Annotated in this window: 106 protein-coding genes, 2 tRNA genes and 5 pseudogenes (2 of these 113 only partly in view); 28 read left to right on the top strand and 85 right to left on the bottom strand. The window is 64.4% G+C overall.

Annotation, left to right across the window (positions count from 1 at the left end; translation table 11 throughout):
• The 3 genes in view from rnhA to ispH are tightly spaced (at most 6 nt apart) and all read right to left on the bottom strand, a layout consistent with a single transcriptional unit that may run on beyond the window.
• Positions 1–89: the beginning of a ribonuclease HI gene (gene rnhA / locus BcanWU425_RS05105; RefSeq protein WP_007597503.1), read on the bottom strand. The gene continues 376 nt to the left of window position 1, outside the view; 89 of the gene's 465 nt are visible here — the first part of the coding sequence; it begins with the start codon at positions 87–89; the stop codon falls past the left edge of the window.
• Positions 86–1,069 (bottom strand): homoserine kinase, encoded by a 984-nt coding sequence (locus BcanWU425_RS05100; protein ID WP_018453137.1) that lies wholly within the window; start codon positions 1,067–1,069, stop codon positions 86–88. The genes rnhA and BcanWU425_RS05100 overlap by 4 nt, the downstream gene beginning before the upstream one ends.
• 6 nt (positions 1,070–1,075) lie before the next feature.
• A complete protein-coding gene (gene ispH / locus BcanWU425_RS05095) occupies positions 1,076–2,044 on the bottom strand; it encodes a 4-hydroxy-3-methylbut-2-enyl diphosphate reductase (RefSeq protein WP_007597506.1) in 969 nt (322 codons plus the stop codon).
• Positions 2,045–2,297: 253 nt separating this feature from the next.
• On the opposite strand from ispH, the gene BcanWU425_RS05090 reads away from it, so the two are divergent.
• Positions 2,298–2,993 (top strand): DUF1013 domain-containing protein, encoded by a 696-nt coding sequence (locus tag BcanWU425_RS05090; protein WP_027565675.1) that lies wholly within the window; start codon positions 2,298–2,300, stop codon positions 2,991–2,993.
• A 122-nt stretch (positions 2,994–3,115) separates the two neighbouring features.
• Here BcanWU425_RS05090 and BcanWU425_RS05085 read toward each other — a convergent pair whose 3' ends face one another.
• The 4 genes from BcanWU425_RS05085 to BcanWU425_RS05070 form a co-directional block, all read right to left on the bottom strand.
• Positions 3,116–3,376 carry a hypothetical protein gene (locus tag BcanWU425_RS05085; protein WP_204512516.1) on the bottom strand — a complete coding sequence of 87 codons (261 nt, stop codon included), beginning with the start codon at positions 3,374–3,376 and terminating at the stop codon, positions 3,116–3,118.
• A gap of 169 nt (positions 3,377–3,545) precedes the next feature.
• Complete coding sequence (locus BcanWU425_RS05080) at positions 3,546–5,468, bottom strand: propionyl-CoA synthetase (RefSeq protein WP_204512517.1); 1,923 nt, start codon at positions 5,466–5,468, stop codon at positions 3,546–3,548.
• Between the two features lie 143 nt (positions 5,469–5,611).
• Positions 5,612–6,997 (bottom strand): tetratricopeptide repeat protein, encoded by a 1,386-nt coding sequence (locus BcanWU425_RS05075; protein ID WP_204512518.1) that lies wholly within the window; start codon positions 6,995–6,997, stop codon positions 5,612–5,614.
• Positions 6,998–7,130: 133 nt separating this feature from the next.
• Positions 7,131–7,889, bottom strand: coding sequence for a tetratricopeptide repeat protein (locus BcanWU425_RS05070; RefSeq protein WP_204512519.1), 759 nt, complete (start codon positions 7,887–7,889; stop codon positions 7,131–7,133).
• Positions 7,890–7,983: 94 nt separating this feature from the next.
• On the opposite strand from BcanWU425_RS05070, the gene BcanWU425_RS05065 reads away from it, so the two are divergent.
• Both BcanWU425_RS05065 and BcanWU425_RS05060 read left to right on the top strand, forming a co-directional pair.
• Positions 7,984–9,561, top strand: a complete 1,578-nt coding sequence (locus BcanWU425_RS05065) for a cation:proton antiporter (RefSeq protein WP_204512520.1) — start codon at positions 7,984–7,986, stop codon at positions 9,559–9,561.
• A gap of 78 nt (positions 9,562–9,639) precedes the next feature.
• A complete protein-coding gene (locus tag BcanWU425_RS05060; protein ID WP_204512521.1) occupies positions 9,640–10,410 on the top strand; it encodes a hypothetical protein in 771 nt (256 codons plus the stop codon).
• A gap of 23 nt (positions 10,411–10,433) precedes the next feature.
• On the opposite strand, the pseudogene BcanWU425_RS05055 reads toward BcanWU425_RS05060, so the two are convergent.
• The 6 genes and pseudogenes from BcanWU425_RS05055 to BcanWU425_RS05030 form a co-directional block, all read right to left on the bottom strand.
• Positions 10,434–11,423: pseudogene (locus tag BcanWU425_RS05055) on the bottom strand (IS30 family transposase); the annotation flags it as partial.
• Between the two features lie 186 nt (positions 11,424–11,609).
• On the bottom strand, positions 11,610–12,416 hold the full coding sequence (locus BcanWU425_RS05050; protein ID WP_204512522.1) for an SDR family NAD(P)-dependent oxidoreductase: 807 nt from the start codon (positions 12,414–12,416) through the stop codon (positions 11,610–11,612).
• Between the two features lie 15 nt (positions 12,417–12,431).
• Positions 12,432–12,845, bottom strand: a complete 414-nt coding sequence (locus tag BcanWU425_RS05045; protein WP_085350811.1) for a DUF1850 domain-containing protein — start codon at positions 12,843–12,845, stop codon at positions 12,432–12,434.
• On the bottom strand, positions 12,806–14,917 hold the full coding sequence (locus BcanWU425_RS05040; protein WP_018453127.1) for a TRAP transporter permease: 2,112 nt from the start codon (positions 14,915–14,917) through the stop codon (positions 12,806–12,808). The genes BcanWU425_RS05045 and BcanWU425_RS05040 overlap by 40 nt, the downstream gene beginning before the upstream one ends.
• Positions 14,918–15,078: 161 nt before the next feature.
• Positions 15,079–16,026, bottom strand: a complete 948-nt coding sequence (locus BcanWU425_RS05035; protein WP_018453126.1) for a TAXI family TRAP transporter solute-binding subunit — start codon at positions 16,024–16,026, stop codon at positions 15,079–15,081.
• A gap of 162 nt (positions 16,027–16,188) precedes the next feature.
• Positions 16,189–16,668, bottom strand: a complete 480-nt coding sequence (locus BcanWU425_RS05030; RefSeq protein WP_018453125.1) for a hypothetical protein — start codon at positions 16,666–16,668, stop codon at positions 16,189–16,191.
• A 194-nt stretch (positions 16,669–16,862) separates the two neighbouring features.
• On the opposite strand from BcanWU425_RS05030, the gene BcanWU425_RS05025 reads away from it, so the two are divergent.
• A complete protein-coding gene (locus BcanWU425_RS05025; RefSeq protein WP_026232467.1) occupies positions 16,863–17,165 on the top strand; it encodes a hypothetical protein in 303 nt (100 codons plus the stop codon).
• A 159-nt stretch (positions 17,166–17,324) separates the two neighbouring features.
• Here the strand turns inward: BcanWU425_RS05025 and BcanWU425_RS05020 are convergent, their stop codons facing one another.
• Both BcanWU425_RS05020 and BcanWU425_RS05015 read right to left on the bottom strand, forming a co-directional pair.
• A complete protein-coding gene (locus BcanWU425_RS05020) occupies positions 17,325–18,539 on the bottom strand; it encodes a hypothetical protein (protein WP_204512523.1) in 1,215 nt (404 codons plus the stop codon).
• Between the two features lie 70 nt (positions 18,540–18,609).
• On the bottom strand, positions 18,610–19,239 hold the full coding sequence (locus BcanWU425_RS05015; protein ID WP_204512524.1) for an NUDIX hydrolase: 630 nt from the start codon (positions 19,237–19,239) through the stop codon (positions 18,610–18,612).
• A gap of 66 nt (positions 19,240–19,305) precedes the next feature.
• Here BcanWU425_RS05015 and BcanWU425_RS05010 point away from each other — a divergent pair, with 66 nt between their 5' ends.
• The 4 genes from BcanWU425_RS05010 (at position 19,306) to BcanWU425_RS04995 (ending at position 23,129) form a co-directional block, all read left to right on the top strand.
• Positions 19,306–19,731, top strand: a complete 426-nt coding sequence (locus BcanWU425_RS05010; protein ID WP_085384272.1) for a PaaI family thioesterase — start codon at positions 19,306–19,308, stop codon at positions 19,729–19,731.
• Positions 19,732–20,003: 272 nt separating this feature from the next.
• Positions 20,004–21,014, top strand: a complete 1,011-nt coding sequence (locus tag BcanWU425_RS05005) for an aldo/keto reductase (RefSeq protein ID WP_085350814.1) — start codon at positions 20,004–20,006, stop codon at positions 21,012–21,014.
• 13 nt (positions 21,015–21,027) lie between these two features.
• On the top strand, positions 21,028–22,341 hold the full coding sequence (locus BcanWU425_RS05000; protein WP_204512525.1) for a tetratricopeptide repeat protein: 1,314 nt from the start codon (positions 21,028–21,030) through the stop codon (positions 22,339–22,341).
• Between the two features lie 197 nt (positions 22,342–22,538).
• Positions 22,539–23,129 (top strand): hypothetical protein, encoded by a 591-nt coding sequence (locus BcanWU425_RS04995; protein WP_204512526.1) that lies wholly within the window; start codon positions 22,539–22,541, stop codon positions 23,127–23,129.
• Positions 23,130–23,167: 38 nt separating this feature from the next.
• Here BcanWU425_RS04995 and BcanWU425_RS04990 read toward each other — a convergent pair.
• Positions 23,168–23,295 (bottom strand): annotated as a pseudogene (locus BcanWU425_RS04990) (oleate hydratase); the annotation flags it as partial.
• Positions 23,296–23,565: 270 nt separating this feature from the next.
• Between BcanWU425_RS04990 and BcanWU425_RS04985 the strand changes: the two are divergent.
• A complete protein-coding gene (locus BcanWU425_RS04985; protein ID WP_018453118.1) occupies positions 23,566–23,886 on the top strand; it encodes a hypothetical protein in 321 nt (106 codons plus the stop codon).
• A gap of 58 nt (positions 23,887–23,944) precedes the next feature.
• Here BcanWU425_RS04985 and BcanWU425_RS04980 read toward each other — a convergent pair whose 3' ends face one another.
• The 3 genes from BcanWU425_RS04980 to BcanWU425_RS04970 are packed head-to-tail and all read right to left on the bottom strand — an operon-like array spanning position 23,945 to position 26,631.
• Entirely contained in the window at positions 23,945–25,216 is a 1,272-nt protein-coding gene (locus BcanWU425_RS04980; protein ID WP_204512527.1) for a flavin monoamine oxidase family protein, read from the bottom strand.
• A 10-nt stretch (positions 25,217–25,226) separates the two neighbouring features.
• Positions 25,227–25,937: a RibD family protein gene (locus tag BcanWU425_RS04975; protein WP_204512528.1), complete on the bottom strand. Its 711-nt coding sequence runs from the start codon at positions 25,935–25,937 to the stop codon at positions 25,227–25,229.
• 19 nt (positions 25,938–25,956) lie between these two features.
• Entirely contained in the window at positions 25,957–26,631 is a 675-nt protein-coding gene (locus tag BcanWU425_RS04970; RefSeq protein ID WP_204512529.1) for an FABP family protein, read from the bottom strand.
• A 625-nt stretch (positions 26,632–27,256) separates the two neighbouring features.
• Between BcanWU425_RS04970 and BcanWU425_RS04965 the strand changes: the two genes are divergently transcribed.
• Positions 27,257–28,018 (top strand): helix-turn-helix transcriptional regulator, encoded by a 762-nt coding sequence (locus BcanWU425_RS04965; RefSeq protein WP_204512530.1) that lies wholly within the window; start codon positions 27,257–27,259, stop codon positions 28,016–28,018.
• A gap of 13 nt (positions 28,019–28,031) precedes the next feature.
• On the opposite strand, the gene BcanWU425_RS04960 is transcribed toward BcanWU425_RS04965, so the two are convergent.
• The 14 genes and pseudogenes from BcanWU425_RS04960 to BcanWU425_RS04895 form a co-directional block, all read right to left on the bottom strand.
• Entirely contained in the window at positions 28,032–28,280 is a 249-nt protein-coding gene (locus BcanWU425_RS04960) for a hypothetical protein (RefSeq protein WP_007615460.1), read from the bottom strand.
• Positions 28,281–28,465: 185 nt separating this feature from the next.
• A tRNA-Phe gene (locus BcanWU425_RS04955) sits at positions 28,466–28,541 on the bottom strand.
• Between the two features lie 185 nt (positions 28,542–28,726).
• On the bottom strand, positions 28,727–28,909 hold the full coding sequence (gene yacG, locus BcanWU425_RS04950) for a DNA gyrase inhibitor YacG (protein ID WP_204512531.1): 183 nt from the start codon (positions 28,907–28,909) through the stop codon (positions 28,727–28,729).
• 155 nt (positions 28,910–29,064) lie between these two features.
• On the bottom strand, positions 29,065–29,694 hold the full coding sequence (locus BcanWU425_RS04945; RefSeq protein WP_007597557.1) for a Maf-like protein: 630 nt from the start codon (positions 29,692–29,694) through the stop codon (positions 29,065–29,067).
• A 156-nt stretch (positions 29,695–29,850) separates the two neighbouring features.
• Positions 29,851–30,318 carry an arsenate-mycothiol transferase ArsC gene (locus BcanWU425_RS04940; protein WP_231190191.1) on the bottom strand — a complete coding sequence of 156 codons (468 nt, stop codon included), beginning with the start codon at positions 30,316–30,318 and terminating at the stop codon, positions 29,851–29,853.
• Positions 30,319–30,323: 5 nt separating this feature from the next.
• The gene (locus BcanWU425_RS04935) at positions 30,324–30,821 is read right to left on the bottom strand and encodes a UPF0262 family protein (protein WP_204512532.1); all 498 of its coding nucleotides are present in this window, start codon (positions 30,819–30,821) and stop codon (positions 30,324–30,326) included.
• Positions 30,818–32,113 (bottom strand): histidinol dehydrogenase, encoded by a 1,296-nt coding sequence (gene hisD / locus BcanWU425_RS04930; RefSeq protein WP_204512533.1) that lies wholly within the window; start codon positions 32,111–32,113, stop codon positions 30,818–30,820. Before hisD ends, BcanWU425_RS04935 begins: the two co-directional genes overlap by 4 nt.
• Before the next feature lie 152 nt (positions 32,114–32,265).
• Positions 32,266–32,703, bottom strand: coding sequence for a DUF2948 family protein (locus BcanWU425_RS04925; protein ID WP_204514011.1), 438 nt, complete (start codon positions 32,701–32,703; stop codon positions 32,266–32,268).
• Between the two features lie 84 nt (positions 32,704–32,787).
• Positions 32,788–33,444, bottom strand: a pseudogene (locus BcanWU425_RS04920) (NAD(P)H-binding protein); the annotation flags it as partial.
• Between the two features lie 136 nt (positions 33,445–33,580).
• A complete protein-coding gene (locus tag BcanWU425_RS04915; RefSeq protein ID WP_204512534.1) occupies positions 33,581–34,405 on the bottom strand; it encodes an alpha/beta fold hydrolase in 825 nt (274 codons plus the stop codon).
• A 19-nt stretch (positions 34,406–34,424) separates the two neighbouring features.
• Entirely contained in the window at positions 34,425–34,934 is a 510-nt protein-coding gene (locus BcanWU425_RS04910) for a hypothetical protein (RefSeq protein WP_085348319.1), read from the bottom strand.
• A gap of 269 nt (positions 34,935–35,203) precedes the next feature.
• Positions 35,204–35,512: an EthD family reductase gene (locus tag BcanWU425_RS04905; protein ID WP_007615494.1), complete on the bottom strand. Its 309-nt coding sequence runs from the start codon at positions 35,510–35,512 to the stop codon at positions 35,204–35,206.
• 237 nt (positions 35,513–35,749) lie between these two features.
• On the bottom strand, positions 35,750–37,456 hold the full coding sequence (locus tag BcanWU425_RS04900) for an FAD-dependent oxidoreductase (protein ID WP_018453105.1): 1,707 nt from the start codon (positions 37,454–37,456) through the stop codon (positions 35,750–35,752).
• Positions 37,457–37,482: 26 nt separating this feature from the next.
• Complete coding sequence (locus BcanWU425_RS04895) at positions 37,483–37,695, bottom strand: hypothetical protein (protein WP_018453104.1); 213 nt, start codon at positions 37,693–37,695, stop codon at positions 37,483–37,485.
• A gap of 315 nt (positions 37,696–38,010) precedes the next feature.
• Here BcanWU425_RS04895 and BcanWU425_RS04890 point away from each other — a divergent pair.
• Positions 38,011–38,085, top strand: a tRNA-Thr gene (locus BcanWU425_RS04890).
• Between the two features lie 826 nt (positions 38,086–38,911).
• On the opposite strand, the gene BcanWU425_RS04885 is transcribed toward BcanWU425_RS04890, so the two are convergent.
• Positions 38,912–39,466, bottom strand: coding sequence for a YybH family protein (locus BcanWU425_RS04885; RefSeq protein ID WP_026232462.1), 555 nt, complete (start codon positions 39,464–39,466; stop codon positions 38,912–38,914).
• Positions 39,467–39,542: 76 nt separating this feature from the next.
• On the opposite strand from BcanWU425_RS04885, the gene BcanWU425_RS04880 reads away from it, so the two are divergent.
• Entirely contained in the window at positions 39,543–40,493 is a 951-nt protein-coding gene (locus BcanWU425_RS04880) for a LysR family transcriptional regulator (RefSeq protein ID WP_204512535.1), read from the top strand.
• Positions 40,494–40,705: 212 nt separating this feature from the next.
• On the opposite strand, the gene BcanWU425_RS04875 is transcribed toward BcanWU425_RS04880, so the two are convergent.
• From BcanWU425_RS04875 to BcanWU425_RS04855, 5 genes and pseudogenes are all read right to left on the bottom strand, one after another.
• Positions 40,706–41,035 (bottom strand): hypothetical protein, encoded by a 330-nt coding sequence (locus tag BcanWU425_RS04875; protein ID WP_085361134.1) that lies wholly within the window; start codon positions 41,033–41,035, stop codon positions 40,706–40,708.
• A gap of 132 nt (positions 41,036–41,167) precedes the next feature.
• A pseudogene (locus tag BcanWU425_RS04870) lies at positions 41,168–41,639 on the bottom strand (cyclic nucleotide-binding domain-containing protein).
• 195 nt (positions 41,640–41,834) lie between these two features.
• Positions 41,835–42,464, bottom strand: coding sequence for a ferric reductase-like transmembrane domain-containing protein (locus BcanWU425_RS04865; protein WP_026232461.1), 630 nt, complete (start codon positions 42,462–42,464; stop codon positions 41,835–41,837).
• Between the two features lie 11 nt (positions 42,465–42,475).
• Positions 42,476–42,979, bottom strand: a complete 504-nt coding sequence (locus BcanWU425_RS04860) for a twin-arginine translocation pathway signal (RefSeq protein ID WP_018453098.1) — start codon at positions 42,977–42,979, stop codon at positions 42,476–42,478.
• Positions 42,980–43,114: 135 nt separating this feature from the next.
• On the bottom strand, positions 43,115–43,537 hold the full coding sequence (locus BcanWU425_RS04855) for an MgtC/SapB family protein (protein WP_018453097.1): 423 nt from the start codon (positions 43,535–43,537) through the stop codon (positions 43,115–43,117).
• A 232-nt stretch (positions 43,538–43,769) separates the two neighbouring features.
• On the opposite strand from BcanWU425_RS04855, the gene BcanWU425_RS04850 reads away from it, so the two are divergent.
• Positions 43,770–44,765: an LLM class flavin-dependent oxidoreductase gene (locus tag BcanWU425_RS04850; RefSeq protein WP_026232460.1), complete on the top strand. Its 996-nt coding sequence runs from the start codon at positions 43,770–43,772 to the stop codon at positions 44,763–44,765.
• A gap of 54 nt (positions 44,766–44,819) precedes the next feature.
• Here BcanWU425_RS04850 and BcanWU425_RS04845 read toward each other — a convergent pair whose 3' ends face one another.
• From BcanWU425_RS04845 to BcanWU425_RS04820, 6 genes are read right to left on the bottom strand one after another with little or no spacing between them, the layout of a single operon-like run.
• Entirely contained in the window at positions 44,820–45,695 is an 876-nt protein-coding gene (locus BcanWU425_RS04845) for an amidohydrolase family protein (protein WP_204512537.1), read from the bottom strand.
• Positions 45,696–45,708: 13 nt separating this feature from the next.
• Entirely contained in the window at positions 45,709–46,101 is a 393-nt protein-coding gene (locus BcanWU425_RS04840; protein WP_018453094.1) for a RidA family protein, read from the bottom strand.
• A gap of 25 nt (positions 46,102–46,126) precedes the next feature.
• Positions 46,127–46,930 carry a 2-oxo-hept-4-ene-1,7-dioate hydratase gene (gene hpaH, locus BcanWU425_RS04835; protein ID WP_018453093.1) on the bottom strand — a complete coding sequence of 268 codons (804 nt, stop codon included), beginning with the start codon at positions 46,928–46,930 and terminating at the stop codon, positions 46,127–46,129.
• Between the two features lie 3 nt (positions 46,931–46,933).
• Positions 46,934–47,794, bottom strand: coding sequence for a fumarylacetoacetate hydrolase family protein (locus BcanWU425_RS04830; RefSeq protein WP_204512538.1), 861 nt, complete (start codon positions 47,792–47,794; stop codon positions 46,934–46,936).
• Between the two features lie 44 nt (positions 47,795–47,838).
• Entirely contained in the window at positions 47,839–48,456 is a 618-nt protein-coding gene (locus BcanWU425_RS04825; RefSeq protein ID WP_018453091.1) for a flavin reductase family protein, read from the bottom strand.
• Between the two features lie 3 nt (positions 48,457–48,459).
• The gene (locus BcanWU425_RS04820) at positions 48,460–49,425 is read right to left on the bottom strand and encodes a Bug family tripartite tricarboxylate transporter substrate binding protein (protein ID WP_204512539.1); all 966 of its coding nucleotides are present in this window, start codon (positions 49,423–49,425) and stop codon (positions 48,460–48,462) included.
• 131 nt (positions 49,426–49,556) lie between these two features.
• On the opposite strand from BcanWU425_RS04820, the gene BcanWU425_RS04815 reads away from it, so the two are divergent.
• The 4 genes from BcanWU425_RS04815 (at position 49,557) to BcanWU425_RS04800 (ending at position 53,092) form a co-directional block, all read left to right on the top strand.
• Positions 49,557–50,357 carry an IclR family transcriptional regulator gene (locus tag BcanWU425_RS04815; protein WP_085384266.1) on the top strand — a complete coding sequence of 267 codons (801 nt, stop codon included), beginning with the start codon at positions 49,557–49,559 and terminating at the stop codon, positions 50,355–50,357.
• 81 nt (positions 50,358–50,438) lie between these two features.
• Positions 50,439–51,734 (top strand): O-acetylhomoserine aminocarboxypropyltransferase, encoded by a 1,296-nt coding sequence (locus BcanWU425_RS04810; RefSeq protein ID WP_204512540.1) that lies wholly within the window; start codon positions 50,439–50,441, stop codon positions 51,732–51,734.
• A 4-nt stretch (positions 51,735–51,738) separates the two neighbouring features.
• A complete protein-coding gene (locus BcanWU425_RS04805) occupies positions 51,739–52,521 on the top strand; it encodes an alpha/beta fold hydrolase (protein WP_204512541.1) in 783 nt (260 codons plus the stop codon).
• A gap of 67 nt (positions 52,522–52,588) precedes the next feature.
• Complete coding sequence (locus tag BcanWU425_RS04800) at positions 52,589–53,092, top strand: DUF6496 domain-containing protein (RefSeq protein WP_231190190.1); 504 nt, start codon at positions 52,589–52,591, stop codon at positions 53,090–53,092.
• Here the strand turns inward: BcanWU425_RS04800 and BcanWU425_RS04795 are convergent, their stop codons facing one another.
• Positions 53,093–53,296, bottom strand: coding sequence for a hypothetical protein (locus BcanWU425_RS04795; RefSeq protein ID WP_204512543.1), 204 nt, complete (start codon positions 53,294–53,296; stop codon positions 53,093–53,095).
• Between BcanWU425_RS04795 and BcanWU425_RS04790 the strand changes: the two genes are divergently transcribed.
• Positions 53,295–53,468, top strand: coding sequence for a hypothetical protein (locus BcanWU425_RS04790; protein WP_158091562.1), 174 nt, complete (start codon positions 53,295–53,297; stop codon positions 53,466–53,468). The two genes, BcanWU425_RS04795 and BcanWU425_RS04790, sit on opposite strands and share 2 nt — an antisense overlap.
• Positions 53,469–53,795: 327 nt before the next feature.
• On the opposite strand, the gene BcanWU425_RS04785 is transcribed toward BcanWU425_RS04790, so the two are convergent.
• The 9 genes from BcanWU425_RS04785 to phnG are packed head-to-tail and all read right to left on the bottom strand — an operon-like array spanning position 53,796 to position 60,793.
• The gene (locus tag BcanWU425_RS04785) at positions 53,796–54,407 is read right to left on the bottom strand and encodes a pyridoxamine 5'-phosphate oxidase family protein (protein WP_204512544.1); all 612 of its coding nucleotides are present in this window, start codon (positions 54,405–54,407) and stop codon (positions 53,796–53,798) included.
• A 22-nt stretch (positions 54,408–54,429) separates the two neighbouring features.
• Positions 54,430–55,026 carry a phosphonate metabolism protein/1,5-bisphosphokinase (PRPP-forming) PhnN gene (gene phnN / locus BcanWU425_RS04780; protein ID WP_204512545.1) on the bottom strand — a complete coding sequence of 199 codons (597 nt, stop codon included), beginning with the start codon at positions 55,024–55,026 and terminating at the stop codon, positions 54,430–54,432.
• Positions 55,023–56,177: an alpha-D-ribose 1-methylphosphonate 5-triphosphate diphosphatase gene (locus tag BcanWU425_RS04775; protein ID WP_204512546.1), complete on the bottom strand. Its 1,155-nt coding sequence runs from the start codon at positions 56,175–56,177 to the stop codon at positions 55,023–55,025. The genes phnN and BcanWU425_RS04775 overlap by 4 nt, the downstream gene beginning before the upstream one ends.
• 11 nt (positions 56,178–56,188) lie before the next feature.
• Positions 56,189–56,887 (bottom strand): phosphonate C-P lyase system protein PhnL, encoded by a 699-nt coding sequence (phnL, locus tag BcanWU425_RS04770; RefSeq protein ID WP_204512547.1) that lies wholly within the window; start codon positions 56,885–56,887, stop codon positions 56,189–56,191.
• A gap of 39 nt (positions 56,888–56,926) precedes the next feature.
• Positions 56,927–57,724: a phosphonate C-P lyase system protein PhnK gene (gene phnK, locus BcanWU425_RS04765; protein WP_018453082.1), complete on the bottom strand. Its 798-nt coding sequence runs from the start codon at positions 57,722–57,724 to the stop codon at positions 56,927–56,929.
• Positions 57,717–58,613, bottom strand: a complete 897-nt coding sequence (locus tag BcanWU425_RS04760) for an alpha-D-ribose 1-methylphosphonate 5-phosphate C-P-lyase PhnJ (protein WP_018453081.1) — start codon at positions 58,611–58,613, stop codon at positions 57,717–57,719. The genes phnK and BcanWU425_RS04760 overlap by 8 nt, the downstream gene beginning before the upstream one ends.
• Positions 58,610–59,713: a carbon-phosphorus lyase complex subunit PhnI gene (locus BcanWU425_RS04755; protein WP_204512548.1), complete on the bottom strand. Its 1,104-nt coding sequence runs from the start codon at positions 59,711–59,713 to the stop codon at positions 58,610–58,612. Before BcanWU425_RS04755 ends, BcanWU425_RS04760 begins: the two co-directional genes overlap by 4 nt.
• 2 nt (positions 59,714–59,715) lie before the next feature.
• A complete protein-coding gene (gene phnH, locus BcanWU425_RS04750; protein ID WP_085384267.1) occupies positions 59,716–60,324 on the bottom strand; it encodes a phosphonate C-P lyase system protein PhnH in 609 nt (202 codons plus the stop codon).
• Positions 60,325–60,328: 4 nt separating this feature from the next.
• Positions 60,329–60,793 (bottom strand): phosphonate C-P lyase system protein PhnG, encoded by a 465-nt coding sequence (gene phnG, locus BcanWU425_RS04745; RefSeq protein ID WP_204514012.1) that lies wholly within the window; start codon positions 60,791–60,793, stop codon positions 60,329–60,331.
• A 118-nt stretch (positions 60,794–60,911) separates the two neighbouring features.
• Here phnG and phnF point away from each other — a divergent pair, with 118 nt between their 5' ends.
• Entirely contained in the window at positions 60,912–61,643 is a 732-nt protein-coding gene (gene phnF, locus BcanWU425_RS04740) for a phosphonate metabolism transcriptional regulator PhnF (protein WP_018453077.1), read from the top strand.
• Positions 61,644–61,807: 164 nt separating this feature from the next.
• On the opposite strand, the gene phnE (BcanWU425_RS04735) is transcribed toward phnF, so the two are convergent.
• From phnE (BcanWU425_RS04735) to phnC, 4 genes are all read right to left on the bottom strand, one after another.
• Positions 61,808–62,695, bottom strand: a complete 888-nt coding sequence (gene phnE, locus BcanWU425_RS04735) for a phosphonate ABC transporter, permease protein PhnE (RefSeq protein ID WP_210350921.1) — start codon at positions 62,693–62,695, stop codon at positions 61,808–61,810.
• Positions 62,653–63,537: a phosphonate ABC transporter, permease protein PhnE gene (gene phnE, locus BcanWU425_RS04730; protein WP_204512550.1), complete on the bottom strand. Its 885-nt coding sequence runs from the start codon at positions 63,535–63,537 to the stop codon at positions 62,653–62,655. Before phnE (BcanWU425_RS04730) ends, phnE (BcanWU425_RS04735) begins: the two co-directional genes overlap by 43 nt.
• A gap of 76 nt (positions 63,538–63,613) precedes the next feature.
• Positions 63,614–64,549: a phosphonate ABC transporter substrate-binding protein gene (gene phnD / locus BcanWU425_RS04725; RefSeq protein ID WP_204512551.1), complete on the bottom strand. Its 936-nt coding sequence runs from the start codon at positions 64,547–64,549 to the stop codon at positions 63,614–63,616.
• A 63-nt stretch (positions 64,550–64,612) separates the two neighbouring features.
• Positions 64,613–65,422: a phosphonate ABC transporter ATP-binding protein gene (phnC, locus tag BcanWU425_RS04720; RefSeq protein ID WP_204512552.1), complete on the bottom strand. Its 810-nt coding sequence runs from the start codon at positions 65,420–65,422 to the stop codon at positions 64,613–64,615.
• A 183-nt stretch (positions 65,423–65,605) separates the two neighbouring features.
• Here phnC and BcanWU425_RS04715 point away from each other — a divergent pair, with 183 nt between their 5' ends.
• The 3 genes from BcanWU425_RS04715 to BcanWU425_RS04705 are packed head-to-tail and all read left to right on the top strand — an operon-like array spanning position 65,606 to position 68,172.
• Positions 65,606–66,265 carry an acetyltransferase gene (locus tag BcanWU425_RS04715; RefSeq protein WP_018453072.1) on the top strand — a complete coding sequence of 220 codons (660 nt, stop codon included), beginning with the start codon at positions 65,606–65,608 and terminating at the stop codon, positions 66,263–66,265.
• Positions 66,262–67,455 (top strand): alpha-D-ribose 1-methylphosphonate 5-triphosphate diphosphatase, encoded by a 1,194-nt coding sequence (locus tag BcanWU425_RS04710; RefSeq protein ID WP_018453071.1) that lies wholly within the window; start codon positions 66,262–66,264, stop codon positions 67,453–67,455. The genes BcanWU425_RS04715 and BcanWU425_RS04710 overlap by 4 nt, the downstream gene beginning before the upstream one ends.
• An 18-nt stretch (positions 67,456–67,473) precedes the next feature.
• Positions 67,474–68,172: a DUF1045 domain-containing protein gene (locus BcanWU425_RS04705; protein ID WP_018453070.1), complete on the top strand. Its 699-nt coding sequence runs from the start codon at positions 67,474–67,476 to the stop codon at positions 68,170–68,172.
• Between the two features lie 3 nt (positions 68,173–68,175).
• On the opposite strand, the gene BcanWU425_RS04700 is transcribed toward BcanWU425_RS04705, so the two are convergent.
• The 6 genes from BcanWU425_RS04700 to BcanWU425_RS04675 form a co-directional block, all read right to left on the bottom strand.
• Positions 68,176–68,769 (bottom strand): hypothetical protein, encoded by a 594-nt coding sequence (locus BcanWU425_RS04700; RefSeq protein ID WP_018453069.1) that lies wholly within the window; start codon positions 68,767–68,769, stop codon positions 68,176–68,178.
• 77 nt (positions 68,770–68,846) lie between these two features.
• Positions 68,847–70,247 (bottom strand): selenium-binding protein SBP56-related protein, encoded by a 1,401-nt coding sequence (locus BcanWU425_RS04695; RefSeq protein WP_085351558.1) that lies wholly within the window; start codon positions 70,245–70,247, stop codon positions 68,847–68,849.
• A 258-nt stretch (positions 70,248–70,505) separates the two neighbouring features.
• Positions 70,506–71,447, bottom strand: a complete 942-nt coding sequence (locus tag BcanWU425_RS04690) for a dihydrodipicolinate synthase family protein (RefSeq protein WP_026232453.1) — start codon at positions 71,445–71,447, stop codon at positions 70,506–70,508.
• A 124-nt stretch (positions 71,448–71,571) separates the two neighbouring features.
• Positions 71,572–73,653, bottom strand: a complete 2,082-nt coding sequence (locus BcanWU425_RS04685) for a methyl-accepting chemotaxis protein (RefSeq protein WP_204512553.1) — start codon at positions 73,651–73,653, stop codon at positions 71,572–71,574.
• Positions 73,654–73,786: 133 nt separating this feature from the next.
• Positions 73,787–74,557, bottom strand: coding sequence for an enoyl-CoA hydratase (locus tag BcanWU425_RS04680; protein ID WP_204512554.1), 771 nt, complete (start codon positions 74,555–74,557; stop codon positions 73,787–73,789).
• 17 nt (positions 74,558–74,574) lie between these two features.
• Positions 74,575–75,042, bottom strand: a complete 468-nt coding sequence (locus BcanWU425_RS04675) for a MarR family winged helix-turn-helix transcriptional regulator (protein ID WP_204512555.1) — start codon at positions 75,040–75,042, stop codon at positions 74,575–74,577.
• A 209-nt stretch (positions 75,043–75,251) separates the two neighbouring features.
• Between BcanWU425_RS04675 and BcanWU425_RS04670 the strand changes: the two genes are divergently transcribed.
• Positions 75,252–76,970: an ATP-dependent Clp protease adaptor ClpS gene (locus tag BcanWU425_RS04670; RefSeq protein ID WP_231190861.1), complete on the top strand. Its 1,719-nt coding sequence runs from the start codon at positions 75,252–75,254 to the stop codon at positions 76,968–76,970.
• 21 nt (positions 76,971–76,991) lie between these two features.
• On the opposite strand, the gene BcanWU425_RS04665 is transcribed toward BcanWU425_RS04670, so the two are convergent.
• The 6 genes and pseudogenes from BcanWU425_RS04665 to BcanWU425_RS04640 all read right to left on the bottom strand — a co-directional run bounded on the left by BcanWU425_RS04665 (position 76,992) and on the right by BcanWU425_RS04640 (position 86,057).
• Positions 76,992–78,653 carry a tannase/feruloyl esterase family alpha/beta hydrolase gene (locus tag BcanWU425_RS04665; RefSeq protein ID WP_204512556.1) on the bottom strand — a complete coding sequence of 554 codons (1,662 nt, stop codon included), beginning with the start codon at positions 78,651–78,653 and terminating at the stop codon, positions 76,992–76,994.
• Positions 78,654–78,730: 77 nt separating this feature from the next.
• Positions 78,731–79,975 carry a phosphoglycerate dehydrogenase gene (serA, locus tag BcanWU425_RS04660; protein ID WP_204512557.1) on the bottom strand — a complete coding sequence of 415 codons (1,245 nt, stop codon included), beginning with the start codon at positions 79,973–79,975 and terminating at the stop codon, positions 78,731–78,733.
• 99 nt (positions 79,976–80,074) lie between these two features.
• Positions 80,075–81,307, bottom strand: a complete 1,233-nt coding sequence (locus BcanWU425_RS04655; protein WP_204512558.1) for a rhodanese-like domain-containing protein — start codon at positions 81,305–81,307, stop codon at positions 80,075–80,077.
• Positions 81,308–81,385: 78 nt separating this feature from the next.
• Positions 81,386–82,579, bottom strand: a complete 1,194-nt coding sequence (locus tag BcanWU425_RS04650) for a PepSY-associated TM helix domain-containing protein (protein WP_018453059.1) — start codon at positions 82,577–82,579, stop codon at positions 81,386–81,388.
• A gap of 62 nt (positions 82,580–82,641) precedes the next feature.
• Positions 82,642–84,966, bottom strand: a pseudogene (locus BcanWU425_RS04645) (TonB-dependent siderophore receptor).
• A 206-nt stretch (positions 84,967–85,172) separates the two neighbouring features.
• Complete coding sequence (locus BcanWU425_RS04640) at positions 85,173–86,057, bottom strand: dihydrodipicolinate synthase family protein (protein WP_204512559.1); 885 nt, start codon at positions 86,055–86,057, stop codon at positions 85,173–85,175.
• Between the two features lie 178 nt (positions 86,058–86,235).
• Here BcanWU425_RS04640 and BcanWU425_RS04635 point away from each other — a divergent pair, with 178 nt between their 5' ends.
• Both BcanWU425_RS04635 and BcanWU425_RS04630 read left to right on the top strand, forming a co-directional pair.
• Positions 86,236–87,648, top strand: coding sequence for an FAD-binding oxidoreductase (locus BcanWU425_RS04635; protein WP_204512560.1), 1,413 nt, complete (start codon positions 86,236–86,238; stop codon positions 87,646–87,648).
• An 8-nt stretch (positions 87,649–87,656) separates the two neighbouring features.
• The gene (locus BcanWU425_RS04630) at positions 87,657–88,322 is read left to right on the top strand and encodes a GntR family transcriptional regulator (protein WP_204512561.1); all 666 of its coding nucleotides are present in this window, start codon (positions 87,657–87,659) and stop codon (positions 88,320–88,322) included.
• A gap of 6 nt (positions 88,323–88,328) precedes the next feature.
• Here the strand turns inward: BcanWU425_RS04630 and BcanWU425_RS04625 are convergent, their stop codons facing one another.
• On the bottom strand, positions 88,329–88,493 hold the full coding sequence (locus BcanWU425_RS04625) for a hypothetical protein (protein WP_162847272.1): 165 nt from the start codon (positions 88,491–88,493) through the stop codon (positions 88,329–88,331).
• A gap of 266 nt (positions 88,494–88,759) precedes the next feature.
• Here BcanWU425_RS04625 and BcanWU425_RS04620 point away from each other — a divergent pair, with 266 nt between their 5' ends.
• Entirely contained in the window at positions 88,760–90,781 is a 2,022-nt protein-coding gene (locus tag BcanWU425_RS04620) for a YgiQ family radical SAM protein (protein WP_204512562.1), read from the top strand.
• Positions 90,782–91,440: 659 nt separating this feature from the next.
• Here BcanWU425_RS04620 and BcanWU425_RS04615 read toward each other — a convergent pair.
• The 6 genes from BcanWU425_RS04615 to BcanWU425_RS04590 all read right to left on the bottom strand — a co-directional run bounded on the left by BcanWU425_RS04615 (position 91,441) and on the right by BcanWU425_RS04590 (position 99,264).
• Positions 91,441–91,986, bottom strand: a complete 546-nt coding sequence (locus BcanWU425_RS04615) for a hypothetical protein (RefSeq protein ID WP_018453052.1) — start codon at positions 91,984–91,986, stop codon at positions 91,441–91,443.
• 76 nt (positions 91,987–92,062) lie between these two features.
• Positions 92,063–93,181, bottom strand: coding sequence for an alpha/beta hydrolase (locus tag BcanWU425_RS04610; protein ID WP_231190189.1), 1,119 nt, complete (start codon positions 93,179–93,181; stop codon positions 92,063–92,065).
• 5 nt (positions 93,182–93,186) lie between these two features.
• Positions 93,187–96,171, bottom strand: coding sequence for an efflux RND transporter permease subunit (locus tag BcanWU425_RS04605; RefSeq protein ID WP_231190188.1), 2,985 nt, complete (start codon positions 96,169–96,171; stop codon positions 93,187–93,189).
• Positions 96,172–96,221: 50 nt separating this feature from the next.
• A complete protein-coding gene (locus tag BcanWU425_RS04600; protein ID WP_204512565.1) occupies positions 96,222–97,307 on the bottom strand; it encodes an efflux RND transporter periplasmic adaptor subunit in 1,086 nt (361 codons plus the stop codon).
• A 91-nt stretch (positions 97,308–97,398) separates the two neighbouring features.
• Positions 97,399–98,481 carry a calcium:proton antiporter gene (locus BcanWU425_RS04595; protein ID WP_018453047.1) on the bottom strand — a complete coding sequence of 361 codons (1,083 nt, stop codon included), beginning with the start codon at positions 98,479–98,481 and terminating at the stop codon, positions 97,399–97,401.
• A gap of 273 nt (positions 98,482–98,754) precedes the next feature.
• The gene (locus BcanWU425_RS04590) at positions 98,755–99,264 is read right to left on the bottom strand and encodes a DUF2867 domain-containing protein (protein ID WP_204512566.1); all 510 of its coding nucleotides are present in this window, start codon (positions 99,262–99,264) and stop codon (positions 98,755–98,757) included.
• 273 nt (positions 99,265–99,537) lie between these two features.
• Between BcanWU425_RS04590 and BcanWU425_RS04585 the strand changes: the two genes are divergently transcribed.
• On the top strand, positions 99,538–100,560 hold the full coding sequence (locus tag BcanWU425_RS04585; RefSeq protein WP_204512567.1) for an LLM class flavin-dependent oxidoreductase: 1,023 nt from the start codon (positions 99,538–99,540) through the stop codon (positions 100,558–100,560).
• 44 nt (positions 100,561–100,604) lie between these two features.
• On the opposite strand, the gene BcanWU425_RS04580 is transcribed toward BcanWU425_RS04585, so the two are convergent.
• From BcanWU425_RS04580 to BcanWU425_RS04560, 5 genes are all read right to left on the bottom strand, one after another.
• The gene (locus tag BcanWU425_RS04580) at positions 100,605–102,173 is read right to left on the bottom strand and encodes a hypothetical protein (protein WP_204512568.1); all 1,569 of its coding nucleotides are present in this window, start codon (positions 102,171–102,173) and stop codon (positions 100,605–100,607) included.
• Positions 102,174–102,251: 78 nt separating this feature from the next.
• Positions 102,252–103,415, bottom strand: coding sequence for a glycoside hydrolase family 5 protein (locus BcanWU425_RS04575; protein WP_204512569.1), 1,164 nt, complete (start codon positions 103,413–103,415; stop codon positions 102,252–102,254).
• A 2-nt stretch (positions 103,416–103,417) separates the two neighbouring features.
• Positions 103,418–105,571: a GumC family protein gene (locus BcanWU425_RS04570; RefSeq protein WP_204512570.1), complete on the bottom strand. Its 2,154-nt coding sequence runs from the start codon at positions 105,569–105,571 to the stop codon at positions 103,418–103,420.
• Positions 105,572–105,827: 256 nt separating this feature from the next.
• Positions 105,828–105,986, bottom strand: coding sequence for a hypothetical protein (locus BcanWU425_RS04565; protein WP_018453041.1), 159 nt, complete (start codon positions 105,984–105,986; stop codon positions 105,828–105,830).
• A 696-nt stretch (positions 105,987–106,682) separates the two neighbouring features.
• On the bottom strand, positions 106,683–107,093 hold the full coding sequence (locus tag BcanWU425_RS04560; protein WP_231190860.1) for a hypothetical protein: 411 nt from the start codon (positions 107,091–107,093) through the stop codon (positions 106,683–106,685).
• A gap of 302 nt (positions 107,094–107,395) precedes the next feature.
• Between BcanWU425_RS04560 and BcanWU425_RS04555 the strand changes: the two genes are divergently transcribed.
• Entirely contained in the window at positions 107,396–107,620 is a 225-nt protein-coding gene (locus tag BcanWU425_RS04555) for a hypothetical protein (RefSeq protein ID WP_018453038.1), read from the top strand.
• A gap of 683 nt (positions 107,621–108,303) precedes the next feature.
• Here BcanWU425_RS04555 and BcanWU425_RS04550 read toward each other — a convergent pair.
• Positions 108,304–108,648, bottom strand: coding sequence for a DUF3800 domain-containing protein (locus tag BcanWU425_RS04550; RefSeq protein WP_231190186.1), 345 nt, complete (start codon positions 108,646–108,648; stop codon positions 108,304–108,306).
• Positions 108,649–108,885: 237 nt separating this feature from the next.
• Positions 108,886–111,268, bottom strand: partial view of an efflux RND transporter permease subunit gene (locus tag BcanWU425_RS04545; RefSeq protein ID WP_231190185.1) — the 3' portion only. The gene runs 806 nt beyond the window's last position; only the last 2,383 of its 3,189 coding nucleotides appear in the window; its start codon lies off the right edge, out of view — the gene reads right to left on this strand; it ends in the stop codon at positions 108,886–108,888.

Here is a 111,268-nt window from a genome sequence, read left to right as displayed (position 1 = left end):
AACTTCAGGATCGCGCCCCAGCCGCCGGGCCCCGGATTTCCCGAGCAGGCGCCGTCGGTGTAGATCGTGACAATCGGAAGCTCGCTCACGCCACCAGCCCCGACGGCATCAGCCCGTAGTCGCGCACGCTGGAAACGCTCTGGTGGAAGCGCAGCTTGCGGACATATTCCAGCGGATCCTTCGGCCGAACCAGCGCGCCGGGCGGAACGTTGAGCCAGTCGACCAGCCGCGTCAGCAGGAAGCGCATCGCAGCGCCGCGCGCGAGCAGCGGCAGCGCTGCCTCTTCCGGCTCGGACAGCTTTCGCACGCGGCCATAGGCATTGAGGAAGGCCCGCGCCTTGGTGACGTTGAAGGAATGATCCGGCTCGAAGCACCAGGCGTTGAGGCAGATCGCGACATCATAGGCGAGCCAGTCATTGCAGGCGAAAGTGAAGTCGATGATCCCTGACAACTTGTCGCCGAGAAAGAAGACGTTGTCGTTGAAGAGGTCGGCGTGGATCACGCCTTCGGGCAGAAGCGTCGGCCAGACCCCGCTCTCGAGGTAGTCGAGCTCTTGGCTCAGGAACGCGCGCAGGCCGGGCTGCACCTCGTCGGCCCGATGTGATGCGGCATCGAACAGCGGCCGCCAGCCCGGGACCGACAGCGCGTTCGCACGCCTGATCGCGAAATTCGCGCCGGCCAGATGCATCCTGGCGAGCCCCTCGCCGACGCCGGCGCAATGGACCGCGTTCGGCTTGCGCGGCCAGACGCCTTCGAGAAAGGTGATGATCGCGGCCGACCGGCCCGACAGCTCACGCAACGCCTCGCCGTCCGTTCCCTTCACCGGCAGCGGGCAGTTGACGCCGTGCTCGGCCAGATGCGTCATCAGCGCGAGGAAGAACGGCAGATCGTTCTTCGCCACGCGCTTCTCATAGAGCGTGAGGATGAACGACCCCTTGGTCGTATGCAGCAGGAAGTTGGAATTTTCGACGCCCTCGGCGATGCCCTTGTAGGAGAGCAGTTCACCGAGATCGTATTGATTGAGGAAGTCCGCAAGCTCGTCGGCGGCAACGTCGGTGTAGACCGCCATGAAGGTCTACTCGGCGGCGGCTTCGGGGCGCACCTGGCGCGGCAGCGGGAAGAACTCGTTCTCTTCCGCGGCCGAGACCGTCTCCACATGCAGCGTGAAGCGCTCGGCGAACGCGTCCATGATCTCCTCGACGATCACTTCCGGTGCCGAGGCACCCGCGGTGATGCCGAGGCTGGTGATGTTCTCGAACCGCTTCCAGTCGATTTCGGTGGCGCGCTGCGCCAGCACGGCGATCGGGCAACCCTCGCGTTCGGCGACTTCGCGCAGGCGCTGCGAGTTCGACGAGTTCGGCGCACCGACCACGATCAGGGCGTCGACCACCGGCGCCACTTTCTTCACCGCGAGCTGGCGGTTGGTGGTGGCGTAGCAGATGTCTTCCTTGTGCGGCCCGTTGATGTTCGGGAAGCGCTCCTTCAGGAGCGCCACGATCTCCGCGGTGTCGTCGATCGACAACGTGGTCTGGGTCACGAAGGCGAGGTTGTTCGGGTCCTTCGGGGCGATGGTCTTGGCGTCCTCGGCGGTTTCGATCAGGGTCACGGCGCCGGTCGGGAGCTGGCCGAGCGTGCCCACCACCTCCGGATGATGGGAATGCCCGATCAGGAAGATCTCGCGGCCGCGCTTGAAATGGATCGCGGCCTCGCGGTGCACCTTGGTGACCAGGGGGCAGGTCGCATCCAGCGAGAACAAATTGCGGGACGTGGCGTCGGCGGGAACCGATTTCGGTACGCCATGGGCCGAGAACACCACCGGCGCGGTGGTGTTTTCCGGGATCTCGGCGAGTTCCTCGACAAAGATCGCGCCCTTCTTCTTCAACCCATCGACGACGTACTTATTGTGCACAATCTCGTGGCGAACATAGACGGGGGCGCCGTATTTATCGAGCGCCCGTTCCACGGTGTCGATCGCCCGGACCACCCCGGCGCAGAAGCCACGGGGAGAACAAAGCACGATCTTGAGGTCTGGTTTGGCTGACATTGAGCGATCTCGGGACCGAATCACCTCGCCAAATGGGCGGGAAGCGGTCGATGGATGAACAGGGCTTGGGTACGGTCTTACAGAGACTTCAGAGGGAATTGGGCCCCCTTTCGGGCGCTGTCAAGGCACTATCTATAGCAGAACCATTGCGTGGCTAGCCCCTCCGGGCTTATATAGCGCGAATTCCCAGTCATCGCTGATGACCACCGGTTTCGCCTCCAAAGGGGTGGGCGAAGCACAAAGGAGATTTGCCATGAGCAACGCACCTCTGATGCCCAAGGCGACCGCCGTCTGGCTGCTCGACAACACCGCGCTGACCTTCGATCAGGTCGCCGATTTCACCAAAATGCACCCCCTCGAGGTGCGCGCGATCGCCGACGGCGACGCCGCCCAGGGCATCAAGGGCATGGATCCCCTTTCCAATGGCCAGCTGACCCGCGAGGAAATCGAGAAGGGCGAGAACAACCCGGACTACCGGCTCCGCCTCCAGGAGAGCAAGGTGGTGCTGCCGCCGCAGCCCAAGCGCAAGGGCCCGCGCTACACCCCGGTCTCGCGCCGCCACGAACGCCCGAGCGCCATCCTCTGGCTGCTGCGCAACCATGCCGAGCTCAAGGACGCCCAGATCATGCGCTTGGTCGGCACGACCAAGAGCACGATCGCCAGTGTCCGCGATCGCACCCACTGGAACACCTCCCAGCTGACGCCGATTGATCCCGTCACTCTTGGCCTCTGCTCGCAGATCGAGCTTGATTTCGAGGTCGCGCGCGCGGCCAAGGAAAAGCCGATCGACGCGGCCTATGGCGGCGCCACTTTGCTGCCGGCCTCAGAAACCACCAAGAAGGACGAGTACGAACCCGCGGAGAGGTCCAGCGACGATCTCAACGTCGATGCCGTATTCGCCAAGCTGAAGACGCTCGGCGGCAAGAAGCAGGACCAGGAGGAGGAGTAATCCTTCCGCTCTTCAGTCGTCATCGAATGCAAGCGCGGCGGGGAAACCCGCCGCGTTTTTTAGTCTGACGCAAGAAGCTTCAGCAACCTCGTCATTGCGAGCGCACCGGCGCAGCGCAGCCTTTATGGCCGGTCCGGATGGTTCAGCATGTATTCGCCGAGGTCGCGCTGGCGGCGGTCGGCGCGGGTGGTCGCGGAACTGCGCTGGACGTCGCGGTCCTTGCGGCAGGCCACGTATTCGGGCGATCCGGCCGCATAGCCGCGGCTCTGGCAGACCGCATCGTCATCATCGCCGCCCATCGCCACCGGCGTCTGGTAGCGCGCGGAGCAGGCGGAGAGAAGGAGGCCCGCAAATGCAATCGCTAGAAACGGCTTCGAATTCATGGCAGGCCCTTCATCCTCATGGTGAGGAGCCCGCGCAGCGGGCGTCTCGAACCATGCAGGCCAAGCTGCAGCAGCGGGGCCTTTCATCCTTCGAGACGCGCACCAGGCGCGCTCCTCAGGATGAGGATTGAGCGGAAAAATGCGGCCTATTCAAGCCTCATTGCAAACCTCACACCCGCCCTTTCAGCGCATCGCCGATCTCGTCGAGCACCTTGGGGTCCTCGATCGTCGCCGGCATGGTCCAAGCTTCACCATCTGCGATCTTCTTGATGGTGCCGCGCAAGATCTTTCCGGAGCGCGTCTTGGGCAGGCGGCCGACGGTGATGGCGAGCTTGAACGCGGCAACTGGACCGAGCTTGTCGCGCACCAGCGCGACGATCTCCTTCTCGATCTCGGCGGGGGCCCGCTTCACACCCGCCTTGAGCACCAGGAAGCCGCAGGGTACCTCGCCCTTGATCGCGTCCTTGACGCCGAGCACGGCGCATTCGGCAACATCGGGATGCGAAGCCAGGATCTCCTCCATGCCGCCGGTGGAGAGCCGATGGCCGGCGACGTTGATAATGTCGTCGGTGCGGCCCATGACGAAGACATAGCCGTCGTCGTCCTTGTAGCCGGCATCCGACGTTTTGTAGTAGCCGGGGAATTCGGTGAGATAGGCTTCCTTGAACCGTTCGTCCTGATTCCACAGCGTCGGCAGACAGCCCGGCGGCATCGGAAGCTTGATGACGATCGAACCCATGGTGTTCGGACCGACCGGCCTTGCCGCTTCGTCGACCACGTCGACGTGATAGCCCGGCATCGGCACCGTCGGCGACCCGTGCTTCACCGGCAGCTGACCTAAGCCAACCGGATTGCCGGCGATGCACCAGCCGGTTTCGGTCTGCCACCAATGGTCGATCACAGGCACTTTCAATTGCTGCTCCGCCCACTCCACCGTCGGCGGATCGGCGCGCTCGCCGGCCAGGAACAGCGTGCGGAACGTCGAGAGGTCGTATTGCCGGATGAATTTTCCTTCCGGATCTTCTTTCCGGATCGCGCGGAACGCGGTCGGCGCAGTAAAGAAGGCGACGGCCTTGTGCTCGCTGATCACGCGCCAGAACGCGCCGGCATCGGGCGTGCCGACCGGCTTGCCCTCATACATGATCGAGGTCGCGCCGTGCAGCAGCGGGCCGTAGACGATGTAGCTGTGGCCGACCACCCAGCCGATGTCGGAGCCGCACCACCAGACCTCGCCCGGCTTGACGCCATAAAGGTTGAACATGGACCATTTCACCGCGACGAGATGGCCGCCATTGTCGCGCACGACGCCCTTGGGAATGCCGGTCGTGCCTGACGTATAGAGAATGTAGAGCGGATCGGTAGCGGCGACGGGCACGCAAGGCGCCTGCTTGCCGTCGTTCATCGCCTTGCGGCGCAGGCCCGCCCAATCATAGTCGCGGCCGGGCGTCAGGGAGCAGACGAGCTGCGGACGTTGCAGCACGATGCAGGCCTTCGGCTTTGCCCCCGCAAGTCTGATCGCCTCGTCGAGCAGCGGCTTGTACTGCACGATCCGGCCGGGCTCGATGCCGCAGCTCGCCGACAGAATCAACTTTGGCTGCGCATCGTCGATGCGGGTGGCGAGCTCTTTCGCGGCAAAGCCGCCGAACACCACGGAGTGCACCGCGCCAATGCGCGCACAGGCGAGCATCGCGACGACGGCCTCCGGGACCATCGGCATATAGAGGATGACGCGATCGCCCTTGGCAGCACCAAAATCCAGCATGATGGCGGCGAGCGCCTGCACTTCGGCCAGCAGTTCGGCGTAGGTGAATTTGGTGACGCTATTTGCCAGCGGCGAATCATGGATCAGCGCGATCTGGTCGGCGCGGCCGCGTTCGACATGGCGGTCGAGCGCGTTGTAGCAGGTGTTGACGACACCACCGCTGAACCAGCGGCCGTAGACGCCCTGCGAGGGATCGAAGATCTTTTTCGGAGGCTCGATCCAGTCGATTTCCTTGGCCGCCTCGGCCCAAAAGCCCTCAGGGTGAGCCAGCGAGCGCGCATAAACCTCGTGATAGAGGCTCTTTCCGTCGACGTTTCCTCGGACGTTCATTCCCGCGCTCCCGTTCCCTTTATTCGCCTGGCCTTGACCTTGTGGCAGGACAAACGTCCCGCCATGACAGGGATCAAGTACCGGCCATTTTGAGGGGTATTTTCCCGGGAACGGGCCGCGGTTCAAGCTGAAAAGAACAGTGCTCAGCTGTCCATCGCATTGAGCCGCTGCAGCCGGTCATGCATGACCTTCCTGAGATCATAGCCCGGGCGGCCGAAGCTCGTATTGCGGGTGGCGAGGAAGTCGCGTTGGGTGCGACGGAGCTCGCCGGCCGAGCGGGACCCGGCCGATTTCAGCACGCGCTCGTAGGTCTCGGCGATCTGGCGATCGAGCACCCCCAGCTGCGGATCGGCACAAATCACCTTCTCAACCTCGCGCTTCGCAGTGGCACAATCGAACGACGGGCCATTGCCGGAATTCGCCGCGAGTGGCCGCAGCGGCTCGCCGCCGAATTTCGCAATCTCCGCGATCATGGCACGGCGGCCGGCGGCGGCGTTGTCGTTGCCGGGATCGAGCCGCAGCGCGGTCTCATAGTCGGCCAGCGCCTTCCTGCGTTCGCCCATCTTCTTGTAGAGCACGGCGCGGTTATTGTAGGTCTGCGCGAAATTCGGATCCAGTTTCAGCGCGGCCTCGTAATCGCTCAGCGCCGCGCCAAGCTCGCCCTTGAGGTGGTAGGAATCGCCGCGGTTTGTGAAGAAATTCGGCCGCGGTGCCAGCCGGAGCGCCTGATCGTAATCGGCAATCGCCTTGTCGTACTCCCCCATCGCGGCCAGCGCCAGCCCGCGATTATCGTAATATTCGGGCACCTTCGGATCGAGCCGGATCGCCTCGCCGTCGTCGGCAACCGATTTGTCGAGCTGGCCGAGCTTCTTGTAGGCGGCGCCACGATTGGTGTAGCTGCGCGGCCGGTTCGGATCGAGCCGCAACGCCTCGCTGAGATCGCGGATCGCCTTCTCGTTGTCGCCGCCGAGATAATAGGTCACGCCGCGGTCGGACCAGGCCTGTGCATTGTCAGGCTTCAGCCTGATCGCCTGGTCGTAATCGGCAAGCGCGCGGTCGAGCCGGTGCTGGTTGGTGTAGACGACGCCGCGCAGCTCGTAAGATTCCGAATCCTGCGGATCGAGCTCGATGGCCTTGCTGAGGTCCGCCGCGGCGCGGTTGAGATCGCCGCCGGCCTCGCGCAGGAGATCGCCGCGCAGGCGCCAGGCTTTTGCGTTCTTGCCATCGAGTGCGATGGCGCGATCGATATCTCGCAGCGCCTGCGTGAGGCCGCCCGAGGTTCGCGCATTGGCGTCGGCGCGCACCAGCAATGCCGCGGCGCGATCGAGGGATGGATTCGAGGCCTGGTCGATGATGGCGCTGCAGGCCGGGATCAGCTCAGCCGGAGCGGCCTTGCTCCCGATTACGCAATCGACGCCGGCCGAAGCAGGGGCGACGAGAACGACGCTCATTGCCGCGCTGAGCAGGAGCGAGCGAAACGAGATTTTTGCAAACGAGAGCATTTGCGCGGAAGGATGCGTGCCGCACATGGCATAGGGCTCCGGGACATCAGGCTTTCACCATTGTCGCGGCAGCCAAAGAATCGGTTCAAATCGAGGCGTGCCAGCGGCGCACCGATCCCTTCCCTCCTTCGTCCCGCTCTTACGAGCGAGACGAGGAGCCTCAATACCCGTCCACCCCGTTGAGCCGCTGCAGCCGCTCCTGCATCGCCTTCTTCAAATCGTACCCCGGCCGGCCGAACCCGGCGTTGCGGCGGGCGATGAAATCGTCCTGCTCGCGTTGAAGCGCCTTCGCTTCGCCTGCATTGCGGGCTTCGCGCAACACGCGCGCGTTGGCGGCAAAGATCTCGCGGTCGAGATCTGCGAGCTCGCGGTTGGCGCAGATCGCCTTCTCGACGGGACGGCGCACACCCTTGCAAATGAAACTGGGCTTGCCCGCGACTGCCATCTGCGCGCCGATCCGCTCGATCTCGCGCGCCATCGCCTTGTGATTGGGCTTGGCCTTCTCGTGGTTCGGATCGATTTTCAACGCCGCGCCGAAATCCTGCACCGCCTTGGGCTTGTCGCCCTTCCTTAGCCAGAGTTCGCCCCGCGCGTTGAAGATATCGGCGAGACCGGAATCGAGCTCCAGCGCGCGGCTGTCGTCGGCGATCGCGCGGTCGACTTGGTCGTGCCGCGCATAAAGCCCGCCGCGCGCGATCAGCGCCTTGATCAGGTCCCCTTTCGCCGTCTTCTCGTTGTCGATCACGGCGGCGCAGGCCGTGGCGGCCTTGTCGATGTCGTCGGCTGCGGCAGCCGCGAGGCACGGCGCGATGTCGACCTGCGGCACCGCGGCCGGCTCGCCGCCGGTCGCAGCATGAGCCGCAACGAACGAGAGCGCAAAGAGCAACCCGACGCCGGACCATTGAATGAGAAAACGCATGCTCGCCACAGTTGGAAAGTCTTGAGTTAAGGTCCCCTTGAGGTCTTGCCTTGGGGCCGCACTATCCATCAAACGGCCGGATTGGTGCTAGCTTGTGGCGCCGCTCAAATCGGCTTCGGGGATCAACGTGTCGACATTCGAATGGATCATCGTGCTTCTGCTCGGCGCCGTTGCATTATCGGCGCTGGCGCGACGGATCAAGGTCCCCTATCCAACCTTTCTCGCAATCGGGGGCGCGCTGATCGCCTTTGTGCCGTCCAGCCCGTCCTGGGCGCTGGAGCCCGACCTGGCGTTGGCTCTTTTTGTCGCACCGGTCCTGCTCGATGCCGCCTTCGACACCTCGCTGCGCGATCTCCGCAACAATTGGGTTCCGGTCTCCACCCTCGTCGTCGCCGCGGTCGGCCTGACAACGGCCGCTGTGGCCTACGTCGCGCACCGGCTGATGCCTGATATGCCCTGGGCCGCCGCGGTTGCGCTCGGCGCCATCGTGGCCCCGCCGGACGCGGCCGCCGCGGTCGCGATCCTGAGCCAGGTGAAGCTGCCTCACCGGATGGTGAAGGTCCTGGAAGGCGAGAGCCTGCTCAACGACGCGACCGCGCTCCTGATCTATCGCATCGCCGTCGGAGCGATCGCCACCGAGCATCTGGCATGGAGCCAGGTCGCGCCAACCATGGCTCTGGCGCTGGTCGGCAGCGTCGTTGCCGGCTATCTCGCCGCGCGAGTCATGCCACTGGTGATCGTGCAGATCACGGAGGCTCCCAGTTCGATCATCATGCAATTCGCCACTACCTTCATGGTCTGGATCGGCGCTGAACATCTCGGCCTCTCCGGCATCCTCACCATCGTCGTGTACGCCATCACGATGGCACGCGCTGCACCCGCTCGCATGCCGGCGCGGTTGCGGGTGCCGTCCTACGCGGTGTGGGATACGATGGTGTTCGTGCTCAACGTGCTCGCGTTCATGCTGATCGGCATGCAGATGCGACCGATCTGGACGCGGCTGGACGCGGACGTGCGCTGGGACTATTGCCTGGCCGCCGCCTGGATCCTGCTCACCGTGGTCCTGGTCCGGTTGGCCTGGGTCACGGTCTACCGCACGACGCTACGCACGCTGGTGGCGCACGGGATCTATCACCCCAAGGATCCGAAGCAGGTCGCCTCCGCCAAGGGCGGCCTCATCATCTCCTGGTGTGGCATGCGCGGCCTCGTCACGCTCGCCACCGCCTTTGCCTTGCCGGAAAACTTTCCGCATCGTGACTTCATCGTCTTCTCGGCGTTTGCGGTCGTGCTCGGCACGCTGGTCGTGCAGGGCCTGACCTTGCGGCCGCTGATCCTGGCGTTCGGCCTCAAGGACGACAATCCCGTCGGCATCGAGGTCGCGCGCGCCCGCGCCGTCGCCTATCGCGCGGCGCTCGACGCGATCGAGGACGATCCGTCGGAGGAAGCCGAAATCCTGCGGCTCGAATATCGTGCCATCCTGATGCAGGCCGACGACGATCCCCATGGTGGCATCACCAACGGCGAATTGCCCGCCGATCCGCTGCGCCGCCGCGCCATCGAAGCCGCGCGAAAATCGATCTTCGACCTCCGGGCCACCGAGGTGATCGGTGACGACGCGTTTCACAGGGTCGAGGAGGAGCTCGATCGCGCGGAACTGAGCGCGGGGGGTTAGATTTCGTCATCCCGACAAGCACCCTGCACAGGTGGCTAGGGGTTTGAACCAAACGCCGCCTCTCCAGACTCATCCCTCATGACGACCCTGATCGACGACCGTCGTGTGCGCGCGCGAGATGCGTCGCCCGCACGATATTTCTATCTCCACATGGCACTGGCCTGCGCGGCCACCGCCTTTCTCGGCTTCGCACCGACCTATTTTGTGCCGCTCGCCAACCGGACATTGTCCGCAAGCCCCGTCATTCATTTCCACGGCCTGTTGTTCTTCACCTGGTCTCTCTATTTCGTGATCCAGACGTGGCTCGCCGCCTCAGGCCGCATGGTCAATCACCGTGCGCTCGGCATCGCCGGCGTTTCGCTCGCGACCGCGATGACGATCTTCGGCTTCCTCGCCTCCGTCCATGTGATGCAGCATTCCGCGGCGCTCGGCCAGAAAGAGGCCGGCATCGCCTTCTCGATCGTGCCGATGAGCGGGATCGCGTTCTTCGCTGGTGTATTCGTGCTCGCGATCATGAACACGCGAAAGCCGGAGATTCACAGACGCCTGATGCTGCTCGCGGCGGTCTCCATCCTCGATGCCGCGATCGCGCGCTGGTTTCTCACTTTCCTCGCGCCTTCGGGACCGCCAGGGCCGCCGCCGGTGCCCGTCACCATCGCGCCCGCGATGGTCGCTTCGCTGCTGCTCGTTGTCGCCATGGTACGCGACTGGCGCACCGCGGGCCGAGTGCATCCAGTCTACATCACCGGCACGCTCGCGCTGCTGGCGGTGAAGGTGCTGAACTGGCCGATCAGCGAAACGGCGGCATGGCATTCATTCGCCGGCGGGATTCTGGCGCTGGCGCAATGATGTCGTCCTGGCGAAAGCCAGGAGGTGGATTCACACTCGAAGTACAACAGTTGAGAGGAGAAGGCCTCGGCCGGGGTTCTGAAGTCAAGGCATTTGCGCGGGGTGTTGTTGTAGGCGGCAATGGACTGACGGAAGCGCTTGGTTGGGAGCTTTTCGAGGTCGGTCTTTCGGGGGATGAAGCGGCGCAAGCGGCCGATGGCGTTCTCGATGCCGCCCTTTTGCCACGGCGCGTGCGGGTCGCAGAAGAAGGTCTTCATCAAGAGGCTCTGCAAGGAAAGGTGGGCGGCGAACTCGGTGCCGTTGTCGAAGGTGACGGTACGGCGCAGTGCCTCCGGTACGGCTTTGAACAGGCGTACGAGATGGCTAGCGATACCGGCGGCGAACTTGCGTTCGATGGGAACGGCGAGCAGCAGGCGCGAGGTTCGCTGGTGGACGGCCAGGATGGCCTGCCGGTATTTGGAGAACATCATCAGATCGGCTTCCCAGTGGCCCGGGACTTTGCGATCGGCGACCTCGGCAGGCCGTTCTGCCAGCGAAACACGGCCTTCGATGAAGCTTGCGGGGCTCCCGCCTCGTTTGCCGCGGTGGCCTCGCTTGCTCTTGCCCCGAGGCAGATAGCGCCGCCAGGTGAAGTCCGTCGTGCGTGTGATCTGGGCGTAGATGAAGCGGTAGATGCTCTCGTAGGAGATCACCCTACGGCCACGTTCCCGGGCCAGCCTGCCTGCGACCTGTTCGGGTGACCAACCGCGGCTCAAGCCTGCCAAGACCTCGCGGCGCAAGCTGGCGTCCCGCTCGAGGCGAGAGCCCTTCCAGCGCCGCGCCCGGGTCTGCTGCTGAGCATAGCTTGGCTTGTAGCCGACTTGCCTGCCACGGTTCCGCCTCAGCTCCCGAGAGATCGTTGATGGCGGCCGATCCAAAGCTGCCGCGATTTGCCCGACCGAGCCGCCATTGGCCGAAAGGCGGGCAATCTCGCATCGATCGTCAAGGGAGAGCTGTTTGTAAGTCCGCCCCATGGCAACACCTCCAGATGGAAGTGTTGCACTTCGTTTGTGAACTCAGGGGACCCATTACCCCGACAGCCGCTTGTTGAAGAAGCCGGAGCCGCCAACCTTTGTCAAACTTCTCCCTGGGGTTATGGGTCCTAGATCAGCGCTCGTTACGCTCGCTTGTCCAGGACGACGGCGAACACGGAACGACGCCTAGGCCCCCGCCTTGCACGTGATCCCGCCGTCCACCACGAGCTCGATGCCCGTCACATATTTCGCTTCGTCCGAGGCCAGGAACAGCGCGGCGTTGGCGACGTCGAAAGCGTCGCCCATGTGGCCCATCGGCACTTGCGCATCGCGCGCCCGCCACATCGCTTCAACATCGCCCTTGGCATAGCTGTTCGCAAGACCTGCGGAATGTTCCACCATCGGCGTCTTCATCAGGCCGGGCAGGATCGCGTTGACGCGGACATGGTGGCGCGCGAACTCGATCGCGGTGGTGCGGGTCATCTGGTTCATCGCCGCCTTCGAGGTGCCGTACGTGACGTAGGAGATGCCCATGTGGCGGATCGAAGCGATCGAGGAGATGTTGATGATCGAGCCACCGCCCTGTTTCACCATCACGGGGATGACGTGCTTCATGGCGAAATAGGCGCTCTTGAGGTTGACGCTGAAGACCCGGTCCCAGCTTTCCTCGGTCACTTCGACCACGCTGCCCATCTCGGCGATGCCGACATTGTTGTCGAGCACGTCTATGCGGCCGTAGGCCTTGAGGCATGCCGCGACCATCGCCTCGACCTCGCGCGCATGCGAGACGTCGGCCGTGAACGCGCTCGCCTGGCCGCCTTCGTCCGCGATGATCTTCGCGGTCTCCTCGGCGGCCGCGCCGTTGCGATCGACGCAAAACACCTGCGCACCCTGGCGGGCAAAGGTGACCGCGGTGGCCTTGCCGTTGCCCCAACCAGGCCCGATCGAGCCGGCACCCACCACCATCGCAACCTTGCCCTTGAGCCGACCCATCGCGTGTCTCCCTTATTATTGTTCTTTGCAGACGATCATCTTTGTGACGTTAGCACCAATGGGATGACCGACAATCTCGGACAACGTCCGGCACTTGCCGTCATGGCATAGCCGCCATTCGCCAGCTGCGTCCGAATTGCCCAGCACGACCTCCGGCATCGGCGCGCGCGCGGGCCTCCATTGAAACCAGCCGTCAACGAGGCGCGCCTCGGGCGGCGGCTCCATGCCGGGGCCGGTGCCCTTCACGCGTGCCTGCACCAGTTCGAGCCCGGCGGGGGTGACGCGCCAGTCTTCCTGCCAGTCGACCTTCGCGATCGAATGCGTCCACACCAGCGTGAACGCGGACAGCGCCAGCGCCTTCACGCCTGAGGCTGTGACGAAGCAGAGGCTCACACTGCCTCGACCGGCGCCGGCGGACGCCGCCGCCACTGCCACAGCACGATCGCAGCGGCGAGCAGGAAGCCCGCGGTGTCGCTGAACGGGAAGTCGCCGAGCAGGCACAGCGCGGCACCGAGCGCGACCAAACGTTCGAGGAACGTCAGGCGCGTGAACAGGAATCCGATCGCGACCATGCCGAACAGCGCGATCGCCACCAGCGCCTTGACAGTCGCCAATGCCACCGCGCCGTAGAAGCCGAGCTTGGCCGCCATGGGATCGCCGCCCTGCAGCATCAGCGCCGGCGAATAGACGAAGATGAAGGGGATGACGTAGCCGGCGAGCGCGATGCGCATCGCCTCCCAGCCGATCTTGTCCGGATTCTCCTTCGCGATCGGTGCTGCGGCAAGCGCGGCCAGCGCCACCGGCGGCGAGAGGTCCGCCATGATGCCGTAATAGAACGCGAACATGTGGCTTGCGATCAGGGGCACACCCAGTTTGGCCAACGCGGGCGCCGCGAGCGCTGCCGTGATGATGTAGGTCGGGATGGTCGGGATGCCGGTGCCGAGCAGGATCGACAGCAGCATGGTCATGATCAGCGCCAGGAACAGGCTCTTCTCGCCGAGACCGATCACCCAGCCGCCGAAGATGGTGCCGACGCCGGTCTGCGACATCATGCCGATGATGACCCCGACGATGGCGCAGGCCATGCCGACGGTGATCGCGGATTTGGCGCTTTCAGCCAAGGCATCGCGGCAGGCGCGCAGGGCGGAAAATCCGCCACGCACGAACGCAGTGATCACGATCAGCGCGACGACGACGCCTGCGACCGGCACGATCTGAAGGCCGTCGCGCGAGAGCGCCGCGACGACGAGCGCGAGCCCGATCCAGAAGACATAGCGGATCGCCATCGAAGACGCGCCTGTCGTGATGGCGGTGCCAAGGATCAGCGCCACTGTGAGCGCGAGGCCCATGCTGCCGGCATAGAGCGGCGTAAAACCTTCGAACAGCATGTAGACCAGCGCCGCGAGCGGCAGCACGAGATACCAGCGCGTCACCAGGGCCTTCCAGGCGCTCGGAATCTCCGAGCGCTTCATGCCGGTGAGCCCGTGCTTGCCGGCCTCCAGATGCACCATCCAGAAGGCGGAGGCGAAATAGAGCATCGCGGGAATCGCGGCCGCCTTCACGATCTCAGAATATTGGACGCCGAGCGTCTCTGCCATGATGAAGGCGACCGCGCCCATCACCGGCGGCATGATCTGCCCACCCATCGACGCTGTCGCTTCGACGCCGGCCGCGAACGCGCGGCGATAGCCGAACCTGATCATCAGCGGAATCGTGAACTGGCCGACGGTGACGACGTTGGCGACGCCGGAGCCGGAGATCGTGCCCATCATGCCCGAGGCGAACACCGCGACCTTGGCCGGGCCGCCGCGGGTCCTGCCGAATAACCCAAGAGAAACGTCGGTGAAGAGCTGGATCATGCCGGCGCGCTCCAGGAACGAGCCGAACAGGATGAACAGGAAGATGTAGGTCGCCGAGACGTAGATTGGCACGCCGTAAAAACCTTCGGTGCCGAACGACAGATGCGTGACGATCTGGTCGAAATCATAGCCACGATGGTTGAGCGGTGACGGCAGATACTGGCCGAAGAACCAGTAGACGAGACAGGCGCCGCACATCAGCGGGAGCGCTGCGCCCATCAGCCGCCGCGTGCCCTCGAAGATCAGGACGGCGAGCAGCGTGCCGACCACCAGATCGAGGCGCGTCGGATCGCCGTCACGTGCGATCAGATCCGCATAGAAGATCCATTGATAGAGCCCGCACAGAAAGCCCATGCCGCCGATCAGCCAGCCGATCGCGCGGCCGAAATCGCTTTTGGCGGTGAAGTTGCCGATCAGGCCGAAGGTGAGGAGAATGAGGAAGCCGACATGGACGCCGCGCACCACCTGGCTCGGCAGATAATTGAAGGCCGCGACATAAAGCTGGAAGATCGCGAAGGCGATGCCGATCCAGTAGGCGAGCGTGCCCCACCAGCCCGGGCCAAAGCCTTCCGGAAAACCGTGCTCGAAATTGTCGAACTCGACCTTGATGGGCTCTTGAGCGCCCTCTGCCTTCTCCAGCATTTCAACCCATCCCCAATCGTCGAGCGCTTATAGCATTGGCACGGTCCATCCGCGCCGTCATGCCCGGGCTTGTCCCGGGCATCCACGATCTTTCTCGCCTGGCCTTAGAACGTGGATGGCCGGGACAAGCCCGGCCATGACGTCCGATAACGAGGCCGACGTTACTTGATCAGCCCCTTTTCCTTGTAATAGCGGATCGCGCCGGGGTGCAGCGGAACCGGGCTGCCGCTGGCGGCCGTCTCGAGCTTGATCTCCTTGCCGGCCGCATGCGCGTTGGCGAGTTCGGGCAGCGACTCGTAGACCAGTTTTGTCATCTGGTAGGCGAGATCGTCCGACACCGCCGAGCTGGTGACGAGGTAGTTGACCACCGCCGCAGTCGGCACGTCCTTGTCCTGCCCGGTGTAGGTGTTGGCGGGAATGGTCGCCGCGATAAAGGGCAGGCCGATCTTGTCGACGGTCTCCTTCGGCACCGACACCACCACGATCGGGCTCGAGGTCGACAGATCCTTCAGCGAGGCCACGCCGAGCCCGGCCGATTGCAGCGTCGCGCCGAGCTGGCGGTTCTTCATGAGGTCGACGGATTCGGCAAACGGCAGATACTCGACCTTGCCAAGATCCTTGTAGCTCATGCCGGCCGCCGCCAGGATGGCGCGCGAATTCAGCTCCGTGCCCGATTTCGGCGCGCCGACCGACAGGCTCTTGCCCTTGAGATCCGCAAGCGTCTTGATGCCGCTCTCGGCAGTCGCGACGATCTGGATGTAGTTCGGATAGATCGCGCCGATCGTGCGCAGCTTGTCGAGCTTGGACTTGAAGCCTGCTTCCTCGTCGCCATCCCAGGCCGCTTTCAGCGAGTCACCCAGCGTGAACGCGATCTCGCCGCGACCCTGCTGGAGCAGGATCAGATTCTCGACCGACGCCTTGGTGGCCTGCACCTGCGTCTTCACGTTAGGAATCTTGTCGCCGTAGATCTTCCCGATCGCGACCCCGAGGGGGTAGTAGACGCCGGAGGTGCCACCGGTCAGCACATTGATAAAGGATTGCGCCTGCGCGCAAGGTGCCGAGGCCGCCAGAGCAAGAGCCGCGGCCACGCCGAAAATCGTTCGTTTCATGATCTTTCTACTCCCCAAACCGGCCGGAAGTTGGCCGGATGAGGGGGGCGGGTCAACCCATCCAAAAGTCAAAACAGGACTGCAGTAAATGGCTGTGCTGGTTCGATTTTTGGGGAACTCGCCGGGTGCGGCGAGGTGGCGCAGCCAGGTCTGGTCAGCCCCTCACTGGAAGGTCATGTCCAGGCACTTGGAGATGTCGGAGCCGAGGCCGGAGGAGATGATGATGCAGCCGCGCACCTTCTGCGCGCCGACGTCGGCGGCCCACACCGAGTAGCCGCCGGGGCCGAAGAACGAATTGGTGTTCGGCGGCTCGGTCTCGGTCGCGTCGAAATCGTAATGGCCGTCGGTGTCGAAGATGCGCGGCTTCTTGGTGCAGCCGCCGTCGGTCTGGACGTTGATGACTTCCTTGTTGTCCCGGGTCAGCGCCAGCGAGACCTGACAACGGAAATATTCCGAGGTCTTGGTGTTGAAGAGGTAGGTGTATGACTTGCAGGTCGCGGTGTTCAGCTTGCCCGGGGCCAGGCCGCGGCTGCACGAGATCCTCTGGTTGTGGCTGAGCTGGTAATCATCGGCACGGGCGGCCGGCGCGAGCACCGTCAGCAACAGGCCGGCGGCCCAGCAAGCTTTAATGACGAGGTTCATTCGAATCATCCCCTACCCAATGTTTTTGTCGAATTGCGTTCTAGACGGAAAGCGGAACATAGTCGCGCGGGGACGAAGGGAAAATCACAAACTGCTCGGCAAGACGTGATGCGCTGCGGCGCTTTCGCAAATTGACCTGAAAGCGCCGTTCGTGATTTGTTCAAGCCGGGAGCCTCGATGGGGAGGATAGGGTGATGGCATTTTCGACAAGGATATTTTTGGTGACGGCCGTGCTCGGCGCGTTCGCTGCACCCGCATTGGCGCAGACCGCTGCAACACCTTGGGAGCTCAAGCCCGACACCGGCTACGCCTATGACAAGGACGGCAAGACCTTCTCCTACAAGATGGGCACCAGCAATGCCGGCGAACTTCTGAAGGGCGCCAAGAAGGTGCCGAAGGGCACGCTGTTCTTCCTCGGCCACAACGGCCAGCTCTACATGCGCAGCGGCCCGTATCTGGAAGGCGACGGCAAGTTCAAGTTCGGGTCGGATCAGTAGGGCGAGGTCGCGGCGACGCCACACACTGCTGTCGTCCCGGCGAAGGCCGCGACCCATACCGCGTGATCCCTCGATTGCGTACGGCCGCAGTACCGAACGACCGTCCTCCCAAACTATGCCCTGTGGTAATGGGTCCCGGCCTTCGCCGGACGACGCCGCCTAAAACGCCCCCGCCAGCTCGCGCGCGCCGGCGTTGTTGCTGTTGCTGTCCATCCTCGTATCCGTCACCGCCAGCAGCTTCGCCACCGTGTTGTGGCGGATCGCGACCGGGTTACGCTCGTAGCCGCCGCGCTGGAAGAAGTTCGAAGTCGGCACCTGCTCGCGCATTACCTGCGGCATTGTCACCATGTCGAGGCCGGTGCCGTCGCCGGTGAGGTTCATCATCTCGAGCTCGGCCGCGCTGAGCGGGCGGTTGTAGCCCTTGGCACGCGCGAACAGCACCGAGGTGAGCAGCTTGTGAGTCTGCAGCATCGGCCCGATATCGATGTCGAGCACCATGGCATGCATGGCCCAGCCCTGCGCGGTGTTGCCGATCTTCTCGTGCTCCGACCAGGTGTCGGGCACCGACTTGGCGTGCGCCACCATTTTCTTGAGCACAGTGAGCTTGTGCTCGAGCGACTGACGCGCCGGGCCTGAGGTCCGCGCCACCTTGTCAGAGAGAGCGCGGATGAATTCATGGCCTTGCTCGGCCAGCAGCTCGACGCTGTTGGTCGTCAGCAGCTGGTTGTAGCCCATCGCGGTCGAAATGGCGCGCTTGCCGCCATGTTCGATTCCCGCCTGCACGTCGTAACTGCCGGTGCCGCCGGTCTCGAACGCGTAGACCCGCACCGCCTGCTCGCGAGTCAGCCCCGAGGCCAGCGCGTAGCGTGCATAGACGCGCTTGAATTCGACTTCGTTGGCCGGCCGCTGTGGCGTGAACTGATAAAGCTCCTGCGCCGCGCGCAGCAGATCGGCGACCACCGGGATCGGCTTTTTCGTCGGGCGGTCCGGGGTTTCCTCCGGCTCCGGATTCACCGGCCGTTTCGGCCCGTTATAGAGCGGCGGATGCTCCAGCACGTAATCGTCGAGCGTGACCTGCTGCCCGCTGCGCCGCTTGGCATTACGGCCTTTCCGCTTCTCGGAGATCTGACTCCAATAGGCGCCGGCTTCCTCGTCAAAGGCCGCGCGCGCCGCCTGATACTCCTGCAGCTTGCGGCGATATTCCAGCACGGCGGGCGACACGCCGCCTTGCGCAAAGAACTGCGACAACAGCTGGGCATTGGCATTGCGGACGGCCGGCGGCAGCGCGTCGGATTCGCCGCCGCGCACGGGAGGCGCGAGCAGGACGAGCGCAAGTGGAACCAGTCTCACGGCATTTCGAATCGATTGATGCATGCTGCCCTCTTAGCAGGCATCCGGTAACTGTCACGTTAACGCGCCGTTTACCTCGTTTTCGCCCCTCGCGTCATTTCCAGGCGAATACCGGCTGTTCCAGCTCGGTGACGCGGGTGTGCCGTCCTGCCAGCACTTCGCGGAACTGGTAGATCAGGGCCGCCGTCGGTGCGTGAATCAAGCTCGACTGATGATGGAAACGGATCACACGGCGCGTGCTCTCGGGGATCGCGACGAAATCGAAGGCGTCGGCGCGCTCGACCGTCGCAAGCGCGATGCGATGCACGGAGGCGACCTCGTCCGGGTTTGGTTTGATCGCGGCACTATCGGCGGCCCAGACCACGACCGGCGTGATCAGATAACCGGAGCGGGTCGGATAGTCATCGAGCGTGCCGAGCACCTCCGCGCCGGTGAGGCGCAGGCCAAGCTCCTCGTCGAGCTCGCGCAGTGCCGCCTGGACCGGCGTCTCGCCGGCATCGCAGCGTCCGCCGGGAAGAGCCCATTGGCCGCGATGGGCGCGCAGATGCGATGCGCGCTGCGTGAGCAGGAACGCCGTGTCATCGCGCTCGCTGGCTGCGGTCAGCGCAATCACCACAGCGGCACGCTTCAACGCCGCCGGCGCCTCATCCTCCGGCAGCCGCGTGAAGGCCGCACAGGCAGCCGCGATATTCCGCCGTGTGGCATCGTCGAACGGTCTCATCATGCTTGACTACACCACGTCCGGCCCCGATGAAACGAGATCGCACGACCCGCTCAGGAAATGGACGACATGACCAACAAGACCGCCGCGAGGCTGAAAGCAGACGGCTGGACCATCCTGGAGACCACGGGCTTCATGCACCTGATCGGCCCATTGTGGGAGCGCAAGGTCGACGGCCAGTACGAATTCGCACTTGCGACCGAGGACAAGCACCACAATCGCCGCGGCATGGTCCAGGGCGGCGTGATGATGACGTTCGCGGACCGTACCTGCGGCATGACTGCCCGCTATGTCTCGGGCAAGGAGTTCATGGCGACGGTGCAGCTCGACACCCATTTCGTCGACGCCGGCCAGATCGGCGACATCCTGATCTCCCGCCCGCGCGTGGTGCGCTCGACGCGCAGCCTGATCTTCATGAGCACGGAGGTCAGCGTGGACGGCCGCTGCGTGGTGATGGCCAATGGCGTGTTCAAGATCTTGAAGGGGCCGGGGTAACTCCACACCCAACGCTGTCATTTCCCGCGAAGGCGGGGAATCCAGTACGCCGCGGCTTCTCGATTGAACTACAGCCCTCTCGGAATACTGGATCGCCCGGTCAAGCCGGGCGATGGGAGCGTAGCAAGCATCTCCGCCAACCGCGTCATTGCGAGCGCAGCGAAGCAATCCAGACTGCCGCCGCAGACGCATCTCTAGATTGCTTCGCTGCGCTCGCAATGACGGAGTGAGACGGATATGCTGTCGCCCGAAGAAGCAGCAAGGACGCGCCCATGCAATACCGCCAACTCGGCCGCAGCGGCCTGAAAGTGTCGCCGATCTGCTTGGGCACCATGATGTTCGGCGGGCCGACCGATGAAGCCACCTCAAAGCGGATCATCGCGAAGGCGCACGAGGCCGGGATCAATTTCATCGACACCGCCGACGCCTATTCGAAGGGCGCATCCGAAGAGGTCGTGGGACGCGCCATCGGCAACAACCGTCACGCCTGGGTGCTCGCGACGAAACTTGCAAACCCCATGGGGGGCGACCCTAACCGTGTCGGCCTGTCGCGACGCTGGGTATTGCAAGCGGCGGATGAGAGCCTGAAGCGGCTCGGCACCGACCACATCGACATCTATTATCTGCACAAGGAAGACCATTCGACGCCGCTGGAGGAGACGGTGCGCGCGATGGGCGATTTGATCCGCGCCGGCAAGGTGCGCTATTTCGGCGTCTCGAACTACCGCGCCTGGCGCGTCGCCGAAATCTGCAACATCTGCGACCGGCTCGGCATCGACCGGCCCGCGGTGAGCCAACCCTATTACAACGCCATGAATCGCATGCCCGAAGTCGAGCACTTCCCGGCCTGCTCCTATTACGGCCTCGGCATCGTGCCCTATAGCCCCCTGGCGCGCGGCGTGCTGACCGGCAAATACACGCCCGACGCGGCTCCCGACAAGGAGACGCGCGCGGGCCGCAATGACACCCGCATGATGCAGACCGAATGGCGGCCGGAATCGCTCCAGCTGGCGCAAGAGATCAAGGTTCACGCCGAAAAGAAGGGCATCACCGGCGGCCAGTTCGCGGTCGCCTGGGTGCTGAACTCCGCCTTTGTCTCCTCGACCGTTGCCGGCCCGCGCACCGAGGAGCAATGGGACGGCTACATCGGCGCGCTCGACTATCGGTTCACCGCCGAGGACGAGGCGCTGATCGACAGACTGGTCGTGCCGGGTCATCCTTCGACGCCAGGCTACAACGACCCGGCCTATCCGATCGAAGGACGTCGCGCGCGGACGGCCTGAGCCGGAGACAAGGATGGCCCTCGAAGATCGCTATGGCCTGCCGATCTCCACCTCTTCGCCCGAGGCGGCATCCGCTTATCGTGAGGGCGTCGACCTCATGCTCGCGGGCTGGACCGGCACGGCGGAAACGCTGGAGCGCGCGACTGCGGCCGATCCGGATTTTGCGCTGGCCCATGTCGCCCGCGCCCGCCTGCATGGCTTCTATCAGCAAGGCGACCTGGCACGTCAGAAGGCGGCCCTCGCGCGTGAGCTCGTGGCGACACGCGGCACGGAACGCGAGCATTCGCATGTCGAGACGCTGGCGCTCGCAATCGAGGGCCGGCTGCCGGAGGCGATCGCGGCAACGATGAAGCACGTCGAGGCGTGGCCGCGCGATGCATTGGTGCTGTCGCTGCCGCTCGGCGCCTTCGGCCTGTTCGCGTTCTCCGGCATGGCCGATCACGACCGCGCGCGGCAGGAGCTGTGCGAGCGCGTCGCGCATGACTATGGCGAGGATTGGTGGTTCCTCACCATGTACGGCTGGGCGATGACCGAGAACGGCAATGTCGGTCGCGGCCGCGGTGTCACCGAGCGCGGCTTCGAGCTGCGCCGGCAGAATGCCCATGCTGTGCACGCCGTGCTGCATGCGATGTTCGAGGACGGTTCGATCGAAGCGGCCGACCGGCTCGTCGACGACTGGATCCCCTGTTACGACCGCGCCGGGATCTTGCACGGCCACATCCGCTGGCATCAGGCGCTCGGCGCGCTGGAGCATGGCGATGCCGCGCGGGCGCTCGCGATCTATGCCGATGTGCTGCAGCCAGAGGCCACACAGGCGCCGCCGCTCAATCTCGTCACCGACGGTGCGTCACTGCTCTGGCGCCTGTCGGCTTACGGCCACGCCGTGCCGAGAGCGCTCTGGGTCGAAGCCGATGCCACCGCGCAAAGACTGTTTCCGAAATCGAGCCTGCCCTTCGCCGATATCCACATGGCACTGTTCGCAGCCGCAACGCAAAATCGCGAGGCGCTTGTCGCGCGGTTGACCGCGATCGAGCAGCGGCTCGCCGATGGCAAGCTGCCGGCCGGCCCCGTCGTGCCGGCGGTCTGCCGCGCGCTGGCAGCCTTTGCGGACGAGGATTACGCGGCATGCGTGCAAATGCTCGCGCCGGTCCTCGACGAGGTCGTGCGTCTCGGCGGCAGCCACGCCCAGCGCGAGTTGATCGAGGACACTTTTGTCGTTGCCCTCATGCGCAGCGGCGACCTGCCGCGCGCCCGCGCCCTGCTCGACGCCCGCCTGCACCGCCGCCCATCCTTGCGCGATACGCGCTGGCGGGCGGCTATGGGGTAGCCCCGCCACGAAAAAAACACTGGCCTGACGGCAAGTGCTGGCCGGGAATGGGTTGGGCGATATGGGCGAATTGCCGTTGGGGTGGCGCGGTGGTATTTCAGACGAGTCCGGCAGAACAAACGGGATCGCAACCAATTTACGGTTCGCTGGTTATCCGACGGGACTTTTCGGTCGTTCCCTGGCATGTGAGCCTTCCGATGCGCCTCTGCCGCCCCATCCTCGCTGCTGCCCTCGTCCCCACCTTGGTCCTCTTGGCAAGCCCTTGTTTTGCCGAGTCTTCCGCGCCGATTCCCGTCAACAATCCGCCCGGGCAACAGACCGCCTTTATCGACTTGCTGGCGCTGATGTCCGGCCACTGCAAGACGTTGAAGGTTGCCGGCCGCACCTTCCCCTGCAAGACGGTCGCCTACGCTCATGGTGACAAGGGCCGGGTCAATTTCACGGTCGCGGTCGACGATCCCGCTGATGACAATCACGTCGTGTCGTTCTCCGGCGAGAACGGCAAGCGCGCCGACGACAATTCCTACGAGCTGCCGATCGACCGCATGCTGCTCAACTCCAAGGACCGCCCCAAGGTCGACGGGCTGCCGGTGCCGGCCGAGCAGACCTCCACCGGCCTCTGCCGCCAGACCGGCAATTTCGCCGCCAAGAAGGTGAACGACGTCACCTGCTCCGCGACCGACAGCGAGGGCCGGAAGTACGAACTCCTGTTCGTCTCCGACGGCACGCCGGTGAGCGTGCGCCGCATCAGGCAGTCGGCGCCGTCGATCCAGGATCCGTTCAAATAGCTCCATCCGTTACGTGAACGCCTTTCCAGCGTCGCGAAGAAGGCGAGATTGACGGAATTCCTGGGCACCGGCAGCGGTCGGCCGCGCTGCGCGGCATGAACATGCTGGTGATGTAGGGCATGCGGCAGGGAATGCAGATCGCATCCTCGAAGACGCCAGGGTCGAATTCAGATGGCCGCGCACCAGCTGTGTGTCGAAGCCGAGATTGCTCACCGACGAATTCGCGCGCATCGTCACCACCGATGACGTGATTGCGTCATTCGCGGCAGAGTGATGGCAGAGTTGCGATCACGCCGGTGATGCGACAATAGATCTCACGAGACGCACGCAGCCGCGCGAACCGGACCAATGTAACTGCGTCGTTTCGACGCCCGCACTGGCCGGAACGTGCCGGATGACCATGTGTTGTCACACGACATTCAACCGGAGTGATGACATGAAGTATCTCTTTGTCGCGATGGCCGTCGGTGCTGCGGCGCTTGTCGGCGGATCCGCGGCGAACGCAGCCAATCATTCAAGTGCGAAACAGAACGCGCCAGCCGCCCAGTCAACCGATATCAGCGCGCAGCACAGGCACCACCATCACGGCTATCGCCATCACTGGCGTCCTCACCACCATCATGGATTTCATCGTCCGCACTACCGGAGCTACGGCTATTATCCGCGGCACCACGGCTATTACGGCGGTGGACCGTACGGATATTACGGCGGCGGCGGTCCCAGCGTGACGTTCGGCTTCGGCGGCAGCCGCTGGTAAGACGAAAGGCAGCAAGACGAAAGGCTCGCGAAACGCGGGCCTTTCTTTGCTCGTCAGCCTATTCCCGCAAGATTATCCCCGCCGTCTGTTGACCGCTCGCCAGCGCCGCTTCGACTGTACCCATGTCGGCTCCGCGATAGAGCGCCTCGCCGGAGAACAGCACCGGACCGTCGGCGCGCGCAAGGATCGTTTGCGCCTCGCGCGTTCGCGGCGTCGCCCAGGAATAAGCGCCGCGGGCGTAGGGATCGTGCGCCCAGTTTGTCGCGACCGCGATGACGAGTTCGCGTGCGAGGTCCTCGCGCGACAGGCCAAAGACGATCGCAAGCGAATCGAGCCCGGTATCGATCAGCGCTTGCGGGTCGAGACGCGACAGCGCTGCCGTGCGCGGGCCGCCGAACCATCCGGTCAGCACGGGATGCCGGTTCGGATATTGCGTCCACCACACCGGGATGGCCTGGTCGGACAAAAGGAAGGCCATGTCCGCGAGCTCTTCCTTGCGCTCACGCCACCATGGCCGCCTGAAGCGCAGCAGGATTTTTATCACGTTACCGAAGCCGATATCGTCGGCCGCCGCCACCTTCGCGCGCGCGCGACTCGGCAGCCCAATCTCGCGCAACAACGGCAACGGAACGGTGATGATCACGCGATCGCAGCCCTGCACGTCGCCGCCGACACAGCGAACGGCGATCGCGCCGCCCTCCTCCTCGATCGCCGACACCACGCAGCCGAAGCGAAAAATCACGCCAAGCTTGCGGCACTCGGCTGCCAGGAAGTCGATCATCCCACCATAGCCGCCCTTGATGCGCGCCTGCGGAGAGTGCCCGCCAGCCATCCATTCCTCGCGCAGCGCCAGCGTGGAGGCGGACTCGGGATCGGCCGCATCATAGCCCTCAACCATTCGCTCGATCGAATGGCGCAGCCGCGCATGCTCATCCCCGGCAAAATGCCGGCGCAGGAAATCGGCGACGGTGAGGTCGTCGTTCAATTCCCGAACCACGGCGTGCAGCTCAGCCTGATGCGGATCGTGGCGATCCTCGCGCACGATGTCAGCGCCGTCAAAGCCCCATCGCTCGCCCTCGATCTCCTGTAGGGACAGCCCGGCTTCACGCAGCAACGCGCGCGTGACCGGCGCCTCGCCGTGGACGAATTCGGCGCCGCCGTCGGCGGGGTAGCCGAACTCCGAAGCAGGCAGCGGGTGGATGCGGCCGCCGCAGCGCTCGCGCGCCTCCAGGATTGTCACGGTCCTGCCCGCGCGCGCCAGCTCGCGCGCCGCCATCAGACCGGCCGCGCCGGCACCGACAATGACGATATGCTCGGATGTTGCCGACATCTCGGTGCTGTTACTTGCCCACGGCCTGCGGATCGTTCTGGATCAGATAACGCAGCAGCAGGACGCCGCCACCGAGATCCCGCGTGCTCTCCAGCGTCATCGCGCTCAGCGGTGCGCGCCGGTCGCCGTCCGAGTCCGTGGAATCGAACACGAAGGGCGCGCCCTTGGCACCGTCGATCGCGGGACTGAGGATCAGGTTGAACTCGTCGAGCAGGCCGGCACGCAGGAACGCGCCGTTGGCGACACCGCCGCCCTCCACCAGCAGGCGCTTCACGCCGAGCTCGCGGTTGAGGATGTCCAGCGTCAGCGCGAGGTCGATCTCGGACTTGCCGGCAAAGATATAGGACACGCCCTCGCCGCGGAGCCCCGCGAGATGCGAATCGGCGACGCTCTCGGTCAACACGACGACGATCGGATCGCCGCCGATATCGGAGCGGCCCCAGCCGATCTTGCCCTGCGCATCGAGCACGACGCCATAGGTTTTCGCGTCGCGTCGCGCGAACCAGTTTTCGCGCGGAAATTTCGCGTCCGCCGTCGTGGGATAGGCATCGCCCTTGGCGAACTCCGAGCCGGTGATGCGGCCGATCACCCAGGCATCGCCGCCGAGCTCGTCGTGGATCTTCTCGAACCAGTCCGTTCCTGCCCCCTTCGGGCGCCAGCGGCTCGGATGGGTGCGGCCGTCCAGACTCGAATGCATCAGGCAGATGACGTAAGGCTTCATGCGTATCTCCGGGCCGCGCTCAGGCAGCCGGCTCATTGCCCTTTTCATTCCCCGTGGCGCGATCGTTCACGATCAAAGCGAGGGGATTGAGCTTTGGCGGCGCGATGAGTTTCAGCGTGTTGGTGTCGCGATGGTTGAACGGCGCGCCGCGCACGAACAACTCGGTCTGGATCAGATAGGTCCAACTGCCGTCGTCGTTGAAGGTGATGTCGCAGCGGTAAGCATCGGTGCGGAACGCTTGTTCCAGAAAATCAGTCGAGCAGATCCCGTAAGCGGTGTCGCCGCGCTTGGCGGTCACGGAGATCTCCTTGTCGCCCGGCCCGGCCTTGCCCGACGCCAGCAGCACCTGCCCGCGCGGAATCGCCAGCGTCTGCATGATCAACCCGGTCGCGGGCTCCCACAACCAGTAGCCGACCTGGTCGTGGAAGGTGATGTCTTCCTCGGGCGTGTTGATGTGGATGTGATAACGCAGCCCATAGAGCAGCTGCGGCCCGTTGGCCTGCGGATCGATCGGGTCCATCCGGATGCGCTCGATGAAGGTCCGCCGCTCCGGCCCCTCGGCCTTCGGATTGATGTCGATACCCTTGTCGGCCTGCCAGACACCGGCGAGACGGCGGAGCGGGCCGAGATTGGCAAGCCCGTCGGGCGAGACGTCCTCGGGCTCGGTGAAGATATCGGCGGGATGGGGGAGCATGGGTGTCCTCGTGTCGTTGCGAGGCAGCAATAGCATGAGAGCGCGGGCGTGGCTCGTTCTCCAGCCTCACAATCGCGAATGGACATAGGCGTCACGCGCAGACGATGCATGACGCGAAGCGGAGCCGAACCTCCTCAGTTCGGCTCCGTCGCCAGGACGCTTAGTAGCGGTGGTCCCGGACGATGGGTTGATTGCGATGGTCGCCCACGATGGGCTGGTCGCGATGGTCGCAGACGATGCGTCGTCGCGCTCGAGGGTGTAACCACGTCGCCAATGCGATCGCTGGATGGAGTTGTGCATGGAGTTCTGCCTTTCGCTTGGTGGATCACTGCGAGCTACCTGACAACAAGGTAGATTTTGCAATCGACGTCGAATCTGCCGCAGTTTTAATCAGACACCCGAGCGTCGGGCTTATGCAGCCAAGGCGTTGACGTTCCGTAATTCGTGAAAATCATGGCAGCTGCCCAGGAGAGCGTCATAAGCATTTGTGTTCGGTGTTCCCGTTTGCGCCACGGAATCACGATGATAAGATCACCTCAGGATTGTGAAATACACCATAGGCGACGAAGCCACTCCTAAACTAGCGTTCACGTGACGTCCGTTATTTTCAAGTGAGTGGTTTGGAATGCAGCAGGCTTCGGTCGAGAAGTTCTCGGACCTCATCGGCAGTGTCTATGATTGTGTGATCGCGCCGGAAGGCTGGACCGAAGTTCTGGATCAGATCTGCGCCCAGTTCGGCTTTGCCACCGGCGCGCTCTCGGTCGCCAGCCTCACCAACATGAAGGCCGTCGTCAATGCGGTCTCCGGGTCCGACCTGGCCCAGATGGCCCAGAACGGGGTCGGCTACGGCCCCGACATCATCGAGCTCTGGGGCGGCGCCGAACGCATTCGGCAATACCCGCTCGGCGAGCCGGTCGTGGCAAGGCATGGCAGGATCGCGGTTCAATCCGCGGCGAGCACGGCCACATTGCAATCAGCCGTCGCGCAGGCGGCAAAGGACGAGGCGACGCTCGGGCAAAAAGGCATCGGCATCCCGATCCCTCGCCAAAGCGGTGAGCCTCTCGTCGTCCACGTTCTGCCGCTGCGACGCAGCCACACACGATCCGGTCTGATCCAGAGCGCCGCTGCCGCCGTGTTCGTGACGTCAGCCTCCGGGCCGCCGCGATTGCCTCACGATGCGCTCAACCAGCTCTATGACCTGACGCCGGCCGAGATTCGCATCTTCGAGCTCATTTGCGAGGGACACACGCGAGACGCGATCTCGGCCTTGCTCGGCGTTTCCGTCAGCACCGTGAAGAGCCACCTCATTCACGTCTTCGAAAAGACGGGCTGCCGGCGCCAGGTCGATCTGGTCAGGCTCGCGAAATCGCTGACGTTCCCGGTGTAACAGAAGACCGCGCTCAAGCCGCTTCCGACGTTGATCGCGCACGCTGCTCGAGCACGCCGATCGTCGAGACCAAATTGTCGCGTCGCGCGCGAAGATTCAGCGCAAGAAGCGGATAGGTCGGCTGAAGCACGTCAAACACCCCTGCTCTCGCCTCTTCCTCGAGAATGTCGGTGTTGATGAGTCTAACGCGCCACCACAAATCGGCGACCAACGCATCGAGCCGGAGTTCGCCGGCAGCACCAGAACGGGACATTTCTTGCATCACTTGCCTCAACCTGAAACGGCCTCTCTTCCAAGGCCAGACTTTGGTCCTGGCCGAGCAAGCAGAGTGCCAGCAATGGGCGGGCGCGATCTGGTTCCGGAACGGATTGCTGCGCGAGCCGGCTGGTCAAGGCTTGGCGCTCAAGGCTTGGCGCTGGGGAAGATGTTGCCCGTGGAGAGCGAAAATGGTGCCCAGGGGCGGAATCGAACCACCGACACTGCGATTTTCAGTCGCATGCTCTACCAACTGAGCTACCTGGGCGTGCTCCAAAGAGGGGCCAAAGCCCATCGAGCGGGCGGTTTATAGTGGGCTGAAGGCTGCCTGTCCACCCACGCTTCGCCGATGGCTTCGCGGGGCGTGGCCAGGCTGTGCACAAGGCAGGACGTGGCTCGGAGGCAACGCCGCGTAGCGGTGCATCGACAATTTAAATACTTGATAGAACAGGGTTATTCCTCTCCGTCTGCCTCGTCATCCCGGCCGGGAATGACATAGGAGCCTTTCAGCCAGCGGTTCAGATCGACGTCGCGGCAGCGCGAGGAGCAGAACGGGCGGGTGGCCTCGGACTGCGGCTTGCCGCAGATCGGACAGGTTTTGAGGGGCCTTGCGGGCTTTTTCACCTGGTCGTCCATAGGGTGCTCAGCTTACACGAGGTGAGAGAGTTCAAGAGCCCGTCGCCAAAGGGGTTCCTCCGGCGGAAGCGCAGGCGTCCCGGCCAGATTTCCGCGGGGCAATTCTACTGTGCATGGGGTTGTTTTCGCGATTTTTGCAGGAGCGGCTTTTCGGCTTAGACGGCGGTGGCGTTGAGCCAGCCGAAGCGGATCGGGAAACCTTCGCCGCCCAGCAGCGTGGTGGTCTCGTAGAGCGGCAGGCCGACCACGTTGGTGTAGGACCCCACCATCTTGACCACGAAGGAGCCGGCGATGCCCTGCACCGCGTAGCCGCCGGCTTTGCCGCGCCATTCGCCGGAGCCGATATAGGCCTGAATGTCGTCCTCCGAGAGGCGCTTGAAGCGGACGCGGGTCTCGACCAGGCGCTGGCGGAAGGCCTCGCGCGGCGTCACCAGGGTGATCGCGGTGTAGACGCGGTGGTTGCGACCCGACAGCAGCCGCAGGCACTGCGCGGCCTCGTCGACGAGGTTGGCTTTGGGCAAGATGCGGCGGCCGACCGCCACCACCGTGTCGGCGGAGAGGATGAAGGCGCCGCGCAGCTCGTCGTCAAGCTGCACCGATTTGAGCGCCGCATCCGCCTTGGCCCGCGCGAGCCGGTTGGCGCAGGCGCGCGGCAGCTCGCCCCGCTTCGGCGTCTCGTCGACGTCGGCGGGCCGGAGCGCGTCCGGCTCGATGCCGGCCTGGTTGAGCAGCGACAGGCGCCGCGGCGAACCGGAGGCGAGAACGAATTTGGGGCGGCCGAGCATCAGGTGATTTGGGGAATGAAGCAGGGGGTGAATTGCGCGCGGAACCTATCGGACGGGGGCTGATTTCACAACCCGGGAACCCGGACTTTACTGATTCGACGGGTACAGGATGCGTGTGCCTGCAGTCTGTGACGCGGGTGTTACGGGCGCCGAATGCTACCCGTTCGCCGCGCCCACCTTCGAAAACCGCCGGCGGATGCGCAGCAGGAGCTGGTCGCAGACGTCGCGATAGGCAGCCAACTTCTGGGCGCGGCTGCCTTCCATGGTGGTGGGATCATGCGTCGGCCAATACTCGACGTCGGCGGCAAGCGTGCGGGTCAGCTCCAGCGCCTTGTGATGCGCCTCCGGCGACAGCGTGATGATCAGGTCGAAATTCAACCCCTCCCAATCCTCCAGTTCCTCGAAGGTCTGAGGCTTGTGGGCGGAGATGTCCTGGCCGAGCTCGGCCATCACGGACACCGCGAACGGATCGAGTTCGCCGCGCCTGGCGCCGGCCGATTTCACGTAGAGCCCTTGCGGAAACATGTGCCGCAGCAGGCTCTCGGCCATCGGCGAGCGCACGCTGTTCATGGCGCAAGCGAACAGCACCGATTGCGGATCGCGTGCGCGTGGCGGACCCGCCATCGCGCTTAACCCTTCCAGTGCAGAACGGTAATGAGCGTGAACAGCCGGCGCGAGGTCTCGAAATCGATCCGCACTTTGCCCTTCAAGCGCTCCTGCAGCGTGCGCGATCCCTCGTCATGGATGCCGCGGCGGCCCATGTCGATGGCCTCGATCTTGTCCGGCGTCGCCGTGCGGATCGCCTGATAGTAGCTGTCGCAGATCATGAAATAGTCCTTCACGATCCGCCGGAACGGCGTCAGCGACAACAGATGCGCGACCACGGGCGTGCCGTCCTCGCGACGGATGTCGAACATCAGCCGGCTGCCGGTGATCCCGATATGCAGCGTGAACGGCCCCTTCCCGTCGGCGCCCTCCGGCGCGAACAGGTTCTGCTCGATCAAATCGTAGATCGCGATCGCGCGCTCATGCTCGATGTCAGGCCCGGAACGGCCGATCGAGTCCTCGTCGAGCGTGACGCCGACGATGCGATTGGTCGAGTCGTCCTGTTCGGGCGGCTGGGTCATGACAAATTGAGGCGCAATCCAATCGAGCGCGAATGGGCATCTAGCCCCTCCGCCTTGCCGAGAATCATCGCGGCTGGTCCCAGCGCACGCAGCTGATCCGGGCCGCATTTCAGGATCGAGGTGCGCTTGAGGAAATCGTGCACCGAGAGCCCCGACGAGAATCGTGCCGAGCGCGCCGTCGGCAGCACATGGTTGGAGCCGCCGACATAGTCCCCGATCGCCTCCGGCGTATGCGGCCCGAGGAACACGGCGCCGGCGTTGCGGATTTTTGCGGCGAGCGCGTCGGGATCTTGCGTCATGATCTCGAGATGTTCGGCGGCAATCGCATCCGCGAGCGGAATGGCGTCGTTGAGGTTCTTCACCATGATGATGGCGCCGAAATCGGCCCACGAGGCGCTGGCGATCACGGCGCGCGGCAGCGTCTTCAACTGCGCCTCGACGGCTTTTTCGACATCGGCGGCAAGGCGCGCGGAAGCGGTAATCAGGATCGACTGCGCGCTGGCATCGTGCTCAGCCTGGGCCAGCAGGTCGGCGGCAATCCAGTCGGCATTGCCGGTGTCATCGGCGATGACGAGCACCTCGGAGGGACCGGCGATCATGTCGATGCCGACCTTGCCGAAGACCAGCCGCTTTGCCGCGGCGACATATGCATTGCCGGGGCCGACGATCTTGGCGACGGGCGCGATCGTCGCGGTGCCATGGGCGAGCGCGGCCACCGCCTGCGCACCGCCGACGCGATAGATCTCGGTGACGCCGCCAAGCTTTGCCGCCGCCAGCACCAGCGGATTGAGCTTGCCGTCGGGCGAGGGCACCACCATGACGAGACGCGTCACGCCGGCGACCTTTGCCGGCACCGCATTCATCAGCACCGAGGACGGATAGGCCGCGGTGCCGCCGGGCACGTAGAGGCCGGCGGATTCGATCGCGGTGTAGCGCCAGCCGAGCTCGACGCCGAGCTGATCGGTGAAGCGCTCGTCCTTCGGCAGTTGGCGGCGGTGATAGGTCTCGATGCGATCGCGCGCGAGCTTGAGCGCATCCAGCGTCGCTGCATCACAGGCTTTCACCGCGGCCTCGATCTCGGCGGCGGTGACGCGCAGGTCGGATGCATCGAGCGTCAACCGGTCGAACTTTGCCGTGGCCTCGAGCAAGGCGGCATCGCCCCGCTTCGCCACGTCGTCGACGATGGCACGCGCGGCCGCCTCGACATCGGCCGAGGCCTCGCGCTTGGCGGCGAGGAAGGCCCCGAATCGCTGGTCAAAATCGGCGCTGCTGCGGTCGAGACGAACGGGCATCTTGGCTTCTAACTGGTTTTTGGGGGCGCGGTTTGGCTCACCAGGCCCCTGCTCAATGGCGCGGCGGGGAAGCTGCGTCAACCCTTGAGCCGGGCCGCTCCCCTCCGGCGTCGTTCTGGCGAAACCGGAAGGCGTGGCGTTGGCATGCCACCTCACCCTTTCCCTTCAGCCTCCAGCCCCGTCCCCAGCTGATCCGCCCCCAGATCCGTCAGCTCGCATTCCAGGCATTCGACATCGAGGCGGATGGCGCCGCCTTGGGCAAACAGCAGCAGCGCGCTCCCGCCGGGGGCGTCCTGGCCGTGGAATTCGATGCCGACAAGGTCCAGGACAGTGTCCGGCGCGTCGAGGTCGATGTCGCGCGACTTGCAGGCGAGCACGCGGTCGAACCGGAGAGCCGCCACCAGCCTGCGCGGCTCGGCTTCGCCGTCCAGCGTCTGCTCCCAGTCCAACCGGCTCATGCCGACGACCAGCCGCTTTTCACTTTGCCGCCAGATGATGTCCGAGGGCTGCACGCGGGCGTCCTGGACGTGGGCCGAGATCACGGAGAGGTCGTCGGCGTCGAGTGCGATCAGTTTGAGCTGGGGAGACATCGACGGCGCTTTCTCCTTCGGGCGGATAGGGCTCAACGCGCGCGGGCGGCGAAATTTCCCTAGAACTAATGCCCTACGGGAGTAGAGGCTATTGATATCCTCCATCTCCAGCACCTTTCGCGGATACCCCTCCCGCGCAACCCGGATCATGGCGCGGCCGATCTGCTCGGTCGAGGTAACGAGCCGCGGCGAGAGCCGGCGCAGCACCGACCACAGCGGCCAACTTGCTGCATACACGGCCTGCACCCACGCAGTCTTGGAGCGGGCACCGTGGAGCGGTTGGATCGCACCGGGCCGGAACATGTAGGCCGCCTTGAATGGCAGCTTGAGCAGGTCGTTCTCGGTCTTGCCCTTGATCCGCGCCCACATCCGCGAACCCTGCTCGGTGGAATCAGTGCCGGCGCCCGTGACATAGACGAATGTCATCTGCGGATTGAGCCGTGCCAGCGCGGTCGCCGCTGCGAGCGTGATGTCATAGGTCAGATGGCGGTAGCGCTCCTCGCTCATGCCGATCGAGGAGACGCCGAGGCAGAAGAAGCAGGCATCGAAGCCGGTGAGCTGCGCTTCGATCGCCGAGTAGTCCGTGAACTCGCCGTGTGTGATCTCGGTGAGCTTGGCGTGGCGCACGCCGGTCGGGCTGCGGCCGACCACGAGCACGCGATCGATGCGGGCATCGATCAGGCATTCGCGCAAAACGCCCTGCCCGACCATGCCGGTCGCGCCGAAGATGATGATCTGCATCGGGACCTCCCCGCAGCGCGCCTTCCGCGGCAGACTGGCTAATGAAACGCTGCAACCACCGGCTCACACGCGACTGGAACGTGTTCGCACCCGGCCCGTCCGAAATCAGATCGGTCCGCGCGTGGACTGAGGCCGCTCACTCCTTGAAGAACGCAAGCAGGTCCGCGTTGATGGTCTCGGCGTGCGTTGTCGGCATGCCGTGCGGGAAACCCTTGTAGGTCTTCAGCGTGCCGTTCTTCAAGAGCTTGGCCGACAGCGGCGCGGAGTCGGCGTAAGGCACGATCTGGTCGTCGTCGCCGTGCATCACCAGCACAGGCACATTGATCTTCTTCAGATCCTCGGTGAAGTCGGTTTGCGAAAACGCGACGATGCCGTCGTAATGGGCTTTCGCGCCGCCCATCATGCCCTGGCGCCACCAGTTCTGGATCACCGCTTCCGACGGCTTTGCGCCGGGACGGTTGTAGCCATAGAAGGGGCCGGCCGCGATGTCGCGGTAGAAGCTGGCGCGGCCGGCAGCGAGCTGCACCTGGAAATCGTCGAACACGCTCTTGGGCAGGCCGCCGGGATTGGCCGCGGTCTGCAGCATCAACGGCGGCACCGCGGAGAGGATCGCGGCCTTCGCTACCCGGCTCTCGCCATGGCGCGCGATGTAATGCACGACTTCGCCGCCGCCGGTGGAGTGGCCGACATGGATCGCGTTCTTGAGATCGAGATGGGCCGTCACGGCTGCGAGATCATCGGCATAATGATCCATGTCGTGGCCGTCGGCGACCTGCGACGAACGGCCATGGCCGCGACGGTCATGCGCGATGACGCGATAGCCGCGCGTGACGAAGAACATCATCTGCGCGTCCCAGTCGTCAGCCGACAGCGGCCAGCCGTGACTGAACACGATCGGCTGGCCACTTCCCCAGTCCTTGTAGAAGATCTCGACGCCGTCCTTGGTGGTGATGGTGGGCATTGTCAGGCTCCTTGTATGTTCAGGCGAACGCCATCGGTTTGAAGCGGCGCCAGGCGCCGACGGTGAGCACCACGAAGAACACCAGCACGAGGCCCTGCACCACGGCGAACACCGGACCTCCGGGCGGCGCGGGCGCCACGGCGGGAGCGAGCGCGGCGAGTGCCGGCACCTTCAGGAACGACTGGATCACCAACACGAAGACGTTGAAATAGAGCGAGATCATCGCGGTCACGATGTAGACCGGGCGCCACACCCCAGCGAGCTTCATGCCGTAGAGCGCGACGCAGGCGATCGCGAGCAGCACCAGCGAGATGATGCCGATGATATGCGACGGCAGCAGCTCCTTGAACGGAAACAGGAAGCCGGTGGCACTGGTGAGGATCGTGAACGCTAAGAAAATCGCGGTGAGGCCCGGCATCGACTTCGAGCCGAGCAGGCCGAACATCACGACGAGGCCGGCGGCGATGCCGATCAGGCTGATGACGACATGAACCAGCGTGAAGGCGGGCAAGCTCAACCCAAGAACCATGACATCTCTCCTATTCTCTGCATCGAGTTCGGGAGATTGATATTACGGCCCTCATCAGATTGCCACACGCGCTGGCGTCACACATGCGTGCGCAGCCATGCGTCATCGTGCGAATCGAAAACGCATGGCTGAATTATTTGCACCGCTGTCACAAACGACGGCAGTTTGTAGCCCGGATGGAGCGCAGCGAAATCCGGGGTGTCAGTCACAAGCACCGTCCCGGATTGCGCTTTGCTCCATCCGGGCTACGAACCGACGAAAGTCGCGGTTCACACTTCCTTGGTGTCGAAGATCAACAGGTCGGCGCCGCCACTGGCGAATTTCGGCACGTCAGCGCCGGTCGCCTTGCCTTCCGGGCTAGCGAATGCCGCCTGGATGTCGGCTGTGCTGTCGAAGGTGAGAATGGCGACGAGATGGATTCCGGAAGGTCCAGCGGGGGAGCCGACCGGCCCCTTGCTGATGGCGTACTTCTTCAAGCCTGGAAGTTTCTTGGCGAGCGGAATGTGGGTCTCGGCATAGTATTTGTCGAAGGCCGCAGCATCCGTGGGCGTTTTATACAGCACGACGATTTCAGCCATTTAGTCCTCCCGTTAAGCGCTTCTTTGTCGATCCTCATGGTGAGGAGGCGCGCGAGCGCCCCTGCGGACAATGCTTGCGCATCGCCGCGCGAACCATGCAGGCCCGGCTTTGGCAGCTGGGCCTTCATCCTTCGAGACGCGCGCAATGCGCGCTCCTCAGGATGAGGAGATAGTCACGCATCACACCGCAAGATGGCAAGCCTCATTCGACTTGCCATTTACTTGCCTTGTCCTTGACTAAAGCGCCGGTTTTGCGGCGTCGCCGAGGAAGCCGTGCAGGGAGGCCACGACCTGGGCGCCTTCGCCGATGGCGCCGCCGACGCGCTTGACCGAGCCGGAGCGGACGTCGCCGACGGCGTACACGCCGGGCACCGACGTCTCCAGCGGCGCAACCAGCCGGCCCTGGTTCTGCTCGGACTGCGCGCCTGTGACGACGAAGCCGCCGCGATCGAGCGTGATGCCGCAGCCGTCGAGCCAGCTGGTGGCGGGATCGGCGCCGACGAACAGGAAGAGATTGCGGATGTCGGCGAAATCCTCGTCGGCCGAGAGCCGGCTCTTCCAGCGGATGCGCCGCAGCAGCGAGGCCTCGTCGCCTTCGAGCGCCGTGATCTCGGTGTTGAACATCAGTTCGATGTTCGGCGTGGCTTCGATGCGCTCGATGAGATAGCGCGACATGCTGGCGCCGAGACCGCCGCCGCGGATGATCATCAGCACTTTTTTGGCGTGCCCCGACAGGAACACAGCGGCCTGCCCCGCCGAGTTTCCGGCGCCGACCAGCGCCACTTCCTCGCCGGCGCAGAGCTTCGCCTCGACCGGCGAGGCCCAATACCAGACGCCACGGCCTTCGAACTTGTCGAGGTTCTCGATCTCGGGCCGGCGATAGCGTGCGCCGCTTGCGACCACCACCGCGCGCGAATGCAGGGGATCGCAGCCGTCAAGCGCCACCGAGAACGCGCCGTCCTTGCGCGTGCAGTCGAGCGACTTCACCGTCACCGGGATCATGATTTCCGCGCCGAACTTTTGTGCCTGGTTGAAGGCGCGCGCGGTCAGGGCCTGGCCGGAAATGCCGGTCGGAAAGCCCAGATAGTTTTCGATGCGCGCGCTGGCGCCGGCCTGGCCGCCGAAGGCGCGGGTGTCGAGCACGGCGACGGAGAGGCCTTCGGACGCGGCATACACGGCCGTGGCGAGCCCGGCTGGCCCCGAGCCGACGATCGCGACGTCGTAGATACGGTCGTTGCGCGGACCGCCGATCATGCCGATCGCGCGCGCAAGCTCGGTTTCGCCGGGATTGCGCAGCACCGCACCATCGGGTGTGACGACCAGCGGCCAGTCGTCCGGCTTGGGCGAATAACGCGCGATGACATCGGCGGCGTCGCGATCGCGCGCGGGATCGAGCAGATGATGCGGCTGGCCGTTGCGGGTGAGGAAGCCCTGCAACCGCACCACGCCTGCCGAATGCGACGGACCGATCAGCACCACGCCGCCGACGCCGCCCTGGAGCAGATTGACCCGGCGCAGGATCAGCGCGCGCATGATGCGCTCGCCGAGTTCGGCCTCGGCGACCAGCAGCGCGCGCAGCCGCTCCGGCGGCAACAGCAGCGTCTCGACATCGCCTTCGGCGCGGCCGTCGACCAGCGCCGGCCGTCCGGAGAGCTGGCTCAGCTCGGCCAAAAATTGCCCCGGCCCCTGATCGATCAACGGCGTGACATGGCCGAGGCCGTCGCGCTGGGTGATGGCGACGTGGCCCTTGAGCACGACGAACATGCCGGGTCCCGGCTTACCGGTCTCGAACAGGAATTCCCCATCGGCATAGTTGCGGACCTCGCCGAAATGCCTGACACGCCCGATCTCGGCTGGTGTCAGCGCCGGAAAGGTCTGTTCAGGGCGGGTGAACCGCGACATCTGCGCGTCACTCTCGGGTCGTTGCGATTCGTCCTGCCCCATTGCCACGTCCATGCACTCCAAAAATTCTAGTCGCCGGTCTTGCCGGCTATCTCGCCGGCGGCCCCCTCATCTAGGGAACCATCTTCATTCTGCGAGGGGTCGGTGCTTGCGGCGCGTTCGCGCGCCTGCATCTTCCGCCGCTTCAGGTTTTCGCGCAGCGCCGATTTGAGCCGGTCGTCGCGGAACGCCCTCGCCTGTCTGGAGTCCTGCTTCGTGCTCTTGTCGTTCTCGTCTGCCATCACCGGTCCATTACAGCGATCGGCGATAACATGCCCGAGGAATAAGGCGGCTCAAGAGGCCCGCGCGATCCGATCGTGCGAAAATCGAAATGGATCGAATCCGGCGTATCGGGCAACTGGCCAGTTGGGTGGGGATATCGGAACCTATTCCGCGGAAAGTCGGCCGTTTCGCGCCAGAACAGGCATTTTGGCCCCGATATCGACCCGATTTTATCGCTTTGGCAGAGCTAGCAAGCTTGCACAGGAGGGGGCCTTGTGGCAGATATCGGCCCGCTTGGTAGGCCCTCGTGGCGGCCGATTCTTATCCCAGCACATGCTGCCGTAGCTCAGTGGTAGAGCACTCCATTGGTAATGGAGAGGTCGACAGTTCAATCCTGTCTGGCAGCACCATTCCCTCGCTCAAATCACACATGAAACAGCCTTCTCGCGGCATGAGATGCCCGAGTTTTGCTTCTACCTTGACCCTCCTCTGTGAAGAGGGCGCAGGGAAGACCGGGTGCCGGCTGGCACCCGCGGTCCGCTGCGCGAAAATGTAGCGCAAAAAGACCGCACAGCAGCATACAGGTGACGCCGAACACTCGGCCTTCCCTGCGCAGTGGGTTGACGGCTTATGCCGCGCTCTCCCCGGCGACGAGTTCCTTTTTGTCACCGTCGCCTTGCGAATTGACGATGCATTGAGACCCGGTTGAGCCTCGATCCATCTCCGCAAGGCTTGACCGTAGCAACGACGGCCAGGACCACACGATTTTGCCGTACGCAGCGATCCGGCTTCGCCAAGAGGCTTCGCCGGACACAGGCGCCGTTCGTCCGCACGCAACAGGACCTCACGAGGTTCATCTCGCCCTGGTTCCCGCCTTCGCGTGCCCGACACTGCCGCGTCCACCGCCCCCCGATCCACGTACGTTACGACGGACGATCGCCCCTCTCCCTGGACCGGGATGGCGGATTGATACTGCGATTCCGAATTTCGGTAAAGTGGAATATTTTTGTGGAGGAGGGTTGACGAGATTTTGCAGGAGAGAGGTGTTTTGCCCGACGGGTCAGATTTGCCTGCCTAGCGCGCGCCTAAGCACGTATATCGCCCCACCTATGGAAGGGGATACAAGCCGACGTCGAGCAGACTTCCGCTATGGGGCCAAAAGGGGAAGTGGACCTGCATGTAATGCAGTCTTCGGCGCAATCGATCCTTCTTCTGATAAGACGCCAGTTGCCGCGGTCATTCATCCTTACGTCCGCCGCGAGCAATCGTCGCCGCCTCCTGCAACGTAACGCCATGAACCAGCGGGTCTGCGTGGCGATGGACTAACTGCCATTCAGAACCGTCCTTGCGATAGATTTCCGTAACTCGGAGCGACCAGTCTTGTTTTGGTAAGCTCCCGACTTCGGCATATTGCCGCTCGACCATGACGAGAACGACCAGCTTGTCCGATGCATAGGTTTGCACGACCTCCAAGGTCGTCTCACCGTTCTTGAAAAACTGAGATAGCTTCGCCAAACGTTCAGGACTTGCGTCGAACCCGTGGCTAGTTGGGCCGCCGAATGGTTGCATTAACGTGAAGTCACTGGCGATGCGAACAAGGGCCAGCCAACGATCCATGTCCCCGCGCATGAAGGCCGCGTTTTTCGCAGCGGCGCGCTCGATAAGGTGAGCGACGTCGTCACTGGCAGCCACACTAGCGCAAAATCGAGGGGTCAACGATGCCGCAGCGACTGTCGTGATCGCGGACCGCCGTGACAGCGTTCCTGGCCAGTTTGCATGGTGTTTGGTCATTTCAGCTCCTGTGGCTAACGTTGCGCAATCCATGGAGCTTTCAGAGACATGAATCCAGTGATATAACCTCAGCAATATGCTGAACCACATTTCCTTGTCAAAAGTCGATCTTAACTTGCTGCTGGTCTTCCACACTGTGCTGGAGGAGAGCCACGTGGCGCGAGCGGCTAGCCGCTTGAACATCACCCCTTCTGCCGTAAGTCATTCACTTGGGCGGCTACGGCATCTATTTAATGACCCCCTGTTCTTACGGACGCCGAAGGGTGTTGTGCCGACGGAGCGTGCGCTGGAACTCGGCGAGCCAGTAGGAGATATCCTTTCTCGCGTAGGGCGCGTATTTGCTTCAGCTACGCCCTTCGACGCGACTACAAGTAGCCGCCGTTTTTCCATTGGCGCTCCTGATGCGATCATGGACACGGTGATGGGACCATTTGCGGGGCGGCTCAGGAGAAAGGCACCCCGTGCCGACCTGAGCTTGATCCATCTGATGCCAGGGCGGCATGCAAGCGCTGTGGAGCACCCTTGGCGGTCAAGCCTGGAGAAGCTGGAGAAGCGCGAAATCGACTTGGCCATCCTGCCCCTGGGCACAGTGCCAACCCGCTTCCAGGCAAGAAAGCTTTACGATGAGTGTTTCGTGGTCGCGATGCGCAAGGGAAACGGATTCGCCCGCGCACCAACGATTGCTGCATTCTGCAGAGCACAGCATCTTCTTGTGTCGCTCGACGGCGATCCGCGAGGTTTTGTCGACCAACTCCTGGAGAAGCGCGGCCTCCAGCGCCGCATTGTCCTGACCGTGCCCACCTTTATGATGGCACTCACGCAAATTTCAAACTCGGACTTGATAGCAACATTGCCGCGCCGTCTCGTCGAGAGATACGCGGCTCGTTTCGCGCTGCAATTGGTTGCGCTTCCTTTGAAGCGGAAGTCCGATGCAATCATGGCCATTACGACCAAGGCAGCAATGATGGATGCGGGCATTGCGTGGTTGACGGAAGAAATCGCCGCTGAGGTTGGCTCCCTCAGCTGAGGATGTCTCTTATATTCCTTAAAGCACATTTTAGGCCTGTGGGGCCTTAGCGAACCTCAACTTCCCCGCGACCGCCGCTTCGGGGTCACTTGCGGGCATCGCCCGAGCGAGAGCTCCAGTCAGTTTTGGCCAGGAATTGCATAGCATTGCTCGGTGACGAAGCATGATGGGTTTCGCAAGTGCTCTACCCATCCTACGCGAGCTGACTGGATCTACCGCCGACCACGGCGCCACGAGGCCCCGATCAGCCAGAACACGAACCGGACAAACAGGATCGCGGCCGTGATCTGGATCCAAAGGAAACCACCGAGTTCGCGCAAGACAATTTCGGCCTGAGCGCCCCAATAACCAGGAAGCGCATCGCCGACAGCTTCAATAGCGTGCGTGCCTGTTCGCAGGGCCCATCGGACCCACTCAGGCTTGTAAAAGAGCGTCGCGCCGAGCAGAATCCAAGTCAGAAAAGCAGTGCTGACTCTGAAGGAGTGCACCTTGGCGTGGTGCTTGAACGCCGCGAACCGTCCATTATCTCCGGCTTGAGCCATGTTAGTTTCCTATTCGAAGCCTACGGTGCCGGGGAGTTCGTAGGATGGGTACAGCGAAACGAAAATCCATGGAAGATTTGCGCGGTGACGAGACATGATGGGTTTCGCTTCGCTCTACCCATGCTACGCATGTCAACTCTCGTCACCCACCTGATGCCCCGCTAACCGATCGTCTGAACGGCGCAGCCGTCGGCATAGCTCGCGATTGATGTTTTGCAGGACGATCACATAGGTGTGGATATCGGCCTTGTAGCAAGCGTAGAGCTTCTGGGCGGTCAGCTCGTACGGTCGGACTCTCCGCGACCACCGTGGCGGATCGATTTTGCATTTCAATCAGCGTCATCTCACCGAAGAAATCGCCGGGCTCCAGAACGGAAATCGGGATGACGTTGCCCGCATTCGCCCGCTTGCTCACCGCCAGCCGGCCGGATTTGACGATGAACAGCGAGCGTCCGGGCTCGCCCTCCGTCACGACGGTTGCTCCGGTATCAAATCGGCACTCAACCAGCATCGACATCAGGAGGTCGAGACTTTGATCCGGGATACCGCCGAAGAACGGTGTGGCGAGCAGGAATGCTCTCAGGTCGGGGACACTGACGGCCATCGCGCGAGGATAATCTTGACCGCCTTCCCGGGCAAGCGGAGCCGATACCAGCGGTAACGACGCCGAACGTGTTGGAACAAGGGGGTCAGCGAAAGTTTCGGAGCTCGTAGGCTGGGCGAAGCGAAGCGTGCCCACCAACCACCATTGATAGATAGATGGTGGGCACGGCGCTACGCGCCTTTGCCCACCCTACGCTTACGGCCGCGCAATGCTGCTATCGCGCAACGTCCGCCTTCTCCAGAGATCAACCATCACCTTGACGGTCGCCGCCAGCACAGCTGCGCAAAGCGCAGCCTTCGAGATCGTCTCCATCGTCCCCTCGATCAGCAGGCAATGGGCGACGCTGCCTGCGACGATGACGATCGCGAGGGGAATATGGACGATGCGCCACGTGCGCAACCGCAATCCCAGCCGCCGGCGCAGCAGAGCCAGGAGCGCAACAATGAAGATGGCCCACATGGCGGTCACGCCGAAGGGGGAGAACGGTGTCGGTGACGTATAAGTCAGGGCGTCGATCATGTCGGGCGGGCTGGTGATCCAGAGGCCGGCGACGTGGATCACCACCGCCAGAGCCAGCGTGCCGCCGATCCAGTGGTGGGCGCGCCGGCCGCGATAGGCCGACAGTCCCGGCAGATATCCGCCGATCAGCAGGGGCTGAGCGAGCACGAGACCGAGCGCAATGATGCCAGCGAAGCCGGCGAGGATGTAGACCGGGCCGCGCCATGTGAGCTGTTCGCTTCCCGCAGCGAGCGCGATCGGCACGCCGATGGCCAAGGCAAGGGCGATCCAGATCAGGGGCGCCCGGGCCGATCTCCGCCCCTTCATCTCCAATGCGATCAGGCCGGCTGCAGGACGAAGTGCGCCTCGAGGCTGGTTTCCTTTGCGCTCCGCATTATCGGCCGCAGGAAGACGGTTTTGAATTCACCGCTGTCATAGGCGAGGTGGCCATGCGGCTGGCCGAAGATGGGAATGATCTGCGGCATTTCGAGCCGGAACTTGCCGTCCTTGTCGGTGAGCGTGGCGCCATGACTCTGCGGCTCGTGCTCCTGGCCTTCGACCGTGTGCGCCCAGATCTGGATGCGCTGCCCGGCCAAGGGAGTCCCGTCGCCGGCGCGGCGCACGGTGCCGCTCATCCAGAAGCCACCCTTTCCGATCCGCTCCACGATCGCCGCGCCCTTGCGGTAGTTGTTCGCCCCGCCAGACATCGTCTCGGTCGGTGCGAGGCCGTCCGCGCGTGCAGGCAACAGCAGGCCGGGGACGCCGGTCGCCAAGAGCCCGGTTGCGAGGATCGAGCCGCCCGCGGCGAGGAGGCTCCGGCGATTGAGTACGACCGTGGTCATGTCGGTTCCTCCTGGCGAGCGTCCAAAGGCTCAGTGAGTGTACAAGAAAACGCGCCAGACGCACAGTTGGGCCGGGGGACGCAGCGGGTCGCGATGACGTTGTTGTGAACGGGGTGCAGGCCGCTCGCACATGCATCAGTGATCGTCTTCTTCCTTGACCAGCGTCAACAAGCGAAGCGTCAGGAACGTGAATACGGCGACCGTCACCGCGACATCAAAAGCGCCGAGCCCGACGGAGACGCCGATGGCGCCGGTCGCCCAGAGGCTCGCGGCCGTCGCGGTCCCCTGCACCGAATTCCCCTGCTTGAGAATTGCGCCACCGCCGATGAAGCCGATGCCGGTGATGAGGCCCTCGATCACCTTCGCCATTCCGTCAGGCGAATGCACGAGCAGGCTTTCGCTGGCCTGCACGAAGCCGCAGCTTGCCATTGCGACCAGTGGAAAGGTGCGCAAGCCCGCGCTTCGCGCCCGCTTCTCGCGGTCCCAGCCAATGGGAACGGCGAGTGCGAAGGCCGCAGCCAGCGCAACGACATGAACACCAATGTTGAATCTGTCCAAAGAAAGCCCCCGAAATGAAAATCGTCGCCGTTGATCAAACCGGCCGGCAACGCGGCAATGCGGCCCGCGGTTTCCATACAGGCGAATTTGCCGCATGCAGCGCAGCGATGGCCCCGTCTCCGCGCGATGGAGCCGCCGGCGCAGCACCATGATCGTTTCGGCTGGTATTCCTGCGACCGGCTCCTACATGTCGAGTCCACGTTACCACCGCACGCTCCATCCGGACCCTTCCATGATCCCCTTCTCCGTGCTCGACCTCGCGCCCATCCGCCAAGGCGGCGATGCGTCACAAGCGTTCCGCAATTCGCTCGATCTCGCGCAGCATGCGGAGGGCTGGGGATACAAGCGGTTCTGGCTGGCCGAGCATCACAACATGACGGGGATCGCGAGCGCGGCGACGTCGGTGGTGATCGGGCATATCGCGGGCGGGACGAAGACGATCCGGGTCGGGTCCGGCGGGATCATGCTGCCGAACCATTCGCCGCTCGTCATCGCCGAGCAGTTCGGCACGCTGGCTTCGCTCTATCCCGGGCGGATCGATCTCGGGCTCGGGCGGGCACCGGGCACCGACCAATTTACCGCACGCGCCCTGCGGCGCGACCTCGCGACGAGTTCGGAAAACTTTCCGCAGGACGTGCTGGAGTTGCAGGCGCTGCTCGGCGACGTGCAGCCGAACCAGGCCATCCGGGCCGTGCCGGGCATGGGGACGAAGGTGCCGCTGTGGATCCTGGGATCCAGCACCTTTGGCGCGCAGCTCGCAGGGATGCTCGGCCTGCCGTTCGCGTTCGCTTCACACTTCGCACCGCAAATGATGATGCCGGCGCTGCGGGAGTATCGGGCGCGGTTCGAACCCTCGACGCAGCTCGACAAGCCCTATGCGATGGTCGGCGTCAACGTGTTCGCCGCCGACAGCGACGCGGACGCGCAGCGCATGTTCTCCTCGCTGCAGCAGCAGTTCATCAATCTGCGCCGCGGCACGCCCGGCCCGCTGCCGCCGCCGGTCGACGACATGGACGCGCTGTGGTCGCCAGCCGAGAAGGCGATGGTCGGCCAGTCGCTGTCGTGCTCGGCGGTCGGCACGCCTGACATGGTCGAAGCGAAGCTGAAGGCGCTGATCGCCGACACCGGCGCGGACGAGCTGATGACGACGGGGCAGATCTACGACCACGCCGCACGGCTGCGCTCGTTCGAGATCGCAGCCGGGGTAAGGGACCGGTTGGCGGGGTGAGCGGGTGCGATTGTTGCGACGGTGAAGCTGCGCTCGTGGCAGGCCGTGAGCGCCCTAATCCGGAAAGCCGAACAGCTTGGCCGGATTGTGCACCAGGATCTTCTCCAGCGTCGACTGGTCGGGCGCGTAGCGGTACATCAACTCCAGCAGATCGGCGTCGTTGGGCGGCTGCTTGACCGAGACCGGGTGCGGCCAGTCGCTGGCCCAGACGCAGCGGTCGACTGCTGCCTCGATATAGGCACGCGCGATCGGGATGACGTCGTCGTAGGGCGGCCCGAGCTTCGAGGTCTTCTCGCCGAGCGACAGCATCACCCAGAAATTGCCCTTGCCGAGCAGCTCCAGCATCTTGCGCAGGTTCGGATCGTTCCTGCCGGCTTCAGGATCGGGCCGTGCCATGTGGTCGATCAGCACGGGCACGTCGAGATTCTCGTATTTGGCGACGCTGGAGACGATGCCGTCCTTCTCGGGCTGGATCTTGACGTACCAGCCGAGCTCGCGGATGCGCGCAATCGCGCGGGCAAAATCGGCATCCGACAGCACAGCGCCGAGCTCCTGGCGGAAGCTGAAGCGCGCGCCGCGGACCCCAGCATCATGCAGCTTGGCAAGATACGAATCGTTCGCCTCGGCGAACACCAGCGCGTTGGCGCAGCCGCGATAGTTCGGGCCCATCGCGGCGAGACCGTCGAGCACGACGGCATGGTCGGCGCCATACGTCGTGGTCTGCACGATGATGCCGCGCTCGATGCCGAGCGTCTTGTGCACGCGCAGCGCCGCCTCCCAGGTCGCGGTCGGCATCCGATAGGCAGCACCGGGACGCTCCGGATATTTGTCGAGGGGGCCGAGCACGTGAAACTGGCTGTCGAGGGATTTGGGCGGCGGCCCCTTGACCGGGCGGCGCGGGTTCGGGTCGAACGGAAGATAGGTCGGCATGCGCAAAACTCCCTCAGTCGATTACCGCGGTGAAGTCGCACTGCACCAGCGCGCCGCCGTCCATGTTGTCCATCGGCAGCGCGTGGCGCGCCGGGCGCGAATGCTCGTCCGGAAACATCTTCAGCCACTCGACATTGACCGGGCCGCGCTGCGTACGGTCCTTCAGCCACACCGTCATCTTGATGATGTCGTCGGTGGTGCCGCCGGCAGCCTCGACCGTCGCCTTCATATGCGCGAACATGTTGGCACATTGCGCCTCCAGGCTCTCGGGCATCGCACCAGTCGCATCGCGGCCGAGAATGACGCCCGACATCACGAGATTGCCGATGCGGCAGGCGTTCGGAATCGGGTTGGCATGCTTGAAGCCGCCGATATGGATGCTCTTGCGCCGCGTGTGACCGGTCATGATGCGCTCCCTTTCATGTGTTGATTCAGACGAACTGGCACGACACCGAGCCGAACGCGCCATAATCGGCATGAAACGTGTCGCCGCGGCGAATGTCGACCGGACGCGTGAACGATCCCGCCAGCACCACCTCGCCGGCGGCCAGATGCTCGTCATGCGGCGCGAGGCGGTTGGCGAGCCAGGCAATGCCGTTGGCGGGATGGTTGAGCACGCCTGCGGCAAGCCCGGTTTCCTCGACCTCGCCGTTGCGGAACAACAGCGCGCCTATCCAGCGCATGTCCGCGTCCATCGGACGGAAAGGCCGGCCGCCAAGCACCAGCGCGGCGTTCGCCGCGTTGTCCGAGATCGTGTCCATGACCTTTCGCGCCTTGCCCGTTTCGGGATCGACGCGGTGCATGCGCGTCTCCAGGATCTCCAGCGCCGGGGTGACGTAGTCGGTGGCGTTGAGCACGTCGAAGATGGTGCAATCGGGCCCGCGCAGCGGCGCCTTCAGCACGAAGGCGAGCTCGACCTCGATTCGCGGCGCCTGGAAGCGGTCGAACGGAATCGGCGTGGCGTCGGCATAGAACATGTCGGCGAACAGCACGCCGTAATCGGGTTCGGAAATGCCGACCGCGTTCTGCATCGCTTTCGAGGTCAGGCCGATCTTGTGGCCCTTGATGACCCGGCCGCGTCCGAGCTGGAGTCTGGTCCAGGCGCGCTGAACGGCATAGGCATCCTCGATGCTGAAATCGGGATGGTCTTTCGAAAACATCGTGATCAGCGTCTTGGTGCGTTCGGCTTCGTCGAGCCGCGTGGCAAGACGTTCGATCGTGGCAGTATCCAGCATGACCTATTGCTCCGCCGCGACGGTGTTGCGCAGCACGCCGATGCGGCTGGATTCGACCTCGACGACGTCACCGACTTTGAGCCAGCGCGGCGGGTCGAAGCGGGCGCCGGCGCCGGTCGGCGTGCCCGTCACGATCATGTCGCCGGGCTTGAGGGTTGCGAAGGTCGAGAGATAGGAGATCAGGAAATCGAACGGGAACATCAGCCGCTCGGTGGTGTCCTGCTGCCGCACCTCGCCGTTGACGCGCGTGACGATGTCATGAGGCCCGCGCGGATCGAGCTCGTCCGCGGTGACGATCCACGGACCGATGCTGCCGGAGCGGTCGAAATTCTTGCCCTGCGTGACGTTGAACTTGCCGTGGCGGAGCCAGTCGCGGATCGTGCCCTCGTTGCACAGCGTCATGCCGAAGATGTGCGCCCAGGCCTTTTCGCGCGAAATGTGGCGGCCGCCCTGGCCGATCACGATGACGAGCTCGCCTTCATAGTCGAGCTGCTCGGAGACGTGAGGCTTCTCCAGCGGCTGGCCTGAGCCCGTCATCGAGGACATGCTGCGCACGAACAGACTGGGATATTTGGGCAGGTCAGAGCTGTCCTTATACTCCGCATTGCGCTCGGCGTAATTGACTCCGATGCACCAGAGCTTTTCCGGCGCCAGCACCGGCGGAAGCAGCACGAGCTCTTCCAGCGCGTAGTCCGGCTTTTGTCCGGCGACGGCTTCCTGCGCGTCGGCCAGCGCGTTGGCTGCGATCAGCACCCTGACGTCGGAGAAGTCGCGGCCGATCCGCCGGGTCAGATCGACGACACCGCCTTCCATGACGGCACCGTAGCGCGGCTCTCCGTCCACGAGATAGCTTAGGAGTCGCATGGTCGTTCTCCAATGGTCTTGGGGCGCGCGCGGGGGCGGCGCGCTCAGTCTTTCGATTTGGGAGTCTGGAACACGCCGTGCAGCGTCACGATCTCGCCGAGCCGGGCGTAGCGCGGCCCGCCGATGCGCGCGATCGGATCGAGCGCGACGGTTTCGACCTTGCCGTCGTTCACGAGGCCGTCGCGGAGGTGGAACATCACGACTTCGCCCACGATGAGACGGCTGCGGGCGTCGCCGAATTCGAGGCACTGCCGAAAGCGGCACTCCATCGCAACGGGTGCAACGCTGAGCCGCGGCACCTTGATGCGCTCGCTCGGGAGCGTCTCAAGGCCGAGCTCCGCGACCTCGCTGATCTCGGGCGGATGCTCGACCGATGAGTCGTGCACCGCCTGCATCAGCGGGGTATCGGCGATGTGGATCACGTATTCCTCGGTATCGAGGATGTTATGCGCGGTGTCCTTGTAGTCCGCGCCCTTGCGGCCGACGCTGATCGCGAGCATCGGCGGCTTCTGCGAGACGAAGGTGAAGGCGCTGAACGGCGCGAGGTTGAGCACGCCTGCGCGCGACAGGCTCGTCACCCAGGCGATCGGACGCGGCACCACGATGCCGGTCATCAGCCGGTAGATGCGCTCGGCGCCGAGCTCGCTGGGGTCGATCCGCATCGATCAATCCGCCTTGATGTTGGCCTTGCGCACGATCGGAATCCATTTGGCGTCCTCGCGCGCGAGATAGGCCTTGAATTCGTCGGGCGTCATCGCGACGGCTTCACCGCCGAGCTTCTCGAACTTGTCGACCACGGCGGGGTCCTTCAGGATCGCGGTCAGTGCCTCGTGCAGCTTGTCCATCACGGGCGCCGGCGTGCCTGCCGGTGCGAACAGGCCGGTGAAGGTCTGGCCGTCAAAATCCTTGTAACCAAGCTCGGCGAAGGTCGGCACGTCGGGCAGCGACTTCAGGCGGTGCGGGCTGGTGACGGCCAGCGCGCGGAACAGACCGGCCTTGATATGCTGCAGGCTGACCGTGAGCTGGTCGAACGCGAACTGCACCTGCCCGCCCAAGAGATCGTTGACGGCAGGCGCATTGCCGCGATAGTGCGCGGTGATCCATTGCAGGTCGAGGCTGGACTGCATCAGTTCGCTGAGCAAATGGTTGGTGGTGCCGGGACCGGGCGAGGCCATCGTCAGCTTGCCCGGCTCGCGCTTGGCGAGGCCGATGAATTCCTTGAAAGTCGTCGCCTGCACCGACGGATGCACCTCGAGCACCAGCGGCGTCATCGAGATCGTCGAGATCGGCAGGAAATCCTTCTTCCAATTATAGACGTCGCGCTTGTTGATCTCGGTCGCGAACAGCACCGGGCCGTTGGCGCCGACGAACAGCGTGTAGCCGTCGGGCGCGGACTTCGCGAAAGCCTCGCCCGCGATCATGCCGCCGGCGCCCGCCTTGTTCTCGATGATGAAGGGCTGGCCGAGCTTTTCCTGGAGCTTGTCCGCGATGATGCGCGCGGCGCTATCGACATTGCCGCCGGCCGGATAGGGCACGATCAGCTTGACGTTGCGCGCCGGCCATTGCTGGCCCGACGCCGGTCCCGTCAACATCGCCGCTGCGGCAGCTAGGGCAATCCAGATTAATCGCATGTTAACCTCCCGGCGGCGCTTCCAATTTTACGTCGATTTGCCTGACGTCGTACACGGCATGTCGATTCGGAGCGCAATCTCCAGATGGGCGCTTTACCTGTCGAGTGAATTGTGGCGTTCTCGTCCATATTATGGACAAGACGACTTCCGCGAAATCCACCCGCCGCATCACGGGACCGCGACAGGGCGCGCAGGCGATCCGGCGCGCGCTCGCGGTGCTGCGCATCCTTGCCGCAGGCCGCGAAGACGGCGTGCTGCTGGCCGAGGTATTGCGGGCGACCGGCCTCACCCGCCCGACCGTGCACCGCATCGTCCACGTGCTGATCGAGGAAGGCATCGTCGAACGGCATGACCGGACCGGCCGCTACGCGATCGGAAACCAGGTGCCGGAGCTCGCGCTCGCACGGCCTCGGCCGTCGCGGCTGCTGATCGCGGCAAATCCGTCGCTGCAACGCGCCTCGGCCGAGATCGGCGACACGCTGTTCCTGACGGTGCGGACCGGCAATGACACGCTGTGCGTCGATCGCCGGATTGGCGTCTATCCGATCCAGGTGCTGTCGATCGAGGTCGGCGCGCGCCGACCGCTCGGCGTCTCCAGCGCAGGCGTCGCCATCCTCGCCGCGATGCCGGCGCAGGACGCGCGAAAAATCGTCGCAGCCAACGAGAAGAGACTGGAGGCCTACCGGACCGATGTTGCGACGGTGCTGGGCCAGGTCACCGCCGCAAGACGGCTGGGATACGGCATGAGGGAAATTGGTCTCGTGCAGGGCACGAAGTCGATCTCGACCTGGATCAAGACCCCGGACGGCCGTCCCGCTGCCGCCATGACCGTCTCCGCCGTTCGCACCAGGCTCGGCCCACGACGCGAACAGGAGGTCGCGGAGATCCTGCTGCGGGAGGCGCGGATCATCGAGCAGGCGATCCGGGGTTAGACAACGCTGTCAATGGGCTGACGCCGCGCGCCATTTTATGGCACAAGAGCCGCCTCCGCCGACCGAGCAACGAGGCCCCGCATGCCCGCGCCAAAACCGCCTGCCTTCGAGACCCTGAGCCTGCATGCGGGCCAGCATCCGGATCCCGCGACCGGCGCCCGCGCGGTGCCGATCTACCAGACCACGTCCTACGTGTTCCAGGATTCCGATCACGCCGCCGCGCTGTTCAATCTCGAACGCGCCGGCCACATCTATACGCGCATCTCCAATCCGACCACCGGCGTGCTGGAAGAACGGCTTGCGGCGCTGGAAGGCGGCGTCGGCGCGATCTGCACCGCGAGCGGCATGGCGGCGCTGCATCTGGCCATCGCCACGCTTCTGAACGCCGGCGACCATATCGTGGCATCGAGCTCGCTCTATGGCGGCACCATCAATTTGCTGGCGCACACGCTGCCGCGCTTCGGCATCACCACAACGTTCGTCAAGCCGCGCGATTTCGACGCGTTCCGCGCGGCGATCAAGCCAAACACGAAGCTGATGATCGGCGAGACCATCGGCAATCCCGGGCTCGAGGTGCTGGACATTCCGAAAGTCGCTTCGATCGCGCATGACGCGAAGATTCCGCTGCTGATCGACAACACCTTTGCCACGCCCTATCTCAGCCGTCCGATCGAGCTCGGCGCCGACATCGTCATGCATTCGGCGACCAAATGGATCGGCGGCCACGGCATCGCGATCGGCGGCGCCATCGTCGACGGCGGTCGTTTTGACTGGCGCTCATCCGGAAAATTCGGCGTGCTGACCGAGCCCTATGGCGGCTATCACGGCATCGTCTTCGACGAGCAGTTCGGCACCGCCGCCTTCATCATGCGCGCGCGCACCGAAGGCCTGCGCGATTTCGGCGCTTGTCTATCGCCGACCAACGCCTTCCAGCTGTTGCAGGGCGTCGAGACGCTCGGCGTGCGCATGGACCGCCACATGCAGAACACGCACCTCGTGCTGGAAGCACTGAAAGCCAACAAGGCGGTCGATTGGGTGCTGCATCCCTCGCTGGAAGATCATGCGGACTACCAGCTCGCAAAACAATTACTGCCGCGCGGCGCCGGCTCGATCGTCTCCTTCGGCATCAAGGGGGGCCGGCCCGCGGGCCGCAAATTCATCGAATCGCTGCGCATGATCAGTCATCTCGCCAATGTCGGCGACGCCAAGACGCTGGTGATCCACCCCGCCTCGACCACGCACCAGCAGATGGACGCCGAGCAGCTCAAGGCCTCCGGCATCGGCGAGGAGCTGGTGCGACTCTCGGTCGGCATCGAGACCGCAAGCGACATCATCGACGATCTCACCCAAGCGCTGCGCATCTCGCAAAAGGTCTGACACCATGAAGCTCTCCGTCAACGGCGCCGAGGTGCTGGTCGCAACCGGCGGCCGCGACTTCGACAGATCCCTGCCCGCCGTCGTCTTCCTCCACGGCGCCGGTTTCGACCGTTCGACCTGGGCACTGCACACCCGCTGGTTCGCCCATCACGGCTTTGGCGTGCTGGCGCCGGATCTGCCCGGCCACGGCCGCTCGCCCGGACCTTCGCTCGGCAGCATCGCCGAAATGGCCGACTGGACGGCGGCCCTGCTCGATGGGGCCGGAGCGACGAAAGCGCATCTGATCGGCCATTCCATGGGATCGCTGATCTCGCTGGAGACGGCCGCACGTCACCCCGACAAGGTTTCCGCACTCAGCCTGATCGGCACGGCCGCGACCATGACGGTCGGCCCGGATCTGCTGAAGGCGGCCGAAGCCAATTCGCAGGATGCCAACGACATGGTCTCGATCTGGGGCCTCGGCTTCAACGCCGAGCTCGGCGGCAGCCTCGCACCGGGCCTGTGGATGCATGGCGGCGCGCAGGCCGTATTGAAACACTGCGAGCCGGGCGTGCTGTTCCGGGATTTGTCGGCCTGCAATGCTTACGCGAATGCGCTGCAAGCAGCCGCAAGCGTGAAGGTGCCCACGACGCTCATCCTCGGCGAACGGGACATGATGACGCCGGTGAAGGCCGGCAAGGCACTTGCCGCCGCGATCCCGCATGCGAAGACCGTCGTGGTGCCCGGCGCGGGCCACATGATCATGGCCGAACGCCCGGATGAGTTGTTGGCTGCGCTCCGGAACTGACAGGATCAATCATCCATCTTGCGCGTTGCGGTCAGATATCCCTGTGAAGATCGAGGGAACAGGACCCATGCCAAGACAGGAAGTCATTCGCAAAGCCAGGCAAGACAAGCGTGCCGGTAAATCGGCAAGCACGCAGGCCGGCGAATTCGTCAAGGACCAGATCGACAAGATCCGCAAGGGCAAGCATGGCGCCCGCTCGACGAAGCAGGTTATTGCCATCGGTCTCTCCGAAGCGCGCCGCGCCGGCATCGATCTGCCGCCACCGCGCAAGGGAAGCGTCAAGAAATCGACGCGACGCAGCGCCAAATATGCCTACGAGGTCGGTCAGGGCAAGCGCACCCCGAAGCGCCGGCCGCGCGTGTCGCAAGCAGTCGAAAAGGTTTTGAAGAAGGAGCCGCGCTCGACCGCCTCGCGCAGTGCACTGTCGAAGCAGGGCAAACGTGCCGCGAGCCGGCGAACGGCCGCGTCGCGTTCAGCCGCCGCGCGCAAGGCGAGCCGCACCAAGGGCGCCAAGGCCCGCTCCACCGCCGCAAAGAAGGCGGCACGCACCAGGGCGCGCCGCCGGAGCTGATCAGTTCGCGCGCCGGCCCCGCTCGGAGAATACCGCACGGGCGGCGCGCTCCGCCTCGCGCGCCGAGCGGAACTGGCGGCCTTCGAGGCTGTCGAACAGACGCTCGGAGGAGAAGAAGCGGAAGCCGCGCGTATCCCTCGTGACGATGCCGGCGGCGCGGTCGTGGATCTCGATGATGTAGGCATTCGATTGAGTTCGGGACATGACTGCTCGTCCGCCGGGTCTCGGCGTTCCTGTCTTTGGATTTGCTTCTTGGGATTTGCTGGGTGAGGTGCTGCTAGGAGGCGGCGGTCAGCAACAACAACATGCGCCGGTGGCCGCCGAGAAACAGCGCCGCGTCATGCACGCATGCATGTCATTGTTACTGCGCTGGTGATCGGTTCTCATATCGCGGCTTTGGCTCGAGGAGCAGTTTCGATGCGTCGAATATCGCGCGTTTAGCGCGAACGGTCAATGAAATGACTATCCGTAATTGCGATGAGCGCGCAGGGGCGCGTCTCCGCGTGCGAGCGCCAGCAAACGAATTCATCTCGCGATGAGTTCTTCCTTCTCCCCTTGCGGGAGAAGGTGGCGCGAAGCGCCGGATGAGGGGTTTGCCTCCGCGAATCCTCAAGAGAGTCGCACGCGGAGAGAGACCCCTCACCCGTCTCGCCGCTACGCGGCGAGCCACCCTCTCCCGCAAGGGGAGAGGGGAAGAACGAACTCACCACATCGTCGCGGCCGCACGCTCGGGCCAGGCGCGATCATACTCCGCGCCGCCGACCTTGTTCTCGCTCATCTCGGCGAGGATCTGGCCGGGCGTCGGCAGCGTCTTGGGGTCGATGCGCTTGTCGGGATTCCAGAGATCGGAGCGGACGATGGCGCGGGCGCACTGGAAGTAGATTTCGTTGACCGTCATCACCATCACGCTGCGCGGCGCCTTGCCGTCGACTTTGAACGAGGCGAGCAGCTCGGGATTGATGGACAGATGCGCCCGGCCATTGGCCCGAACCGCATTTCCGGAGCCGGGGATCAGGAACATCAGGGACACCCTGGGATCGCGCACGATGTTGCGCAAGGAATCGACCCGGTTGTTGCCGCGGCGATCCGGCAGCATCAGCGTCTTTGGGTCATGAATGCGGACGAAGCCGGAGAGATCGCCGCGCGGCGAGCAGTCGATCCCCTCGGGTCCGATGGTAGCGAGCGCGGCGAACGGGGCCTTTTCGATGAAGACGCGATAGAGTGGGGTGACGTGGTCGGCGACTTTCACGGTCGAGGCGTCGTTGGTGACGCCGTAGATGGCCTCCAGCTGCTCGACCGTTTCGATCACCGACATTCCAGTCTCCTTGTTGTGCCGGCTATTCGTGCCAGCCTTGATTCCTGATCACGCGCAGAAGCTGGCGGCCATGATATTCCGCGCTGTGCGCGTTGAGAATGGTGACATCGGCCTGGGCCGATGCGTCGTCGACGCTGCGCGTCAACCGTTCGGCGATATTGCCGTCGCTGTCCCGGGCGCGAGCAGCAAGCCGCTGCGCCAGCACATCCGGCGGCGCGGTGACCGCGACCACCACGACGTTTGCATAGGCCTGGCGCAGCGCGCCGATCACCGTGCGCGAAACATTGGCCACGACGGCGCGTCCGGCACGAATATCGTCGTTGAGGTCGCGGGGCAGCGCGTAGCAATGCCCATGCGCCTCCCAATGCACGGCGAATTCGCCATGCTCGCGCGCGCGACGGAATTCGTCAGGGCTCACCGCAATATTGTCTTCGTCGGCCGAGGATTCCCGCGTCACGACACGGCGCGGGAAGACGATGTCGTGATCCTCGATGCAGGCTGCCCGCGCCAGCCGCAGCAGCGTGTCCTTGCCGGCACCGCTGGGACCGACCACGAGCACGAGCCGCCCGGGCCCGATCGCACCCGTTGTCTTTCCCGCCACGGTGACGGCCTCGCTCATGCGACACGGCTTCCTTCGCGCCAGACGCTGCGGACCGCGGGGACGCGGCCCGCGACATGCACGCGGATCAGATCGGCACGCTTGCCGATCGCGATCTCGCCGCGGTCGGACAGGCCGACTGCCTCCGCGGGCGCCTTCGTCACGGTGCGGATCGCCGCCGGAAGAGTGATGGCGGGCACGTGCTCGGGCAAGTGCAGCGCGGCCATCAGAAGGCTCGAGGGGATGTAGTCCGACGACAGGATGTCGAGCAGGCCCTCGCGGGCGAGATCGACCGCGGCGATATTGCCGGAATGCGAGCCGCCGCGCACGACGTTCGGCGCGCCCATCAGGATGTCGATGCCGGCCTCGTGCAGGCCGCGCGCGGCCTCCAGCGTGGTCGGAAATTCCGCCACCGAAACGCCATCGCGCACGGCGTCCACGACGTTCTCCTCAGTGGTGTCGTCATGGCTCGCCAGCGGGATCTTGTACTTGTGGGCCAGCGCCACGATCTCGCGCATGTTGGTCGCGGCATGGGCCTTCTGATATTCGAAGCGCTTCGCGAACAGCTCGTCGAGCTCGGCGTCGGTCTTGCCGCCGCCCTTGCCGCGATAATAGTCGCGCAGCTTGCCTTCGTCCCGGAACTGGCGCTGGCCGGGGGTGTGGTCCATCAGCGACATCAGCCGCACGTCGGGACGGTCGATCAGCTCCCTGGCCTCCTCGACCACGCTCGGCATCGGGATTTCGCAGCGCAGATGCAGGAAGTGATCGGCGCGGAGCAGGTCAGCATCGCGAGCGGTCGTGATTGCGGCGGCGAGCGTGCCGGCGCGGCCGTCGACTTCCTCGGCGCCATCCTCGCGCCAGACCCGGAGCGAGTCGAACACCGTCGTGATGCCTGATGTCGCGAGCTGGCCGTCATAGGAGACGACGGCGGCGACTGGATTCCAGAACACTTTTGGTCGCGGCACGTAATGCGCCTCGAGGTGATCGGTGTGGAGCTCGATCAAGCCGGGCATGATCAGATCGCCGCCGGCATCCTCTGCCCCCGCGGGCGCCCTGCCCTCGCCGATCTCGGCAATGCGTCCATCGGCGAGGGCAAGCCAGCCCTGCTCGATCACCCGTTCCGCCAGCACGATCCTGGCGTTGGCGATCACGATGTCCTTCTTGGCGTTCATGTCCATTTCCTTCAGGCCGCGGCGGCGAAGCTGGTGACGTCGACGATGCGGTCGGCAATCTGATGACGGATTTCGTCGTCATGGACAATGGCGACCATGGCGACGCCCTGGCGCTTCTTTTCGGCTACCAGCCCGACCACGACGGCGCGGTTGGCGGCGTCGAGCGACGCGGTCGGCTCGTCGAGCAGCAGGATCGGCAGATCCGAGATGAAGCCGCGCGCGATGTTGACGCGCTGCTGCTCGCCGCCGGAAAAGGTCGCGGGCGGAAGCTGCCAGAGCCGCTCGGGGATGTTGAGGCGATGCAACAGTTCGCCAGCACGGGCTTGCGCCTCCGCGCGCGCCAGGCCGTTGACGATCAGCGGCTCGGCGACCACGTCGACGGTCGCGACGCGCGGCACCGCGCGCAAGAACTGGCTGACATAGCCAATGGTCGCGCGGCGGATGTTGAGAACCTGCCGCGGCTCGGCGGTGGCGAGATCGACCAGCGCGCCGCGATGGTGGATGCCGATCCGGCCGGAATCGCAACGATAATTGCCGAAGATCATCTTCAGGATCGACGATTTTCCGGCGCCTGATGGCCCCGACAGCACGACGCATTCGCCGGGATTGACGTGAAAGGTCACGCCGCGCACCACGGGCAGCTCGATGCCACCTTGCAGGTGCATCGTGAAGGTCTTGTTGGCGTCGGCGATGTCGATCATGGCGGTCATTGGAGAACTCTTCTTGCAAGGCTCATTACGTTGGAAGGCTCATGGCGGCAGGATCGAGGAGACGAGCAGCTGGGTATAGGGCTCGCGGGGGTCGTCGAGCACCTGATCGGTGAGGCCGGTCTCGATGACTCGGCCGCCCTTCATGACCATGACCCGATGCGACAGCAGGCGCGCGACCGCGAGATCATGGGTGACGATGATGACCGCGAGATGCAGCTCCGCGACCAGGCTGCGCACGAGGTCGAGCAGACGGGCTTGCACGGAAACATCGAGGCCGCCGGTCGGCTCGTCCATGAACACCAGCCGCGGCTCGGTGACGAGGTTGCGGGCGATCTGGAGCCGCTGGCGCATGCCGCCGGAATAGGTCCGCGGCGCATCGTCGATGCGCGCGATGTCGATCTCGACGCGAGTCAGCCAGTCCGACGCGGTATCGCGGATGCGGCCGTAGTGATTCCACCCCACCGCCATCAGCCGCTCGCCGACATTGGCGCCGGCCGAGACGGTCATGCGCAGCCCCTGCGCGGGATCCTGATGAACGAAGCCCCAATCGGTACGAAACAGGAAGCGCCGCTCGGCCTCGCCCAGCGTGGTGAGATCGCGGGTGACGCCATCGCGCATCCGGTAGGACACCTCACCGCCGCTGGCCGCGAGCTGACCCGACAGCAGCTGCAGCAGCGTCGATTTGCCCGAGCCGGATTCGCCGACGATCGCCAGCACCTCGCCGGGGTAGAGCGCAAAGGACACGTCGCGGCACGCCGCGATCCGGCCATAGGACTTACTGAGGGATTTTGCGACCAGCAGCGGCTCGTCGTTCTCGAGCATGTCTTGATCAGCCATTCGATGCCTCCTGCGCCTTGTCCTTGTACGGCGCGGCGCTGAGGCTGCCGTGATGGCCGGCGGCCTGACGTCCCTCGCAATAATCGGTGTCGGAGCAGACGAACATGCGCCCGCCCTTGTCGTCGGTCACGATCTCGTCGAGGTAGGAATTTTCAGCGGCGCACAACGCGCACGGCGCGTTGAAGCGGTACGGCTCGAAGGGATGGTCCTCGAAGTCGAGCGACACAACTTGCGTATAGGGCGGGATCGCATAGATGCGCTTCTCGCGGCCGGCGCCGAACAGTTGCAGCGCCGGGCAATTGTCCATCTTGGGATTGTCGAATTTGGGCGTCGGCGACGGGTCCATCACGTAGCGCGCATTGATCTTCACCGGATAGGCGTAAGCCGTCGCGATGTGGCCGAAGCGGGCGATGTCCTCGTAGAGCTTCACATGCATCAGGCCGTATTCGGCGAGCGCGTGCATGCGCCGCGTCTCCGTCTCGCGCGCCTCGAGGAAGCGCAGCGGCTCCGGGATCGGCACCTGGTAGACCAGCACCTGATTTGCGTGTAGCGACGTCTCCGGAATGCGGTGGCGGGTCTGGATCACGGTCGCATCGATCGTCGCCGTCGTCGTGGCGACGCCGGCGGTCTTGGCAAAGAACTTCCTGATCGAGATCGCATTGGTGGTGTCGTCGGAGCCCTGGTCGATCACCTTCAGCACGTCCTCGGGCCCGAGGATCGCGGCCGTCACCTGCACGCCGCCGGTGCCCCAGCCATAGGGCATCGGCATTTCACGGCTGGCGAACGGCACCTGATAGCCGGGGATCGCGATCGCCTTGAGGATCGCGCGGCGGATCATCCGCTTGGTCTGTTCGTCGAGATAAGCGAAATTGTAGGCGGGCGCGTTCATTCCGCGGCCTCCTTCATGGCATCGGGCGCATTGGCCTCAGTGAATTCCTTCCGCAGCTTGCGCAACAGGCCGAGCTCAGACTGGAAGTCGACATAATGCGGTAGCTTCAGATGCTCGACGAAGCCGGTAGCCTGGACGTTGTCCGAATGCGACATCACGAATTCTTCGTCTTGCGCGGGGGCGAGTGCCTCTTCGCCGAGCTCGCGCGCACGCAACGCGCGGTCGACCAGCGCCATCGACATCGTCTTGCGCTCGCTCTGGCCGAAGGCGAGGCCATAGCCGCGGGTGAAGCACGGCGCCTCCGTCGCGGAGCCCTTGAACTGATTGACCATCTGACACTCGGTGAGCTCGATCGAGCCGAGCGGCACGGCGAAGCCGACGTCTTCCGCGGAGAATTCAACCTCGACCTCACCGAAGCGAATCTCGCCAGCGAAGGGATGGTTGCGGCCGTAGCCGCGCTGGGTGGAATAGCCCATCGCCAGCAGAAAACCTTCGTCGCCACGCGCGAGATTTTGCAGGCGCATGTCACGATCGGCGGGAAAATTGAGCGGCTCGCGGGTGAGATCGCCGACGCTGGCGCCTTCCTCGGCCTTAGGCGAGGATTCGATCAGCCCGTCGCGGCCGAGGATGTCGGTCACCCGCGGGGTCGGCGCAGACGATGCTTCGGCCGTCGCCGGCGCTTCCGGCACAAAGCCCTCGGCGAGCAAGGGATCGAGCAGGCGGTGGGTATAGTCGAAGGTCGGGCCGAGGATCTGGCCGCCGGGAATGTCCTTGAAGGTCGAGGACACCCGCCGCCGTACCCGCATCGCGCCGGTCTCGACCGGCTCGCTGGCGCCGAAGCGGGGCAGCGTCGCGCGGAAGGCGCGGACCAGGAAGATCGCCTCGATCAGATCGCCGCGCGCCTGCTTGATGGCGAGCGCCGCGAGCTCGCGATCATAGAGCGAGCCTTCGCTCATGACGCGGTCCACGGCGAGACCAAGCTGCTCGGAGATCTGGTCGAGCGAGATTTCCGGAACGCTTTGGTCGCCACGCCGCGCACTGGCGAGCAGGCGATGGGCGTTCTCGATGGCGCGTTCGCCGCCTTTGACTGCGACATACATGCTTAGCTTCCCTTGCTCACGACACGCGTGGTGCGCGGAATCGCAACCACGGCATCATTTGCGACCAGCACCACATCGATGCCGCGCGGAAACAGCGTTTCGTTGACGCGCAGGCGCTCGAACAGGTCGAACGGCTTGATCGAAGCCTGGAGCGTCGCGACACCGTCAATGCCGGGGCCGCGCAGCTCGAAGCTCCGCCCTCCGTCCAGACTCTCGACCTGCAGGATCAACGTGGTCGACCGATCCGGATATTCGCTGGTGCCGAGCGCGAAGCGCTCCAGCGAAGGCAGCGCCCCGCCGTCGCTGATCAGCGCGAAGCTGGCGATGGAAGAATCCTGCACCACCGGCGCACCAGTATGGAATTTCAGCCATTTCACGACGTCGGAAGTCTCATGCATGCGCGCATCGAGCCAGAGCGGCGTGTCGTGATCGAACAGCGTCAACGCGATCGCGGCCGTGCCGCGCATCATCACATGAGGCGCTCCTGATGTCGGCACGATGCGCTGGACCGACCCCGGCCGGGCCATCGCGTCCATGACCGAACGAAAGGTCGATTGCGCCGACAGCACCTTGTCGGCGAACCCGGGGGGCAGTTCCGCAATCGTGGTCATGATCTCACCCCTCACCGCGCACCATGGTATAGAAATCAACCTTCGTCGCGGCGGTCTGGGCCGCCACCTGCTTGCGCCTGACCATAAGCTGCTCACGCAACGGCGCGATAATGTCCCGCTCCACCGCGCCGGCGAAATCGCGGGACTGCACCAGGGCATCGCACAGCGCGATCAGCCGCGCCTTCTCGCCGTCGCGACCGAGCGTGTAGCCGAAACCGACCTCGCCGCTCGCAAGCCGCACCGCGGCGCGCGACACCGTGGCTTCACCGAGGTTGAACGGCGCACCATCGCCGCCGACCCGGCCGCGCAGCATGACGAGGCCGTTTTCCGGCGCGCGCAGATCCTGATGCGCCGGCAAAGCGAGAGCTTGGAGGCGAGCGGCGATCTCGTCCGCCTCCGCGTGCGCCAGCACGGCCATTGCGGCCTTGCGCTGGGCTTGCTGATTATTGTGCTGGGTCACCGCATCCACCGACTTCTCTGCAGAACTTGCCGAATCCAAGTTGTCTATGATACTAGACAACTTGATAGCGGAGCGCCATGACTGTTTCGTGACAAAGGCGTGATTTCTGGAGTAGCTTCCCGGCCACATGAGCATGCAGGACACAGCCTCCTCCGGCGTCGCGTTGTGGCGTCTCGTTGCCGACGGCATCGAGCGCGGCATCGCCGACGGCCGCTTTGCGGCGGGCGACAAGCTGCCGGGCGAGGTGGAGATCGCCGAAACCTATCGCGTCAACCGCCACACCGTGCGACGCGCGCTGGCCGCGCTTGCCGAGCGCGGCATCGTGCGGGCAGAACGCGGCAGCGGAACCTATGTCGAGGCGCAGAAGCTCGCTTATCCACTGCGCTCGCGGACCCGTTTCTCCGAGATCGTCGGCGCGGACGGCCGCGAACCGCATGGCCGGCTGATCGAGGCGTCCGCTGACGTTGCGACCCGCGAACTCGCGCGGGAGCTTGGCCTCAAGACCGGCGCACCGCTGGTCCGGATCGAGGCGATGCGCCTCGCCGACCGCACGCCGATCTGTGTCTCCACGACGTGGCTGTCGGCGCAGCTATTCCCGGCTGCGGGCGACGTCTTTGCCGCGACCCGCTCGATGACGAAATTGCTCGAGCATTACGGCGTCCGGGACTATCGCCGCGGCGCGACCCGGATCACCGCCGGTATCGTCGACGCAACCGACGCCGCACGGCTCGATCTGGCGCTGGGACGGCCGATCCTGGTGGTCGACGCCACCGATCACGATCTCGACGGCAAGCCGCTGGTGACCAAGCATTCGCGCTTTGCCGCGGAGCGGGTGGAATTTCTGGTGGAGAACGGGTGAACTGGCTGCCCTCTGCCCCTCTCCCCTTGCGGGAGAGGGTGGCTCGCCGCGCTAGCGGCGAGACGGGTGAGGGGTTGCCTCCGCGCACTGATCTGAATTGAGGATGCAGACCCCTCATCCGGCGCTTCGCGCCACCTTCTCCCACAAGGGGAGAAGGAAGAAGGTTACGCCACCGCCCGCCGCCCGATAATCGCAAAACGCAATTTGCCCGAAACGAAATCGATCGCGGCGACTGCGACCAGGATCATCAGGATCAGGAACGACACCTTCTGCCATTCCAGCACGCGGATCTGCTCGGCGAGCTGGAGGCCGATGCCGCCGGCGCCGACGATGCCGATGATGGTGGCCGAGCGCGTATTCGACTCGATGAAATAGAGCACCTGCCCCGCAATCACGGGCAGGACCTGCGGCAGCAGGCCGAAGCGAATCTCGTGCAGCGCGCTGCCGCCGGAGGCGCGGATGCCCTCGACCTGCTTCTGATCGGCGCCCTCGATCGCCTCCGAGAACAGTTTTCCGAAGGCGCCGAAATCCGACACGGCGATGGCGAGCACGCCGGCAAACGGGCCGAGCCCGACCACGTTGATCCACACCAGCGCCCAGATCAACGTGTCGACGCCGCGAATCGAATCCAGGAAACGTCGGACCGGAAAGCGCAGCAGCTTTGATGGCACGACATTACGCGCCGCAAGAAGACTGACCGGCAGTGCGAACAGCGCGGCGAGCGTTGTGCCGAGCAGCGCGATCGACAGCGTCTCGCCCAGCGCCTTCAGATAGACCGGCAGCGACGAGCCGGGATCCGGCGGGATCATCATCAGGCTGATCCAGCCGAGCTGGTTGAGGCCCGCGACGAACCGCGACGGCGAGAAGTCGAGATCGACGAGGCCGTAAATCAGGATCGCGAGCGCCGCGACGCTCATCGCCGGCATGGCGAGCCGCGCCGAGGCCGGCCGGTCGAACACGTCAGGATAGCGCGCGCGAAGCGCCGCAGTGTCGGTCTCCTGCGGTCCCGTCACGTCCGCGCCTCCTTGCCGAACAGACGGCCGCGCAGCCATCCGGTGCTGATGTCGATGATGAAGACCGTGACGATGATGGTGAGCAGGATGGCGCTGACGTCGGAGTAATAGAACTTGCGGATGGCGACGACGAGCTCCTGGCCGATGCCGCCGGCACCGACGAAGCCCATCACGGAGGCCTCGCGGACGTTGATCTCGAACCGCAGCAGCGCGTAGCTGGCATAGCCTGCCGTGACCTGCGGCAGGATGGCGAAGCGCATGCAGGAGAGCCAGCTTGCGCCGGTCGAGCGGACGCCTTCGACCGGCTTCATGTCGGCATTCTCGACGATCTCCGAGAACAGCTTGCCGAGCGCGCCGGTGGAGTGGATCGCGATCGCAAGCACGCCGGCCATCGGACCGAGCCCGAAGGCGATCACGAAGATCAGCGCAAACACGATGCCGGGCACCGTGCGCGCGAATTCGAGCAGGCGCCGCACCATGAAACGCAGCCAGGGCGCGGGCGAGGTGTTTTCAGCGGCGAAGAAGTTCAGGCAGAACGCAAGAGTCGCGCCGATCAGCGTGCCGACATAGGAGATCAGCAAAGTCTCGCCCAGCATCCTCAGCCATTTGCGCCAGCCCCACAGCCACTCGCCGACATCGGTCCAGACCCGCTGGCCGGTGTCGAGTGTGAGGATGCGGTCGAAATAGCTGATGAAGTTGCCAAAGTGGGCGAACAGCGTGCGCAGATTCACTTCAGCGCCGATCGCGGCCAGACACAGTGCTGCGGCGAAGATCACGGCTCCAGACAGGATTCGGAGCCGCTTGCGCGCCACCGCCTGGCGATAGGCGGCGTTGAGCACGGCGAGCTGCTGCTCGGGGAGAATCGAAACCGCGACGGTCATCTGATCAGGAAAGGTGGTCGATCAAAGAGAAAGAGCCGGGTCCATCGACCCGGCTCCAGTGGCATCGTCCCGAAACTCAGGACGCCTTCTTCTTACGCAGCGCATCGACGAACTTGATCAGCTCGATCGTGCCATCCCAATCCTTGGTGGTCGCGGGATGAAAACCTTTCTTCTGGCCGTCCTGTAGGCGGTCGAAGGCAGCCTTGTCCTTGGCCGGCGCGTCGAAGAACGCCTTCGCGATGGCGGCCTTGGCCTCTTCCGGCAGGTCGGAATTGTAGGCATACGGACCGTTGATGATCGGCGCCGACTTGTGGATGATGCGGAAATCGTCCTTTTTCATCGCCGAGCCATCGGCATTCTTCAGCATGCCCTTGGTCAGCATCTGCGCTAATGTCGAGTCGTTGTCGCTGGTCCACTGGTTGGCCGCGACGTCGACCGTGCCCTGCGCCAGCGCCAGGATCGCGTTCTCGTGGCTTCCGGTGAAGACGACCTTGCTGAAATAGGTGTCGGCGTCCGCGATGCCCATCTTGTCGAGCTCGAAGCGCGGCACGTTGTTGCCGGAGGTCGAGTTCGGGTCGACCAGGCCGAGGTTCTTGCCCTTGAGCTGGTCGATGCTCTTGTAGGCGCTGCTCGCCTTGACGAAGAACACCGAGTAATAACCGGTGGAGCCGTCGGAGTTGATGTCGTTGGCGAAGGCGTCGGTCTTGACGCCGGTCAGGCGGGCGCGGGCGAACGAGGCCGAGCCGTAGCTCGCGATGTGAATGTTGCCGGCACGCTGGCCTTCGATTACGGCAGCGTAGTCGTTGGCGATGCGCAGCGTGACTTTCACGCCCAATTCCCTGGAGAGATAGCTCATGAACGGCGCCCAGCGCTCGGTCACGCCCGAGGCGTTTTCCGCCGGAATGACCGCGAAGGTCAGCTCGGGATATTTGGCTTTCCAGTCTTCGGCGGAGGCCGAAGTCGTCAACGCGAGCGCGGCGGCGCCGGCGAGAATCAATCTGCGAGTAATCATGATAGCCTCTTCATTGGTTGAGGTCGGTTGACGCAAAATTGGTAAGTCCTGATGCGGCGCAGCTCAGGCGGCGGCCGCCCTTCCAAGCGCCGGAATGCCCTGTCGCAGCGGTGCAGGCGTGCCGCCCATGACTTCGGCGGCTTCGAGATCGTAGAGCTCGCGCGCCACGTGGTCGGTCAACTCGGCCGGCGCGCCGTCGAACACCACGCGGCCCTGCGCCATGCCAATCAGGCGGTCGCAATAGCTGCGCGCCAGGTCGAGCGAATGCAGATTGCAGAGCACCGTGATGCCGAAGTGCTTGTTGATGCGCAGCAGCGCATCCATGACGATCTTGGTGTTGCGCGGATCGAGCGAGGCGATCGGCTCGTCGGCGAGGATGATGTCGGGCTGCTGCACCAGCGCGCGGGCAATCGCGACGCGCTGCTGCTGGCCGCCGGAGAGCTGATCGGCGCGCTGGGCCGCGAGCGGGGCAATGTCGAACTGTTCGAGCGCGGACATCGCCAGCGCCCTGTCCTGCTCGGGCCAGGTCTGCGACAGCGAGCGCCAGGCCGGCATCGTCGCAAGCCGTCCCATCAGGACGTTGGTGAGCACATCGAGCCGGCCCACCAGATTGAACTGCTGAAAGATCATCGCCGAGCGCGCCCGCCACTGCCGCAGCTCCTTGCCGCGCAGCGCCGTGACGTCGAGGCCGTCGAACAGGATGCGGCCCTGTGCAGGGGTCGCGAGACGGTTGATGGTCCGCAGCAGGGTCGACTTGCCGGCGCCGGAGCGTCCGATCACGCCGACGAAGCCGCCGGGAGAGACTTGAAACGAGGCGTCGTCCACCGCGGCTTTCACGCCGAAGCGACACGTCAGACCTTCAACCACCAGCATGCAGGGCTCCAGAGTAGCTGGGACCCACCGCTAACGCCGGCGCTTGACACTTGTGTGACACGGACGTTGCGGTGCGGCGATCCTACACACCTCATCTCCTGTTCATCCCCTGTCATGGCGTCGTCATGACATTGTCGTCAAGCCGCTCGAAGAGAAACGCCCGCCCTCTCGTTCGGATTCAACATGGCCGCCAAAGCTCTTTCGGTCCAGCCGACTGTCGATCCCTCCGCGAAGCTGCACGACGCCAGGCTTGGGGCCTACACCGAGGTCGGCGCGCGCACGATGCTGCACGAGGTGACGATGGGGGATTACTCCTATGTCGTGAACGACGCCCAGATCACCTACACCACCATCGGAAAATTCTGCTCGATCGCGGCGATGACACGGATCAATCCGGGCAATCACCCGATGCAACGCGCCACGCAGGCGCACTTCACCTATCGTTCGAGCGCCTATTTCGAAGGCGAGAGCGACGACACGGAATTCTTCGACTGGCGGCGCCAGCATCACGTCCATATCGGCCATGACGTCTGGATCGGCCATGGCGCGATCGTTCTGCCGGGCCGCAACATCGGCACCGGCGCGGTGATCGCGGCCGGCGCCATCGTCACCAAGGACGTTCCGGCCTACACCATCGTCGCCGGCAATCCGGCGCGCATCGTGCGCCGGCGGTTCTCGGAAGAGGTTGCGGGGCGGCTTGCGAGGCTCGCTTGGTGGGACTGGGATCACGACAAGTTGCGTGAAGCCCTGCCCAATTTCCGCAAGCTCGGGATTGAGGATTTCCTCACGGCATACGAAGCAGGGGCACCCTCTTCTGCCAGCAAACGAAGCGCGGTCGCGTGACAGACATATTCCTCGAGGGCGGGCGGGCCCTGATCGGCTCCGAGTTCGCCGAAACGTCGCTTCTCGTGTCCGGAACGGACATCGCAGAGATCAATGCCTCGCGCAGCCGGGCGCGGCTGGCGATCAAGGCGCGCGATCTGCTGGTCCTGCCGGGCATCGTCGATCTGCATGGCGATGCCTTCGAGCGACAGATGATGCCGCGCGCCGGGGTCGATTTCCCGATCGACGTCGCGCTCGCCGACAGCGACCGCCAGGCGATCAGCAACGGCATCACCACGGTTTTTCACGCCACGACCTGTTCGTGGGAGCCGGGCCTGCGCAGCGCCGGCAATGCGCGCAGCCTGATGGAGGCGATCGAACGGCAGCGCCCGCAATTCGCCGCCGACACCCGCTTTCACCTGCGCCACGAGACCTACAATCTCGACGCCGAAACCGAGATCAGCCAATGGCTCACTGAGGGCCGCGTCGACCTGTTCGCCTTCAACGACCACATGGACGGCACGGTTGGGGACATGGCCAAGCCGCGCAAGCGCAATCGCATGGTGGAGCGCACCGGCCTGTCGAGCGAGGAATTCGACCGGCTGGTCGGACACATAATGTCCCGCGCCGCGGATGTGCCGGCTTCCGTGTCACGGCTGGCCGCGACGGCCCGCGCCGCCGACGTGCGGATGCTCTCGCACGATGATGCGACGCCCGCGATGCGCGAAGGCTTTCGCGCCATGGGCGTGGCGATTGCGGAGTTTCCGATCAACGAGGAGACAGCGCGGGCGGCAGCAAGCCACGGTGACGCCATCGTCTACGGCGCGCCGAACGTCGTGCGCGGAGGCAGCCACACGGGCTGGACCAGGGCATCCGACATGATCGCCAAAGGGCTCTGCTCGGTTCTGGCCTCGGACTACTACTATCCCGCGCAGCTGCTCGCTGCGTTCCGGCTCGCCGCCGATGGCGTGCTGCCGCTGACCGAGGCCTGGAATCTGGTCTCCGCCGCGCCCGCGCGCGCGACCGGTCTTGCAGATCGCGGCGTGCTCGCGGAAGGCCGGCGCGCGGACATTCTGCTGGTCGACGACAGCATGCCGCTGCGGCCGCGGCTGATCGCCGTGATATCAGGCGGCAAGCTCGTGCATCTCACCGAGGCGACGCGGTTGCTTGGCATGCCAGCTACCCCGCGCCAAGCTGTCGCCGCGGCATAAACCCGCTATGCTCGGACGATGACGAGTTTCCCCCGCTACGCGATCTATTTTGCCGCAGGCAGCGACAGCGCGCTCACCCGCTTCGGCGCGGAGTTGCTCGGCTACGATGCCTATACCGGCAACGAGCTGCCGTTTCCCGCCGACGCATCGCGTCTCGCGCCGGACTGGCGTGATGTCACCGCCGATCCCCGCAAATACGGCTTTCACGCCACGCTGAAGGCGCCGATGGCGCTGGCGTCCGACAGGCGCGAGGTCGAGCTTGTTGCGGCCTGCGCGACATTCGCCGGCAGGGCACGCGCAATTCCGGTGATCCGCCCGGTCGTCGATTCCATCAGCGGCTTCATCGCCGTCATTCCCGGGGAGCCGGTCGGCGAACTCCAGCAGCTCGCCGCCGATTGCGCGCGCGACTTCGACTCCTTCCGCGCGCCGCTGAGCGCGGAAGACCGTGCGCGGCGCAAGCCGGAGAAGCTGAGCGAACGGCAGCGCCACTATCTCGACCGCTGGGGCTATCCTTACGTGATGGAGGAATTCCGTTTCCACATGACGTTGACGGGCCGGCTCGACGTGGAGCGGCGCGGGCCGATTCTGGAAATGCTGCAGGGAAGGTTTGCTGCGCTCGGCCTCAAGACGCTTGCGATCGATCGCGTCGCGCTGTTCAAACAGGACCACGCCAAGGCTCGCTTCCGCATCATCGGCGAGTGGGCTTTGACCCAGTAAGCGTCAGTGCCAGCTCGCGAGATTGAAGCCGAAGGCCACAACGCCAACCAGAATGAGGCTGGTGGCCCAGATTACATCCAGATTGAACCAGCTTCGCGAGACGAACCTCAATCCCAGATGGCGGTAGACCAGCCACGCCAGACATCCGCCGGCGCTGACCATGGCAGCGACGTGCACCAAAGACACCAGAACCGCCATCCCGAGACTCGCCTTCATCAGCGCGCCGGCGGCCTCATGGCCGGCATCGAGTTCGAAGGCCTGGCAGAGCCCGAGATAGATCGGCACGAGCATCAAGGCGGCGCCGTGAGCAATGGCAACGGCAAATGACCAGAGCGCCAATTGCGTCGGCGGAATTCGTGCCAGCGCGCGCGGATGGCGCCGCTCGACCAGCCGATAGACGCCGAAGCCGATGACGAAAAGGCTCGCGCCGAGCTGGATCGAACGCTGCCACTCGGCCAGCACGAGCAGGAACGCGAATGGCAGCAGCACGAGAAGCGTTGCCAGGAGATGTCCGGCGGCCAGAGCCCACAACGCACGAAAGAGCGCGCGCGGGCTCTTGTCCATGAGCCCGGCCGAAACGGCGAGCGGCCAGCCCATTCCCGGATTGACCCCGTGATAGAGACCGCTCGCAACAAGAGCGAGCCACAGCCAGCCGAGGCTCGCGTGTGCCCAATCTAGGCCGACGGGTAGCAAAAGGAGTCCGTCGAACAATCGCCGCCCTCCAGCCTGATCTGGTGCGCACGATATCCGTCGGGGAAGCTCACGAAGTAGTTCTTGTCGAGCTCGAGGCCACCATTGCGACCGACATTGGCCATGACTTCCAAACCCGGAACGCCATCGGGATAGAACTGGTCATCCCAGGTGGAATAGAGCGAATTGGTCCAGTACACCCGCCTGCCGTCCCGGCTGATCTCGACCATCTGCGGACCGGCCGCAAATGCCTTGCCGTTCGGATGGGGGGTGCGGCGCGCGATGCCGCCGATGTGAACCGAGCCCGCAAGCTTCGGCTTTCGCGGATCACTCACGTCGTACTGGCGCATTTCACCCGTGCCCCAGCACGAGACATAGAGAAAACGATCATCCATCGACAGGTCGATGTCGGTCACCAGCGGCGGCACGGCGCCAAAGCCCTGAAGCAGCGGCGGGAGCTTCTCCTTTGGCGCAGGCTCGGGCGGGATCGTCGCCGTCTTCTCCGCATGGAATTTTCCGCCTTCGCGCCACCAGGTCCAGATCGAGGCTTCGAGATTCGTGGTGTCGACCACAACGCCTACAAAGCCGTATTCGCGAACCGGATCGTGCGCCGGCCGTACCTCCAGCGCCATCTGATGATTGGCGCCGAGGTCGATGGTCTGCACGTTGCGACGGGCGCGGAGATCCCAGAAGTGGAGACGATGGCCATATTTGTTCGCCAGCAGATCTTCCGGGACGATCCCGTTCTCGAACTGCGGCGGCAATGCCCATTCGCTCGTCACCATGTAGTCGCGCGGCAGGTTCCACCAGAAATCATAGTGCAGCGTCTGCGGACCGCGGTCGATCTCCCATCGTCCAAGGACCTCGAACGTCTCGCAATCCATGATGAAGACGCCTGGAGGCCCGTTGGTGCCGTCCTTGCCGCCGCCGCCGAGCGTGCTCACATAGACGCCGTCCGGCCCGCAATGGATGGTGTGCGGCCGCGAATAGCCGGTCTTTTTGAAGACTTCCTCGGGCTCGATGATCTTGTGGATTTTGGCTTTGGTCGGATCGGGCTTGGTATCGATGATGTAAATCCGCGACGAGCGCAGCCCGGGGATGATGAGATAGCGCCGCTCGATGAAGGCATGCCCAGTGAGCGGCGACAAGGCGGAGGAGCAGGCATTCCAACCGAAGTGATGAAACTCATCGCCCTTGTTGGGCATCGTCACGGTGTGGACGATCTGGCTGTAGGTCGGCGATCCCGGCTTGGCGTCGATCACCGCGAGAGCATCCGGTTTCGAGAAATCCGGACTGAGCAGCAACGTGTAGGCAAAGTTCTCCGCAGGAGCTTCCATCGCAAGCTTGGGCGATGCGTGAAAGGTGGGATCCGGCCTCATCGTCATGGCACTGCCTCCCTGTTTCGTTGGTTCGCACCAACCTGGTTCGGAATAGCGGCATAATGAAGAGCTGTTGCGCGATGTCTTGAGTTGCTCCGCGGGCCAGGTTGGCGAGCGTACAATATGTCATCGCCGGGCTGCGGGAAACCGCCCGAACCGCGTTAATTCGACGCCTTCAGCCAGATGGAAGCTGGCGGGATCAGGCCAGGGTGCGCACCTCACACTCAGCGTCGTCCCGGCCTTCGCCGGGACGACAGCGTTGCGCTACTTCCCCCACCTCAACGCCAGCGCATCGCGCTCCTTGGCCAACTCCAGCAGCCCGGCCCGCGTCGCCGGGTGCAACGGCTGGAGCGGATGCCGCACCGTGTCCGACTTGATCACGCCGCCGGCCTGCATCATCGCCTTGCAGGCGATCAGGCCGCATTGGCGGTTTTCGTAGTTGATCAGCGGCAGCCAGCGTTCGTAGGCGGCTTTGGCCTCTTCACGCTTGCCGGCGAAATAAGGATCGACGATCTGGCGGATGCCGTCGGGATAGCCGCCGCCGGTCATCGCGCCGGTGGCGCCGGCATCGAGATCGGCGAGCAGCGTGATCGCTTCCTCGCCGTCCCAGGGACCCTCGATATCGCTGCCGCCGGCGTCGATCAGGCTGCGCAGCTTTGCAGCCGCGCCCGGCACCTCGATCTTGAAATAGCGGATGTTGGCGAAATCGCGCGCCAGCCGCGCGAGCAGCTCAACCGACAGGGGGGTGCCGGCGACAGGCGCATCCTGGATCATGATCGGAATCTTGATCGCGCCCGACAGCACCTTGAAGAATTCGACGACGCCTTTTTCGGGCACGCGGAAGGTGGCGCCGTGATAGGGCGGCATCACCATGACCATGGCGGCACCGGCCGCCTCGGCCTGCCGGCTGCGCGCGGCGCAGACGGCCGAGCTGAAATGCGTGGTGGTGACGATCACGGGAACGCGGCCCGCGACATGCTCCAGCACCGCATGCATCACGGTCTCGCGCTCGGCATCCGTGAGCACGAACTGCTCGGAGAAATTGGCGAGAATGCACAGACCGTTCGAGCCTGCGTCAATCATGAAATCGATGCAGCGACGCTGTCCCTCAAGGTCGAGTTCGCCGCGCTCGTCGAAGATGGTGGGTGCGACCGGGAACACGCCGCGATAGGGGCGCTGGGCCTTGTGGTGGGGCGTGACCGGCATCGAACTCTCCATCCCTGATATCTCTTACATCTGCCGCGACGCTCGCACAGCGCCACAGATGTACCCGCCGCGCGCATCGGCGGCAATGCCGATCGCGCGACGTAAGGACGGAAGATTGTCGAAGCTATGCGGTCCTCACCGCGCCCAAAAAGCCCTCGACCGCGACGCGGAGACGATCGGCGTCGGCGGACATTTTCGTCACGGACACCGACAGGACCGAACCGGCATTGCCCGTCTCCTGGTTCAGCCTGGCGACGCTGCCGATGGTGTCGGTGACCTCGCGGGTTCCCTGCGCGGCCTGCTGGAAGTTGCGGGAGATCTCGGTGGTGGCCGCACGCTGCTGTTCGACCGCTGCCGCGATCGCCGTCATCTTTTCGTCGATGCCGCTGATCGCGCCGCCGATCGCGCGGATGGCCGCGACCGCCTGGCCCGTCGCGCCCTGGATCTCCGCGACCTGGCGGGAGATTTCTTCCGTCGCCGTCGCCGTCTGCGAAGCGAGGCTCTTGACCTCGCCGGCGACCACGGCGAAGCCGCGGCCGGCCTCGCCCGCGCGCGCGGCTTCGATGGTGGCGTTCAACGCCAGGAGATTGGTCTGCCCTGCGATGGCGTTGATCATCTTCACGACCTCGCCTATGCGGCCAGCGGTCTGATCGAGGATTTCGACCGTCGCATTGGTCTGCGCTGCCTGCGACACGGCTTCGCGGGCCTCGCGGGCGCTGGCCTGCACCTGCGCGGAGATCTCGCCGACGGACGCCGAGAGTTCTTCGGTCGCCGCTGCGATGGTCTCGAGATTGTTGGTGGCCTGCTCGGCGGAGGAGGAGACCGCCGCGGTCTGGCTGCTCGATTCCGAAACCAGTGAGCGGACGTCCGTCGCGGTGGCATCGAGCTCCTTGGTCGACGCCGCAACGCTGTGAATGACGGCTTGCACGGTGTCGTCGAAACTGCGGCAGGCCGCATCGACGGTGCCGGAGCGGGCGAGCTGGAGCGCCTGCTGCGATTCGCGCTCCTGGCCCAGGCGTTCCGCGGTCGCCGCGCTCTCGCGCAGGCTTTCGAGTGCGGCCGCCATGGTGCCGAACTCGTCGGGATACCTGGATTGCGGGACGGGCGTCGCGTAGTCGCGGGCGCTGATCTTGGCGATCGCGTCCAGGATGGCGCGCACCGGGCGCATCAGGCGATTGCGCACCACGTACACGCCGGTCAGGGTCACGGCGAGCGCGAGCAGGAACGCGAGCGACTGCACGACGAGATTGGTGAGCGCCTTGGCCTGCACCGTTTCCGCCCGGACGATTGACTGGTCGAGCGCCTTGTTGGCCACCGCGACGATGGACGCAAAGGGTGACTGACACAGCGTATTCCATTCCGCGGCGGGCATCGCGGGCTTACCGCTGCCGTCGAAATTCTTGGTGAGGTCGCCGATCTGCTTGAGCGCACCGTCGGTCTTGGCCTTCGCGTCCGTCGCGGCCGTCACCAGCTCCGCCGCCACGTCGGGCGAGGCCAGCAACTCGGCCATGCCTGCCCAGCCGGAGGCGATCGTGCCATCCCATTGCGCCACTGACCGCTTCTGGGCGTCGTCGAGCGGCTTGCTGCTGTTGACGTTGGAGCGAAGCGACGAACAATGGATCCCATAACGGTCGCGCACCTGCCAGGCGAAGCGCCGGACCTGGATCATGCGGGCGATGAAAGGGTCATTCATCCAGGCACGGTTCGACACCGCGGTGGAGGCGAGGTTGGCCGTTTCGATCACCTTGGTGACGGCATCATACCAGGAGTTGGTCCGCTCGATCTTGCGTTCGGCGCGCGGGCGCTTGGCCTCGTCGTAGAACAGCTGGAATTGCGGCGCGGCGGCGCTCCAGCCCTGCTTCAATGTGCCAGCGAGTTCGTCGCGGCGGGCGAAATCGACGGTGGCGAGCGCGGCGCCGATGGCGTCATAGCCGCCCTGCTCGGCCTTCTCCGCCGCCTCGAGTTTTGCTCGCGGATCATCCTCGCCGAGGATCGCGCTCTGGGCATCGCCGCGATTGTTGCGCAGCGCCAGCACGCCATGGAAGATCGCCTTGTCGGCCGCGGCAAGCCGCGCGGTCTCGAGGCTGTCGCTATAGCGGCCGAACGCCCCAACCATCTGGATCGCCGTGGAGGCCAGCGCACCCGCAGCCAGCAGGGCCATCAAGGTCAGAAGGAGCGAACTTACTGATTTCTTAAACATTGCCATGGTGTCGGGGGCCTGGGTCGGGGGCCTATTCTTTCGAGCGCCACCTTGCCCGCGACATGCCAATGTTCCGTTAAGGTTTTAATCGAATGGGCGTGAGTTTCCGGCCCGACGAGCCTCAGCGCAGTCCCGGATATCACGCAACCTTGGTGAAATCCGGCGGGCGGCGTTCCGTGAACGCCGTGAAGGCCTCGCGCGCCTCAGCGGTGCGCAGGCGCAGCCCGAACTGCTCGCCTTCGGCATTCATCTGCGCGACCAGCGTCTCGCCGTTGCGCATCAGCTTCTTGGTGGCGGTGAGTGCGCCGGCCGGCTGACGGGCAAGACGCTGCGCCAGCGCGAGCGCCTCGGCATCGAGCTTGTCGAGCGGCACGACGCGGTTGGCGAGCCCCCATTCCAGCGCGGATTTGGCCGGCACCGTCTCGCCCAGCGCGAACATCTCGTAGGCCCGCGCATAGCCGATGCGCGCCGGCATCAGCAGGCTGGAGGCTGCTTCCGGCACCAGTGCGAGGCTGACGAAGGGCGTCGACAATTGCGCGTTGTCGGCAAGCACGACGAGGTCGCAATGCAGCAGCATCGTGGTGCCGACGCCGACGGCGCGGCCCTGCACCGCGGCCACCAAGGGCCGGGAGCAGCGCGCCAGCGACTGGATGAAGCGCACGACGTTGCGGCTTCCTTCCGACTTGCCCGCCGCGACCGCCGCGAACTCGCCGACATCGTTGCCGGCGGTAAACATGTCGCCTTCGCCGCGGATCAGGATCACGCGGACCGACGGATCGTGCTCGGCTGATTCGATGGCATCGGCGAGCTTGCCGTACATCGCATCCGTCAGCGCATTCTTCTTGTCGGGGCGTGCCAGCGTGAGCGTGAGAATTCCGCCGTCGTTCCGGATCCGGACGTGCTCGGTCATGGGTCTCTCCTCTATTCCTATGGATCTCTAGAAAGCTCTGTTGAAAGCTGTCTTGGAAACTTGTCCTGAATGCTGGTCAGCCAGCGCGCGACGATATCGATCTCCGCACTGGTGAATCCGTCCGTCAACGCCGCGTTGATCTGTGCCGCGCTGGCCTTCGCCTGCGCCAGTGCCGTCCGCCCCTTCGGCGTCAGCCAGACGCGCCAGGCGCGACCATCCTCGTGATCCGCGCGCCGCTCGACCAGTTTAGCCGCCGCCGTACGGTCGACCAGCCCCGAGATGCCGGCCGGCCCCATGTCGAGCGCCGCGCCCACCTCACCCATCAGGACGCCGTTCTGCTTGCCGAGGATGAACAGCAGCCCCGCTTGCGCCGGCGTGACCTCGCTCGAAGGCTGCGCCGCCATCCAGCGCTGCACGCGCCGCTGCGCCACGCTCAACAGGTAGATCAACCGATGGTGTCTCGCGCCCGCGTCTTTATTTCGCATGCGAAATAGATAATCGAGGCGGATCAGATTGTCAAAGGACGGCAGCTGGACATGTGCCGCGGCAGTCGTCGAGGAACAGGGCCGCCCCGGCGCACCAGGACCTCACCCACCAATCGCAATTAGCCGCCGCCGTCACGCTTGACGGCCGCTTCCTTTTATGTTCCCTATTCGTTCTATTCAATCATAGATTGTCCCGGAGACCTTTCGTGATGAACAGTATGCGTGGCGAGAATCAGCCGACCCAGCTCGTAATTCATAATGACGATGATACGCCGGACCAATTCGTGATGGATCTGCTTCGGCAGGTTTTCGGCAAATCAGACCGTGAAGCGACCGCGCTGATCACCCAGATCGAGCAGAAGGAAAAAGCGGTTTGCGGACCTTACCCGCAATCGGTTGCCGAAGCCCTTTTCAAATCTGCGCAACAATCCATCGAATTGGCCGGCCACCAACTGCAGGTCACGCTAGAGGCGGTCAAGACTCCTTGCGAACTCTGTGGCAAGCCTGAGGGACAGATCGACGTTCGTATCGGCGACCGAACGGTCTGGCTGTGCAGCGACTGCATGCGTGCGGCGGATGAACCCTCGAACGAACAAGAGGAAGATTTCGACTTTGCTTGCGACGTTCTCGATTGGCACCTTGCCAGCACCGCGCGCAGCAAACTCGTGACCACGATCCGCCAGTTTCCTGGCCACATGCGGGTCGATCTCCAGGCCGCCGTCGACCGGCTCTTCGGCAAGGCCATCCGGCTGGTGGGATTAAACGAGGAGCAGCGCTACGAAACGCTGTCGATTCCACGACTGCTCAAGGAGGGCCGCTATGCGATCGCGATTGCCCCGCTGCAATATTCCGACGTCGACGTAGGCGAGAAGAGCCCGGTCAAGTGTCTGGATAACGGGCTGTGGCTGTGTGAGCAGGATCATCTCCGCTATGCGGTTTTGCTCTGCGCACACCGCGAATACAGTCGCGAGCCCGGAATTCGGATCGAAATCCTGGTACCCTCAGGTTCCGCAGGCGCGGCTCTGGTCCAGCAATGCTTCAATGAATTGGAAGAAGCCGTACAGGCTGCGCGGACCTATCGCGGCAAGATCCTGTCGCTCGATGCCGACTCCGACTATCGCGGTCGCTCGCGCGGCATCACGGTGCATCGCTTGCCGCAGGTCGCGCGCGACGAGGTGATCCTGCCGGAGCAGACCCTGCGGCTGCTCGATCGCAACGTTCTGACCTTCGTCAACACCCGAGACCAATTGCGCCGGCTGGGTCAATCGACACGCAAAGGCATCTTGCTGTACGGGCCGCCGGGCACTGGCAAGACCCACACGATCCGTTATCTCGCAACGCATTTGCCCGGGCATACGACGCTGATCATCACGGCCGAGCAGATCGGTCTGCTCGGCGCCTATATGAGCCTGGCACGGTTGCTCCAGCCGTCGATGGTGGTGATCGAGGATGTCGATCTCATCGCCCGCGACCGCGATGACATGGGGCCGTGTGAGGAATCCATGCTGAACAAGCTGCTCAACGAGATGGACGGGCTGAAGGAAGACGCCGACATCCTGTTCGTCCTGACCACCAACCGGCCGGAGGACCTCGAGGGAGCTCTCGCGGGTCGCCCCGGCCGCATCGATCAAGCCATCGAAGTGCCGCTGCCAGACGAGACCGGCCGCGGCAAGCTGGTCCGGCTCTACGGCAGGGGATTGCCGCTCGAGGGGGCCGTGATCGCGGAGGCTGCCCGACGCAGCGAGGGCACGAGTTGCGCCTTCATCAAGGAGCTGATGCGGCGGCTGGCGCAAGGAAGCATCGCGCGGGACGGCGGCAACACCGTGATCTCGGCCGATATCGACGAGGCGCTTGACGACATGCTGTTCTCCGGCGGCCGGCTTAACGCGCAGCTGCTCGGCGGCGCGCAGGCAATGGCCAGCGGGTGACGCTCCGAAGTGGCGCGCCTGCTACGGCGCGCACATGAAGCTCGACGCCTCCGTCACTGGGCCGCTCTTGTAGTGCGGCCAGGCCGGCCAGCGGCACAGCGGCAGCGCGCGAAGCGTCGCAAACGACGGCGCCTCGACCTTCTGCTCGGTAACTTCCAGATCGCCGGGCGCCCTGCCCTTTTCGACCCAGTCGACCAGCACGCTCAGCATGTCGACATTGGCCGGCGCGCCGGAGCCGACATGGTCGACCCCTGGCGCGGTGTAGAGCCGCGCGAACTCGGCCGTCTCGGCTTTGCCGACCTTGCGTTCGACGTTCTCGAAATAGCGGATGCCGGCATAGGGGCTTTGCGCGTAGTCCGCCATATGTTCGAGCATGATCAGCCGGCCGCCGCGAGCGCGGAAGCGGCTGAGGTCGGGGTCGGTGGAATCCATCAGGCTGGAGACCTCGAGCAGCCGCGCCTTGTGCGCTTCGGGCTTATACGTCGTCACGTCGAGCTTGGGATCGCGCGCGAACACGTATTGGATGCCGCCGGCGCCGTAGATCCAGGCGATGCCATTATTGGGCGCGGGCGGCTGCGCGGGAGGCGCCGTGCCAAGCCACCACGCGACCCAGCCGCCGGTCGGGCCGACCGCCGGCGTGTCCTCGCCCGACACGCCCCAGCCCGGATAATCGTCGAGGCCATTGGCGAGCGCGAACGGGAATTTGTAGGTCGCATGCAAGGTCTCGATCGCCTTGATCTGTGCGTCGGTGAGGCACTGATCGCCCGTCTTGCCGCTCGCGCAACGCAGCGTCTCCGCCTTGAAGGCCGCCTTGCAGGAAACGGGATCTTGCACCAGCGCGTCATCGGAGCCGTCGGCCTTGTCGCAAGCGGCCCGCACGGCATCGCCGACTAGCTTCACCTGCGCCGGATTGATCCAGCCATCACCCATGGTCACGAGCCCCGAACGCGTGCCGGCATGCTGCAGGCCGACCCAGTTGATGACGGGCACGCGAGCAAAGATGCCGTCGAAATCATCAGGGTAGCGCTGCGCCATGGTGAGGCCTTCGCGGCCGCCTTCGGACGACCCCATGAAGTACATTTTCTCCGGCGCCTTGCCGTAAGCGCGCTGCATCAGCGCGACGGCGGCATCGCGCACCTTCTTGTAGGCGCGATGGGCGAAATTCTCGAAGGCTTCGTCGTTGAGCGCGAACAGCTGCGGCGGCTCGCCCGGCTTGGACTCGTGACCGGAATCGGTGCCGTAGGTGACGAAGCCGCGCGCGAGCGGCGACGCCTTGTCGAAGGGATAGGCCGGCGGCAGCGCCAGGCCCGTGATCAGCACGCCATTGAATCCACCGCCGCCATATTGCAGCGAACGGCCGTTCCATTCGACGGGCAAATTGACCTGAAACTTGATCGGCGGCGCCTTGGGATCGGTGGGATCGATATGGCCGAGCAGCTTGCAGAAGCCGGGATTGGCGGGCGTGACGCGCCCCGACGGCGTCGGGCCGCGTTCGGCGACGGCCAGTTGCGACGGCGCCACCAACGTCGCCGAATCCACCTTCACGGCGTCAGCGCCGCCGACGAGGCCCTTGCAGACAGTGTCCGCATCCTCAGTCAGCGTCACCGCTGAAGCGGAATTCGCGCCCAGCGCGCCCGCTGCGCCCACCAGCAATGCGCACAGCTTCACATGGATTTGCGCCATCGTTTCCCCTTGAGTTTCTGTTCGTTGTGCCAGCAGGCCGCATTCAAGGCGCCCTGCGGCCGCTCGTCAATGCAGTGCTAGTGCTCAAACACCAGCCGCGCGCCGACGGTGCCCTCGAGGCTGCGGATCTGCTGCAGCAGCGCGCCTGAATCCTGGCCGCCGAGGTCGGCATCGAGCACGACGTAACCGAGGTCGCCGGAGGTCTCCAGATATTGCGCGGCGATATTGATGTCGCGCTGGAGGAAGACCTCGTTGAGCCGGCGCAGCATGCCGGGCACGTTGCGATGGACGTGGCTGAAGCGCGCGCCGGAGGGACGCAGATGCAGCTGCACTTCCGGAAAATTCACCGCGCCCGTGGTCGATCCGGTGATGAAAAAGTCGACCAGCTTGCGCGCCACCTCGCCGCCGATGCGCTCCTGCGCCTCCTCGGTCGAGCCGCCGATATGCGGCGTGAGGATGACATTGCCGAGGCCCTGCACCGGGCTGTTGAAGCGGTCCGAGTTCGAGGACGGCTCGACCGGAAACACGTCGATGGCGGCACCCGCGAGATGGCCGTCGCGCAGAGCCCCCGCCAGCGCATCGAGATCGACGACGGTGCCGCGGCTGTTGTTGATCAGGAGCGAGCCGGGCTTCATCGCCCGCAGCTCCTTCTCGCCGATCATCCCTGATGTCTCCGGCGTCTCCGGCACGTGCAGGCTGACGACGTCGCTCTGCGCGAGCAGCTCCTCCAGCTTCTCGACTGGCTCGGTGTTGCCGTGGCGGAGCTTGTCGGTGCGGTCGAAATAGATCACGCGCATGCCGATCGCCTCGGCCAGGGTCGAGAGCTGCGAGCCGATATTGCCGTAGCCGATGATGCCGAGGGTGCGGCCGCGCACCTCGCGGCTGCCGGTCGCCGACTTGTCCCAGCCGCCCTCATGGGCCGACACCGAGCGCGGGAAAATGCGCCGCAGCAGCATCACGATCTCGCCGATCACGAGCTCGGCGACGCTGCGCGTGTTGGAGAACGGCGCGTTGAACACCGGAATGCCGCGCTTGCGCGCCGCCAGCAGATCGACCTGGTTGGTGCCGACGCTGAAGCAGCCGACGGCGAGAAGCTGGTCGGCCGCTTCCAGGACCTGATCGGTGATCTGGGTGCGCGAGCGGATGCCGAGCAGCGACACGCCCTTGAGCGCCCGCCGCAAATCCTCCCCGTCCAGCGCCTTGGTCAGGCGCTCGACATTGGTGAAACCCGCCGTTCTGAACAGGTCCACGGCGCTGTCATTGACGCCTTCGAGCAGCAGCGCCTTCGCGTTCCGCTCAGGGCTTTGGCCTGGGGCTGGCATGGAATCTCCGTGGGTCACAGCTTCGCCGCAGCTCATAGACCGCGGGAGACGCGCAGCACAATAGGGTTCGGATACGGGGAGAAGATGGCGGGGCGGTCGTCAGATCACGTAAAACCCGTGCGTTCCGTCCAGACGCAACTGTTCGACCAGGCCGTATTCCCAGTCGAGATAGGCCTGCATCGCGCGCTCGTCGACGCCGGTGCCTTCATAGGGGCGGCGGTAGCGGTGAGCGGGGTCCGGCTTGGGGAGGACGTGCGGCGGCCCGATTTCGAGCGCGCCGTCATAGCCGCCCTCCCGCACATAGACCTCCCAACCCATCTGCGCGAGCCAGGATGCCGTCATGTCGGCGCGGACGCCCTTATCGTCGGTCAGCACGATACGCGCGCCGCGCACCGGCGCCGCCATGTCCGTCTCCTGCACGAGTTGGCCGCCGGGATAGTGGCGAAAGCCCGGGAGATGGCCGGCTGCATATTCCTCGGCGTCACGCACGTCGAAGCGATAGAGCGTGCGATCGGTCTGCGCGACAAGCGCAGCCATCTCGCTCGCACCGATGTGGCGCACGCCGGCGCGATAGGCGACATCGCGCGCATTGGCCGGACCGCCCTCGAACGGCCCGATCGCGCCACGCCTGTTAGCACCGTGGTCGAGCGTATGCCGCGCCAGCGTCCAGCCGATAGTGCCGTTGCGCAGCGCCCGGACCTTGTTCGGCACGCCGGCATTGAGCAGCGATTGGGTGCCGATGATCGAGCGGGTGCGGCCGGCGCAATTGACGATGATGGTGGTGTCGGCATCGGGTGCCGCCTGTCCTGCTCGCAGCACCAGCTCCGCGCCGGGCACGCTGACCGAGCCCGGAATGTTCATGGTAGCATATTCGTCGAAGCGGCGGACGTCGAGGATGGCAATGTTGGCCTTGTCCGCGATGAGTTTTGCCACCTCGTCGGCACTGAACGAGGGCGTGTGCCTACGCGACTCGACCAGCTCGCCAAAGGCTTTGGAGTAGGAGTTGACGTCCTCGAACATTTGATAGCCCGCGTCGCGCCAGGCCTTCAGTCCGCCATCGAGCGCGCGGACGTTGGTATAGCCGAGCGCGGCCAGCCGCTCGGCACCCGCGGTGACGAGCCCTTCGCCGTCATCATAGAGCACGATCGGCACATTCTTGCGCGGCAGCCTGACGTCCGCTTCGATCGCAATCCGATCGGCAGCCATGTTGGCGGCGAACAGCGGATGTCCCGTCGCGAAACCAGCCTCGTGCCTGAGATCAAGCAACGCGATCTCCTCGCGGAGCAGCAGTGCACGGCGGATGTCGGCGGGAGTGACGGTGGTGATCTTCATGGCGTAAACCCTGACGAGGATTGGCCATGGGCTTTTGAACGATTGCAGAAGTGTTGGCTAGCCTTTGCGGCAGCCCGTTCATTCGCCGGGAACAAGCCGCCCGAGCCGTGGCTGCGCCAGCCGCCTCAGCTTTCGACGCGACAAATAAAGCAAAACGCCGGTGACCGCGAACAGCGGCATCAGCACAGCCGCGAGCATGAACGCGAGCTTGCCGGGCCAGCCCAGAAATGCGCCGCGGTGGATATCGAGCACGTTCGCGATGGTCTTCTCGCCGAGGGTCTTATCGGAATAACGCTCCGCAGACACGAATTGGCCTGTGATGGCATCGACGCGGAATTCGTCACGGGTGGTGTCGAGGGTCGAGTCTTTCCCCCAGGAGCGGATCCGTATCACCGTGCCCGGACCGGCGGGCAGCGTCAGCAACGCCTTGGAGAAACGGCCGCCCTCTTCGTGCAGGAAGGCGGCCCACGCGCGATCAAAGCCGATCGGCTGTGCCGTCTCGCTGACACCGGCAGCACGCGACGCCTTTGTGGGCATCTTGGGCTGCATCTTCGCCGCGGCGATCTGCGGGCGCGACAGCAACCAGACGACGCCATCCTTGTACCAGTCGAACGAGTACCAGAGCCCGGTGAACGTCATCACCAGATAGACCGGCAGGACCCAGGTGCCGATCACCGCATGCAGCGACCGATGCAGACCGCGGCCACTGAGCCCGAGATTCGGCTTCAGCCACATCTTCACGCTGCCTGCACGACGCGGCCAGCGCAGCACGAGGCCCGAGATCAGCATCACGATCAGGCCGAGCGCGGCCACGCCCGTGATCTGGCGCCCCCAGCCCTTGGCGTCGCCGGGAATCAACAGCCAGCGATGAAGCTTGCGCACGGTCGCGAAAAACTCTTCGCCGTCCGGTGTGCCCAACACGCGCGCGTCATAGGGATCGACATAGAGCGAGGACGGCCGCGCGCCTCGTTCGTCGCGGGCGAAGCGCACATGCACCGCGGCGGACGGATCACTCGCCAGCGTCACGGCGGAGATTTTGCCGACGTCCTGCGCCGCAGTCAGGCGCGCAACCAGTTCGTCCGGCATCAGCGCCGGTGCCTGGCGCGGCGCGACCTGCATGATGCCGGCGTTGAGATGATCGACGATCTCGTCCTCAAAACTCATGATCGCACCGGTCAGTGCGATCACGGCGAGCAGCAGCGCCAGCACGAGGCCCGCGATGGAATGGACATGAAGCAGAGCGGCCTTGATCGCGCGCCAGGACTCACGCATCGGCGCGAGCCCTCCTGCTCGGCGCGACATCCGAAGGGCGTCCCTGCGCGACATGCCCATCGCTAAAACTTCACCGTCGCCGACAGCGAGACCCGCCGCGCGTCGCCGAGGGCGACGTTCAGATTATTGACGGCGGAGGGATAGTAGACAGTGTCGAACAGGTTCTTGACGTTGAGCTGGTAGATCACCGGCGTGTTCTGGTATTTCATCTCATAGGTCGCGAAAATATCGGCGACCACATAAGGGGGCAGGAAGAAGGAGTTGATCGAATCGCCGGGACGATCACCGACATAACGCGCGCCGCCGCCGAGGCGGAGCTGACCCGGCAGGGCTGTGCCGAAGTCATAGACCAGATAGAGCGAGGCCGTGTTCAGCGCGACGTTCTGCAGCTTCCTGCCGAGCAGCGTGACATCCTCGGATGCCGTCACGCGGGCATCGGTGTAGCCGTAACTGCCGATCAAGGCCCAGCTGTCGGTGAGCCTGCCGGTGACATCCAGCTCGACGCCGCGCGAATGAGCACGGCCCACGGTGTGGAGTTCCACGACGCCTGCGCTGTTCGTCTTGGTCGTCTGCACGTTCTTCTTGTCGAGATCGTAGAGCGCCAGCGTTCCGGAGATGCGCTTGTTCAAATCGAACTTGACGCCGGTCTCGTATGACACGCCTTCTTCCGGCGCGACGTTGGAGCCGATTGTGACGCCGATCGGCGCAATGGTCGAATTCGGCTTCAACGATTCAGTATAGCTCGCATAGAGCGATATCTGGTCGGTGAGCTTGAAAATGGCGCCGCCGAGCGGAAGCATCTTGTCCTGGGACACATTGGTGTTGGTGACAAACGGCTTCCCGCGCCCGGCGATCTGGTCGTAGTCCATGTAGCGCACGCCGCCGACCAAGGCGAACCGCTCTGTCAGATGCAACGTGTCCTGGACGAATATCGACCACTAGCCAAGCTTGTCGGTCTGCGCACTGTCTGGATTGGACCCCGTCGTTCCCGGCCCGATCAGGCCGTAAACGGGATTGTAGACATTGAAGGCGGGCGTTGTCTGCCGGATCAGATTGTCCCGGTAGATGGTGCGATACTGGCCGTCGCCACCGAACACCACGTCATTGCGCATCTCGCCGAGCCAGAAGCCGCCAGAAACGTAGGACGTTCCGTAGCTTGCGTTGCTGAGCGAACCCTGCGTGCCGTCGTTGCTGCGGGTCTCGGCGCCTGTCGTGAAGTTGATGCCGGTGATACGAAGCTGGTTGGCGCTGAAGGTCTCGGTGTTGTAGCTGTAGCCGGCGGAGAGCTTCCAATCCTGATTGAAACGGTGCTCGACAGACGCCTGGATCAGGTCCGACGTGCCCCACGTGTTGTTGAAGGGCTCGTCGAGCCGGCGCGTCTTGGGCACCGCCAGCGGCGCCTTCGTCACCGGATTGAACGCCGTGCCGCGATCGAACGGATAGATGAACTCGCGATGCTCGTAGTTGAGCTGCACCGTGGTGTCCTGGCCGTACCAGGCCAGTGACGGCGCAACCAGCATCTCGCGATGGCGGCCGAAATTCCGCCAGTAATCCTCGCTGACGCCGTAGCCGATGAAGCGATAGGCCAGGCCTTGATCACCGATCGGACCGGTGATGTCGAGCAAGCCGTCGGCGCCGGTCTTGGAAGCACTGAAGGCCGAACCAAGCAGCGTAACCGAGCCGTGCTGGTACAGCTCCGGCCGCTTGCTGATCGTGTTGACGATGCCGCCGGGATCCATGATGCCGTAGAGCAGCGAGGCCGGCCCCTTCAGCACCTCGACGCTTTCGACTGCGGGATTGAAGCTGCGCCCCTGCACCAGCGGCATGCCGTTGCGCATGATCGAGCCGTCGCGGTTGTCGCCGAAGCCGCGGCGGATGACCGCGTCCTGGCTGCCGGCGAGCGTGTTGGTCTGGGTGATGCCGCTGACGTTGATCAGCGCGTCGTCGATGTTTCGCGGGAGCTGGTCCTTCAGCACCTGCTCGGGCACCACGTTGACAGCCTGCGACGTATCGAGCGGCGAAGCGCCGCTGCGCAGCGTGGTCGCGCTCGGCATCGCGCGGTAGCCGAGCTTGGCGGCCTGTTGCGCGGCGGCTTCCGCGGCCGCGCGCTCCGAGAGCGTCGGCGCTGCGGGTGCGGGATTGCGATTGCGCTGGCGCGCGGCGGTCTGAGCGCGGCGTGGGGACTGGTCCGATGCACGCGCCGCTTTCGGCCGCGGTGCCGGCGCCTCGACCGTCACCGGCGGCAGAGCCGATTGCGCTTGGGCGGCCGTCGCGCTGAAGGAAGGTGCGCCGAGCAGAACGGCTGCTCCAATGAGGAGGACTGCGCAGCTCGTGCCGGCAGGAGTTCGACCGCCGCTGACGCGCTGGCCATCCAGATGAGCACGCACTTTCGATTCACTTCCAAGTCAGACGCAGAAGCTGGCGCGTCTAACAGCCGTTGTTCGTGAAGAGAACCGCAAGCGGCCTTGAATCGCTCTAGTGTTGAATGGTTCTAGGCTTTGATCGCGCTGTTCGGCAATCCTCGATGGATTGCGCAGCGACCGCGACACGCAGCGCGCGAATTCGCGGCAACGTGTCGCGGCTTCGCGCGATCTCACGCGATCGCGGGAGCCATCAGCTCGTCGAGCTTGCGCTTGAGCGCGGTGCCGTCGGACAAGGCCCGGAGCGGCGGCCGCACGCGTAGCCAGCTCGCGTCGCCCGTCTGTGCCGCGAGGATGGCTTTCAGCGTCGTGAGGAAGGATGGTGATTTCACCACGATGTCCACGGCAGCCTGCATCCGTGCTTCGACATCCTTGCCGTCGATCATTGCCTTGACCAGCTCCGGCGCGATGTTGGCCATGCCGCAGATGGTGCCGGCACCGCCGGCGGCGATCGCGCGGGTGATGTCAACCTCGTTGCCGACGGTGATGGCGAGCTCGGGGGCGGCGGCGCGGAAGGCCTGGAATTGCTTGAAGTCGCCGCTGGAGTCTTTCAGGCCCGCAACGACCTTGCCGTAGCGCTTGCGCAAATTCGCGGCGACGCCGGTCGGGATCGCGACACCCGAGATCTGCGGGATATGGTAGAGATAGGCACGCAGGCGATCGTCGGCGACGCCGTCGAGGATCGCCGCAAAGGCATCCTCGATGCCTTCAGCGCTGACGCTTCGGTCAAAGTAAGGCGGCAGATACAGCACGTGGCGCAGGCCGAGACCGAGCACGGCACGCGTCAATGCGATGCTGTCGCCGATCGCGGGGAAGCCGCCGCCGATTCCAATTCGGTCCGGCGCAACGCCGGCCTTGAGCACGGCTTCGATGGTCGCGACGCGTTCGGCGACATTGAACGAGGTGCCCTCGCCGGTGGTGCCGAACAGCACGACACCGTCGATGCCCTTACCGAAGAGTTGCTTGGCGTGGGCGGCGAGCTTGGCGGAGTCCACGCTGCCGTCCGTCGCCAGCGGCGTCGCCGAAGCCACCCAGAACCCGCGAATTGCCTCCGTCATCGCACCATCCGTTGCTGTGGCTTCGCACCACGTCTGATCTCGGACGATCAAACCCAGAGCTTGGCAAGCCTTGTTTTTGCTTTACTTTGCGGCTTGTACCTTACATACAACAAAGGCGCAAATCCTTTCCGCCGTCATGGCGCGCATAACACGCAGCCAGATTCCGAGGAGGTCTCGCATGGACATGGTGACCCCGGTCGAGCGGCCCACCCAGTTGCTCGGCGCCTTGCGCGACAGGCTCGGCGCGGCTGCCGTGCTTGTCGGCACCGACGTGCCCGCGCGCAATTGCAACGACTGGAGCGCGAGCCTGCCGCAAACGCCGCTCGCGGTGATCCGCCCGGTCGATGCGCAAGGCGTGGCCGACGCGATTCTGACCTGCCGGCAGGCGCATCTGCCGTTCGTGCCGCAGGGCGGATTGACCGGGCTGTGCCGCGGCGCATCGCCTGAAGCAGGCTGGGTCGCGATCTCGCTCGAGCGCATGAGCGGGATCGAGGAGATCGATCACGCCTCGATGACGATGACGGTGAAAGCAGGCACGCCGCTGCAGACGATCCAGATGGCAGCCGACGAAGCCGGCTTCTTCTTTCCGCTCGATCTCGGCTCGCGCGGCTCCTGCGCCATCGGCGGCAACCTCTCGACCAATGCCGGCGGCAATCGCGTGATCCGCTATGGCATGACGCGCGAACTGGTGCTCGGGCTCGAAGTCGTGCTGCCCGACGGCACCGTCATCACTAGCCTCAACAAGCTGATGAAGAACAATGCCGGCTACGATCTGAAGCATCTGTTCATCGGCTCGGAAGGCACGCTCGGCATCATCACCCGCGTGGTGCTGCGGCTGTTTCCAAAGCCGCGCTCGACCATGGCCGCGCTCTGCGCGCTCGAGGACTATGCCGCGGTGATTGCGCTGCTCGGCGCCGCGCGAAGCGGGCTCGGCCCGCTGCTGTCGGCGTTCGAGGTGATGTGGCCGGATTACTGGGACGTGATCACGAATCGCGCCGGCGTCAAGCCGCCGGTCGCCGCAGGCCACGGCCTCTACGTGCTGGTAGAAGCGCAGGGCACCGACGAGAGCCTCGACGCGCCGCGCTTCCAAAGCTGGCTCGAAGAGCTGATGGAGCGCGGGCTTCTCGCCGACGCCGCCGTGGCGCAATCGCTGGCGCAGACGCAAAGCTTCTGGCGCGTGCGCGACATCTGTGCCGAGTTCGGCCAGGTGCTGGGGCCGCACATCTCCTACGACATCGGCCTCGCCGTGGCGCGGATGGACGAGTTCGTCACGCGCTGCAAGGCGGCGCTGGCTGATGGCATCGACGGATGCGAGAGCGTCTATTACGGCCATATCGGCGACGGCAATCTGCATCTCGTCTCCTGGGTCACCGGCCTTGCCGTCGAGCAGCAGCCGAAGGAAGAGATGGACGCGATCATTTACGGTCTCGTGCGCGAGATGGGCGGCAGCGTCTCGGCCGAGCACGGAATCGGCACGTTGAAGAAGAAGTGGCTGGGTCATGCCCGCAGCGAGGCCGAGATCGCGCTGATGCGAACGCTGAAGGCCGCACTCGATCCCGATCATCTGCTCAACCCCGGCAAGGTGATCTGAGAGAGCCGATGCGATCGCTGAAGCTCGATGCACCGAAATCGCTGTCGCAACGGGTCGTGCAGCGGCTGCGCCAGGCCATCATCGACGGCGAGTTCGCGCTCGGCGCCGCCATCTCCGAGGAGATGGTGGCAAACTCCTTCGGCGTCAGCCGCACCCCGGTGCGCGAGGCGATGGGTCAGCTGCAGGCGCAGGGCCTCGTCGTGATCCGGCCGCAGGTCGGCAGTTTTGTCTTTACGCCAAGCGCGGAAGACATCACCGCGCTCTGCACGTTCAGGATCGCGCTGGAGCCCAAGGCCGCTGAGCTCGCCTTCCGCCATGATCGCGGCGGTGCGATCGCGACGATGAGCGAGGCGATCGCGGCGATGGAGCCGGCGATCGCGGCCAGGGACAACATCGCCTATGGACGCGCCGATGCCGCTTTCCATGAGGCGCTGTTCGCCCATTGCGGCAACCGCTATCTCGCCGAATCCTATCAGCTCGCATCTAGCCGCGTCGCGGCACTCCGCACCAATTTGACTTCGCCGATCGACGTGCGCACCCGCACGTCCTTCGACGAGCATCGCAAGCTGCTCGATCTGTTCGCCCGCGGCGAGTTCGCCGCCTTCGCGACGCTGATGACCACTCACGTCACCAATTCGGGCGCGGTCTATGCCAAAGCGCTGCAGGTCGATTGAGCGCTGCTACCGCGCATTTTTCGTGCCGGGCCTGTCCAGAAAATCCAGCGCGGTGTTGATCTGTTCGAGCTGGTGTTCGATTTTGTCGCGGTCCTCGGCCGTGGGCGCCTTCTCGAGCTGCTCAACGAGCTTCTGCTTTCGGAGCAGCAAGTTCTCTATGACTGTACTCACGGCTCCCCCATTCGCCAGAGGCGAACATCGAGGCGATACTAAACCCCTGGCGCGAGCGCGCGCCAGCCGGGCCCAGCGCAACCCTGCATCAGAATGTTCGCGAGGGCAGTTGGTTCCTGCGCGTGACCCGAGAAGGTGCAGACAGCTGATGGCGGCGCTCGCGAACGGTTAACGCGGTCGCACGCCTGGGCTGCCGGCCACGGAACCGGATCTTTCACGTGCCTGTCGGTTGTATTCACCGTCCCGGAGTCCTATGCGTAGGCGCCATGGACATCCAGATCGTCGCCGCCGAAAAACCCCTGATGGCGCAGGCACGCCCGCACAAGCCGGCGCCGTTCCTGCCGATGAGTCGCGCCGAGATGGATGCGCTCGGCTGGGACGCTTGCGACATCGTGCTGGTGACGGGCGATGCCTATGTCGACCATCCCAGCTTCGGCATGGCCATCATCGGCCGCCTGCTGGAGGCGCAGGGCTTTCGGGTCGGCATCATCTCGCAGCCGGACTGGCATTCGGCCGAGCCGTTCAAGGCACTGGGCAAGCCAAAAGTCTTCTTCGGCGTCACCGGGGGCAACATGGACTCCATGGTGAACCGCTACACCGCGGACCGCCGCATACGCAGCGACGATGCCTATACCGCGGGCGGCGAAGGCGGTAAGCGGCCGGACCGCTGCACCGTGGTCTACGCGCAGCGATGCCGCGAGGCGTTCAAGGGTGTGCCGGTCGTACTCGGCGGCATCGAGGCCTCGCTGCGCCGGATCGCGCATTACGATTACTGGTCCGACAAGGTGCGCCGCTCGGTGCTGGCCGACGCCAAGGCGGATCTGCTGCTCTACGGCAATGCCGAGCGCGCCGTCGTCGAAGTGGCGAACCGTCTGGCCGCCGGCGAGGCGCCGCGCGAGCTCGGCGACATCAGGGGCGTCGCGCTGTTCCGCCGCGTGCCCGACGATTACACCGAGCTGCACGCCGACGATCTCGACTCCGCCGATGAGGGCGCTTCGCGCACGAAAGGCTTGACCGTGATCCGGCTGCCCGCTTTGGAGCAGGTCGAGCAGGACAAGGAAGCCTATGCGCGCGCGTCACGCGTGCTGCACCGGGAGAGCAATCCCGGCAATGCGCGGCCGCTGGTGCAGCGCCACGGCGATCGCGATCTCTGGCTCAACCCGCCGCCGATTCCGCTGACCAGCGAGGAGATGGACGCCGTCTACGATCTTCCTTACGCGCGCGCCCCGCATCCGTCCTACGGTGACGCGAAGATCCCGGCGTGGGACATGATCAAGTTTTCGGTGACGATCATGCGCGGCTGTTTTGGCGGCTGCACCTTCTGCTCGATCACCGAGCACGAGGGCCGCATCATCCAGAACCGGTCCGAGGGCTCGATCCTGCGCGAGATCGAGAAGATCCGCGACAAGACGCCGGGCTTCACCGGCGTGATCTCGGACATCGGCGGTCCCACCGCCAACATGTACCGGATGGCGTGCAAGGACCCGAAGGTCGAGGCCGCGTGCCGGCGGCCGTCCTGCGTCTTCCCCGAGATCTGCCCGAATCTCAACACCTCGCATGACGATCTGATCCGGCTCTATCGCAAGGTGCGCGAGACCAAGGGCATCAAGAAGGTGATGGTCGCCTCCGGCGTGCGCTACGACCTCGCGGTCGAGAGCCCCGAATACATCAAGGAGCTCGTCACCCATCACGTCGGCGGTTATCTCAAGATCGCGCCCGAACATACCGAGCGCGGGCCGCTCGACAAGATGATGAAGCCCGGCATCGGCGCCTACAACCAGTTCAAGCGGATGTTCGATGCCGCGGCCGAACAGGCCGGCAAGAAATACTATTTGATCCCGTATTTCATCGCGGCACATCCGGGCACGACCGACGAGGACATGATGAACCTGGCGCTATGGCTGAAGAAGAACCGCTACCGCGCGGATCAGGTGCAGACCTTCCTGCCCTCGCCGATGGCGACCGCGACGGCGATGTACCACACCGGCGTCAACCCACTGCGCGGCGTGCGGCGCGGTGGCAGCGACAAGGTCGAGGCGATCAAGGGCCTGCGCCAGCGTCGCTTGCACAAGGCGTTCCTGCGCTACCATGACCCCGACAATTGGCCGGTGCTGCGTGAAGCCCTGAAAGAGATGGGCCGCGCCGATCTGATCGGTTCGCGCCCCGACCAGCTGGTCCCCGCGCACCAGCCGCCCGGCACCGGCAAGGCCGCCGGCACGCGGCGGCCGGTTCGTCCAGACGGCAAGACGCAGCGGTTCACGACCAAGAATTTGCGGGTGATGAAGTAGCGGGCGAGCCGGATCAGGTCCGGTTCAGCTTCGCATTGTCGCCCTCAAAACAAAAACCTCGAAAACAACCCCATGCACAGTAGCCGGCATGAGCGGGATCAATGACTTAGGCGATTGCCGAATCCGTTGAATCCGCGGGGTGAGATAACGGAAAAACCGAAATTATGTTTTGACGAAATATTGACTCGTCGGGCAAAACAGGCGCAAGATGCCATTGTCGCGGCACGCGTGGCAGGGCGAGCCCCAACCGCTACTCCGTATCGATATCCTCGAGCTTCACACCGCGTCCCGCGCGGAGGCTCGAAGCAACGTCCTCCGACTTGAATCCATTCAACACAGCAGGCGTCGATGCGCGCCCGGATGCGCTGGGGAGCGTAGTCGTAAACCCGATAGCTCGCGGGGTAGCCGGTGTCCGCTCTGTCCGCGAAACCGGACATAGCCAGTCCCGCCTTGTGAGTCAGCTAGGGGCCAACAGCGGTCATGACAGTGCTCTCTTAAAGGGGGGCGATCGCAGAGTACGGTGACTTCGCGTCGCTCCGCTCGGGATCCCTGGTCCCTCCGAAGCACAGGAGGAAATTGGACAGTAATCGCGGCGGCCTGGTAGTAGCGGTGATAGTCTCCGGCAGACCTCGGTGGAGAGCGCGGTCGAGCCGCATGCGCTACTCTCGTTTGTTCTCGCCAAGTGCATCCCCCAGACGCTCGAGTTCTAACGTGAAGCAGAACAGCGCGAACAGCGTAATCACCATCAACACCCCACGTCGGGCCATCAAGACCACGTCGGTATCGGGGCCGAGTTCGGGAAGGTGGCGAAACAGCACGATCGAGAACACAGCGCTGCCGAAGATGAAGTTCAGCCGGCCTAGGAACAGGAAGAGGTGGCTCAGGGACAGCCGTCCGCCTTTGAACGGGATCGCCACCTTCAAGAGGCGGTACCAGTAAGCCGCCTGCATAAGCATGAGAACAGCAAGGGTCAGATTGTCGTCATAGGGCGTATTGGCCGGCTGCTGACCAGGCGCGAGCACCAGCTCCCGGAAGGCCGGCAGGCCCTTCCATACGATGAAATCCGATCCGAACAATTGGACCGCCATCAAGAGCAGGTAGGTGAGCACACCGCGCCCCGCGGAAGAATGGGAAATCGGCTCTGCCAGGGGCTCAGGGATTTCCTCAGCTATGGAATCGGATGGTGTTTCTCCGCGCTTGATCAAGGGCGCCTTCCAACTGATTGGGTTTCGATTTCGGCCGATGCCTTCCGAATGAGCAATGCGAGTCCACTCCACCGTATCATCGCAGCGCGGCTCCCTGGCGCCTCGAGACGCCGCCCGTACCCTGCTGCTCGCCGACAAGGCGTGCCTGGATCATACTCATGACGGTCGTCACGTCGTCGAACGCTCGCGAATGAGCGCGTCCATGCAGGCGGGTCAAATCGAATAGCTCGACGCCCTCCCGCCGAAATTCAGCGGCATACGGCTCTTGGTCCGGATCGATGCCGCCGAGGCGGATTGCGCCTCCATGGAGAGACTTCGATAGCTTCAATGGGGCATCGTCCCGCGACACGAACAATGCGAAGCCTGGCCGTACCGCTCCCATGTCGTGCAATTGCGTACGGAAACTGTCGGCGTCTACGTCGGGCGCAACGAACAGCACGTTCTTGATCTTGGCCCCAATGCGGCCAGCTATCGCTCGCGCGCGCAAGGTTTCGAACGTGAGATAGCACCCCATCGAGTGACACAGGACGGTCACTTCCTTGACGTTCGGAGTAGCGGCGATCGCATCGAGCACTTGCGAAAATGCATCTCGAGACTGCGCCGCGCTCTCCGCATCCTCCTTGTAGGCTTCCAGGCTGACGGACCCCCGCGACGGCCAGGAGAACAGGACGGGAGCCCCCGGCGCTCCGGAATCATGAACGATCTGGGCGAACCGGTACACGGCTTCATCGAACCTGTTGTTGAAGCCATGGACGAATACAAGGACTCTTCCACGTGCTCGCGGCTTCTTTGCGGCCGCCGCCAGCGCAGCGCCAAATGCCGGTTTTTCGGCCGCTTCGGCCGAGACCGTCACGAAGTTTAGTCGTGGATCCCCGGGCGAGGAAGTCGGCCACTGAACCTGACCGACAGTGCGCGATGCGTCCGGCGGGATGGAAACGGCGATGGAGGCGTAGTTCACCTGGTCCGCCCGTTCGCTGTCGAACATCGCTGCATTTCCGGCAGCCGTTCGGTTGCGCGTCGTTGCCACCAGCAGCGGGACGACCGACACGCCTTCCGCTTCGACCTGTCCGACGGGTAGCAGCGTGTCCAGAGGCACGCGGCTGCAGGCGCAGCAGCACAGCGCCAAGACGATGAGGCCGAGGGTTGACCGGCAGATCTTCCCGGTTTCGCCATGGCTGAGGGGCGCGCGCCACAAGGGAGTCAGGCTCCTTTAGCCGAGCGGAACAGCAGAAAGTATCCTGCCGGCACGAAGAAGAGTGTCAGGACGGATGCGACGGCTAGTCCCGACATCATGAGCACCGCCATGGGCTGCCACAACGCGCCGCCGGCCAGTGCCATCGGTGCGAGCCCGAGCACCGTGGTGGCGGACGTCAGGAGGATCGGACGAAGCCGTTTTTCCGACGCAGCGACGAGGGCTTTCCGCAGCGGGAGCGTCTCGCGCTCGATGTCGATCTGATCGATCAGCACGATGGCGTTGTTGATGATGATCCCCGACAGGCTGATGATGCCCAGCGTGCCGAAGAACGAGAGCGGTTGTCCCGTCGCCAACAGCCCGAACGGAATGCCAATCAGGATCAGCGGTATGCTGACGAAGGTCAGGAGCGTACGACGGAAGGAGTTGAATTGCAGGATGATCGCCAGCACCATCACGGCGAGCGCGACGGGAAAGCCGGCGGCCAGCTTCTGGTTCGTCTCGGCGCTTTTCTGGATCTCGCCCCCCACGGTCACGTGATAGCCGCCGGTCATGTCCATCTCGTCGAGCCGGGGCTGGATCGATTCCAGTAGCTGCCCGGCCGTCAGGGAGGTGCTGCGGGCCGTGACCGTGATCGTCCGTTCCTGGTTCTTGCGGCGGATCCGCGCGAAGTCGAACCCGGGCTTCAGCCTGGCGACCTGCGCCAGCGAGATAAGCCCGCCGTTCTTCGCGAAGGTGGCGCTGGTGAGGCCTTCCAGGCTCTGCGAGGTGTAGGCGCCGGCGCGCAGTACGATGGGGATGGCGTTGTCGCCTTCGCGGTATATCGAGACCGCGGTGCCGCTGAAGTAGGTGTTCAGCAGTCGGGTCACTTCCTCCGAGGTCACCCCGAGCTGGCGGGCACGGTCCTGGTCGATCTCGACGACCACCTTGACGATCTTGTTGCCCCAATCGTCGTCGTTCTCGCGCACGTCCGGAGCCGCCTGCAGCAGGGATCGGACCCGTTCGCTGAAGCCAAGCAGCCGGTCCCCATCGGACCCCGAGATCTCGAGCTCCACGACGCCGGATTCCACCGCGCCCATGGCCAGCCGCTTGATTTTGAAGCTTGCCTCCGGATGGTTGGCGTAGAGATACTTCCAGGCGCGATCGGCCGCACGCACCGCGCCTTGATAGTCCGTGGTATTGACCAGGAAGAAAGCGGACGCCGGGTCCGGAGGGACGGGGGTCAAGGTGAGGTAGAACCTCGGGCCGCCATCTCCGACGTACAGGATCTGGCTGGAGATTTCAGGGTTGGCCGTTTTGTCGCCCAGCCATCGCTCGATCTCGCGCGCGCGAGCTTCGGTCTGCGAGATGTCGGTCCCGTCAGGCATGTTCATGTAGACCAGAAACTGGCTCCGTTCGCTGAGCGGAAACATCTCCTTTGGAATGCGTGGGAATTGTGTAAGCGCGATCACGACCAGCGCGACGCAACCGGCGAGGACGATGGGCGAGAAGCGCAAGGCCCGGCCGAGCGCGGTGGCATAGAGCCGCTGCAGCCGTGAGGGCGCGGCATCCTCCGTTCCGGAGCCGGCTCGCCGGCCGATGAGCCACACGGTCAAAGCGGGAAGGATGTACAGCGCCGTGATCCAGGATCCCCCAAGCGAGAGCGCCACCACGGCCGCGAGCGAGAACGCATACTCGCCGGACGCTTCGGACAGCAGCATGAGCGGCAAGAACGCCGCTATCGTAGTGATCGAAGAGATCAGGAGCGGCAGCGCATACTGTGCTCCGGACGCCAATCCGGCCTCCTCGGGAGGCACTCCGCGGCCGATCCGGCTCACGATGTCCTCGACGATCACGACGCCATTGTCGACCAGCAGACCGAGCGCGATGATGATCGCCGCGATCGAGACCTGCTCAAGCGCGATCCCAAGAGCCCGCATCCCGATCAACGAGAACATCACGGCGAACGGCACGATCATCGCGGCGATGGTGCCCGCCCGCAGGCCCAAGAAGACCACCACCAGCACGGCCACCACGACGAAGGTCTGGGCCACGCTGGAGAGGGCCGAATTGACGGAGGCGCTGACCTGATCGGCCTGGTAGGTGGGGAAGGAGAGGGCGAAGCCGATCGGGAGCCGCTGCTCAAATTCGCGTGCCGCCGTACGGAGCTTGACACCGATCTGGGTGACATCCTGGTCCGGCTGCATGATCACGCTGAGGACTACAGCAGGACGGCCGTTGAAATAGATCGGCTTAACCTTTGGAGAGACGTAATCCCGGCGGACAGTGACGATGTCAGCGAGCCGGACCAGGCTGTCGGTGCTGCCCACACGGGTCAGCATGGTCTCGATCGCCCGCACGTTCGGGAAATCTCCGGAGGTCTCCAGCAGGAGGCGCGTGCCGTCCGCGTTGATGTTGCCGGACGGCAGCACCACGTTCTGCCCCTGTAGGTCCTTGATCAAAGCGTTCACCTGAACGCCGATCGCGGCCAACTTCCGGGTATCGAGTTCGAGCCAGACCCGTTCGTCCTGTACGCCGTGAAGCTCGACCTTGGAGATGCCGGCGATCTGATACAGCTTCTTCCGGAAATCCTCGGCCGCATCCTTCAGCTCGCGCGGCGAAAAGCCTTCGCCCGTGATGGCGATGGTGGCGATCGCAACGTCGCCGAAGTCGCTGTTGACAAAGGGTCCAACGACGCCGTCGGGCAGTTCGACCTTAGCATCGGCCATCTTGTCGCGAAGCCGCTGCCAGGTGGCAGTGACGTTCGCGACCTCGTCCTTCAAGTCGACATAGATCGTCAGGGATCCTTCGCCCGCAAGCGTCCTGATGTCCTTGACCTCGGCGAGCTCGCGTACTTTTCGTTCGATGGGAATCGCGACTAGATTTTCCATCCGCTCGGGGGCCATGCCCGGGAAGAGGGCCGACACGACCGCAGTCCGGATGACGATCACGGGGTCTTCGCGCTTCGGGAAGTTCGGATAGAGCCCGATCCCGGCGATCAGAAGCCCGATCATGGCCATGATCGTGAATCGAGACCGTGCAAGTCCGAATCGGGTGAGGAGATTCACGGCGCGGCGTCCTCCAAGGGAAGCAGCTTCACCTTCTGTCCGTCGGCGAGGTACGACACCCCGGCCGAGGCCAGGATATCGCCTGGCTTGACGCCCTCCACGACGACCAGGCGATTGTCCCGGATCCCGCCGACGGTGATGGTGCGTTTCTTCACAGTCGAACTTGCCTCGTCGTAACCAAACACGGTCCCGGTATTCTGCAGCACCCTTCCGCCGTCGGGCACAAGCACGCTGAGCGGGACGAGGAAGCCGCTGCGACCCACGACCAAGGGCTCTTCGATCGTGACCTCGACCGACATGCCGGCGTTCAGACCCGGGGCGGTGTTCTCGAGCCGGACGACAACCGGGAAGGCCGACACTTGCTCCGCCTTCGACCCGAGCTCCTTGATCTCGCCCTTGAGCGGCAGGTCAGGCTTGTCGGCGACCTTGACCGCAATCTTGGCTCCAACCTTTAGACTCTGGAAAGTCGCGGCCGGGACCAGAAAGGACATCTCGAAGCTGTCGTCGCTGTAGAGCGTGGCCACCGGCTGCCCCGCAGCGACTTGCGCAAACGATTTGACTTCGACCCGGGAGATGGTCCCGGCGAAGGGGGCCAGCAGCTTGCTCCGGTCCAGGTTTTGGTTGGCCAATTCGAGTTGGCGCCGTGCCTGGTCAACTTGGGCCCTGGAGCTGAGCAGGGTGGCGTTCGACTGTTCGAAAGCCGCTTGGGTGGAGACGCCCCGCTTCAGGAGCTCTTCCTTGCGCTGGAAGTCCGACTGAGCGTTGTCGAGCTGCGCCTGCGCCTGCTGCACACCGGCGCTGGCCTGGTCCACCTGGCTCTGCAGCGATCTCGGGTCGATTTCGGCGAGGACGTCCCCGAGTTGCACCTTCTGGCCGACGGTGAGGCCAACGGTCTTCAACTGCCCGCCGATCTCGAACGAGAGGCTGCTGACGTCGGCCGGCTGCAGCACGCTCGGAAAGCGCCGAACACGGCTTTCGGCTGTCGCAGCGACCTTGTAGGCGCGCAGACCGCGGACAGGCTGTTCGTTCGCTTCCTTCTTCTTCTCTCCACAGCCCTGCAGGCCGACGACAAGGAGGCCCAAAGCGGTGAATCGCGCGAGATGTCGGATCATCGGGCATTCCTCGAGTCCTGCCGAATTCGACCGTTCGGAGCGGCCGCGTAGTTCCGGCAAATCACGGCACCACCGCGAAAAACAGAAACGCGGCGAAGATGACCAGGTGGACGACGCCCTGCAGCACCGTGGTGCGCCCGGTCCCGAGCGTGATTACGCTCAACAGCAGCGTGAGCATCAGCAGGCCCAAATCCTTTATGTCCAACCCGAGTTCGAGCCGATAACCCATCGCGATCGAGACCGCGGCGACCGCGGGGATCGTCAGCCCGATGGTCGCAAGCGCCGAGCCCAGGGCCAGGTTGAGACTGGTCTGCAGCCGGTCGCTTTGGGCCGCCTTCACGGCCGCCACCGCCTCGGGAAGAAGAACGAGCGCGGCGATGATCGTGCCGACGACTGCCTTGGGCACCTGAAGATAATCGATGGCGCTCTCCACGCTGGGGGTCAGGACCTTTGCAAGGCCCACGACGGCCACAAGGGAGACGACGAGGAGAGCGGCACTCAGACCGGTCGTTCTGTTGTCCGGAGGAGGCGAATGCTCGTCCGCCGTGGCACCCTTCGCGGCCAGGAAATAGTCACGGTGCCTGATCGTCTGAACGAAAACGAACGCCAGGTACAGAACCAAGGACGCAAGCGCGGCGAACACCAGCTGCGAGGTGTTGTACAGCGGGCCGAGTTCTTGCGCCGCAAGGTTCGGAAGCACCATCGTGAGGCTGGTGAGAGCGACGAGCACGGCGAGAGCGGCGCCGGCGCCTTGCGCCTGGAAACCCTGTTCACGGTGCCGGACGCCGCCCCACAGCAGGCAGGCCCCCACGATGCCGTTGCAGACGATCATGACCGCCGCGAAGACCGTGTCCCGGGCCAGTCCGGCTTTCTCGGCAGGCGCTGCGATCATCACCGAGACGATGAGCGCCGTCTCGATCACGGTCACCGCTAACGCGAGGATCAGGGTGCCGAACGGCTCGCCGACGCGGTGAGCGACCACCTCGGCGTGGTATACGGCGGCGAAGACCGTGCCGAACAGGGCCGCGCCGGCGGCTGCGTATACAATTCCGCCGCCGCCGAGAACCAGGCTGAGCAACAAGATGGCCCAGGCGAGAGCCGGCCAAATCCACGTCCAGCGCGCTGTCGTACCCACCACACCCATGTCGATCCCCCGGTTCTTGATCGCGTCTCAGGCGCGATTCTCATCCCGACGGCCGGCGCCAAGTACTGTGATGGGCCGGCCTCTTGTGACCTCCCATCATACGCGGGAACCTCCAATGATTGAAAGACATCCGGAAACAGCCAGGGGTTTTCCTCGCGGCTTAGGTCCGCTTCGGGTCACAAGCGGTCCTCGACAGATTGCGCGGCAAGTCAGCTGAGGGGCCAGAAGCCGACTCGTTGGTCGACCGCAGCCGGTCACGACCACCAAGCCTGCTCAATTCTTCATTGCTCTTGCCGCCTGTTCCACACTGGCCGGAACGATCACGCGATGAAACGGTGCTATCGTAGCAAGATAGATGCGCCCCAGTCGGTTATGGCAATGCACCACGGTACCCGCGACCAGCTCGCGCCCATTTGCTGCATCGGCGCGAAGTTGAATGGTGACACGGAAGTCGAGATGCCGGTCATCCGCACCCACGACCAACTCCGTCGCACTCTTTGACAGCACCGGGAAGAAGCCGATAACCGGCCCACGCGCCGCCGCGGCAAGACCGACGGCGCGCGACGATTTGACCGCGACTGCCGCCATCACCACATCGCGGACACGCGTGAGCGCACGAATCCACCACGCCTGTCGCTCGAGCGCGGCGCGTGCCAGCACCTCTACATCATCGCTGGCGCCCGCCGGCAGTTGAATTGCAAAGGCGTCCAAAAGGTCCGCGCCCGCGTAAAGCGGCGCAAGCACGCTGTTGCTGGGCATCGGCACGGCGCGCGCTTTTGTCATGGGATCAGGTACCGCATGCCGGGGAAGGGCGTAGCGCAGCCGGCGTTGCAGAGGATCTTGCCGCCGCCGTCATTTTATATCCACGCGCTCTGCATCGCAACAATCCTGCGGCGCACATGTCTCAGTTAGGCCAAAAGGCCAGCTGGCAGCGATGTCTGCTTCGGTCCGCTTCCCCCTCGAGGAGCGGCACTTACCCATACGCGCTTCCCAGGTCGTCATCTTTCCTCCGGCCGAAGTGTCGCAAACTCCTCCCGTCCTCCATATGTTGCCTCCATGAAAAAGATCGGATTCCTCTCCTTCGGGCACTGGACGCCCTCGCCGCAATCGCAGACCCGCTCGGCTGCGGACACGCTGCTGCAATCCATCGAGCTTGCGGTTGCGGCGGAAGAGCTCGGCGCCGATGGCGCCTATTTCCGCGTGCACCATTTCGCGCGCCAGCTCGCCTCGCCCTTTCCGCTGCTGGCCGCGGTCGGCGCCAGGACCAGCAAGATCGAGATCGGCACGGCCGTGATCGACATGCGCTACGAGAACCCGCTGTATATGGCGGAGGACGCAGGCTCCGCCGATCTCATCGCAGGCGGGCGCCTCCAGCTCGGCATCAGCCGCGGCTCGCCCGAGCAGGTGATCGATGGCTGGCGCTATTTCGGCTACCAGCCGGCCGACGGCGAGAGCGACGGCGACATGGGCCGGCGTCATGCCGAAGTGTTTCTCGACATCTTGCGCGGCGAAGGTTTTGCAAAACCCAACCCGCAGCCGATGTTCCCAAATCCGCCGGGGCTCCTGCGGCTCGAGCCGCATGCGGAAGGCCTGCGCGAGAGGATCTGGTGGGGCGCCGGCTCGAATGCGACGGCGGTCTGGGCCGCCAAGCACGGCATGAATTTGCAGAGCTCGACGCTGAAGAACGACGAGACCGGCGAAGCCTTCCATGTGCAGCAGGCCGCGCAAGTCCGTACCTATCGCGCAGCCTGGAAAGAGGCCGGCCACCCCCGCGAGCCGCGCGTGTCCGTCAGCCGCAGCATCTTCGCGCTGATCGACGATCGCGACCGCGCCTATTTCGGCTCCGAGCGCGGCGGCGAAGACCAGATCGGCTTCATAGACCCACGGACGCGAGCGATCTTCGGCCGCTCCTATGCCGCGGAGCCCGATGTGCTGATCGAGCAGCTCCGAACGGACGAGGCGATCGCCGAGGCCGACACGTTGCTGTTGACGATCCCGAACCAGCTCGGTGTCGACTATTGCGCACACGCGATCGAGGCGATCCTCACGCATGTGGCGCCGGCGCTCGGGTGGCGATGACGCCTGGACTGCCGCGCAATTTTCGAGGCGATGTCTTTTAAAGGCTACGTCGCGGGCTGGTAGTGTGCCAGCCGCTCCGGATCGGCATCCGGAACGGAGACCGACTGCGCCCTGATCTGGCTGCCGATGACCAGCCCGGTGAGCGAGAGCATGAGCCCCAGCGCCAGCGGCGCGAACAAGGCCTCTTCCTGAAACAATCCATTCAGCAGCACGACCATGACGCCGAAGCCCGCGAGCCCCTGCGTCAGATATCCGGAGAACGCATAAAGACGCCAGGCCTTCAGCGCCACCGCGAAATGAAACGCCAGCGGAACGAGGGCGGCGATGCCCATCTGGTACAGCAGGACCCCGATCGCACTCTCGACGGCGCCGTTGGTCGTTCCTGCGGCCTGCGCGGCGCTCCAGTCGATCGAGAAATAGTCGTCCGACAGATTTCCGCCGACGCCCAGGCCGCGGCCAAACGGCTTTTCGAGAAATCCGTTCAAGCCGCCCATGAGGCCGAGGACGTGATAGTCGCCGATCTGCAAGCCGACGCGGATCGCGACAATTGCAAACACGATCAAGGCCACGAAGCCGAGCCATAGCGTCACCACGGCGCCGAGCAGACGGGTCGATATCCAGGCCGTGGCGACGAACACCACCACGATGAGCGCTCCCTTCACGCTGCAAACGATCAGCAGCGGCAACGCCACGAGGGCCAGAACCGGACGCCCTACCGAAAACAGGAAAAGCCCGAAAAACGCGATCCCGTACGCGAAGCTGATCGGGTGCATATTCGGCCCGTGGATGCGGAGGATCTTCGACACGCCGAACCCTTCGAGCAGGGGCGTATTGAGAAAGTCGAAGCTGAAGCGATCCTTCAGATCGACCGGCACGTTGCCGGTGGCGCGCATCTCGGCTTCCCAAGCGCCGGAGCGGGCCGCCTTGAGCTCGTCGAAACCCCAGAACGTGTAGCCGTTGGTGACGGCCAGCCAGAAATCCCGAAACGCAAACTCGACGTATCCGCACAGGATCAGAATGACTCCAAGCGTCACCAGGAACGGCGTGGCGCGAACCTCATAGGTCGCGGCCGTCAGCAGCGAGAGCTGAAACAGGAACAGCGGCAGCACGATGTTGCGCAGATAGACCGTTGCCGCCTGGCCGTCCTGGACGAAGCCGATCGCGAAATACAACGACACCACGGCGAGGGTCACGACGCCCCAGCGCATGATCTGATTGACCTCAGTCGACCGGTTCCTTTGGCCGGCGACGTAGAGCCCAAATGTCGTCAGCCACATCACGGAGCAGACGAGAAAATTATAGCCTTTGATGAAGTCCAGGTCGGACGGCGCCGAAATCAGCGGCGACAGGATCGAGACGAACAGGTTCTGGAAGAACAGGACGAAGATCGCGATCGCCGGCGCGTAGGTTGGAGCCGCAACCACGATGGCGATGGCGACGAGAACTTCGACGGTCAGGGACAGGACCGGGCTCGCCCCGTGCAGGACCGGCACAAAGCCGATGGTTGCGATGGCGATGCAGAGCGTCGGGATCAGCTCGCGCCAAGGCGAACGTGAAGGCTCGGGACAGCCCGCCTGCACGGCTTGAAGATGCGGTGAGGTCCCGCCACTCATGACTCGTCCTTTGGCGCAGCGCGGCGGCCACGATAGCGGCAGGATGCGTAAGGATTCGTTAACGATGGTGGACCGGGTTCAGCGGCGGCCCGGCTTCGCGGCGCCGAGCAGCGCGCGCATGACATCGGGATCGGGCTTGCCGGTGCCGTTTTCGAGCAGGCCGAATCCCTGCGCCAGCTCCCAATGCGCCCAGCCCCAGCAATGCGCCCGCGCATATGCGGTCACGGCCGCGAGCCAGCGCACGCGGCTGTCCCGGGGCGCTGCGGCTTTCAAAACGCCAAATTCGTTGATGATGATCGGCCGCGAAAATTGCTGCTGCCACGCGACCGCGGGCGCGAGCCACCGGCTGACATCCGGCTTGTCCCTGGCGGCGGCAATCGCCGTGTCGAGCATGACGAGCGCCTTCGTCGCGCCTCTGTCCTGCAAATCCCGGCGGAGCGCCTGAACCCCGGGATCGCCGGCGCTGATCGGATAAGGCAGACCCGTGATGTCGTGCAGAGGATCCTGCACGTCCCAGTGGCCCTGGTGTGTGAACACCATGGGATCGTAGAAATGGATGGCGTAGACGACGTTTGGATCCGGCAACGGGCGAAACCGCGGCAGCGAGTCCGCGCGTTGCCAGTCGACCGGGCCGACGATCAGCGTGGTCGCGGGAAGCAATTGGCGAACGAAGGCGGCGAGCGTTTCGACCTGCTTTTGCCATCTGTCGGCTTCGATGTCGGGCTCATTGAGCAGCTCGGCGAACACGCGGTCGGCCGGAAACGATTGAATGACCCGGGCGAGCGTGCCCCACGCATCCTCCAGCTCGCGCAGCGAGGCGTCGGCGTCGTCCTTGTGCAGGCGATTGAAACGATCGCCGGGATGAAGATCGACGGAGATTGAATAGCCGAGCGAGATGAGCTGCTTCAATGCCTTGTCGAGCGCACGCAGCGTCTCATCGCGTTCCGCTTTCGAAGCGAAGCGCAGCATCACGCGCTCGGCCGGCACCGGCAAGCGGACATGGCCCATCCCGGCCTTGCGAAGCTGCTGCAGCAATTCGCGAGTTGGAGGCGCGGATTTTTCGCCATTGATCCAGCCGTCGGCATTGAACCCGCGCGACAGTGCGGCGAGCCTGTCCGGCGCGACGGTCTGCGAGGCAGGTACGCAAGTTTTGGCCGATGTCGCGGAGGCGAGCGACGTTGGCATCAAGATCGTGGATAGCAAGATCGTGGCAAGGAGCAGACGACGGCACGGCGTCGCCATCGTCAAACCGCCCTGCTAAGCGCACCGCCGTCAGGGTGAGGCGCGGCAGAGCCGGCGGGCGCATGATTGACGACGAGACCGGTCGGCACGGTGTCGTACTTCGACAGCGCGGCGGTCACCCGTCGCATCGCCGCCGAACCGAGCTCGCCGGCGCGCACCACCGGGATGATCAGGTCCGCGTGCGCGGCGAGCGCGATCGCATCTGGCTGCAAGGCAAGATTGTTCGCATGGACGATGATCAGGTCGAACTCCGAGCGAATGTCGTCCTCCGGCCGCGCATCGGCCTTCCTGCCGGCGCTCAGCAGTTCGTCGATCGACTGGAGTCCTGCCGTGGTCGAGCCGTCCTGCCATTCGGTCACCGGCGGTTGGGCGCCCGCGAATTCCGGCTGCAGCCGGATCAGCACGCTCATCATGCCGCGATTGACGGCCGCGCGGTTGAGCGAGCGCGCAACGGTGTTGCCGCCGGCGCTCTTGCCGACCGACAGCACGAGGGCGACCTTGCAGCCACGCACTGGGGCACGATCGATACGCTCGAGCAGCGGACGCAGGTAAGCGCCGAGATCGACCTCGGCTGGGGCGGCAATCGGTCGTTGCCAGACAGTGTTGGGCGCCGCTCCCGACATCAGTTCGGGAATGCGGGACCAGACCGGAAGGTTCGGCATCGCCTCGGGTTGCTGCACGGCCGGAGCCGGACGTTGGGCTTGCCGCTTGGGCGTCTCCCTCGCCTCCGCCCGCGCGGGCGTTCGAGCCGGAGCCTCGGCAGGATCGGACTTGTCGGACATGCTCGTCATCGCCGCAACCGTAGCGGTTGACGTCAGCAGCGAGCCGATCGCGAGCGCGGCGAGCAGCAAGGCGAGCGGCGGACGCGTCGAGCGCAGCGGCGGGATCGCGGGCGAAGCGATCTTGGTCTGCGAGCTCTGAAGCTGACGCTGCTCGTTGGTCGTCTTGAACCGCGACAAAAACTGCTCGTAGATGTTCTTGTTGGCATCGGCATCGCGCTGCAGCTCCTGCAGCTTCACGAGCGCCTGGCCGTCCACCAGCATCTGCGTCTCGACCGCCTTGAGCTGCTTTTCCAGCGCGGCCTGCTGCTCGAGCTGGGCCTCGTATTCGGACTTCGCGGTGTCGATGTTCTTCTTCCGCTCGACCTCGATCTGCCTGTTGATGTCAGCCAACTGGCTGTAGGAGATCGCAAGATCAGGATGGCGGTCGCCGTAGACCGCCTTCTTCTGTGCGATCTGGTCGTTCAGGGTCGAGCGCTGCGCGCGCAGCATGCTCAGGAGATCCTGCTTCACCGGACCTTCGACATTGGCCTTGAGATCGCGCTGCACCTGCTCGTAACGCGCCTTGGCTTCCTCGGTGCGCGCACGAGCCGCGGAGACCTGCTGGTTCAGGTCGGTCACCCGCAATTGCTGGGTGGTGGAATCCTTGCCGGCATTGAGGATCTTGTGCTCGAGCCGGAAGGCTGCGACGGCGTCTTCCGAGACGCGCAGGCGCTCGCTGAGCGTCTTCAGCCGGTCCTTGAGCCAGTCGGCCGCCTCGTCCGTCGCATCGCTGCGGACGCGGCTCTGGGTCGCGACGAACGCCTCTGCGATGGCATTGGCATAATACGCTGCCCGCTCCGCACTGTTCGAGGTGAACGAGATGGCGATGACGTAAGTCAGGCCGCGACGCGAGATATCGAGGCGGCTGCGGAGTTTTTCGAGCAGGCGCGTCATGTCGGTATGACCGCCTGCGATATCCTCGTCGTCGGCGATCTTGAGCTTCTCGATCAGGGGCCGGAGAAAGCCGTCCGATTTGGCGATCTCGATCTGGCTCTGAAGCGCAGCGGCGTCCTGGCCGATGCCAGGCAGCACGTCCTGATCCGTGGTCACGCGCAGCTCGCGGGGATCGACCACGACGAGCGCCGTCGCGGCATAGCGGACCGGCAGCACCATCAGCACGGCGACGCCGAGCGCGAAGAGTGCCAGCGCCAGCATCAGGATGCGCCGGCCGTTCTCACGCAGGAAAGAGAACGCGCCGGTGAGGGTCAGCGATCCCTTGATCAGCGCGGGGGCGGTGTTGTCGGGCGTCGCCGCCGCAGCCCGCGGCGCTTCCCACGAAGCCGCGGGCTCCGTCGGGGCGATGCTTCGCGGAGATGCGCTTCTACCGAACGCCATGGGGTTGGACTCGAAATCAACTAACAGGCACAGCCTAGAGACTTGCTGCACCGTAAATATCCATGGTTAACCCGCGGTTACGGCTGCCGCGAAGCTCGGTAAACGGTTCGTTAAGGAGACGACGCACGGCCCTGCGCGGAGAGGGGTTCCGTGCGTCCGGATACCGGGCGACACCGAATGCATAAAGTCCGCTATTGGTTGGCGCGGACGCTTGCGGAAGACTTCCTTGCGCTTCGACGACCCGGCGCGCCGGATCTCAAAACAAAGCAGCGTTGCCAGCCTGCCCGTAGATCATTGCGGCCACGAGAGAGAGCAGCAAGCCCGCGCCCGAAAAGATCACGAGGACTTTCAGAGTTTCGACATCAACGTTGGTTCTCGTCGCGCGGGATATCGCCTTTGCCAGTGCAGCCATCATCGCCAGCTCCGAACAGGCCGCGCGGAGGCGCGACCTGTTTTGTCTAGCGTCATTGGGCGCATTTGCGTGTGAAGCAGATTACAAGTGATGTTGCGTGCTGCACCTCGCACCGCCGGCCGAGCGTGCCTGGATCTTACCATTCATAGCACACCGCGCCCTTGCCTGCGCAGCAGCTGTGACATGCCCTCGCGTATCACGGGCGGGCGCGCGATATACATCTTTTGCGGGAACCGGCCGACTTGCTGGCACTTTGCGGTGCAGGCTCGCGGCCGGCATTATTCTCAACTGATTCTCGTCTGACGAGGTACGGATGCCGCGGCCGATCATCGGCGCGGTCCCTGTCAGGCGGAAACGATCTTGGTGCCGAGGATGATTCGGCGTCGTCAGGGGAGGACAATTTGCCATGCCTGGGATGACTGGACTGCAGCTGGCCGGCGCTGTCGCCGCGGAGCGCCCCGGGACGGTCATCCTCCTGAGCCCGGGATACGCAGAGATTCCCAGCAACGAACGATCCAGCCTGCCGCGTTTATCAAAGCCATTCGACCAGGCTGCGTTGGCGAAGGCTATCGAGGCGGCAATGCGCGAAGACGAGCCAAGCGGATCCATCGTCGCTTTTCGGCCGAAGAGCGCGTGAAAGCCGGATGATGAATGGCGCACCGTCTGGTGCGGTCCCGATTCGGAAGCGCCAATGGTCCATCAAATCCCGCCGGGAAGCTCAACGCCCGCTTCCGTCAGGTCACGGAGGAATTTCCGCACCAGGAGCATGTTAGTTCTCTGCAACTCGTGATTATTGCCGAACTTGAACTGGTTGGCTTCGGTTACGATCAGACCCTGGTCGGTCTCGCGGAAAATGCCTTGCTTCTTCAAGCGATCGGCGCGCCGCCGAACGGTTTCGATCGGCAGACCGAAAAAGCGGGACAGGGCGGCACGGGAAACGCCCTGCTTGATCTTGTCCGGCTCCACCGCCTGGATACTGCCAAATTGCCGGTCGAGTTCGGGGGTCTTCATGATCTTGAGAACGTTGGCGTTCAGGACCGCATGAATGATCATCAAGTCCAGCGGATCGAAATCGTAGTGGCGGAACATCTCGCTGGCTGCGCACAGCATGTAGGCCAACGAGTGGCGGGAGACGGTTCGGATCAAATCCGATGCGATGTCCTCGCCTTCAGTCGTACCAACCATCACCAGTCCCCGCTTCTACGGATGTCCGGTCCGACGCCCACAGCCGGTTCTATGTATCCGTGGCGCACCGCGCGTGAGGCAGGACCGGTCTGCTGTTTCCCCCAATATGGGTATGGTTGCGGTTCAATCGGGTCAATAGCCGGCTTGTCGGCAATATCATTTTCACCGATACGGGATTGAGTGGCCGGGCGCGCAATTGGCGCGTGCCAACGGTGGTCGTGGGCCAAATGACATTCATCATCGAAGCTGTAAAAGACGACTGCCGCACCGTGGATTTCCGTGACAGCGCGATCGTTGCGGTGATCCTGGCCCGCAAGCATGCGGTGAATGGTTTTGTGGTGTCGATCACGGCTCCGGACGGGCAGCTTTTTTCCGCCGATCAGTTCAACCGTTTGCTGACGAGCAAGGGGCTTGGTTCGGATCCGGCGGCGCAAGATGTAGGGCGGCGCTAAAGCGGGCTTTGTCGGCGGTACGCAGAATCCCGAACAGTGCAATTGATTGTCATCGCGCCGAAACGGGTGCGCCGCCTGCGGACGAAACGAATGGATGCGGCAAATCGGCGTCGATCGCGTATTCGAAAATGGCGCGCCCGGAACGATTCGAACGTCCGACCCTCAGATTCGTAGTCTGATCCGGAGCATTGAAACAACTAGCGTTTGTTACCGTAAGCGCAAGCAAGAATCGCGAAGTAGCGGTTTCGCCGCCCCTGAAGGCCGGGCAGTTACCATAAATCCATGAATGACGCTTGGAGGTGGCGGAGAGGGAGGGACTCTCGGACCAATTTACGCCTATCCGCCGATTTCCTCGAAAAACAACGCGAGCCGGCGGGTTACGGACTATACTGACGACTACATTGTGGACTACTGTAGGGATCAGGTCGTAGAATCGCGTACTTGTCCGCCGCAGTCAACGCCTGAGGAACCATGCGGCTTGGGAACTTGATTCAAAGTTGACGCCGTGTTGCCGGCCGGCGCTCCAAAGCAGAGCCGAGCGAAGCTTCACCCCGGTCTGCGAATTCAGCGATGCGGACCGTATTGCGACGGCATGCACATGAGCTGACGCATCGAATTGTTGGCGTACCTCTCGACTGGTTCGCAGCCTTCTCGAGCAGGCCGCCGCGACCGGCAATTGGAGGTTAGGGGGCGCCCTCCTCCCCCTCGGCGTCGATTTCGCGGATCACGATTTCGGCGCCATTGAGCGGAAGGCAGTCGACTTTGTGGTTAAAACCCTTGCCGTCGCCATGCGGCCACAGAGCACCGATCGATCGCCAGATCTTTTTGTTGCCGGTCCTGGTGACGGCGTAGATGCGGTGCGTCGGGCGGGATGAAGTGGCTTCGTTGATTAATTTTGCCTTCTCTTTCCAAACTCGCTTTTCCAGAGCTTTCAGGTTTTCGGTGCAGAGCGCTGCAATGAGAAAGAATTCGCTTGACCTCTCATGCAGGCCAAGCTCGCCGGACTCGTCTATGAATAGGTAATGCATCGGATATGGTGCCCAGTTTCTTTGTGACTGAATTCGATTTTCCGTTACAATTCAACCCTTGATCGCCCGGCGGCAGGGTTCGCCATGCTCCGCCGGCGCGCGGAGCCGAAGCGCTGGACGCTTTATCGTATCGAGCATTGACAACCAAGGTGAGTTGCTCGGCCTCTAGCAAGGTCGTGGGGACACGTGCACGGACGAGAGAGGCAGTGTCGCACCTTCCAGGCCGTAGAGTCGATCTCATTCAGCGGGCTGCAGCACTCGCTCCTGCACGGGCCGCTTTCTCTGGTCAACCGATTGGGCCCTGTCCGGGTCACCGGGCGGGAGTCCGAAGCCCTTCACCAGGCCGAAGATCGCCGGGATGACGATCAGCGTCAGCAGCGTGGATGAGATCATGCCGCCGATCATCGGCACCGCGATGCGCTGCATGATCTCGGACCCCGTCCCAGTGCTCCACATGATCGGTAACAGGCCCGCCATGATCGCGACGACTGTCATCATCTTGGGCCGTACGCGCTCCACCGCGCCCTCCATGATGGCGTCATAGAGGTCGCCGCGGGTCAGGGCTCGCCCCTCGGCGGCGCGCCTCGCCGCGGTCTCCGCCAGCGCCTGGTTGAGATAGATCAGCATCACGACGCCGGTCTCGGCGGCGACGCCGGCGAGCGCGATGAAGCCAACCGCCACCGCGACGGAAAGGTTGAACCCCAACCACCACATTAGCCAGAGCCCCCCGACCAGCGCGAACGGCAGCGAGAGCATCACGATCATCGTCTCACTGATGGAACGGAAGTTCAGGTACAGCAGCAGGAAGATGATCAGCAGCGTCACGGGCACGACGATCTTCAGCCGCGCGGTTGCGCGCTCCAGGTATTCGTATTGACCACTCCACATCACGTAGTAGCCCGGCGGAAACTTGATGCTGGCCTGCACAGAGGCTTTGGCGTCCGCGACGTAGCCCCCGAGGTCGCGATCGCGGATGTCGACGTAGATGTAGGTCGCGAGCTGCCCGTTCTCGGTCCGGATCGAGGTCGGCCCGCGCGCCGGCGCGACCTTGGCAACCTCGCCGAGCGGTACCGCGCCGCCAGCGGGCATCGGCACCAGCACATCGTTGGCGATGGCCCGCGGATTGTCGCGCAGATCGCGCGGATAGCGCATGTTGACGGTGAAGCGCTGCCGCCCTTCCACGGTCGTGGTCACGGTCTGGCCGCCGAGCGCAGTCGCAATCGTGTCCTGAACGTCCTGGACCATGATGCCGTAGCGCGCCAGCGCGGCACGGTCGGGGGTGACTTCCAGATAGTAGCCCCCAATGCCACGCTCGGCATAGGCCGATGAGGTGCCCGGCACGGCCTTGAGGACCTGCTCGATCTGCTTGGCGAGCTTGTCGATCTCGACCAGGTCGGTCCCGATCACCTTGACGCCGATCGGCGTTCGTATGCCCGTGGACAGCATGTCGATGCGGGCCTTGATCGGCATGGTCCAGGCGTTGGAGACCCCAGGAAACTGCAGTGCCTTGTCCATTTCGGCGATCAGTCCGTCGATGGTCATGCCGGGCCGCCACTCCTCCTTGGGCTTGAGGTTGACCACCGTCTCAAACATCTCGGACGGCGCCGGATCGGTCGCCGTCGCGGCGCGCCCCGCCTTGCCGTAGACCAAGGCCACTTCCGGAAACGAGCGGATGATCCGGTTTTGGATCTGCATCAGTTCGCCGGCCTTCGTGACCGAGATGCCCGGCAGCGTGGTCGGCATGTAGAGCAGCGTGCCTTCGTTCAGGTTCGGCATGAACTCGGTACCGAGTTGCCGCGCCGGCCAGATGCTCACGGCCAGAACGGCGAGCGCGAGCACAAGCACCAGCGTCTTGGCGCGCATGACGCCCTTGATCACCGGGCGGTAGATCCAGATCAGGACGCGGTTGATCGGATTCCTGTGCTCCGGAACGATCCGCCCGCGCACGAAGATCACCATCAGAGCCGGCACCAACGTCACCGACAGGAGCGCAGCGGCCGCCATGGAGAACGTCTTCGTGAACGCCAGCGGGCTGAACAGCCGCCCCTCCTGCGATTCCAGCGTGAAGATCGGCATGAAGGACACCGTGATGATCAGCAGGCTGAAGAAAAGTGCAGGCCCCACCTCCGAGGCGGCGGCGATCAGGACGTCGATCCTGGGCTTTCCCGGCTCGGCGCGTTCGAGGTGCTTGTGGGCGTTCTCGATCATGACGATGGCCGCATCGACCATGGCGCCGATCGCGATCGCGATCCCGCCGAGGCTCATGATGTTGGAGCCGAGCCCGAGCAGCTTCATGGCGCCGAACGCCATCAAGACCCCGATGGGCAGCATCAGGATCGCGACAAGGGCGCTACGCACGTGCAGCAGGAACACGATGCAGACCAGCGCGACCACGACGCTTTCCTCGAACAGCGTGTGCTTGAGCGTGTCGACGGCCGCGTAGATCAGGTTGGAGCGATCGTAGACCGGCACGATCTCGACCGACTTCGGAAGACTTGAGGCGATCTCCCGGAAGCGCTTCTTGACGTTCTCAATCACCTCCAGTGCATTGAGGCCGAAGCGCTGTAGCACGATGCCGCTGGCGACCTCGCCCTCGCCGTTCAGCTCCGTGATGCCGCGC

It is taken from the genome of Bradyrhizobium sp. WU425, from assembly GCF_021052305.1.
Lineage (GTDB): Bacteria > Pseudomonadota > Alphaproteobacteria > Rhizobiales > Xanthobacteraceae > Bradyrhizobium > Bradyrhizobium canariense_D.
The sequence above is the reverse complement of the archived record's forward strand: the minus strand, read 5'-3'. Positions and strand labels throughout refer to the sequence as shown.

Excerpts from the sequence above, each read along its gene's own strand:
- BcanWU425_RS05100 (WP_018453137.1), bottom strand. The coding sequence starts at position 1,069 with ATGGCGGTCTACACCGACGTTGCCGCCGACGAGCTTGCGGACTTCCTC.
- ispH (WP_007597506.1), bottom strand. The coding sequence starts at position 2,044 with ATGTCAGCCAAACCAGACCTCAAGATCGTGCTTTGTTCTCCCCGTGGC.
- BcanWU425_RS05090 (WP_027565675.1), top strand. The coding sequence starts at position 2,298 with ATGAGCAACGCACCTCTGATGCCCAAGGCGACCGCCGTCTGGCTGCTC.
- BcanWU425_RS05085 (WP_204512516.1), bottom strand. The coding sequence starts at position 3,376 with ATGAATTCGAAGCCGTTTCTAGCGATTGCATTTGCGGGCCTCCTTCTC.
- BcanWU425_RS05080 (WP_204512517.1), bottom strand. The coding sequence starts at position 5,468 with ATGAACGTCCGAGGAAACGTCGACGGAAAGAGCCTCTATCACGAGGTT.
- BcanWU425_RS05075 (WP_204512518.1), bottom strand. The coding sequence starts at position 6,997 with ATGTGCGGCACGCATCCTTCCGCGCAAATGCTCTCGTTTGCAAAAATC.
- BcanWU425_RS05070 (WP_204512519.1), bottom strand. The coding sequence starts at position 7,889 with ATGCGTTTTCTCATTCAATGGTCCGGCGTCGGGTTGCTCTTTGCGCTC.
- BcanWU425_RS05060 (WP_204512521.1), top strand. The coding sequence starts at position 9,640 with ATGACGACCCTGATCGACGACCGTCGTGTGCGCGCGCGAGATGCGTCG.
- BcanWU425_RS05050 (WP_204512522.1), bottom strand. The coding sequence starts at position 12,416 with ATGGGTCGGCTCAAGGGCAAGGTTGCGATGGTGGTGGGTGCCGGCTCG.
- BcanWU425_RS05040 (WP_018453127.1), bottom strand. The coding sequence starts at position 14,917 with ATGCTGGAGAAGGCAGAGGGCGCTCAAGAGCCCATCAAGGTCGAGTTC.
- BcanWU425_RS05035 (WP_018453126.1), bottom strand. The coding sequence starts at position 16,026 with ATGAAACGAACGATTTTCGGCGTGGCCGCGGCTCTTGCTCTGGCGGCC.
- BcanWU425_RS05030 (WP_018453125.1), bottom strand. The coding sequence starts at position 16,668 with ATGAACCTCGTCATTAAAGCTTGCTGGGCCGCCGGCCTGTTGCTGACG.
- BcanWU425_RS05025 (WP_026232467.1), top strand. The coding sequence starts at position 16,863 with ATGGCATTTTCGACAAGGATATTTTTGGTGACGGCCGTGCTCGGCGCG.
- BcanWU425_RS05020 (WP_204512523.1), bottom strand. The coding sequence starts at position 18,539 with ATGCATCAATCGATTCGAAATGCCGTGAGACTGGTTCCACTTGCGCTC.
- BcanWU425_RS05015 (WP_204512524.1), bottom strand. The coding sequence starts at position 19,239 with ATGATGAGACCGTTCGACGATGCCACACGGCGGAATATCGCGGCTGCC.
- BcanWU425_RS05010 (WP_085384272.1), top strand. The coding sequence starts at position 19,306 with ATGACCAACAAGACCGCCGCGAGGCTGAAAGCAGACGGCTGGACCATC.
- BcanWU425_RS05005 (WP_085350814.1), top strand. The coding sequence starts at position 20,004 with ATGCAATACCGCCAACTCGGCCGCAGCGGCCTGAAAGTGTCGCCGATC.
- BcanWU425_RS05000 (WP_204512525.1), top strand. The coding sequence starts at position 21,028 with ATGGCCCTCGAAGATCGCTATGGCCTGCCGATCTCCACCTCTTCGCCC.
- BcanWU425_RS04995 (WP_204512526.1), top strand. The coding sequence starts at position 22,539 with ATGCGCCTCTGCCGCCCCATCCTCGCTGCTGCCCTCGTCCCCACCTTG.
- BcanWU425_RS04985 (WP_018453118.1), top strand. The coding sequence starts at position 23,566 with ATGAAGTATCTCTTTGTCGCGATGGCCGTCGGTGCTGCGGCGCTTGTC.
- BcanWU425_RS04980 (WP_204512527.1), bottom strand. The coding sequence starts at position 25,216 with ATGTCGGCAACATCCGAGCATATCGTCATTGTCGGTGCCGGCGCGGCC.
- BcanWU425_RS04975 (WP_204512528.1), bottom strand. The coding sequence starts at position 25,937 with ATGAAGCCTTACGTCATCTGCCTGATGCATTCGAGTCTGGACGGCCGC.
- BcanWU425_RS04970 (WP_204512529.1), bottom strand. The coding sequence starts at position 26,631 with ATGCTCCCCCATCCCGCCGATATCTTCACCGAGCCCGAGGACGTCTCG.
- BcanWU425_RS04965 (WP_204512530.1), top strand. The coding sequence starts at position 27,257 with ATGCAGCAGGCTTCGGTCGAGAAGTTCTCGGACCTCATCGGCAGTGTC.
- BcanWU425_RS04960 (WP_007615460.1), bottom strand. The coding sequence starts at position 28,280 with ATGCAAGAAATGTCCCGTTCTGGTGCTGCCGGCGAACTCCGGCTCGAT.
- yacG (WP_204512531.1), bottom strand. The coding sequence starts at position 28,909 with ATGGACGACCAGGTGAAAAAGCCCGCAAGGCCCCTCAAAACCTGTCCG.
- BcanWU425_RS04945 (WP_007597557.1), bottom strand. The coding sequence starts at position 29,694 with ATGCTCGGCCGCCCCAAATTCGTTCTCGCCTCCGGTTCGCCGCGGCGC.
- BcanWU425_RS04940 (WP_231190191.1), bottom strand. The coding sequence starts at position 30,318 with ATGGCGGGTCCGCCACGCGCACGCGATCCGCAATCGGTGCTGTTCGCT.
- BcanWU425_RS04935 (WP_204512532.1), bottom strand. The coding sequence starts at position 30,821 with ATGACCCAGCCGCCCGAACAGGACGACTCGACCAATCGCATCGTCGGC.
- hisD (WP_204512533.1), bottom strand. The coding sequence starts at position 32,113 with ATGCCCGTTCGTCTCGACCGCAGCAGCGCCGATTTTGACCAGCGATTC.
- BcanWU425_RS04925 (WP_204514011.1), bottom strand. The coding sequence starts at position 32,703 with ATGTCTCCCCAGCTCAAACTGATCGCACTCGACGCCGACGACCTCTCC.
- BcanWU425_RS04915 (WP_204512534.1), bottom strand. The coding sequence starts at position 34,405 with ATGCCCACCATCACCACCAAGGACGGCGTCGAGATCTTCTACAAGGAC.
- BcanWU425_RS04910 (WP_085348319.1), bottom strand. The coding sequence starts at position 34,934 with ATGGTTCTTGGGTTGAGCTTGCCCGCCTTCACGCTGGTTCATGTCGTC.
- BcanWU425_RS04905 (WP_007615494.1), bottom strand. The coding sequence starts at position 35,512 with ATGGCTGAAATCGTCGTGCTGTATAAAACGCCCACGGATGCTGCGGCC.
- BcanWU425_RS04900 (WP_018453105.1), bottom strand. The coding sequence starts at position 37,456 with ATGGGGCAGGACGAATCGCAACGACCCGAGAGTGACGCGCAGATGTCG.
- BcanWU425_RS04895 (WP_018453104.1), bottom strand. The coding sequence starts at position 37,695 with ATGGCAGACGAGAACGACAAGAGCACGAAGCAGGACTCCAGACAGGCG.
- BcanWU425_RS04885 (WP_026232462.1), bottom strand. The coding sequence starts at position 39,466 with ATGACCAAACACCATGCAAACTGGCCAGGAACGCTGTCACGGCGGTCC.
- BcanWU425_RS04880 (WP_204512535.1), top strand. The coding sequence starts at position 39,543 with ATGCTGAACCACATTTCCTTGTCAAAAGTCGATCTTAACTTGCTGCTG.
- BcanWU425_RS04875 (WP_085361134.1), bottom strand. The coding sequence starts at position 41,035 with ATGGCTCAAGCCGGAGATAATGGACGGTTCGCGGCGTTCAAGCACCAC.
- BcanWU425_RS04865 (WP_026232461.1), bottom strand. The coding sequence starts at position 42,464 with ATGAAGGGGCGGAGATCGGCCCGGGCGCCCCTGATCTGGATCGCCCTT.
- BcanWU425_RS04860 (WP_018453098.1), bottom strand. The coding sequence starts at position 42,979 with ATGACCACGGTCGTACTCAATCGCCGGAGCCTCCTCGCCGCGGGCGGC.
- BcanWU425_RS04850 (WP_026232460.1), top strand. The coding sequence starts at position 43,770 with ATGATCCCCTTCTCCGTGCTCGACCTCGCGCCCATCCGCCAAGGCGGC.
- BcanWU425_RS04845 (WP_204512537.1), bottom strand. The coding sequence starts at position 45,695 with ATGCCGACCTATCTTCCGTTCGACCCGAACCCGCGCCGCCCGGTCAAG.
- BcanWU425_RS04840 (WP_018453094.1), bottom strand. The coding sequence starts at position 46,101 with ATGACCGGTCACACGCGGCGCAAGAGCATCCATATCGGCGGCTTCAAG.
- hpaH (WP_018453093.1), bottom strand. The coding sequence starts at position 46,930 with ATGCTGGATACTGCCACGATCGAACGTCTTGCCACGCGGCTCGACGAA.
- BcanWU425_RS04830 (WP_204512538.1), bottom strand. The coding sequence starts at position 47,794 with ATGCGACTCCTAAGCTATCTCGTGGACGGAGAGCCGCGCTACGGTGCC.
- BcanWU425_RS04825 (WP_018453091.1), bottom strand. The coding sequence starts at position 48,456 with ATGCGGATCGACCCCAGCGAGCTCGGCGCCGAGCGCATCTACCGGCTG.
- BcanWU425_RS04820 (WP_204512539.1), bottom strand. The coding sequence starts at position 49,425 with ATGCGATTAATCTGGATTGCCCTAGCTGCCGCAGCGGCGATGTTGACG.
- BcanWU425_RS04815 (WP_085384266.1), top strand. The coding sequence starts at position 49,557 with ATGGACAAGACGACTTCCGCGAAATCCACCCGCCGCATCACGGGACCG.
- BcanWU425_RS04810 (WP_204512540.1), top strand. The coding sequence starts at position 50,439 with ATGCCCGCGCCAAAACCGCCTGCCTTCGAGACCCTGAGCCTGCATGCG.
- BcanWU425_RS04805 (WP_204512541.1), top strand. The coding sequence starts at position 51,739 with ATGAAGCTCTCCGTCAACGGCGCCGAGGTGCTGGTCGCAACCGGCGGC.
- BcanWU425_RS04800 (WP_231190190.1), top strand. The coding sequence starts at position 52,589 with ATGCCAAGACAGGAAGTCATTCGCAAAGCCAGGCAAGACAAGCGTGCC.
- BcanWU425_RS04790 (WP_158091562.1), top strand. The coding sequence starts at position 53,295 with ATGACTGCTCGTCCGCCGGGTCTCGGCGTTCCTGTCTTTGGATTTGCT.
- BcanWU425_RS04795 (WP_204512543.1), bottom strand. The coding sequence starts at position 53,296 with ATGTCCCGAACTCAATCGAATGCCTACATCATCGAGATCCACGACCGC.
- BcanWU425_RS04785 (WP_204512544.1), bottom strand. The coding sequence starts at position 54,407 with ATGTCGGTGATCGAAACGGTCGAGCAGCTGGAGGCCATCTACGGCGTC.
- phnN (WP_204512545.1), bottom strand. The coding sequence starts at position 55,026 with ATGAGCGAGGCCGTCACCGTGGCGGGAAAGACAACGGGTGCGATCGGG.
- BcanWU425_RS04775 (WP_204512546.1), bottom strand. The coding sequence starts at position 56,177 with ATGAACGCCAAGAAGGACATCGTGATCGCCAACGCCAGGATCGTGCTG.
- phnL (WP_204512547.1), bottom strand. The coding sequence starts at position 56,887 with ATGACCGCCATGATCGACATCGCCGACGCCAACAAGACCTTCACGATG.
- phnK (WP_018453082.1), bottom strand. The coding sequence starts at position 57,724 with ATGGCTGATCAAGACATGCTCGAGAACGACGAGCCGCTGCTGGTCGCA.
- BcanWU425_RS04760 (WP_018453081.1), bottom strand. The coding sequence starts at position 58,613 with ATGAACGCGCCCGCCTACAATTTCGCTTATCTCGACGAACAGACCAAG.
- BcanWU425_RS04755 (WP_204512548.1), bottom strand. The coding sequence starts at position 59,713 with ATGTATGTCGCAGTCAAAGGCGGCGAACGCGCCATCGAGAACGCCCAT.
- phnH (WP_085384267.1), bottom strand. The coding sequence starts at position 60,324 with ATGACCACGATTGCGGAACTGCCCCCCGGGTTCGCCGACAAGGTGCTG.
- phnF (WP_018453077.1), top strand. The coding sequence starts at position 60,912 with ATGAGCATGCAGGACACAGCCTCCTCCGGCGTCGCGTTGTGGCGTCTC.
- phnE (WP_210350921.1), bottom strand. The coding sequence starts at position 62,695 with ATGGCTGCGCGGCCGTCTGTTCGGCAAGGAGGCGCGGACGTGACGGGA.
- phnE (WP_204512550.1), bottom strand. The coding sequence starts at position 63,537 with ATGACCGTCGCGGTTTCGATTCTCCCCGAGCAGCAGCTCGCCGTGCTC.
- phnD (WP_204512551.1), bottom strand. The coding sequence starts at position 64,549 with ATGATTACTCGCAGATTGATTCTCGCCGGCGCCGCCGCGCTCGCGTTG.
- phnC (WP_204512552.1), bottom strand. The coding sequence starts at position 65,422 with ATGCTGGTGGTTGAAGGTCTGACGTGTCGCTTCGGCGTGAAAGCCGCG.
- BcanWU425_RS04715 (WP_018453072.1), top strand. The coding sequence starts at position 65,606 with ATGGCCGCCAAAGCTCTTTCGGTCCAGCCGACTGTCGATCCCTCCGCG.
- BcanWU425_RS04705 (WP_018453070.1), top strand. The coding sequence starts at position 67,474 with ATGACGAGTTTCCCCCGCTACGCGATCTATTTTGCCGCAGGCAGCGAC.
- BcanWU425_RS04700 (WP_018453069.1), bottom strand. The coding sequence starts at position 68,769 with ATGGGCTGGCCGCTCGCCGTTTCGGCCGGGCTCATGGACAAGAGCCCG.
- BcanWU425_RS04695 (WP_085351558.1), bottom strand. The coding sequence starts at position 70,247 with ATGACGATGAGGCCGGATCCCACCTTTCACGCATCGCCCAAGCTTGCG.
- BcanWU425_RS04690 (WP_026232453.1), bottom strand. The coding sequence starts at position 71,447 with ATGCCGGTCACGCCCCACCACAAGGCCCAGCGCCCCTATCGCGGCGTG.
- BcanWU425_RS04685 (WP_204512553.1), bottom strand. The coding sequence starts at position 73,653 with ATGGCAATGTTTAAGAAATCAGTAAGTTCGCTCCTTCTGACCTTGATG.
- BcanWU425_RS04680 (WP_204512554.1), bottom strand. The coding sequence starts at position 74,557 with ATGACCGAGCACGTCCGGATCCGGAACGACGGCGGAATTCTCACGCTC.
- BcanWU425_RS04675 (WP_204512555.1), bottom strand. The coding sequence starts at position 75,042 with ATGCGAAATAAAGACGCGGGCGCGAGACACCATCGGTTGATCTACCTG.
- BcanWU425_RS04670 (WP_231190861.1), top strand. The coding sequence starts at position 75,252 with ATGAACAGTATGCGTGGCGAGAATCAGCCGACCCAGCTCGTAATTCAT.
- BcanWU425_RS04665 (WP_204512556.1), bottom strand. The coding sequence starts at position 78,653 with ATGGCGCAAATCCATGTGAAGCTGTGCGCATTGCTGGTGGGCGCAGCG.
- serA (WP_204512557.1), bottom strand. The coding sequence starts at position 79,975 with ATGCCAGCCCCAGGCCAAAGCCCTGAGCGGAACGCGAAGGCGCTGCTG.
- BcanWU425_RS04655 (WP_204512558.1), bottom strand. The coding sequence starts at position 81,307 with ATGAAGATCACCACCGTCACTCCCGCCGACATCCGCCGTGCACTGCTG.
- BcanWU425_RS04650 (WP_018453059.1), bottom strand. The coding sequence starts at position 82,579 with ATGCGTGAGTCCTGGCGCGCGATCAAGGCCGCTCTGCTTCATGTCCAT.
- BcanWU425_RS04640 (WP_204512559.1), bottom strand. The coding sequence starts at position 86,057 with ATGACGGAGGCAATTCGCGGGTTCTGGGTGGCTTCGGCGACGCCGCTG.
- BcanWU425_RS04635 (WP_204512560.1), top strand. The coding sequence starts at position 86,236 with ATGGACATGGTGACCCCGGTCGAGCGGCCCACCCAGTTGCTCGGCGCC.
- BcanWU425_RS04630 (WP_204512561.1), top strand. The coding sequence starts at position 87,657 with ATGCGATCGCTGAAGCTCGATGCACCGAAATCGCTGTCGCAACGGGTC.
- BcanWU425_RS04620 (WP_204512562.1), top strand. The coding sequence starts at position 88,760 with ATGGACATCCAGATCGTCGCCGCCGAAAAACCCCTGATGGCGCAGGCA.
- BcanWU425_RS04605 (WP_231190188.1), bottom strand. The coding sequence starts at position 96,171 with ATGATCGGGCTTCTGATCGCCGGGATCGGGCTCTATCCGAACTTCCCG.
- BcanWU425_RS04595 (WP_018453047.1), bottom strand. The coding sequence starts at position 98,481 with ATGGGTGTGGTGGGTACGACAGCGCGCTGGACGTGGATTTGGCCGGCT.
- BcanWU425_RS04590 (WP_204512566.1), bottom strand. The coding sequence starts at position 99,264 with ATGACAAAAGCGCGCGCCGTGCCGATGCCCAGCAACAGCGTGCTTGCG.
- BcanWU425_RS04585 (WP_204512567.1), top strand. The coding sequence starts at position 99,538 with ATGAAAAAGATCGGATTCCTCTCCTTCGGGCACTGGACGCCCTCGCCG.
- BcanWU425_RS04580 (WP_204512568.1), bottom strand. The coding sequence starts at position 102,173 with ATGAGTGGCGGGACCTCACCGCATCTTCAAGCCGTGCAGGCGGGCTGT.
- BcanWU425_RS04575 (WP_204512569.1), bottom strand. The coding sequence starts at position 103,415 with ATGGCGACGCCGTGCCGTCGTCTGCTCCTTGCCACGATCTTGCTATCC.
- BcanWU425_RS04570 (WP_204512570.1), bottom strand. The coding sequence starts at position 105,571 with ATGGCGTTCGGTAGAAGCGCATCTCCGCGAAGCATCGCCCCGACGGAG.
- BcanWU425_RS04565 (WP_018453041.1), bottom strand. The coding sequence starts at position 105,986 with ATGATGGCTGCACTGGCAAAGGCGATATCCCGCGCGACGAGAACCAAC.
- BcanWU425_RS04560 (WP_231190860.1), bottom strand. The coding sequence starts at position 107,093 with ATGCTGTGCGCAGCCAGCGAGATGTTCCGCCACTACGATTTCGATCCG.
- BcanWU425_RS04555 (WP_018453038.1), top strand. The coding sequence starts at position 107,396 with ATGACATTCATCATCGAAGCTGTAAAAGACGACTGCCGCACCGTGGAT.
- BcanWU425_RS04550 (WP_231190186.1), bottom strand. The coding sequence starts at position 108,648 with ATGCATTACCTATTCATAGACGAGTCCGGCGAGCTTGGCCTGCATGAG.